At 69.1% G+C, this 115343-nt stretch carries 96 protein-coding genes, 1 tRNA gene and 1 pseudogene (2 of these 98 cut by a window edge); 45 read left to right on the top strand and 53 right to left on the bottom strand.

Annotation, left to right across the window (positions count from 1 at the left end):
* The 6 genes from ACFVVM_RS20145 to ctaD all read right to left on the bottom strand — a co-directional run.
* Positions 1–426: the 5' portion of an ABC transporter ATP-binding protein gene (locus ACFVVM_RS20145; RefSeq protein WP_387620255.1), read on the bottom strand. It extends 408 nt beyond the left edge of the window; only the first 426 of its 834 coding nucleotides appear in the window; it begins with the start codon at positions 424–426; its stop codon lies beyond the left edge, outside the window.
* Positions 427–444: 18 nt separating this feature from the next.
* A complete protein-coding gene (locus tag ACFVVM_RS20140; protein ID WP_387620253.1) occupies positions 445–603 on the bottom strand; it encodes a hypothetical protein in 159 nt (52 codons plus the stop codon).
* 140 nt (positions 604–743) lie between these two features.
* Positions 744–1532 carry an aminoacyl-tRNA hydrolase gene (locus ACFVVM_RS20135; RefSeq protein WP_387620251.1) on the bottom strand — a complete coding sequence of 263 codons (789 nt, stop codon included), beginning with the start codon at positions 1530–1532 and terminating at the stop codon, positions 744–746.
* 76 nt (positions 1533–1608) lie between these two features.
* On the bottom strand, positions 1609–2046 hold the full coding sequence (locus ACFVVM_RS20130) for a protease inhibitor I42 family protein (RefSeq protein ID WP_387620249.1): 438 nt from the start codon (positions 2044–2046) through the stop codon (positions 1609–1611).
* Positions 2047–2124: 78 nt separating this feature from the next.
* Positions 2125–3354: a phosphoserine phosphatase SerB gene (serB, locus tag ACFVVM_RS20125; protein WP_387620903.1), complete on the bottom strand. Its 1230-nt coding sequence runs from the start codon at positions 3352–3354 to the stop codon at positions 2125–2127.
* 81 nt (positions 3355–3435) lie between these two features.
* A complete protein-coding gene (ctaD, locus tag ACFVVM_RS20120) occupies positions 3436–5175 on the bottom strand; it encodes a cytochrome c oxidase subunit I (protein WP_387620246.1) in 1740 nt (579 codons plus the stop codon).
* Positions 5176–5507: 332 nt separating this feature from the next.
* Here ctaD and ACFVVM_RS20115 point away from each other — a divergent pair, with 332 nt between their 5' ends.
* The 8 genes from ACFVVM_RS20115 (at position 5508) to ACFVVM_RS20080 (ending at position 25547) form a co-directional block, all read left to right on the top strand.
* Positions 5508–5768, top strand: coding sequence for a hypothetical protein (locus ACFVVM_RS20115; RefSeq protein ID WP_387620244.1), 261 nt, complete (start codon positions 5508–5510; stop codon positions 5766–5768).
* A 154-nt stretch (positions 5769–5922) separates the two neighbouring features.
* Positions 5923–6327 carry a hypothetical protein gene (locus ACFVVM_RS20110; RefSeq protein ID WP_387620241.1) on the top strand — a complete coding sequence of 135 codons (405 nt, stop codon included), beginning with the start codon at positions 5923–5925 and terminating at the stop codon, positions 6325–6327.
* A gap of 141 nt (positions 6328–6468) precedes the next feature.
* A complete protein-coding gene (locus ACFVVM_RS20105) occupies positions 6469–20820 on the top strand; it encodes an amino acid adenylation domain-containing protein (RefSeq protein ID WP_387620238.1) in 14352 nt (4783 codons plus the stop codon).
* Positions 20817–21827 (top strand): ATP-binding cassette domain-containing protein, encoded by a 1011-nt coding sequence (locus ACFVVM_RS20100; protein ID WP_387620235.1) that lies wholly within the window; start codon positions 20817–20819, stop codon positions 21825–21827. The genes ACFVVM_RS20105 and ACFVVM_RS20100 overlap by 4 nt, the downstream gene beginning before the upstream one ends.
* Entirely contained in the window at positions 21824–22642 is an 819-nt protein-coding gene (locus ACFVVM_RS20095) for an ABC transporter permease (RefSeq protein WP_387620232.1), read from the top strand. The genes ACFVVM_RS20100 and ACFVVM_RS20095 overlap by 4 nt, the downstream gene beginning before the upstream one ends.
* A complete protein-coding gene (locus tag ACFVVM_RS20090; protein ID WP_387620229.1) occupies positions 22642–23454 on the top strand; it encodes an ABC transporter permease in 813 nt (270 codons plus the stop codon). The genes ACFVVM_RS20095 and ACFVVM_RS20090 overlap by 1 nt, the downstream gene beginning before the upstream one ends.
* A gap of 49 nt (positions 23455–23503) precedes the next feature.
* Positions 23504–24595: an ABC transporter substrate-binding protein gene (locus ACFVVM_RS20085; RefSeq protein WP_387620227.1), complete on the top strand. Its 1092-nt coding sequence runs from the start codon at positions 23504–23506 to the stop codon at positions 24593–24595.
* Positions 24596–24692: 97 nt separating this feature from the next.
* Positions 24693–25547, top strand: coding sequence for a dioxygenase (locus ACFVVM_RS20080; RefSeq protein ID WP_387620225.1), 855 nt, complete (start codon positions 24693–24695; stop codon positions 25545–25547).
* A 149-nt stretch (positions 25548–25696) separates the two neighbouring features.
* Here the strand turns inward: ACFVVM_RS20080 and ACFVVM_RS20075 are convergent, their stop codons facing one another.
* Entirely contained in the window at positions 25697–26902 is a 1206-nt protein-coding gene (locus ACFVVM_RS20075; protein ID WP_387620222.1) for a hypothetical protein, read from the bottom strand.
* Between the two features lie 91 nt (positions 26903–26993).
* Between ACFVVM_RS20075 and ACFVVM_RS20070 the strand changes: the two are divergent.
* Positions 26994–27302: pseudogene (locus ACFVVM_RS20070) on the top strand (glycosyltransferase); the annotation flags it as partial.
* On the opposite strand, the gene ACFVVM_RS20065 reads toward ACFVVM_RS20070, so the two are convergent.
* A complete protein-coding gene (locus ACFVVM_RS20065) occupies positions 27195–27635 on the bottom strand; it encodes a hypothetical protein (protein ID WP_387620929.1) in 441 nt (146 codons plus the stop codon). The pseudogene ACFVVM_RS20070 and the gene ACFVVM_RS20065 sit on opposite strands and share 108 nt — an antisense overlap.
* 113 nt (positions 27636–27748) lie before the next feature.
* Positions 27749–28414 (bottom strand): TetR/AcrR family transcriptional regulator, encoded by a 666-nt coding sequence (locus ACFVVM_RS20060; RefSeq protein WP_387620220.1) that lies wholly within the window; start codon positions 28412–28414, stop codon positions 27749–27751.
* A 95-nt stretch (positions 28415–28509) separates the two neighbouring features.
* Between ACFVVM_RS20060 and ACFVVM_RS20055 the strand changes: the two genes are divergently transcribed.
* Positions 28510–29802, top strand: coding sequence for a lipase family protein (locus ACFVVM_RS20055; protein ID WP_387620217.1), 1293 nt, complete (start codon positions 28510–28512; stop codon positions 29800–29802).
* 46 nt (positions 29803–29848) lie between these two features.
* Positions 29849–31417 carry an AMP-binding protein gene (locus ACFVVM_RS20050; RefSeq protein WP_387620214.1) on the top strand — a complete coding sequence of 523 codons (1569 nt, stop codon included), beginning with the start codon at positions 29849–29851 and terminating at the stop codon, positions 31415–31417.
* Between the two features lie 223 nt (positions 31418–31640).
* Here the strand turns inward: ACFVVM_RS20050 and ACFVVM_RS20045 are convergent, their stop codons facing one another.
* The 6 genes from ACFVVM_RS20045 to nrdF all read right to left on the bottom strand — a co-directional run bounded on the left by ACFVVM_RS20045 (position 31641) and on the right by nrdF (position 42524).
* The gene (locus ACFVVM_RS20045) at positions 31641–38345 is read right to left on the bottom strand and encodes an amino acid adenylation domain-containing protein (protein WP_387620212.1); all 6705 of its coding nucleotides are present in this window, start codon (positions 38343–38345) and stop codon (positions 31641–31643) included.
* A gap of 68 nt (positions 38346–38413) precedes the next feature.
* On the bottom strand, positions 38414–39175 hold the full coding sequence (locus tag ACFVVM_RS20040) for an ESX secretion-associated protein EspG (protein ID WP_387620209.1): 762 nt from the start codon (positions 39173–39175) through the stop codon (positions 38414–38416).
* Positions 39176–39183: 8 nt separating this feature from the next.
* On the bottom strand, positions 39184–40539 hold the full coding sequence (locus tag ACFVVM_RS20035) for a hypothetical protein (protein WP_387620206.1): 1356 nt from the start codon (positions 40537–40539) through the stop codon (positions 39184–39186).
* Positions 40539–40916: a hypothetical protein gene (locus ACFVVM_RS20030; RefSeq protein WP_387620203.1), complete on the bottom strand. Its 378-nt coding sequence runs from the start codon at positions 40914–40916 to the stop codon at positions 40539–40541. Before ACFVVM_RS20030 ends, ACFVVM_RS20035 begins: the two co-directional genes overlap by 1 nt.
* Before the next feature lie 16 nt (positions 40917–40932).
* Positions 40933–41463 carry a DUF3558 domain-containing protein gene (locus tag ACFVVM_RS20025; protein WP_387620201.1) on the bottom strand — a complete coding sequence of 177 codons (531 nt, stop codon included), beginning with the start codon at positions 41461–41463 and terminating at the stop codon, positions 40933–40935.
* A 98-nt stretch (positions 41464–41561) separates the two neighbouring features.
* Positions 41562–42524, bottom strand: a complete 963-nt coding sequence (nrdF, locus tag ACFVVM_RS20020) for a class 1b ribonucleoside-diphosphate reductase subunit beta (protein ID WP_387620199.1) — start codon at positions 42522–42524, stop codon at positions 41562–41564.
* 378 nt (positions 42525–42902) lie between these two features.
* Here nrdF and ACFVVM_RS20015 point away from each other — a divergent pair, with 378 nt between their 5' ends.
* From ACFVVM_RS20015 to ACFVVM_RS20005, 3 genes are all read left to right on the top strand, one after another.
* Positions 42903–43889: a hypothetical protein gene (locus tag ACFVVM_RS20015; RefSeq protein WP_387620197.1), complete on the top strand. Its 987-nt coding sequence runs from the start codon at positions 42903–42905 to the stop codon at positions 43887–43889.
* A 41-nt stretch (positions 43890–43930) separates the two neighbouring features.
* Positions 43931–44866 (top strand): hypothetical protein, encoded by a 936-nt coding sequence (locus ACFVVM_RS20010; RefSeq protein ID WP_387620194.1) that lies wholly within the window; start codon positions 43931–43933, stop codon positions 44864–44866.
* Between the two features lie 230 nt (positions 44867–45096).
* Positions 45097–46080: a peptidase gene (locus ACFVVM_RS20005; RefSeq protein WP_387620192.1), complete on the top strand. Its 984-nt coding sequence runs from the start codon at positions 45097–45099 to the stop codon at positions 46078–46080.
* Here the strand turns inward: ACFVVM_RS20005 and mgtE are convergent.
* Together mgtE and ACFVVM_RS19995 are read right to left on the bottom strand one after the other, a co-directional pair.
* A complete protein-coding gene (gene mgtE, locus ACFVVM_RS20000; RefSeq protein ID WP_387620189.1) occupies positions 46077–47531 on the bottom strand; it encodes a magnesium transporter in 1455 nt (484 codons plus the stop codon). The genes ACFVVM_RS20005 and mgtE overlap by 4 nt on opposite strands.
* A gap of 344 nt (positions 47532–47875) precedes the next feature.
* Positions 47876–48457, bottom strand: a complete 582-nt coding sequence (locus tag ACFVVM_RS19995) for a TetR/AcrR family transcriptional regulator (RefSeq protein ID WP_387620186.1) — start codon at positions 48455–48457, stop codon at positions 47876–47878.
* Between the two features lie 79 nt (positions 48458–48536).
* Here ACFVVM_RS19995 and ACFVVM_RS19990 point away from each other — a divergent pair, with 79 nt between their 5' ends.
* From ACFVVM_RS19990 to ACFVVM_RS19970, 5 genes are all read left to right on the top strand, one after another.
* A complete protein-coding gene (locus ACFVVM_RS19990; protein WP_387620183.1) occupies positions 48537–49223 on the top strand; it encodes a DUF899 domain-containing protein in 687 nt (228 codons plus the stop codon).
* Positions 49224–49391: 168 nt separating this feature from the next.
* Complete coding sequence (locus tag ACFVVM_RS19985; RefSeq protein WP_387620181.1) at positions 49392–50387, top strand: LLM class F420-dependent oxidoreductase; 996 nt, start codon at positions 49392–49394, stop codon at positions 50385–50387.
* Positions 50388–50420: 33 nt separating this feature from the next.
* On the top strand, positions 50421–50897 hold the full coding sequence (locus ACFVVM_RS19980) for an RDD family protein (RefSeq protein WP_387620179.1): 477 nt from the start codon (positions 50421–50423) through the stop codon (positions 50895–50897).
* A gap of 216 nt (positions 50898–51113) precedes the next feature.
* The gene (locus ACFVVM_RS19975) at positions 51114–52658 is read left to right on the top strand and encodes a cellulase family glycosylhydrolase (RefSeq protein ID WP_387620177.1); all 1545 of its coding nucleotides are present in this window, start codon (positions 51114–51116) and stop codon (positions 52656–52658) included.
* A gap of 124 nt (positions 52659–52782) precedes the next feature.
* Positions 52783–53499 carry a hypothetical protein gene (locus tag ACFVVM_RS19970; protein ID WP_387620175.1) on the top strand — a complete coding sequence of 239 codons (717 nt, stop codon included), beginning with the start codon at positions 52783–52785 and terminating at the stop codon, positions 53497–53499.
* A 176-nt stretch (positions 53500–53675) separates the two neighbouring features.
* Here ACFVVM_RS19970 and ACFVVM_RS19965 read toward each other — a convergent pair whose 3' ends face one another.
* Positions 53676–55073: a DUF2252 domain-containing protein gene (locus ACFVVM_RS19965; protein ID WP_387620173.1), complete on the bottom strand. Its 1398-nt coding sequence runs from the start codon at positions 55071–55073 to the stop codon at positions 53676–53678.
* Positions 55074–55200: 127 nt separating this feature from the next.
* Between ACFVVM_RS19965 and ACFVVM_RS19960 the strand changes: the two genes are divergently transcribed.
* Both ACFVVM_RS19960 and ACFVVM_RS19955 read left to right on the top strand, forming a co-directional pair.
* The gene (locus tag ACFVVM_RS19960; RefSeq protein ID WP_387620170.1) at positions 55201–55572 is read left to right on the top strand and encodes an RDD family protein; all 372 of its coding nucleotides are present in this window, start codon (positions 55201–55203) and stop codon (positions 55570–55572) included.
* Between the two features lie 162 nt (positions 55573–55734).
* On the top strand, positions 55735–56793 hold the full coding sequence (locus ACFVVM_RS19955) for a fatty acid desaturase family protein (RefSeq protein ID WP_387620168.1): 1059 nt from the start codon (positions 55735–55737) through the stop codon (positions 56791–56793).
* Between the two features lie 36 nt (positions 56794–56829).
* Here ACFVVM_RS19955 and ACFVVM_RS19950 read toward each other — a convergent pair whose 3' ends face one another.
* The 5 genes from ACFVVM_RS19950 to ACFVVM_RS19930 all read right to left on the bottom strand — a co-directional run bounded on the left by ACFVVM_RS19950 (position 56830) and on the right by ACFVVM_RS19930 (position 61482).
* A complete protein-coding gene (locus ACFVVM_RS19950; RefSeq protein ID WP_387620166.1) occupies positions 56830–57606 on the bottom strand; it encodes an NUMOD3 domain-containing DNA-binding protein in 777 nt (258 codons plus the stop codon).
* A gap of 48 nt (positions 57607–57654) precedes the next feature.
* Positions 57655–59760, bottom strand: a complete 2106-nt coding sequence (nrdE, locus tag ACFVVM_RS19945) for a class 1b ribonucleoside-diphosphate reductase subunit alpha (protein ID WP_387620164.1) — start codon at positions 59758–59760, stop codon at positions 57655–57657.
* A 35-nt stretch (positions 59761–59795) separates the two neighbouring features.
* Positions 59796–60266, bottom strand: coding sequence for a class Ib ribonucleoside-diphosphate reductase assembly flavoprotein NrdI (gene nrdI, locus ACFVVM_RS19940; protein ID WP_387620161.1), 471 nt, complete (start codon positions 60264–60266; stop codon positions 59796–59798).
* 22 nt (positions 60267–60288) lie between these two features.
* A complete protein-coding gene (locus ACFVVM_RS19935; protein WP_071929527.1) occupies positions 60289–60522 on the bottom strand; it encodes a redoxin NrdH in 234 nt (77 codons plus the stop codon).
* Between the two features lie 393 nt (positions 60523–60915).
* The gene (locus ACFVVM_RS19930; RefSeq protein ID WP_387620158.1) at positions 60916–61482 is read right to left on the bottom strand and encodes an NAD(P)H-dependent oxidoreductase; all 567 of its coding nucleotides are present in this window, start codon (positions 61480–61482) and stop codon (positions 60916–60918) included.
* Positions 61483–61570: 88 nt separating this feature from the next.
* Here ACFVVM_RS19930 and ACFVVM_RS19925 point away from each other — a divergent pair, with 88 nt between their 5' ends.
* Genes ACFVVM_RS19925 through ACFVVM_RS19910 form a run of 4 tightly spaced genes read left to right on the top strand, consistent with a single transcriptional unit; the run spans position 61571 to position 64159 of the window.
* Positions 61571–62230 carry a TetR/AcrR family transcriptional regulator gene (locus tag ACFVVM_RS19925; protein ID WP_387620155.1) on the top strand — a complete coding sequence of 220 codons (660 nt, stop codon included), beginning with the start codon at positions 61571–61573 and terminating at the stop codon, positions 62228–62230.
* 6 nt (positions 62231–62236) lie between these two features.
* A complete protein-coding gene (nadE, locus tag ACFVVM_RS19920; protein WP_387620153.1) occupies positions 62237–63061 on the top strand; it encodes an ammonia-dependent NAD(+) synthetase in 825 nt (274 codons plus the stop codon).
* 40 nt (positions 63062–63101) lie between these two features.
* On the top strand, positions 63102–63659 hold the full coding sequence (locus ACFVVM_RS19915) for a TetR/AcrR family transcriptional regulator (protein WP_387620151.1): 558 nt from the start codon (positions 63102–63104) through the stop codon (positions 63657–63659).
* Entirely contained in the window at positions 63656–64159 is a 504-nt protein-coding gene (locus ACFVVM_RS19910) for a hypothetical protein (RefSeq protein WP_387620148.1), read from the top strand. The genes ACFVVM_RS19915 and ACFVVM_RS19910 overlap by 4 nt, the downstream gene beginning before the upstream one ends.
* Here ACFVVM_RS19910 and ACFVVM_RS19905 read toward each other — a convergent pair.
* The 3 genes from ACFVVM_RS19905 to moaA are packed head-to-tail and all read right to left on the bottom strand — an operon-like array spanning position 64156 to position 65814.
* On the bottom strand, positions 64156–64518 hold the full coding sequence (locus tag ACFVVM_RS19905) for an iron chaperone (RefSeq protein WP_387620146.1): 363 nt from the start codon (positions 64516–64518) through the stop codon (positions 64156–64158). The two genes, ACFVVM_RS19910 and ACFVVM_RS19905, sit on opposite strands and share 4 nt — an antisense overlap.
* Positions 64519–64520: 2 nt before the next feature.
* Entirely contained in the window at positions 64521–64763 is a 243-nt protein-coding gene (locus tag ACFVVM_RS19900) for a MoaD/ThiS family protein (protein WP_387620143.1), read from the bottom strand.
* Positions 64756–65814 carry a GTP 3',8-cyclase MoaA gene (gene moaA, locus ACFVVM_RS19895; protein WP_387620140.1) on the bottom strand — a complete coding sequence of 353 codons (1059 nt, stop codon included), beginning with the start codon at positions 65812–65814 and terminating at the stop codon, positions 64756–64758. Before moaA ends, ACFVVM_RS19900 begins: the two co-directional genes overlap by 8 nt.
* Positions 65815–65957: 143 nt before the next feature.
* On the opposite strand from moaA, the gene glp reads away from it, so the two are divergent.
* The 3 genes from glp to ACFVVM_RS19880 are packed head-to-tail and all read left to right on the top strand — an operon-like array spanning position 65958 to position 68798.
* Entirely contained in the window at positions 65958–67163 is a 1206-nt protein-coding gene (gene glp, locus ACFVVM_RS19890) for a gephyrin-like molybdotransferase Glp (protein WP_387620137.1), read from the top strand.
* A complete protein-coding gene (moaCB, locus tag ACFVVM_RS19885) occupies positions 67160–68374 on the top strand; it encodes a bifunctional molybdenum cofactor biosynthesis protein MoaC/MoaB (RefSeq protein WP_387620134.1) in 1215 nt (404 codons plus the stop codon). The genes glp and moaCB overlap by 4 nt, the downstream gene beginning before the upstream one ends.
* On the top strand, positions 68367–68798 hold the full coding sequence (locus tag ACFVVM_RS19880; RefSeq protein ID WP_387620131.1) for a molybdenum cofactor biosynthesis protein MoaE: 432 nt from the start codon (positions 68367–68369) through the stop codon (positions 68796–68798). The genes moaCB and ACFVVM_RS19880 overlap by 8 nt, the downstream gene beginning before the upstream one ends.
* 94 nt (positions 68799–68892) lie before the next feature.
* Here the strand turns inward: ACFVVM_RS19880 and ACFVVM_RS19875 are convergent, their stop codons facing one another.
* From ACFVVM_RS19875 to ACFVVM_RS19865, 3 genes are all read right to left on the bottom strand, one after another.
* Entirely contained in the window at positions 68893–69936 is a 1044-nt protein-coding gene (locus ACFVVM_RS19875; protein ID WP_387620128.1) for a CobW family GTP-binding protein, read from the bottom strand.
* Positions 69937–70069: 133 nt separating this feature from the next.
* Positions 70070–74926, bottom strand: a complete 4857-nt coding sequence (locus ACFVVM_RS19870) for an N-acetylmuramoyl-L-alanine amidase (RefSeq protein ID WP_387620125.1) — start codon at positions 74924–74926, stop codon at positions 70070–70072.
* 176 nt (positions 74927–75102) lie between these two features.
* A complete protein-coding gene (locus ACFVVM_RS19865; protein ID WP_387620123.1) occupies positions 75103–75639 on the bottom strand; it encodes a sigma-70 family RNA polymerase sigma factor in 537 nt (178 codons plus the stop codon).
* Between the two features lie 220 nt (positions 75640–75859).
* Between ACFVVM_RS19865 and ACFVVM_RS19860 the strand changes: the two genes are divergently transcribed.
* Together ACFVVM_RS19860 and ACFVVM_RS19855 are read left to right on the top strand one after the other, a co-directional pair.
* Positions 75860–76195: a hypothetical protein gene (locus ACFVVM_RS19860; protein ID WP_387620120.1), complete on the top strand. Its 336-nt coding sequence runs from the start codon at positions 75860–75862 to the stop codon at positions 76193–76195.
* A gap of 127 nt (positions 76196–76322) precedes the next feature.
* Positions 76323–77300, top strand: coding sequence for a cation diffusion facilitator family transporter (locus ACFVVM_RS19855; RefSeq protein ID WP_387620117.1), 978 nt, complete (start codon positions 76323–76325; stop codon positions 77298–77300).
* A 52-nt stretch (positions 77301–77352) separates the two neighbouring features.
* Here the strand turns inward: ACFVVM_RS19855 and ACFVVM_RS19850 are convergent, their stop codons facing one another.
* On the bottom strand, positions 77353–80712 hold the full coding sequence (locus tag ACFVVM_RS19850; protein ID WP_387620114.1) for a WD40 repeat domain-containing protein: 3360 nt from the start codon (positions 80710–80712) through the stop codon (positions 77353–77355).
* A gap of 362 nt (positions 80713–81074) precedes the next feature.
* On the opposite strand from ACFVVM_RS19850, the gene ACFVVM_RS19845 reads away from it, so the two are divergent.
* The 4 genes from ACFVVM_RS19845 (at position 81075) to ACFVVM_RS19830 (ending at position 83912) form a co-directional block, all read left to right on the top strand.
* Complete coding sequence (locus ACFVVM_RS19845; protein ID WP_387620111.1) at positions 81075–81569, top strand: hypothetical protein; 495 nt, start codon at positions 81075–81077, stop codon at positions 81567–81569.
* 228 nt (positions 81570–81797) lie between these two features.
* Positions 81798–82454: a hypothetical protein gene (locus tag ACFVVM_RS19840; protein WP_387620108.1), complete on the top strand. Its 657-nt coding sequence runs from the start codon at positions 81798–81800 to the stop codon at positions 82452–82454.
* A complete protein-coding gene (locus ACFVVM_RS19835; RefSeq protein ID WP_387620105.1) occupies positions 82454–83128 on the top strand; it encodes a hypothetical protein in 675 nt (224 codons plus the stop codon). The genes ACFVVM_RS19840 and ACFVVM_RS19835 overlap by 1 nt, the downstream gene beginning before the upstream one ends.
* 268 nt (positions 83129–83396) lie before the next feature.
* Entirely contained in the window at positions 83397–83912 is a 516-nt protein-coding gene (locus ACFVVM_RS19830; RefSeq protein ID WP_387620103.1) for a hypothetical protein, read from the top strand.
* 496 nt (positions 83913–84408) lie between these two features.
* On the opposite strand, the gene ACFVVM_RS19825 is transcribed toward ACFVVM_RS19830, so the two are convergent.
* Together ACFVVM_RS19825 and ACFVVM_RS19820 are read right to left on the bottom strand one after the other, a co-directional pair.
* A complete protein-coding gene (locus ACFVVM_RS19825; protein ID WP_387620101.1) occupies positions 84409–85725 on the bottom strand; it encodes a lipase family protein in 1317 nt (438 codons plus the stop codon).
* Positions 85722–86879, bottom strand: coding sequence for an esterase/lipase family protein (locus ACFVVM_RS19820; protein WP_387620099.1), 1158 nt, complete (start codon positions 86877–86879; stop codon positions 85722–85724). The genes ACFVVM_RS19825 and ACFVVM_RS19820 overlap by 4 nt, the downstream gene beginning before the upstream one ends.
* 194 nt (positions 86880–87073) lie before the next feature.
* On the opposite strand from ACFVVM_RS19820, the gene ACFVVM_RS19815 reads away from it, so the two are divergent.
* Complete coding sequence (locus ACFVVM_RS19815) at positions 87074–88306, top strand: PucR family transcriptional regulator (RefSeq protein ID WP_387620096.1); 1233 nt, start codon at positions 87074–87076, stop codon at positions 88304–88306.
* Between the two features lie 79 nt (positions 88307–88385).
* On the opposite strand, the gene ACFVVM_RS19810 is transcribed toward ACFVVM_RS19815, so the two are convergent.
* Complete coding sequence (locus ACFVVM_RS19810; RefSeq protein WP_387620093.1) at positions 88386–88862, bottom strand: MarR family winged helix-turn-helix transcriptional regulator; 477 nt, start codon at positions 88860–88862, stop codon at positions 88386–88388.
* A 96-nt stretch (positions 88863–88958) separates the two neighbouring features.
* On the opposite strand from ACFVVM_RS19810, the gene ACFVVM_RS19805 reads away from it, so the two are divergent.
* Positions 88959–89711, top strand: a complete 753-nt coding sequence (locus tag ACFVVM_RS19805; RefSeq protein ID WP_387620900.1) for a dioxygenase — start codon at positions 88959–88961, stop codon at positions 89709–89711.
* A 28-nt stretch (positions 89712–89739) separates the two neighbouring features.
* Positions 89740–90234, top strand: coding sequence for a DoxX family protein (locus ACFVVM_RS19800; protein ID WP_387620092.1), 495 nt, complete (start codon positions 89740–89742; stop codon positions 90232–90234).
* Positions 90235–90334: 100 nt separating this feature from the next.
* Here the strand turns inward: ACFVVM_RS19800 and ACFVVM_RS19795 are convergent, their stop codons facing one another.
* The 3 genes from ACFVVM_RS19795 to ACFVVM_RS19785 form a co-directional block, all read right to left on the bottom strand.
* A complete protein-coding gene (locus ACFVVM_RS19795) occupies positions 90335–90661 on the bottom strand; it encodes a transglycosylase family protein (RefSeq protein WP_387620089.1) in 327 nt (108 codons plus the stop codon).
* A 362-nt stretch (positions 90662–91023) separates the two neighbouring features.
* A complete protein-coding gene (locus ACFVVM_RS19790; RefSeq protein ID WP_387620086.1) occupies positions 91024–91656 on the bottom strand; it encodes a response regulator in 633 nt (210 codons plus the stop codon).
* A gap of 20 nt (positions 91657–91676) precedes the next feature.
* Positions 91677–92846 (bottom strand): sensor histidine kinase, encoded by a 1170-nt coding sequence (locus ACFVVM_RS19785; RefSeq protein ID WP_387620083.1) that lies wholly within the window; start codon positions 92844–92846, stop codon positions 91677–91679.
* Positions 92847–93073: 227 nt separating this feature from the next.
* On the opposite strand from ACFVVM_RS19785, the gene ACFVVM_RS19780 reads away from it, so the two are divergent.
* Complete coding sequence (locus ACFVVM_RS19780; protein WP_387620081.1) at positions 93074–93634, top strand: heme-binding protein; 561 nt, start codon at positions 93074–93076, stop codon at positions 93632–93634.
* A 1-nt stretch (position 93635) separates the two neighbouring features.
* On the opposite strand, the gene ACFVVM_RS19775 is transcribed toward ACFVVM_RS19780, so the two are convergent.
* From ACFVVM_RS19775 to ACFVVM_RS19730, 10 genes are all read right to left on the bottom strand, one after another.
* Positions 93636–94409, bottom strand: coding sequence for an ABC transporter ATP-binding protein (locus ACFVVM_RS19775; RefSeq protein ID WP_387620079.1), 774 nt, complete (start codon positions 94407–94409; stop codon positions 93636–93638).
* Positions 94406–95203, bottom strand: a complete 798-nt coding sequence (locus ACFVVM_RS19770) for an ATP-binding cassette domain-containing protein (protein ID WP_387620076.1) — start codon at positions 95201–95203, stop codon at positions 94406–94408. Before ACFVVM_RS19770 ends, ACFVVM_RS19775 begins: the two co-directional genes overlap by 4 nt.
* Positions 95200–96036 (bottom strand): ABC transporter permease, encoded by an 837-nt coding sequence (locus ACFVVM_RS19765; protein WP_387620074.1) that lies wholly within the window; start codon positions 96034–96036, stop codon positions 95200–95202. The genes ACFVVM_RS19770 and ACFVVM_RS19765 overlap by 4 nt, the downstream gene beginning before the upstream one ends.
* A complete protein-coding gene (locus tag ACFVVM_RS19760) occupies positions 96033–96983 on the bottom strand; it encodes an ABC transporter permease (protein ID WP_387620072.1) in 951 nt (316 codons plus the stop codon). The genes ACFVVM_RS19765 and ACFVVM_RS19760 overlap by 4 nt, the downstream gene beginning before the upstream one ends.
* Complete coding sequence (locus ACFVVM_RS19755; RefSeq protein WP_387620069.1) at positions 96980–98530, bottom strand: ABC transporter substrate-binding protein; 1551 nt, start codon at positions 98528–98530, stop codon at positions 96980–96982. Before ACFVVM_RS19755 ends, ACFVVM_RS19760 begins: the two co-directional genes overlap by 4 nt.
* Positions 98527–99333: an alpha/beta fold hydrolase gene (locus ACFVVM_RS19750; protein ID WP_387620066.1), complete on the bottom strand. Its 807-nt coding sequence runs from the start codon at positions 99331–99333 to the stop codon at positions 98527–98529. Before ACFVVM_RS19750 ends, ACFVVM_RS19755 begins: the two co-directional genes overlap by 4 nt.
* Positions 99326–100609 carry an O-acetylhomoserine aminocarboxypropyltransferase/cysteine synthase family protein gene (locus ACFVVM_RS19745; RefSeq protein WP_387620064.1) on the bottom strand — a complete coding sequence of 428 codons (1284 nt, stop codon included), beginning with the start codon at positions 100607–100609 and terminating at the stop codon, positions 99326–99328. The genes ACFVVM_RS19750 and ACFVVM_RS19745 overlap by 8 nt, the downstream gene beginning before the upstream one ends.
* A 45-nt stretch (positions 100610–100654) precedes the next feature.
* Positions 100655–101653 carry an isopenicillin N synthase family dioxygenase gene (locus ACFVVM_RS19740; protein ID WP_387620062.1) on the bottom strand — a complete coding sequence of 333 codons (999 nt, stop codon included), beginning with the start codon at positions 101651–101653 and terminating at the stop codon, positions 100655–100657.
* Between the two features lie 66 nt (positions 101654–101719).
* Positions 101720–102673, bottom strand: a complete 954-nt coding sequence (locus ACFVVM_RS19735) for a DNA polymerase domain-containing protein (RefSeq protein WP_387620059.1) — start codon at positions 102671–102673, stop codon at positions 101720–101722.
* Between the two features lie 59 nt (positions 102674–102732).
* On the bottom strand, positions 102733–103785 hold the full coding sequence (locus tag ACFVVM_RS19730; RefSeq protein WP_387620056.1) for an alpha/beta hydrolase: 1053 nt from the start codon (positions 103783–103785) through the stop codon (positions 102733–102735).
* Between the two features lie 158 nt (positions 103786–103943).
* Between ACFVVM_RS19730 and ACFVVM_RS19725 the strand changes: the two genes are divergently transcribed.
* The 3 genes from ACFVVM_RS19725 to ACFVVM_RS19715 all read left to right on the top strand — a co-directional run bounded on the left by ACFVVM_RS19725 (position 103944) and on the right by ACFVVM_RS19715 (position 107962).
* A complete protein-coding gene (locus tag ACFVVM_RS19725) occupies positions 103944–105356 on the top strand; it encodes a serine hydrolase domain-containing protein (protein ID WP_387620053.1) in 1413 nt (470 codons plus the stop codon).
* 81 nt (positions 105357–105437) lie between these two features.
* Positions 105438–106061, top strand: coding sequence for a TetR/AcrR family transcriptional regulator (locus tag ACFVVM_RS19720; protein ID WP_387620051.1), 624 nt, complete (start codon positions 105438–105440; stop codon positions 106059–106061).
* 113 nt (positions 106062–106174) lie between these two features.
* Entirely contained in the window at positions 106175–107962 is a 1788-nt protein-coding gene (locus ACFVVM_RS19715) for an AMP-dependent synthetase/ligase (protein WP_387620048.1), read from the top strand.
* Here ACFVVM_RS19715 and ACFVVM_RS19710 read toward each other — a convergent pair.
* Complete coding sequence (locus ACFVVM_RS19710; RefSeq protein ID WP_387620045.1) at positions 107953–108354, bottom strand: VOC family protein; 402 nt, start codon at positions 108352–108354, stop codon at positions 107953–107955. The genes ACFVVM_RS19715 and ACFVVM_RS19710 overlap by 10 nt on opposite strands.
* Before the next feature lie 245 nt (positions 108355–108599).
* Here ACFVVM_RS19710 and ACFVVM_RS19705 point away from each other — a divergent pair, with 245 nt between their 5' ends.
* The 4 genes from ACFVVM_RS19705 to ACFVVM_RS19690 all read left to right on the top strand — a co-directional run bounded on the left by ACFVVM_RS19705 (position 108600) and on the right by ACFVVM_RS19690 (position 111152).
* Positions 108600–109091 carry a DinB family protein gene (locus ACFVVM_RS19705; protein WP_387620043.1) on the top strand — a complete coding sequence of 164 codons (492 nt, stop codon included), beginning with the start codon at positions 108600–108602 and terminating at the stop codon, positions 109089–109091.
* 95 nt (positions 109092–109186) lie between these two features.
* Positions 109187–109259: transfer RNA gene (locus ACFVVM_RS19700), tRNA-Glu, on the top strand.
* Between the two features lie 126 nt (positions 109260–109385).
* Positions 109386–109994 carry a QsdR family transcriptional regulator gene (locus ACFVVM_RS19695; protein WP_387620040.1) on the top strand — a complete coding sequence of 203 codons (609 nt, stop codon included), beginning with the start codon at positions 109386–109388 and terminating at the stop codon, positions 109992–109994.
* 12 nt (positions 109995–110006) lie between these two features.
* Positions 110007–111152 carry an acyl-CoA dehydrogenase family protein gene (locus ACFVVM_RS19690; protein WP_387620037.1) on the top strand — a complete coding sequence of 382 codons (1146 nt, stop codon included), beginning with the start codon at positions 110007–110009 and terminating at the stop codon, positions 111150–111152.
* Between the two features lie 55 nt (positions 111153–111207).
* On the opposite strand, the gene ACFVVM_RS19685 is transcribed toward ACFVVM_RS19690, so the two are convergent.
* The 6 genes in view from ACFVVM_RS19685 to ACFVVM_RS19660 are tightly spaced (at most 43 nt apart) and all read right to left on the bottom strand, a layout consistent with a single transcriptional unit that may run on beyond the window.
* Positions 111208–112431 carry a cytochrome P450 gene (locus ACFVVM_RS19685; RefSeq protein ID WP_387620034.1) on the bottom strand — a complete coding sequence of 408 codons (1224 nt, stop codon included), beginning with the start codon at positions 112429–112431 and terminating at the stop codon, positions 111208–111210.
* Positions 112428–113687: a cytochrome P450 gene (locus ACFVVM_RS19680; RefSeq protein ID WP_387620031.1), complete on the bottom strand. Its 1260-nt coding sequence runs from the start codon at positions 113685–113687 to the stop codon at positions 112428–112430. The genes ACFVVM_RS19685 and ACFVVM_RS19680 overlap by 4 nt, the downstream gene beginning before the upstream one ends.
* The gene (locus tag ACFVVM_RS19675) at positions 113684–114235 is read right to left on the bottom strand and encodes an ATP/GTP-binding protein (protein ID WP_387620897.1); all 552 of its coding nucleotides are present in this window, start codon (positions 114233–114235) and stop codon (positions 113684–113686) included. The genes ACFVVM_RS19680 and ACFVVM_RS19675 overlap by 4 nt, the downstream gene beginning before the upstream one ends.
* A gap of 43 nt (positions 114236–114278) precedes the next feature.
* The gene (locus ACFVVM_RS19670) at positions 114279–114623 is read right to left on the bottom strand and encodes a DUF742 domain-containing protein (protein WP_387620028.1); all 345 of its coding nucleotides are present in this window, start codon (positions 114621–114623) and stop codon (positions 114279–114281) included.
* Complete coding sequence (locus ACFVVM_RS19665) at positions 114620–115027, bottom strand: roadblock/LC7 domain-containing protein (RefSeq protein ID WP_387620025.1); 408 nt, start codon at positions 115025–115027, stop codon at positions 114620–114622. The genes ACFVVM_RS19670 and ACFVVM_RS19665 overlap by 4 nt, the downstream gene beginning before the upstream one ends.
* Positions 115024–115343 carry the 3' end of a sensor histidine kinase gene (locus tag ACFVVM_RS19660; RefSeq protein ID WP_387620022.1) on the bottom strand. The gene runs 1141 nt beyond the window's last position, so the window shows 320 of its 1461 coding nt (coding positions 1142–1461); its start codon lies off the right edge, out of view; it ends in the stop codon at positions 115024–115026. The genes ACFVVM_RS19665 and ACFVVM_RS19660 overlap by 4 nt, the downstream gene beginning before the upstream one ends.

Raw genomic sequence — 115343 nt, 5'->3', positions numbered from 1 at the left:
TTCGGCGCCCAGGGTCTCGAGCATGTCGACGGCGCGTTCGGTGTCGATGTCCTCGTAGCGTTCGCGCCAGCGGCCGAGCACCGCGTAGCCCGCCGACACGACCAGGTCACTGACCTTCTCGTCGACCGGGATGCGGCTGGCCACCGCCGCGGAGGACAGCCCGATGCGCGGGCGCAGTTCGGTGACGTCGACGCGACCGAGCGTCTCGCCCAACAGGTTTGCCGCACCGGAGGTCGGATGCACCTCGGCGGCGGCCATTCTCAGCAGCGAGGTCTTGCCCGCCCCGTTGGGGCCGAGCACCACCCAGCGTTCGTCGAGCTCGACCTGCCAGGTCACGGGGCCGACGAGCGTTCGGCCCGAGCGGCGGATGGTGACGTCGGAGAAGTCGATGAGCAGATCGGGATCGGGTTGCGACACGCGCTCCATCTTGGCCCACGCGGGCGCTCAGTGGAACGACCGGCCCGTGTGGGATTCGTCGGTTCGCCTCGCCGGGCGAGCGTGCTCGGAGCCGATCCCGCTGCGCAACATCCGCGCCGCCACGAACGACACCGGGATCGACAGCACCACCCAGACGAGCAAGATCACCACAATCGTCGTCGTCATCGCGGAACCTCCCTGTGCCTCGATGTGCTCGGCCGTCGGTTACGTATACCCCCGAGGAGACACCACCACACCGCCTTGTGGCGGCGGGTCGCGAAAACCGCAACCGAACCGTCGAATTCACCCCGCGCGTGTCGCCGGGGTCAGCGTGTCGGCGGCACGGCGATCACCGTCATCGAGCCGGGGGCGACCTCGGTGAATCCGGCGTCGCGCACGGCCACCGCGCGCCCCGCCGCCACCTCGGCGGACAGCTGCGCCCAGTGCCGCTCGTCGGCATCGCGCACCGCACAGCGGAATCCGCGCTCGGCCCACCCGGCAGCGGCCTCGACGGGCAACGCCCCGGCCAGCAGCATGCTCGCGTGCCCGACCTGGGCGGCGGCCTTGCCGACCGACATCTCCAGTGCCGCGTTCACCCACAGCACGGGTAGCTCCGGGTCCGGCGGGCCCGGCTCGTCGTGGGCGAGGTCGGTGCCGCCGATCTGGAGTTTGCGGATCCGCGGGTCGACCGTGCCGACCGGTCCGGGAACGTAGGCGCGCGCCTGGGCACCGTCGACCTCGACGGTCACCCCGTCGACCTGGCCCGCCGCCACCCACTGCGCCCCGCGGGCCCGGCGCGCGACCTTCCTGATCCGCGACCGCTTCCACCCCAGATACCGCGACTCCCATTCCCCGCCCGGTCCGGATCGGGGATCGAGGCACACGGCGAGCGCGGCGGCCGCGGCGGCTTCCAGCAGCGCGCTGCGCGCGGGCGGATCGATCTTGGGAATGTGCAGCACCATCTGCATCGCCTGCACCAGCGCCGGATCATCGGGGTCACCGATGCCGCCGTACCCCCGCGCCAATTCCGCGTGCCGCACCGCGAATTCGGCCGCTTCGTCGCGGACCACCTCGGCCGGATCGGTTTCCACACTGCTCAATTCGGCACCACCCATGCACCACACCCGATTCGATCGAGGCCACCAACTCCATCGACCAGCCTAGCGAGCGGCACCGACGAACCGGGCCGGACTAGGAGACCCGGATGTCCACGACGAAGGTCGGGTCCGGCTCGACCGGCGGTTCACCGGCCGGAGCGTAGACGAACTCGAGCGTGGCCACGCCCTGTTCGATGGCCCGGAACGGCCACACCGTGGTGCCGCCGTCGCTCTCCGGCCCGCCGTCGGGGACCAGGACGCCCTGCGCGTCGTCGACGATCCCCCACTGCTCGGTCGACGCCGGGTCCTGCGGCAGCCGCACCACCAGCCGCTGGCCGAGGATCAACTCCACGGTGCTGCCATTGGCGGACTGGTCGACCGTGATCGGCCCGACCGCGGACTCCGGGGTGGTGTCCGGGACCGGGATGCTGGACAGGGTGACATCGGTGGATGCCGTGTCGTCGTCACCGCATCCGGCGAGCAGACCGCCCGCCGCCGTGACGGTGACCAGGACGAGCAGGGACCTACGCACATCAGCCTCCCAGTGACGAACAACGACGACTCGGACACTCGGCCGTCACTCTACGTCCCGAAGGTCGCGATTCGACCCCTACCGGCCGAGCAGCGGCACCCGGCGCACGCCACCGTCGCGGGCGTCGGCGGCCTCCACCTCGTCGCGGGTGACGCCGAGGATGAACAGCACCGCGTCCAGATAGGGATGCGACAGCGCCGTATCGGCCACCTCGCGCAGCGCGGGCTTGGCGTTGAACGCCACGCCGAGTCCGGCCGCGTTGAGCATGTCGATGTCGTTGGCGCCGTCACCGACCGCCACGGTCTGTTCCATCGGCACGCCCGCCTCGGCGGCGAACTTGCGCAGCGCGGTCGCCTTGAAGGCCCGGTCGACGATCTCGCCGATGACCCGTCCGGTGAGCTTGCCGTCGACGATTTCGAGGGTGTTGGCCTGCACGAAATCCAGTTCCAGCTCGTGCGCGAGCGGCTCGATGACCTGCCGGAACCCACCGGAGACCACACCGCAGCGGAACCCGAGCCGCCGCAGCGTGCGAATCGTGGTGCGGGCGCCCGGGGTGAGTTCGATCCGGTCGGCGACCTCCTCGATCACCGACTCGTCGAGCCCCTCGAGGGTGGCCACCCGCTGACGCAGCGATTCGGCGAAGTCGAGCTCGCCGCGCATGGCCGCCTCGGTGACCTCACGCACCTGCTCCTCGACGCCGGCGTGCGCGGCCAGCATCTCGATGACCTCGCCCTGGATCAGCGTGGAGTCCACATCGAAGACGATGAGCCGCTTGGCCCGGCGCGCCAGCCCGGCCCGCTCCACGGCGATGTCGACCTGTTCGGCGACGGCGACATCCGCCAGGGCGGTGCGCAGCCGCGCGTCGGTGTCGGCGCCGGAGTCCGCGGCGGAGACCATCAGCTCCATGCCGGTCACCGGGTAGTCGGCGATGCCGCGGATGGTGTCGATGTTGGCGCCGAGGCCGGCCAGCAGCCGCGAGATCGCGCTGAACGCGTGCGCGGTGACGGGTGCGCCGAGCACCACGACGGCGTGCGTGGACATGGGCGGCTTGCCGATCTGCGCGTCGACCGACACGTCGACCTGCATGCCGACGGTGTTCATCGCCTCTTCGAGCTCGTCCTGCAGCGCCTCGGGGTCGTTGGGGCACGACACCAGCACCCCGAGGGTGAGCCTGCCCCTGATGACCACCTGTTCCACGTCGAGCAAGCTCACCTGATGCCGTGACAGCGCCGCCAGCAACACGGACGTGACGCCCGGTCGGTCGGGGCCGGTGACGGTCACGAGAACTGTGGTGTCGGCCAAGTCGATCTGCTCCGTTCGAATACCCACAAAAAGAGTGTGCACCTGCTGGTCACCCAGCAGGTGCACACCCTGTGTCCTACGGTGTTTCTACTTCTTCGCGAGCGCGTCTTCGGCGTGCGCGTTGTGCTTGGCCGAGCCCCAGCCCACGTGCGCTTCGGCCTTCATCCGCTCGATCATGTGCGGGTAGTGCAGCTCGAAGGCCGGGCGCTCCGAGCGGATGCGCGGCAGCTCGTAGAAGTTGTGCCGTGGCGGCGGGCAGGTGGTCGCCCATTCCAGGGAGTTGCCGTAACCCCACGGATCGTCCACGGTGACGACCTCGCCGTAGCGGTAGCTCTTGAAGGTGTTCCACACGAACGGCAGCATCGACGAGCCGAGGATGAAGGCACCGATGGTGGAGATCGTGTTCAGCGTGGTGAAGCCGTCGCTGGGCAGGTAGTCGGCGTAGCGACGCGGCATGCCCTCGGCACCCAGCCAGTGCTGCACCAGGAAGGTGGTGTGGAAGCCGACGAAGGTGGTCCAGAAGTGCCACTTCGCCAGACGCTCGTCCATCATGCGGCCGGTGATCTTCGGGAACCAGAAGTAGATACCCGCGAAGGTGGCGAACACGATGGTGCCGAAGAGCACGTAGTGGAAGTGCGCGACGACGAAGTACGAGTCGGTGACGTGGAAGTCCAGCGGCGGCGAGGCCAGGATGACGCCCGACAGACCACCGAAGAGGAAGGTCACCAGGAAGCCGATCGACCACAGCATCGGTGATTCGAACGTCAACTGACCGCGCCACATGGTGCCGATCCAGTTGAAGAACTTCACACCGGTCGGGACCGCGATCAAGAAGGTCATGAAGGAGAAGTAGGGCAGCAGCACCGCGCCGGTGGCGTACATGTGGTGGGCCCACACCGCGATCGACAGCGCCGCGATACCCAGGGTCGCGTAGACCAGCGTGGTGTAACCGAAGATCGGCTTACGGCTGAAGACCGGGAAGATCTCGGAGACGATGCCGAAGAACGGCAGCGCGATGATGTACACCTCGGGATGGCCGAAGAACCAGAACAGGTGCTGGTAGAGCAGGATGCCGCCGGTGGCCGGGTCGTAGATGTGGCCGCCCAGGTGGCGGTCGTAGGCCAAACCGAACAGCGCCGCGGTCAGCAGCGGGAAGGCCAGCAGCACCAGGACCGAGGTCACCGCGATGTTCCAGGTGAAGATCGGCATGCGGAACATGGTCATACCGGGCGCACGCAGGCAGACCACGGTGGTGAGCATGTTGACGCCACCGAGGATGGTGCCCAGACCGGAGACGGCCAGACCCAGGATCCACAGGTCGGTGCCGACGCCGGGCGAGTGCAGGATGTCGGTGAGCGGCACGTACGCCGTCCAGCCGAAGTCCGCCGCGCCACCGGGGGTCACGAAGCCCGCGGTCGCCATGGTGCCGCCGAACAGGTACAGCCAGTAGCTGAACGCGTTCAGTCGCGGGAAGGCGACGTCGGGGGCGCCGATCTGCAGCGGCAGGATGATGTTGGCGAAGCCGAACACGATCGCCGTCGCGTAGAACAGCAGCATGATCGTGCCGTGCATGGTGAACAGCTGGTTGAACTGTTCCGGCGAAAGGAACTGCAGACCCGGGCGGGCCAGCTCGGCGCGCATCAGCAGCGCCATGAGTCCACCGATCAGGAAGAAGCTGATCGCGGTCACCAGGTACATGGTGCCGAGGACCTTGGGGTCGGTGGTGGTGACCGCCTTGTAGAGGAACGAGCCCTTGGGCCCGGTCCGAGCCGGATACGGTCGAGTCGCTTCCAACTGAGGGACTGGCCTGGGCTCTACCGCAGTCACTGATCCTCCTGAAGATGCCTGTACGTCACTCGCAGAGTCGACCGCGCCTCGATGAAGTGCAGCAGCAGACATGCGTTGGAGAGAATCGTAAACCGTGCTGCCGCAGCATTCCGCGCGGGTCCTACTCTGTGTCGTATTCGGCGCGCCGTAGACGATCGGTGGCATGCCGGGCGGGCGCCGCTCTGTATCTTCCTCCGCAGGTAGCGAGGGTGCAATGGTTGTCGGCGATGACTTTTCGAGCTCGGGCGCGTCATGATCGATGACGGTCGGCGAACCCGCCACCGTCTCGATTCGCTACCTCGAGCAAGGACGGCAAGGCCGTCGCGGGCGCGATGGGCCGCGTCCCCGATGACGGTGATCCGTTCCCCGACCGCTGGACCGTCTACCTGGCCTCCGACGATGCCGCCGCGACCACCGCGAAGGCGAGCGGGGCGGGCGGGAAGGTGTTTGTCGAGCCGATGGCGGTCGGCGATCTCGGCACGATGGCGGTGCTCGCCGATGTCGGCGGCGTGATGGACAGCCCCTACGGCAGGCTGGCCGGGCTCACCGACCCGACCGGCGCCCACTTCAGCATCGGCGGAAACGTGCGCTGAGGCGGCGGCTCACCGGGTTCATCCACCTTGGGTGGAAATCGCTCCCCCTTGGAGTCGGGGTCTCCAACGCTGGGGTTGCTGTCGGATGTCCCCTCGGACGGCGAGATTAGAGGTGTACCGAAAACACCTCCCACCAGCCTCCGAGGGGAACCCGATGAGCACTCCGGTCACCGCCACCAATGTCATCCAGCTGCCGTGCCGCTCGGACGCGCCGATCGCCGCCGGACAGCTCGCCGACGCCGACCTCGACCGCTGGGCGAACCGGCTGGCCCGGCTGCTGCTGGTCCGCGGCGCCGGTAACCGGATCGCGCTGGCGGTCGACCCCGCGATCGAGGCGACCGTCGCCGAGGCGGCCGTGCGCAAGGTCGGCGCGATCCCGGTGCCGGTCGCCGAGGGCACCGCCCCCGCGGCCGGTTTCGGGATCACCACCAAGGAGCGCCGCGCCGAGCTCACCGACACCGTCGACTGGCTGGTCCTCGACGACCGGGCCACCCTGCGCCACTACCTGGTGAGTTCGGACGCGCCGCTGTCGAGTATCGATCTGCGCGCGGTCTCCTGAACCCATTCCGATCCGGTCCCCGCGGGTCCAGAATGGATCTGGAGCGCAGTACGCAGCGGCGAGTACTACCCACCGGGTAACTCGACGGTCGGGGACACACGGTGAACACCGAGATCCAGACATGAGAACGCAGGTCCGCTCATGATCCAGCATTCTTCGCCTGCGCCGGGCACGGTCGAAGTTCCCTTCCCCCTGTCCGCGGCCCAGCGCGGGATCTGGTTCGCCCAGCACATCGCGGGTGACACCCCCATCTCCATCGCCCAGTACGTCGAGCTGACCGGCCCGGTCGACCACGATCTGCTGACCGAGGCCGTGCGCCGGACCGGTCGCGAGTTCGGCACCGGCTACCTGCGCCTGGTCGAGGTCGACGGCCAACCGCACCAGCTCGTCGACCTGACCCTCGACGCCGACATCACCGAACTCGACCTGCGCGCCGAACCCGACCCCGAGCGCGCCGCGCACGCCTGGATGCGCGCCGAGTACTCCGCGACCCTGGACGTGGTGCGCGACCGCCTGGTCCGCCTCGCCATGCTGCGCGTCGGCGAGGACCGCTGGTTCTGGTATTCGCGGATGCACCACATCGTGCTGGACGGCATGGGCGCACTGGCGCTGGTGCAGCGCACGGGCGAGCTCTACAACGCCGCGCTCGAGGGCCGGGAGCCGCCGCGGTCCAAGGCCGAGCCGTTGCAGAAGATCGTCGAGGCCGATCTGGCCTATCGGACGTCCGACCGATTCGCCGCCGATCGTGAGTACTGGCGTGAGCACCTGACCGGCATGGCCGACCCGGTGAATCTCGCCGGCCGCGAGGCCGAGGTCGACAGTCATCCGAACCGTGTCTCGGGCGCGCTGCCCGCGGAAACCTCCGCCCTGCTCGACTCGGTGGCCGCGGCGGTGAACTCGGGGGTCGCGCCCACCGTGGTCGCCGCCTTCGGCGCCTATCTGGCCGCGATGACCGGCGCGCCGGAGGTGATCCTGAGTCTGCCGGTGTCGGCGCGGACCTCGGCGACGCTGCGCCGTTCGGGCGGCATGCTCGCCAATGTCGTCCCGCTGCGCGTCACCCTCGCGCCCACGACGACCGTGGGTGCGGCGATCCTGGCCGTGCAGAGCGAGCTGACCGGTGCGCTGCGACGGCAGCGGTATCGCCAGGAGGACATCGTCCGCGATCTCGGGTGGGCGATGGACGAGGCGGCCTCGTTCGGTCCCGCCGTGAATCTGATGATGGTGGACACCAGGATCGCGCTCGGCCCGGTGGTCGGGCGGCTGCACGTGCTCACCTCGGGCCTGATCGACGATCTGTTCGTCAATCTCTATCCCGGTGTCGGCGGTGAGAGCACCCACATCGACCTGCAGGGCAACGGCAATCTGTACGGCGAGGCCGAGCTGGCGGCGCATCACGAACGGTTCCTGCTGTTCCTGCATCGGTTTCTTGTCGCCGGTCCCGACGCCCCGCTGTCGACGGTGCCTGTCCTCTCGTCTGCCGAGCAGTCCCTCTCGGTCCCCGCCCGTGGTCCCGCGAGCCCCGAACCACGTACCCTGCCCGCGATCCTCGCCGGGGGTGCCGCGATCGACCCGGACGCGACGGCCCTGCGCTGGGGCACCGGCGACACGATGAGCTATCGCGAAGTCGACGACTACACCAACCGGCTGGCCCGTCTCCTGATCGCCGCCGGAGCCGGACCCGAAAAGGCTGTCGCCCTGTCCATTCCACGCTCGGCGGAGTCGGTGCTGGCCACGATCGCGGTGGCCAAGACCGGCGCCGCCTTCGCGCCGATCGACCCGACCTACCCGGCGGACCGTATCGAGCACATGATCGACGACAGCGGTGTGGTCGCGGGCTTGACCCTCGCGCATGCCCGAAAATCGTTGCCCGACAAGGTCGACTGGCTCACCCTCGACGACGAAACCACCCTCGGCCGCGTCGCCGCCCAGAATGCCGACGCGATCACCGACGCCGACCGCACGGCCGCGATCCACCTGGATCAGGTCGCCTATGTCATCTACACCTCCGGATCGACCGGCCTGCCCAAAGGCGTGCTGGTCTCCCACCGCGGCCTGGCCGGCCTGGTCGCCGGTTCGGGTGCCGGTTTCGGCATCGACGCCGATTCCGTTGTCGCCCATGCGGTGTCACCGAGTTTCGACATCTCCGTCGAGGAGATCCTGGTGACGCTCGCCGCGGGCGCCACACTGGCCGTGGTCCCGCCGTCGGCATACGCGGGCGAGGACATGGCGCAGGTGCTGCGCACGCATGGCGTCACCCATCTCAATGTCACTCCGGCCGTGGTCGGTTCGCTCGATCCGGCGACGCTGCCCGACCTGCGCACGATCGTGGTCGGCGGCGACGCGTGCCCGCCGGAGCTGGTGTCGAAGTGGGCCGGGCGCGCGCTGATCAACGGCTACGGACCCACGGAAACCACCATCACCACGACCCTGACCGAGCCGATGGTTCCCGGCACCCCGGTGACCATCGGCGGTCTCACCGATGGCGTGTCCGCCCTGGTGCTCGATCCCTGGCTGCGTCCGGTCCCCGCGGGGACGGTGGGTGAGCTGTATCTGGCCGGACCGGGTGTCGCGCGGGGCTATCACCGGCGCACCGGGTTGACTGCGAGCCGTTTCGTCGCGAATCCACACGCGCCCGGCCACCGGATGTACCGCACCGGCGACCTGGTCCGATGGTCTGCCCCCGGCGACCGATTCACCCTGGAATACCAGGGCCGCAGTGACTTCCAGGTGAAGGTCCGCGGCTACCGGATCGAACTCGGCGAGATCGATGCCGCCCTCCAGCGGCTGCCCGAGATCGATTTCGCCATCACCCTCGGCGTCGAGAGCCCCACCGGCGCGACCGCGCTCGTCGCCTACCTCACCACCGAGTCAGACGCCGAGGTCCACCCCGAAGCGGTGAAAGCCGCCGTCGGCGAACATCTTCCGTCCTACATGGTGCCCGCGGTGATCATGGTTCTCGACCAGCTGCCGCTCACCCCACTGGGCAAGGTGGACCGCAAAGCCCTCCCCGCACCGGATTTCACCGCTCGCGCCGTCGTCGGCCGCGCGCCGTCGACACCACGCGAGGAAACCCTCGCCGCACTGTTCGCCGAGGTCCTCGGACTGGACTCGGTCGGTGTCGACGACAGCTTCTTCGCACTCGGCGGCGACAGCATCGTCTCCATTCAACTCGTCTCCCGCGCGAAAGCCGCGGGCATCTCGTTCACCGCCCGCGACGTCTTCGAACGCAAGACCGTCGCCGCCCTGGCCGCCGTCGCCACCGAGACCGAAACCGACGTGGTCGAAGAACTCCCCGGCGGCGGCATCGGCCCGGTGGAACTCACCCCGATCGTGCACGCGATGCTCGACGACGGCGCCCCCTGGGACCGCTACAGCCAAGCGGTCCTGATCGGCCTGCCCGAAGGAACCCGACGAGCCACCCTCGCCGCGGCCCTGCAAACCCTGATCGACCAACACGACGTCCTGCGCTCCACCCTGCGCAGGTCGGCCGACTCCTGGGAATGGGTTGTCGCCGAGCAAGGCTCGGTCGACGCCGACACCCTGATCGAGGTTGTGCGGACGGATGACCCCGGCACGCCGAACGAGATCGGCCATGCCGGTCACCGCACCGCCGACCCACTGGCCAGGCGCTCCCGATCCGGCTCCCGCACCGCCGAGTCACCGACCACCTCCGCCCGAGCCGACGCGGACACCGCCAAGTCACCGACAACTGCTGGGCGAGCCGACGCGGACACCGCCGACGAGGTGGGCGGAATCGCGCACGCCGCCGCACCGGCCGACACAGTTCGATCCGATTCCGATACCGTCGAACGTGCGCTACAGCGCGCCGCAGACCAGCTCGATCCCGCATCCGGAGTCGTCGCCCGCTTCGTGCTGATCGAGCGCTCGGACGACGGGCCACTCTGCTGGCTGGTTCTGCACCATCTGGTCACCGATGGGATCTCCTGGCGAATCCTGCTGCCCGACTTGGCCACTGCGGCCTTCGGTGGTGCGCTCGATCCAGTCGGCACCTCGTTCCGTCGCTGGGCACACGCGCAGCCCGAGCAGGCCACCGCACGCACCGCCGAACTTCCGGTGTGGCAACGCATTCTGTCGACTCCTGACCCCGCCTTCGGTACCACCGCTTTCGATCCGGCACTCGACACGGTCGCCACCATGGCGCAGTGCCAGTCCACGGTCCCCGCCGAGATCGCGCACACCGTCCTCACCACCCTGCCCGAGCAATTCCATTGCGGCGCTGACGATGTCCTGCTCACCGCGCTCACCCTCGCCGTGTCCCGCTGGCGCGAGCGCACCGGCGCCCTGCTCACCCTGGAAGGCCACGGCCGCGCCGAATCCCTGCTGCCCGGCGCCGATATCGCGCGCACGGTCGGCTGGTTCACCAGTGTCTATCCGGTGGCCGTCGACCTGGCCGGGATCGACCTCGATGACGCCTTCGCCGGTGGCGAGGCGGCGGGATCGGCGATCAAGGCAACCAAGGAGCAGCTGCGCGCGGTCCCCGATCGCGGCGTCGGCTACGGCCTGCTGCGCTACCTGAACGGTGAAACCGCCGCCGCCCTCGCCGACGCACCGACACCCCAGCTGAGCTTCAACTACCTCGGCCGCGCGGTCACCGGCGAGGGCCCCTGGCTGCCCCGACGTTTCGCCGCCACCAACAACGACGACGCGCCCTTGGCCGCCACCGTCGACATCAACGCCGTCCTCACCGATACGGGCCTCGATGTCACCTGGGCCTATGCGGGCAGGTTGCTCGGCGCATCCGACGTCCGCGAGCTGGCCGACCTGTGGTCGCGGGCCCTCGACGCACTCGTCACCCACAGCCGCACCACCCACGCGGGTGGCCGCACCCCATCGGACTTCCCCCTCGTCACCGTCGACCAGTCCCGGATCGACAGCTGGGAACGCACCCACCCGACACTCACCGACGTCTGGCCACTCTCACCCCTGCAATACGGCCTGCTCTTCCACGCCCTCTACGACTCCGACACCGCCGACGGCTACACCGTCCAATCCCTGCTCACCCTCGCAGGCACCGTCGACGCCACCCGCCTGCGCGCCGCCGCCCAGGCGCTGATCGACCGGCACGAGAACCTGCGCGTGGCCTTCGTCGAGACCGACGACGGCCCCCGTCAACTGGTCCTCGCCGCCGCCGAGATCCGCTGGCACGAAATCGATCTCACTACCATCGCCGACGAGGAACAACGTGCCCGCGAACTCGACCGGGTGATCGAGCTCGACGCACTGACCCGCTTCGACCTGACCCGTCCCCCACTGCTCCGCTTCACTCTGATCCGGACCGGCCAGGACACCTTCCGCCTCGTGATGACCAATCACCACCTGGTCCTCGACGGCTGGTCGACACCCCTGCTGGTCCGCGAACTCCTCACGCTGTATGTCACCGCGGGCGACGCGTCGATGCTGCCGCCCGCCCGGTCCTACCGCGAATTCCTCGCCTGGCTGACCCAGCAGGACGCGGACGCCTCCCTCATCGCGTGGAAGGAGTCCCTGGCCGGCATCGACACCCCGACCCGCGCCGTCCCCACGCTCGCCGGGATCGAGTCGACCGAGACGGCGATGCTCTCCCACGAACTGTCCCCGGCCGCGGTCGCGGAACTCGAATCCGCCGCCCGCGAGGCGGGTGCGACCGTGAACACCCTGGTCCAGGCGGCCTGGTCGATGCTGCTGGCCATGCTCACCGGCCGCACCGAGGTGGTGTTCGGCAGCACCGTGTCCGGCCGCCCACCGGAACTGCCCGGTGTCGAGGAGATGGTCGGCCTGTTCATCAACACCGTCCCCGTGCGGGTGAGCCTCGACCCCGCCGAGAAGGTCACCGACCTGCTCGCCCGGGTACAGGCCGAGCAGGCCCGGCTCATGGACCACCAGCATGTCGGCCTCGCCGCGATCCACCGTGCCGTCGGCCTGGCCGAATTGTTCGACACCCTCACCGTTTTCGAGTCCTACCCCATCGACCGCGAGGCGCTCTCCCAGGCCCTCGACATCGCGGGCATGCGGGTCCTCGACGTGGAAGGCACCGACGCGACGCCGTATCCGTTGAACCTCATGGTGATCCCACTGCGCGGCGACACCGGTGACGCCCTGCGCATCACGGTGAAGTTCATGGCCGATCAACTCGATCCCGCTGCCGCACAGTCCCTCCTGGACCGGTTCGTCCGCCTGCTCGGTCAACTCGCCGAGCACCCGCACGCCTTGGTCTCCCAGCTGCGGTATTGCGACGACACCGAATTGGCCACGCTGGCACCGGTGCACGGCCCGCCACCACTGCCCATGCGCACCCTGCCCGACGTCCTGACCGCGGGCGCGCGCATCGATCCCGCCGTGATCGCGGTCAGCTCGGGTGAGCTGCGCATGAGCTACGGCGAACTCGACGCCTGGTCCAACCGGTTCGCCCGGGTCCTGCTCGGTCGCGGGGTCGGTCCCGAAGTGTTCGTCGTCCTGGCACTGACCCGGTCGCTCGAATCGGTCGTCGCCGTATGGGCGCTGGCCAAGACCGGCGCCGCTTTCGTTCCACTGGACCCGAGCTACCCGGTCGAGCGCATCGAACACATGCTCACCGACTCCAAGGCACCGATCGGCGTCACCGTCACCGAGACCGGCGAAACCCTGCCCGGCACCATCGACTGGCTGCTGCTCGACGACCTCAACACCATCCGCCGCGCCATGCTGGTCTCCGACGCGCCGATCACCGATGCCGAACGCGGCGGCCCCCTCGACCTCGACCACACCGCCTACCTCATCTACACCTCCGGCTCCACCGGCAAACCCAAGGCCGTGCTGCTCAGCCACCGTGGCATCGCGAATCTCGTTGCCGCCCAGCAGGCGACGCTGACCCTCGACCCGACCGCCAGCGCCTTGCAGGTCGCCTCCCCCAGCTTCGACGCCTCCGTGTTCGAGATGCTCACCGCGCACGCGGCGGGCGGGCGCCTCGTGGTGTCGCCGCCGGAGGTCTACGGCGGCAGCGAACTCGAGTCACTGCTGCGCACCGAGCGGGTCACCCACGCGGTGATCACCCCGTCGGCGCTGGCCACGATGGAACCCACCGATCTCACCGACCTGCGGGTGCTCTCGGTCGCCGGTGAGGCAGCCACGCCCGAACTCATCGAGAAGTGGTCGGCGGGCCGGCGGATGGTGAACCTGTACGGCCCCACCGAGTTCAGCATCTGGGCCACCGGTCCCGCCGAACTCCGCGCGGGCGAGCCGGTCACCATCGGCGGACCGATTCGCGGCGCCGCGGTGGTCGTGCTGGACAGCTGGTTGCGGCCGGTCCCCGTCGGGATCCAGGGCGAGCTGTATCTGGCCGGACCCGCCTTGGCGCGCGGCTACTTCAACCGGTTCGAGATGACCGCGAGCCGCTTCGTCGCCAACCCGTTCGGCGCGGCCGGGGAACGCATGTACCGGACCGGTGACATGGTCCGCTGGGTCACCGGCGACGACGGGCTGACCCTGGAATACCTGGGCCGCAGTGATTTCCAGGTGAAGATCCGTGGCCTGCGTATCGAACTCGGTGAGATCGACGCAGTGCTCTCCCGCGACGACGAGGTCGAGTACGCGGTGACCATCGGCCGCGAGGGCCCGGCGGGTGCGACCGTCCTGGTGTCGTATGTCCTGCCCGCGCCGGGCATCGACCTCGACCCAGAGCGGCTGCGGGCGGGGGTGGCCGCCGAGCTGCCCGGCTACATGGTGCCCGCCGCTGTCGTCGTCCTGGACGAGATCCCGCTGACCCCCGTCGGCAAGCTGGACCGCAAAGCCCTTCCGGTACCGGACTTCTCGGCCGCCCAGCGCGCCTACCTCGCCCCGCGCACACCGATCGAGCAGTCCGTCGCCGAGGTGTTCGCCGATGTCCTCGGCAGTGACCGGGTCAGCGTCGACCAGTCCTTCTTCGAACTCGGTGGCAACTCGCTGAGCGCGACAAAGGTTGTCGCCCGGGTGAATTCGTCCCTCGGCGCCACCATCGCCCTGCGCGATCTGTTCGACGCCCCGACCGTGGCCCAACTCTCCGCACGGATCGTCCCCGCCGCCGAGGGCGCACCCGGCCGCCCCGCTCTCGCACCGCGCGTCCGCCCCGACCGCATCCCTCTCTCCCCCGCCCAACAGCGCATGTGGGTCCTCAACCAACTCGACCCCGACTCCTCCGCCTACAACATCGCCATCGCCCTCCGCCTCACCGGCGACCTCGACGTCGACGCCCTGCGCCGAGCCCTCACCGACGTCATCACCCGCCAGGAATCCCTCCGCACCCGCTACCCCGCCGACGCCGATGGCCCCCGCCAGGTGATCGTCGGCATCGACCCCCCTGCCATGCCCCTGATCGACACCGAAGACGGCGCCCCCCTGCGTGATCGAATCAACGCCCTCGCCGCCACCGGCTTCGACCTCACCCGTGAACCCCCATTGAGAGTCGGTCTGTTCCGACTCGACGCCGACGCGCCCGAGGCAGCTCCCGTCACCCCCATTCCCGGCTCCCCTGCCGAGCAAACGCACCCACGTCACTCGGACGCGCCGACACATGCTGGCCTCGCCACCGAGGCCCAGCGGGGCGCCGGGGACTCGGGGCCCGATGGCCCGCGCGACACCTGTTCCGCCTCGCATGCCGACGGCCCGACACCGGTGCACGTTGTCGTTCTCGTGGTGCACCACATCAGCGCCGATGGTGCGTCGATGGCACCGTTGGCGGCCGATCTGGTGGCTGCCTACTCGGCGCGGGTGTCGGGCGAAGCACCCACCCGGCCACCGCTCACCGTCCAGTACGCCGACTTCGCCCAGTGGCATCGTGAGCTGCTCGGGAGCGCGGCCGATGCGGAATCCCTGGCAGCACAGCAGATCCGGTACTGGCGCGAGACGCTCGCCGACGCGCCGGACGCCCTGGAACTGCCCACCGACCGCCCCCGCCCGGCCGTCCAGTCCATGCGCAGCGACGACATCGATTTCTCCCTCGACGAGCAGACACACCGCGCCCTGGTCGACTTCGCCGCGGCGAACAACGTCAGCGTGTTCATGGTGGTCCACGCCGCCCTCGCGGTCCTGTTGGCCCGGCTCGGTGGCACCTCCGACATCGTCATCGGCACGCCGGTCGCCGGTCGCGGCGAAGAAGCACTCGACGACCTGGTCGGCATGTTCGTGAACACCCTCTCCCTGCGGACACCCGTCGACCCAGGGACCGGATTCCGCCAGCTCCTCGCCACGGTCCGCACCACCGATCTCGACGCCTTCGCCCACACCGACGTCCCCTTCGAACAGCTCGTCCAAGCCGTCGACCCCACCCGCTCGACCGCCCACCACCCCCTGTTCCAGGTCTCCCTGTCCCTGCAGAACTTCATCGAACCGGTCCTCGAACTCCCCGGCCTCCGTTTCGAAGTCGAGGATTTCGACCGCCGCTCCTCCGCCTTCGACCTCACCCTCGACCTCCGCGAACGCTTCGACCACACCGGCCCCACCGGCATCGAAGCCGTCCTCACCTACGCCACCGACCTCTTCGACGCCCCCACCATCACCTCCTTCGCCACCCGCTGGCAGCAGGTACTCACCACCGTCCTCACCGACATCGACATCCCCCTCGCCGACATCGACATCCTCGCCGAATCCGAACGCACCGAACTCATCCCGGTCCGCGGCCCCGCCACCACAGGCACAACCACCCTGCCCCACCTCCTCACCACCACCGCCAAATCCTTCCCCGACCACCCCGCCCTCATCTCCGACACCACCCGGACCCAGTCCGCACCGCCCCCTGACACCGCAACCAACCCGAAGCAGTCAGCACCGGCACCCACCTACGCCACGGCCGGCCCTGACCAACCCATACCGGCCTCCAACACCTCCACTCCGACCCCGACCCATCCTGTTTCGGCCCCCGCCGCCTCCACAGCCGACCCTGACCAGCGCACATCCGCGATCTCCACTGACGGTCCGCACCGTCCCGAACACACCCCGAACACCGCCACCCCAGGCCACATGGCGCCGGACATTGCGCCGCCGCTTTCCTCGGGCGAGGAGCCCCTGAACTCCACCACCGCCCCAGCAGCTACGCCGAACCAGCCCGGCCTTCGCCCCTCCGCCGACGGCCTCCCCACCGACCGGCCCACCCGACCTTCCCCCACCAGCGCCGGCTCCGCGCAGCAACTCGCGCCGGACTCCGAAACGACCACCTACCGCAACCTCGACGCGCACTCCAATCAGCTCGCCCGTTTGCTGATCGAAGCCGGTGCCCACACGGAAACCGTTGTCGCCCTGGGCCTCCCGCGCTGCGCCGAACTGCACATCGGCATCTGGGCCACAGCCAAGTCGGGTGGGGCGTTCCTACCGGTGGACCCGAAGCATCCGGCAGACCGCATCGAGCACATGCTCACCGATTCCGGTGCGCGCGTGGGCATCACCCTTGCCGAGTACCGACCTCAGCTCCCCGACACGACCCGGTGGCTGGTCCTCGACGACCCGGAGATCGCCGCGCGCCTGCGCACCACCAGCGACGCCCCACTCACTCCCGCCGACCTCCCGGTGCCGATCAGGCTCGAGAACCCGGCCTGGATGATCTACACCTCCGGCTCCACCGGCACCCCGAAGGGCGTCACCGTCACCCACCGCGGCCTGGCCGACCTGGTGGCCGCCCAGCGCGCCGACCTCGGCCTGGACGAGAATTCCCGCGTCCTCCAGGTTGCCTCCCCCAGCTTCGACGCGTCGATCTTCGAAGCCCTGATGGCCTTCGGCTGCGGTGGCGCCTCGGTCATCGCCCCACCCGACGTCTTCGGCGGCGCCCCACTCGCGGAACTCATCGCCGCCGAGCAGATCACCCACATGGTGATCACCCCGTCCGCGCTGGCCACCATCGATCCGGCCGAGGTGTCGAGTGTGCGGGTACTCGCGGTGGCCGGTGAAGCCGTCGGCCCCGACCTCGTCGCCCGCTGGTGCGGTGGCGTCGACGGCCGAACGATGGTCAACCTGTACGGCCCAACCGAATACACCATCTGGGCAACAGGTTCCGAACCACTGTCCGCCACCGAACCCGTCACCATCGGCACCCCGATCCGCGGCGCGGCCACCCTCGTCCTCGACGACCGCCTGCACCCGGTCCCCGTCGGCGTAGCGGGCGAACTCTACCTGTCAGGCACCGCCCTGGCCCGCGGCTACCACGCCCGCCCCGCCCTGACCGCCGCCCGATTCATCGCCAACCCCTACGGCGAACCCGGCGAACTCCTCTACCGCACCGGCGATCTAGTCCGCTGGACCCGCCACTCGACCCCACCGCCCGACACCACCGCCACGCCAGACGCTCCCACCACAGCCGTCCCCACGTCGGCCGACCCCACCACAGCCACCACGGCCACTCCCACCGCAGTACCCACAACGGCCGTGCCCACCTCGGCTGCCCCCACTACAACAGCCGTCCCCACATCGGCCGACCCCGCCACCGCCACCACGGCCGCTCCCACCGCAGTACCCACAACGGCCGTTCCCACCTCGGCTGCCCCTACCACAGCTGCGCCGACGACGGCCGTTCCCACCTCGGCCACCACTATCTCGACCGCCCCCATCACAGTTGTCTCCAACACGACCGCCCCGACTACCTCCGTCTCCACCGCTACCGGCCCGCTGACCCTGGAATACCTGGGCCGCACCGACTTCCAGGTGAAGGTCCGCGGGCAACGCATCGAACTCGGCGAGATCGACGCGGTGCTGAGCGGCATCGATGGCATCGATCTCGCAGTGACACTGGGTGTTCCGGGCCCAACCGGCGCCACCGCACTGGCCGCCTACCTGGTGCGCCTACCTGGCGTCGACCTCGACATCGCGCGAGTACGCGCCGAAGCCGCCGACATCCTGCCCGCGTACATGGTCCCGGCAGCCTTCGTCGTCCTCGACGCCATCCCCGTCAACGCCGTCGGCAAACTCGACCGAAAAGCCCTGCCGGACCCGGTGTTCGCCACCGATGACACCCCCTACCGCGCCCCGCAGACACCCACCGAACACCTCCTCGCCGAGATCTACGCCGAACTCCTCGGCCGCGAACAGGTCGGCGTCGACGATTCGTTCTTCGCACTGGGCGGCGACAGCATCCTGGCGATCCAGCTGGTCACCCAGGCGAAACTGCGCGGCCTGCACTGCACACCACTACAGGTGTTCGAGCACCGCACCGTAGCGGCCCTCGCCGCCGCCGTCGACGCCACCGGCACGGTCGAAGCCCTCGCGGAACTGCCCGGCGGCGGCACCGGAGACCTCCCGCTCACCCCGATCGTCCGCTACATGATCGAACGCGGCGGCAACTTCGACCGCTTCGCCCAAACCGCCGTACTCGACCTGCCGGTGGGCATCGATCGCGCGCAACTGCGCACCACCCTCACCGCCGTGATCGACCGGCACGACATGCTCCGCGCCCGCCTGTGGTCCACCGACGACGGCTGGCAACTGCGCGTAGCCGACCCCGGCTCGGTCGACGTGGACGCCCTCATCCACCGCACCACCTTCGACGCCACCACCGACCCGGTCGAACTCCGCGAATACGCCCGCACCGAACTCGATTCCGCGATGAACCGCCTGCACCCGGCCGACGGCATCATCCTGCAATTCGTCTGGCTCGACCCCGTCGGCGACGCGGGCACCCACACCCGACCGGGCAAGCTGATCGTCGTCGCGCACCACCTCGCCATCGACAGCGTCTCGTGGCGAATCCTCGTGGAGGACTTGATCGCCGCCTGGGCACAGGTCGCCGCGGGTACCACTCCTGTCCTGGCCGAGACCAGCACTTCGATGCGCCGCTGGTCGCATGCGCTCACCGAACAGGCCAACGCCGAGCAGCGCCGCACCGAACTCGCCTACTGGCAAGGCATCGTGAATGGCCCCGACCCCCTGCTCGGCGCCCGGAGCCTCGACCCCGCCATCGATCAGGTGCACACGGTGCGCCGCTTCGAGATCGGAGCCGACGAGGACGTCACCGCCGCACTACTGACCACCCTGCCCCGTCTGTTCCACGGCAGCGTCACCGACGCCTTGTTCGCCACCCTCGCCCTGGCCCTTGTCCGGTGGCGCGCCCGCAGAGGTATCGACGAACACTCGGCCATGCTGCGCCTGGAAGGCCACGGCCGCCAGGAGGAAGTCGTGCCCGGCGCCGACCTGTCCCGCACCATCGGCTGGTTCACGAACCTGTACCCGGTGCGCCTCGACCTGGCCGATGTCGACATCGCCGACGCCTTCGCGGGCGGCCCCGCCATGGGCGCGGCCATCCGCGCGGTCAAGCACGACCTCCTCGAAGTGCCGGACAAGGGCATCGGCTTCGGTCTCCTGCGCTACCTGAACCCCGAGACCGCCGCCCAGCTCCCGACCGCACTCCCCGGCCAGATCTGCGTGAACTACCTCGGCAGACACACCTCCGTCGAAACCCCCACCGGCCTGGAAGGTCTCGGCTGGCTCCCCACCGACGAACTCGGCGACCTGGAGGCGACCGAACACTCCGACGTCGCGATCATGTCGCCGATCGACATCAACGCCATGGTGACCGGCAACCGCCTGCATGCCGAATTCAGTTATGCGGCAAACCTCTTGAATCGCGACGAGGTCGCCGAACTCGCGGACCTGTGGGTCGACGCGCTCGGTGCCGCCACAAGATTCGCCGAAACCCCTGCGGCCCAATCCGCTTCGGCCGACGAAGCCGCCGCCATGGCTGCCCGGACAGCCACCCCCGCAGGCCCCACCGGCCTCGGCCTCGACGTGCTCCTCCCGATCCGCCCCGACGGCGATCGCCCCGCCCTGTTCTGCGTCCACTCCTCCTCCGGAATGTCCTGGAGCTACCTGGGTTTCGCCGAACATCTCCGGCCAGGCCGACCGATCTACGGTCTGCAAGCCCCCGACCTCAGCGGCCGCGAACCCCCAGCCCGCTCCATCGAGGAATTCGCGCACCGCTATGTCCGCGAGATCCGCACGGTCCAGCCGAGCGGCCCGTATCACCTGCTCGGTTGGTCCTTCGGCGGACTCATCGCCCAGGCCATGGCGGTCGAACTGGCCGCCGAGGGCGAACGGGTCGGCGTCCTCGCCCTGCTCGACACCGACACCGCCGACATCGACGGCGACAGCATCGAGCGCCTGACGGCGGGCCAGTTCATCAACACCTTCGGCGCCATCTTCGGCATCGACGACGTCTCCGCCGAGGCCACCGCCGAGGAAGCGGCCGCGATCATCACCGAGCGGCTCGGCGGCGTGGAACTCCTCGACGCCGCCACCATCGAACGCATGGCGGGCTCCTACAACGCCTCCGCGGGCACCCGCACCGGCTATCGGCGCCCGGTCTACGACGGCGACATCCTCTATTTCCGCGCCACGGTCGATCCCTCCGAATACATGGGCCCCGACGGCTGGCGGCCCTACGTGACCGGCGAGATCGTCACCCACGACGTCGCGGTGTCCCACGACGACCTGACCAATCCCTACGCACTGTCGGCCATCTCGCCGGTGCTCGACGACCACATGGAAGCAGGAGACCGGATATGAGCGTCGAACCCACTCTCGCGCACAGCGATTCGCGAACCGGCGGCGTCGTCGTCGAGGGGATCGAGAAGTCCTTCGGCGAAGTCCGTGCCCTGCGCGGTGTCGATTTCACGGCGGCACCCGGTGAGGTGCTCGGCATCCTCGGCCCCAACGGCGCGGGCAAGACCACCATGGTCAACATCCTGTCCACACTGATCAGCCCCGATCGCGGGCGGGCGGTGGTCGCCGGACACGATGTCGTCGCCGACCCGGCGGCGGTCCGCAAACGCATCATGCTGACCGGCCAGTACGCCGCGCTCGACGACATGCTCAGCGGCTACGAGAACCTCGTCATGTTCGGTCGGCTGATGGGTCTGCGCAAACCCGCCGCCCAGGCCCGCGCCCGCGAACTCATCACCGAATTCGCGCTCGAACACGCCGCGAACCGGCGCGTCGGCACCTACTCCGGCGGCATGCGGCGCCGCATCGACATCGCCTGCGGACTGGTGGTCCGTCCGGATGTGGTGTTCCTCGACGAGCCGACCACCGGCCTCGACCCTCGCAGCCGCCAGGGCGTCTGGGATCTGGTGAAGAGCTTCAAGACCGCCGGGATCACCACCCTGCTCACCACCCAGTACCTGGAGGAGGCCGATGCCCTCAGCGACCAGATCATCGTGATCGATCACGGCGTGGTCATCGCCTCCGGCACCGCCGACGAGCTCAAACACCGCACCGGCGGCAGCTATTGCGAAATCGTGCCGCTGGACCTCGACGGCCTGCCCGCGATCGTCTCGGCGCTCGGTCCCCTGCTCCCGGCCGAGAACCTGGCCGCGCTCACCCCGGAATCGGATCGCATCACCATCCCGGCCCCCGACGGCGCCAAAACCCTCGCCGAAGCCCTGCGACGCCTCGACAGCGCCTCGGTCGAACTCGTCGACATCGCCCTGCGGCGCCCCTCACTCGACGACGTGTTCCTCCAGCTCACCGGCCACCTCGCCAGCACCGAGACGCAACCGGAGCCGGTCGCATGACCGCCACCACCTGGCACACCCACACCCGCGCCACCCCGGACACGGTGCAGCAGTGGTGGGTGCTGACCACCCGCCTGATCGTGCCCTCGGTCAAGACCGGTGAGGTGCTGGCCTCGGTACTCGCCCCCGCGGCGTTCACCGCCAGCTTCTACATTCCGCTCAAGACCGTGATGATGTTCTCCGGCAACGGTTTCAGCAGTTACGCCCAGTACATGATGCCGCTGGTGATCCTGCAGGCCGCCGCGTTCACCGCCATCTCGGCCGCCTTCCGCTCGGCCACCGACTCCGTCGCCGGACTCAACCGCCGCTTCGGCGCCATGCCGCTGCGCCCGCTGGTCCCGGTGGCGGCACGGATGTCGGCCAACCTGTTCCGCCTGCTGATCTCCCTGGCCGCGGCCATCGCCGCCGGATACGTCATCGGCTTCCGCTTCCGGCTCGACGCGCTGCACACCCTCGGATTCCTGGCGTTCTCGCTGCTCATCGGCCTCGCCCTCACCCTCGGCGCGGACGTGATCGGCACGCTGTCGAAGAGTCCGGAGGCCACCTCCCAGGCGCTGGTGCTGCCGCCGTTGATCTTCGGCATGCTCTCGACCGGTCTGGCACCGGCGAGCCAGTTCCCGGAGTGGATCCAGTGGTTCGTCCGCAACCAGCCGGTCTCCCAGTTCGCCATCGGCCTGCGCGCGCTGGCCGGTGACACCGCGGGCAATGCCGGGACGGTGAGCTGGTCGCTGATGGGCCCGTCGCTGCTGTGGCTGGCCGCCATCGTGCTGATCTGCACGCCCGTCGCCATTCGCCTGAGTTCGAGGAGGGCGTGATGTCGCTGCTCGCCACCCGCGCCGGTGACACCGCGGGCGAGACCTCACCGGCCGCGCTGGTCCGGCACACCCTGATCCAGACCCAGCGCCTGCTGCTGCGCTGGGCGCGCAATCCGATCACCTTGCTCGAGACCCTGCTCATCCCGTGCCTGCTGCTGCTCATGCTCGACATCGTGGTCGGCGGTCAGATCGAGCGCTTCACCGGTGACGACGCGCTCTACGGCTCGGTCCCGATGGTGGCGCTGGTCGGCGCGCTCTCCGGTGCCGTCGCCAGCGGGGTCCTGCTCGGCCGCGAACGCGACGCGGGCCTGCTCGCCCGATTCTGGGTGCTGCCCGTGCACCGGGCCTCCGGCCTGGCCTCGCGCATCCTCGCCGAGGGCTGCCGCATCCTGCTCGGCACCATCGCGGTGCTGATCGTCGGCTTCCTGCTCGGCTTCCGATTCCATCAGGGACCGCTGGCCGCCGTCGTGTTCTTTTTCGTGCCGGTGATCTTCGGACTCGCCTTCGCCACCATCGTCACCGCGGTCGCCGTCTACACAGCGAAGGCCTCCCTGGTCGAGGGCATCACCATTCTCACCTCGCTGATGATGTTCTTCAGCACCGGATTCGTCCCGCTGGTCGCCTTCCCCGCCTGGATTCAGCCGGTCGTGCGCAATCAACCGATGTCGGTGGCCGTCGATGCCATGCGCGGCCTCGCCGACCAGGGCCCCATCGCCCGCCCCCTGACCATGACGCTGCTCTGGTCCGCCGGTGCGGTCCTGCTGTTCGCCGTTCCCGCCGCCATCGGCTTCCGGCGGGCCAGCCGCCGGTGAGATCGGCCCGCGGGCTCCGCACCACCGGCTACGCAGTACCCTCGTGCGCATGCCGGTGAGCGCCCGAGAACGCACCCGATCCCGTCGCACCGCCGAGCCGGGCGCCCGTACCCGCTCGCGCGGCATCGTCGCCATCGCCACGCTGCTGTGCGCCGCCGTGTTCGCCGCGGGGTGCGCGGACAAGGCCGACGACGCGAGCACGATCGTCCGCACCACCACCAACATCGCGGGCGCCGGTGTGGTCGGCGCCGACCGCGACACCGCCACCGCCTGCCCGACGCCGAGCGCACCCGACCCCGGTGGTGCCACCCGCACCGTCACCCACACCGCCGGTGTCACCGAGGTGCCCGCCGACCCGCAGCGCATCGTCGTGCTGACCAGTTCGGCACTCGACGCGGCCTGCGCGCTGGGCCTGTGGGAGCGCGTCGCGGGTGCGGTCACCCTCGACGGCGAGCGCCCGCAGCCGATGTACCTCGGCTACGGCGTGCTCGAGGTGCCGAGCGTCGGCCCGATCGGCCAACCCGACCCGGCGCGCATCGCCGAGTTGAAGCCCGACCTGATCCTCGGCGACATCCCCCCTGCCGCAGGCGGTTACGACGCGCTGAAGCAGATCGCGCCCACCGTGCTCATCGGTGACGGCGGCAGCTGGCAGTCCGATTTCGCCGCCTACGCCGCGGGAATGAACCGCGCCGACGCGGGCACCGCCGCCCTGCGGAGCTACCTCACCGAGGCGCACGGCCTCGGCGACGCGCTCAACGCCACCCAGTCACAGGCCTCGGTCCTGCGCTTCACCCCCGACACCATCCAGGTCCAGGGCACCGAAACCTTTGCCGCCCAGGTGCTCTCCGATGTCGGCGTGCAGCGCCCGACCGCCCAGCGCGGGGAGTCCTTCGACATCGTCGGCGCCGACCTCGCCACCAAGGCCGAGGGCGACATCATCTACGTGATGTTCGCGGGCCCCGACGGTGAGGAACACGGCAAGCGGGTCCTGCGCTCGACGGACTTCGAGGAGCTCGGCGCCGCGACCGACCGCCGCGTCTTCGCCGTCGACGACAGGATCTGGCACACCACCGGCCTCACCGCCGCCCGCGCCGTCCTGACCGACCTGAGCAACAGCCTCAACGGCTACGTCACCGACTGATCGCCGCGCTCCCAGCGAACTCCCAGCTCGTCCCCAGGTCCGGCGCAGTTCCCGCCCCTACCGTCGTCGGCGACACGGTCAAGGCGAAGGAGCGGCGATGCACGAACACGATCTCGGACTCGGTCACGACCTGCGGGTGATGTCGCGCCGACGGATACTCGGCGCCCTCGGTCTGGCCGGGGTCGCGGCCGCGGCGGCCTGCACCACCTCGACGGATACTCCCGCGACGGAATCCACGGCGACCACCACGCCCGCGGCGGCACCGCAGGAAACCGCGGGCCCCTATCCCGGCGACGGCTCCAACGGGCCGAACGTGCTCATCGAGTCGGGTGTGGTGCGCTCCGACATCACCACCAGCTTCGGCGCGTATTCCGGTGTCGCCCAGGGCGTCCCGATGGAACTCACGCTGAACCTGTACGACCTCGCCCTCGGCGCCGCGGGCGCGGGCATGGCCGTCTACGTCTGGCACTGCGATCGCGAGGGCGGCTACTCCCTCTACAGCGAGGGCGTGACCGAACAGAACTACCTGCGCGGCGTCCAGGTCGCCGACGAGACGGGCACGGTCCACTTCACCTCGATCTTCCCCGCCTGCTACACCGGCCGCTGGCCCCACATCCACTTCGAGGTCTACGACTCCCTCACCACCGCCGTGGCAGGCGACAACGCCCGCCTCACCTCCCAGATCGCACTCCCCCAAGACGCCTGCGAAGCCGTCTTCGCCGCCGACCCCGGCTACGCCACCAGCACCCGCAACCTGTCCGGCGTAACCCTGTCCTCCGACAACGTCTTCGGCGACGGCTGGGACGCCGAACTGGCCACCGTCACCGGCACACCCACCACCACCATGACGGTCTCCCTCACCGTCGGCGTCGCCGAGAAATCCCAGAACACCCAGTCCGACAACGGATCTCCCGGCAGCGACCCGCCACCTGGCGGAGCCCCGCCGCGCTGACCGGCCCGCACCGCTCGTCAATCGAACTGCGCGGTCGCCAGCATCTGCCGTGCGAGCCGTTCCGGCTCCGTCGACCATGCCAGCTCCGACCCGTCGAGTGCGGTTCCTCGCCGCGTGCGCCGTGGTCGCCCCCAGGCTGAGGGCTGCTCTCACTCGCTGGTCAGCCGATGCGCGATCGCCCACGTTCCGCCGACCACCAACAGGGCGAACCCGGCCAGGCCGCCGCCGAGCCCGGCGACGATCCACAACCGGTCCGCGAGGGCGAGATTGCCGTTCAGCGAGACATTGAGCGAGCCGACCGCGAAGGCGATGACAGCGGCGAACACCGCGACCAGCTCCACGGCCCGCACCACCGACCCACGCACGGTGTCGGCCAGCCGCCCGATCTCACGCTCGGTGCGCTCGGCCCGTTCCCGCTCGACCTCGGCCTGACGCGCCGCGACCCGCCCCGCCTTGATCGCTTCCCGCCGGGCCAGGTATTGCCCTTGCAGCAGTTCATGACTCACCCGCCGCCCCGCCGCGGGCAACAGGCGAAGAGCCGTATCAATGCTGACCATGGCCGTCTCGTACTCCCCGCACAGCCACCGCCCGGTCGCGAGCCGGAAGTGCAGGATATGACTGTTCGGATAGGCGAGCAGGGCTTCGGCGGCACTGTCGCGCAGCAACTCGCCCTGACCGGCGAACTCAGGGCTGGCATCGAGTCCGTTGAGCAGCACATCGACCGCGGCGTAGGTGCGATCGCCGTCGCTCCACACTTCGCCGAACAGCGTCCGCGCGTACTCGTCGGTCGCCCGGCGGCTACCGAACGCCGCGAAGGCACGCAGCGCGGTGAACAGCACCGACTCCCGGTGCGGCCCCGAGGCCATGGCCAGCGGCGAGGCGTCGAGGAACTGCGCGAGTTCGTCGAAGAAGAAGTTCGCCCGCAGCTTCCCCGCGTGGTACAGCGTCGCAAAATACGCCTTGTTGCAACCACTGTCGTCGGCGGCGACGATGTCCCCGGTGGCATCGGCGATCTCACCGGCACTCTCCACCGAATCACGCGTGACGAACGCGTACCCGAGCGCCCACTTCTCCCGGATCGGCTCGTGCACCGCGGCGCCGACATGCTCGGCCAGCCAGCCCGCGCACTCCACCGCGGTGTGCAGGGTCGGCTCGGCCTGGAACCGATGGAACCAGTACCGATCGGCACAGATCAGATGCGGATCCCGATCGAAATCGGCCGAGTCCACATCGAACTGCGGCACCACCTGCTGAGCCAGGTACTGCAGCGCGATCTGCTCGCAATCACGTTCCAGCACCCGGGAATTCGCGGCGACCAGCCCGCCCAACGTCGACTCGATCAACGCGTGATCCATGAACGTCCCCTGCCTGCCGCCACACCGGAATGATCAATGTCACTACCTACCACAGGGTTCGACGCGAGTCGACATGGCAGAGTGACCGTTCGTGGAGATCGCGGTGCTCACGGCGGTACACGCCGGGTACGCCCGCTACCTACCCGCCGCGTGGCGTTCACTGTGCGCGCAGACCCACACCGACTGGACCTGGTTCGTCCAGGTCGACGGCCCGCGCGCCCCCGAGGTGGTCTCGGCCCTTGTCGGCTGCGGCGCGACCGACGACCCCCGACTCCACCTGGCATTCAACGGGTCACGAGAGGGCCCGGCGATCGCCCGCAATGTCGCCCTCGGCCGGATCACCACCGCGCTGATCCAGAACCTCGACGCCGACGACGAACTCGAACCACACACCCTGACCACGCTGTCGACCGCGCTCGACCGCGAACCCGACGCCGGATTCGCCGTCGGCCCGGCCCGCGACCTGCTCGGCTCCGGCGAACTCCGCGACTTCCCCTGGCCCTTCCCCACCGGTCTGCTCCCTCGCGGCGCCCTCCTCGCCGCATGGTCGGCCGCCGATGGCCACCGCCCGCCCGTCCACCCGGCCGGGGTGATGTGGCGACGCGATCTGCTCCTCGCCGCGGGCGGCTGGGCGGCCCTGCGCGGTATGGAAGACACCGCGCTGCTGATGTCGGCCTCGGCCCTGGCGCCGGGCGTCATCGTCGACTCCCCCACCCTGCGCTACCGCAAGCATCACCTTCAGCACTCCACCAGACCCTCAATCTTCGAGGGGGGGGGGGGGAGCAAATATCGCTCGTTCGGGCGCGGGCAGCCGCCTTGCTCGCCGGTCCAGGGTGGCTGGCGGCCTCAGCCCGCTGACGCCGCCAACCCCAGGTGCACGACCTCGATGAACGAGGTGAGGTCGCGGATCAGGGTGTCGATGTCGCCCGCGGCGCCCGCGTCGGTGTGCAACCAGTCGGCGACGGTGTCGAACAGGCCGCCGATGGTGGCGACGGCGAGGGCGTGTAGATCTCGGTCGACGCCTCCAGATGGCACGAATTCGTAGTCGCGCCAGAGGTTTTCGAGGAACTGGGCGGCCCAGCGGCGGTTGGTTCGGCGTTGCAGTTCGACCTTCGCCGAGATGCCGCTGGCCTCGCCGAAGGTCACCTTGGCGACGCGCGGGTCGTCGACGAGGGAGTGGGCGAGGGCGCCGATGACGGCGGTCACCACGGCGTCGCGGTCGCCGGAGGTCTCCGCCAGCTCGGCGACGACCCGGTTCTGGGCCTGTTCGCTGAGCTGCTGGAGCAGCGCGAGGTAGCAGTCCTCCTTGCTGTCGAACAGTTCGTAGAACGCCTTGTTGCCCACGAAGGCGGTCTGGCAGATCTGCTCGATCGCGGTGTTGACATAGCCCTCGGCGGCGATCAGCTCGAACGCGGCCGCCAGGATCTGCTCGCGTCGGCGCGCGCGGCGTTGTTCGGCGTCGAGTCCCTGGATGCGCCGGGCGCGGACTTGGCTCTTGTCGGTCGACGTCACGCAGCTCAGCCTACCGATCACCCAATAAGAACAAGAACTCTTGTTCCTAACAAGATGACGTGCTGTAATCAGGATCACTTACCGAAGGAGATGCCATGCAGCGCAGCACGGCCACCCACTCGTCACCGCGATCCCGATGGCGCGGTGTGCGCGCCCTGCCGCTGGTCGCCGTCGCCGCGCTGGTCACCGCGGGTCCCGCGGCCGCGCAGGACTTCCAGCTCCCGCCGCTGCCGAACGAGGCGCAGGTGTATCCGGCGGTCGTGCCGGTCCCGACGCCACAAAACGACCCGTGGTACGACGACCCGGCCGATTTCGGCGCCTACGCCAACGGCGACGTCATCCGCAGCCGCGTCGTGCAGACCTACTCGCTCGGCATCCCGATCCCGGTACACACCACCCAGCTGCTGCTGCGCAGCACCGACGCCCACGACGCGCCGCAGGCCACCGCGACGACCGTGCTGATGCCGGGCATCCCCTGGCTCGGCCCCGGTGCGCGCCCGCTGATCTCGTATCAGGAGGCGATCGACAGCCTGGGCCAGCAGTGCAATCCCTCCTACACGCTGCGGGCCGGGCTGCAGAAGGAGATCGCGCTGATCGGCCAGTTCCTCGCGGCGGGCGCCGCGGTGGTCGTCACCGATTTCGACGGCAAGAAGAACACGATCATGTCGCCGAGCGAGGGGCGCATGGTCCTGGACGGCATCCGCGCGGCCCAGCGCGCCGGGCTCGGTCTCGAGGCCTCGCCGATCGGGCTGTGGGGCTACTCGGGCGGCGGCAATTCCTCGGCGTCGGCGGCCGAGCAGCGCCGGCACTACGCGCCCGAACTCGATATCCGGGGCAGCGCGCAGGGCGGCATCCCCGGCGACAAGGTCGCGATCGCGCCATTCGCCATCTCGGGGCAGCAGCCGCAGGCCAACTTCACCGGGTGGCTGGCGATCCTCGGCCTCGCTCGCGAATACCCCGAGTTCGACCGGGCACTGCAGCAGTATCTGACTCCGGAAGGCAAGCAGGTCGCCGAGGACCTGAAGGACCGCTGCCTCTACACCGCCGTCGGCACCACGCTCCTGCGCCCGGTCGTCGACTACCTCACCGATCCGGAGGCCGCGCTGGCAGCCGCGCACGCGGGACTCGCGGCGGCGAGCTTCGGCAAGCCGGAGAACACACCGGACATGCCGCTGCTCATGTGGCATTCGACCACCGATCAGCTGCTGCCCGCCGAACTGGCGATCACCGACATCGCCGCCGCCTACTGCGCGCGCGGAGTGGACCTGCGCATGTTCTGGGTGCCGATGTCGGAGCACATCAGTGCCGAGATCGTGCCCGAGCTGGGCACCGTCGCCTGGCTGCTCGCGGTAACCGCGGGCGCCGATCCGGGGCCGCGAGTATGTTGACCGCGCGATCTGACCTCGAAACCCATGACCGACAGGCAGATTCGATATGAACCCCACCCACTGGATCCGCACCGCCGACACATCGCTACGACAGATCCGCGCCATGCAACGCGCCGGACTCATCGATCTGCGGCGTCCCGATCAGGTCGTCCGGACCGCCCGCGCGATGCGCCTTCTCGGGCCGATCGCCGGTGGCATCCGGACCGCGGCGCGACGGACACCGCATCGCATCGCCCTCGTCCACGATGATCGGCAGGTCAGCTACCGGGATCTCGACGAGCGCACCGACGCGATCGCCGCCCGCTGGCACGCCGCGGGGCTGCGGGCACGGGACACCATCGGCGTGCTCGGGCCCGATGGTGTCCGCCTGGTCGAAACCATGGCCGCCGCGGCGAAACTCGGCTGCAAACTGGTTCTCCTGAACACCGGCTTCGGTGCGGCGCAGCTGCGTGATGTGCTCGTTCGCGAGCAGGTCGGCGCACTCGCGCTCGACCCGGGTCTCACCGCTTTGTCGGCCGATCTGCCCGACGGGATCACCCTGCTCGACACCGATGGGCCCGACATCACCTCCCGTCTCCCCGACCCGGCCGAGCAAGGCGGGTTCGTCCTGCTCACCGGTGGCACGACCGGTACACCCAAGGGTGCGCCTCGACGAGTCGAATCACCTTTGGCCGGTGCGCAATTCGTCGATCGAGTGCCATTGCGGCGCGGACAGACCGTCCTGCTGTGCGCGCCCCTGTTCCACGGGACCGCCCTGTCGCAGTTCATCCTGGCATTGAACCTCGGTTCGACGATCGTGCTGCACGGCAGATTCGACGCGGCGCGGGCGCTGGCCCAGATCGCCGAACACCGCGCCGACATGGTGGTACTGGTCCCGACGATGCTGCGCCGCATCCTCGACCTGGACCCAGAAGTGTTGTCCACCACCGATACCGAATCGCTGCGGATCATCTTCACAGCGGGCGCCGCGCTGCCGTCCTCTTTGGGGACGAGGGCGATCGAGGTGTTCGGTCCGGTGATCTACAACTTCTACGGTTGCACCGAGACCGGCACCGCGACCATCGCCACCCCGCAGGATTGGCTCGCCGCACCGGGCACGGTCGGCAAAGCGCCCGTTGGTATCTCGGTCGCGCTCTACACCGAGGACGGCACTCACATCACCGAGCCCGGTGTGGTCGGCACGGTGTACGTCGGCAACTCCATCGCCTTCGACGGGTACTCCGGCGGCGGCTCCAAACAGGTGCGCGGCGGCCTGATGAGCACCGGCGACCTCGGCCATTTCGATTCCGGTGGACGCCTTTTCATCGACGGCCGTGACGACGACATGATCGTCTCCGGCGGTGAGAACGTCTTCCCCGGCGAGATCGAGGACCTCCTCTACCGGCACCCCGCGATCACCGAGGCCGCGGTGATCGGCGTCCCCGACGAGGAGTTCGGCCAGCGCCTCGCCGCGTTCGTCGTGCGCGGCGGCGACCTGGACGCCGACGCGGTCCGCACCTACGTGAAGACCCACCTGGCCCGGTTCAAAGCGCCACGTGACGTCATATTCGTCGACGAACTACCACGCACCCCCACCGGCAAGATCGACCGCCGCGGCCTCGCGGCGTTGAGCTGAAACGGAAGGCGGCGACGACGAGGGGTCGCCGCCGCCTCACCGCGGTCCGGTAAGCGCCGAAGTCGTCATCTTCGGACCTGGACAACCGATCACCAGGCACTGGTGGCGCGACCTTCTCGGCCGATAGTTACCTGAAAGCCTGGTGATCAACTGTCCAGTCGGACCATCGCCGACGGGGCCGACACGGCGCCGCACCCGATGGTGGTGGTGGGCGAAGGATCTGTCAGCGGGTGCGTGTATTTGCGCCGAGGGCGGCGGCGAGTACCGGGCCGATGGCGGCGAGTGCGGTCGCACCGGTGATGTCCCAGTGGGTGGCGTCGACGGGGACGTCGCGGATCGCGCCGGTGATGTGGTCGCGCCAGGCGCCTGCGGCTCGGCCCGCGCCACGGTCGTCGCGGTCGGCGGTGAAGAACAGGAGGTCGCCGTCGAAGGGGCGGGGTCGGTAGGCCGTGCCGATCACCTGTGCGTGCAGGATTCCGGCGAAGATGCGGTGCACGCGCTCTTCGGTGAGCAGTTCGAACGGGCCGGCCAGGCCGGACACCAGTTCGACGGCAGCGTCGGGCGTGAATTCGGTGACCGGGGTGTCGATTTCCTGTTCGGTGCCGAGCTGGCCGAGCAGATCGCCCACGGTCACCGGCGTCTCGCTGCGGTAGCCGACGTCACCGACGAAGGAGTCCAGCATGGCCAGGAGCTCGACCCGCTCGCCCGCGTCCTGCAACTGCACCGCCATGGCGTGGGCGATCACGCCGCCGAAGCACCAGCCGAGCAGTCGGTAGGGTCCGTGCGGCTGGATGGCACGAAGGCGCGTGATGTAGTCGGCGGCGAGCGCGTCGAGGGATTCCGGCGGTGCGGTGTCGGTCGCGATCATCGGGGACTGGAGTCCGTAGAGAGGACAGTCGAGTTCGGCGGACAGTCCGGCGAAGCTCCACGACAGGCCGACCACCGGGTGCACACAGAACAGCGGTGCGCCGGTGCCTCGTTCGCGCAGGGAAAGCACTGGGGCGAGGGCGGATTCGTCGTCGGCGCCGGTGTCCTCGGCGATCCGGCGGGCGAGTTCGGCCGGGGACGGATCGCTGAACAGCCAGGTGAGGGCGATGTCGGTGGTCAGCTCGGTGCGCAAGCGGGACACCAGGCGGGTGGCGACCATCGAGTTGCCGCCGAGATCGAAGAAGGAATCGTCGGCCCCGACACGATCGACGCCGAGCACGTCGGCGAACACCGCGGCGATCCGCTGTTCGACCACGCCATCGGGTCGGCGGTACGCGCGCCCGGAGCCGAATCCTGGACGCGGTAGCGCGGCCACATCGAGTTTGCCGTTCGCTGTCAGCGGCAGAGCGTCGATGACGACGACCACAGCCGGAATCTGATGCTCCGGCAACCGATCTCGAAGCAGTCCACGCAGCCGAGCCCCGGCCTCGGCGCGTTCGTGCTCTCCGGAGACTCCGACCCTACGCCCGCCGCTCGTGTCTTCGGCAATCGTGTCTTTGACACTCGCACCGTCCCGAATGCTGCTCGACCGGCCGGGGATCTTCGCGGCCCCGCTGACTTCGTGGATGCGGGCGCGTCGCCCGTTGTCTGCTGCGGCCAGCGCCTGCCGGGCAGCCCACAGCCGTTCCGGTGACGCGTCGACATCCTTGCTCGTTCGCGCACTCGGCGCCATGACGACATACCCGACCAGCTGCGGACCGATACGCGGATCGTCGTGCACAACGACAACCGCCGCCCGGACACCCGGACAATCCAGCAGTGCCACTTCGACTTCGGCGGGCTCGATACGGAACCCGCGGATTTTCACCTGCCGATCCGCGCGACCGAAGTGCTCGAGCTCGCCCGACCGCGTCCATCGCCCGACGTCACCCGACCGGTACAGCACCGCGCCACCGGCGAACGGATTGGCGACGAACCGGGTGGCGGTGAGGCCTGGACGGCGCAGGTATCCGCGCGTCACTTGTGTTCCCGCGATGTAGATCTCGCCCGTGACGCCGGTCGGCACCGGTCGCAATCGATCATCGAGAACATGCACGGTGAGGCCGTCGAGGGGCTGTCCGATCGGGCTGCCCGCGCGCTCGTAGGCGCGGTCGGTGAGTGTGGTGTGGGTGACGTGCACAGTGGTCTCGGTGATGCCGAACATGTTGACCAGCCGCGGTCCGTCCGTGCCGTGCCGCGCGAACCAGCCGGTGAGCCGCCGCGGATCGAGCGCTTCACCACCGAACACTATGCGTCGCAGTGCAAGTGGTGCAGCGTCGCCCGCGCGAGCATCGGCTTCGTCGAGACCCGCGAAAGCCGACGGGGTCTGGCCGAGCACGGTCACCTGCTCGCGGTGCAGGAGTTCGCGCAATTGCTCGGGCGAACGGGCAGTGTCCTGGTCGACGATCACGAGCGTGGCGCCCGTGGTGAGCGCACCCCACAGCTCCCACACCGAGAAATCGAACGCCGCCGAATGAAACAACGCCCACACATCCTCGGGTCCGGTGCCGAGCACCTCCCTCGCCCGATCGAGCAGGGCGACGACGTTGCGATGCTCGACCGCAACCCCTTTCGGCGCACCCGTGGAGCCGGACGTGTAGATCAAATAGGCGCTGTTCGCCGGATGCGCACGGCGGGCGCCCCCCACCTGCCGGCCGGACAAAGAATCCCTCTCCTGGGCCAGCCATTCCAGCGCTGGAGCTTCCGACTCCACCCGCGCGGTCGGCTCCTCCAGTTCCGCCCACCCCGCACGGACCTCCGGCATTACCTGCGGCTCAGGATCCACCAGCTCAACTCGCGATGCCGGAGCCTTTGGCCCTACCCGCAGCCCGGGATCCACCGGCTCGACTCGCGATGCGGGAACCTTCGGCTCCACCCGCTGAGCCGATCCCTCCGGATCAACACGCGACGAGGGCCCCTCTTGCTCAGTCGGCACCGCCGAATCCTGCGACTCCACCCACGCAGCAGGTCGGTGAGTAGTCGCGATGTCGCCTCGTGGAGGCCGCTCTGCGGGCATCCCACGCACGACCAGGTCCTCGGTGATCACGCACACCGGCTGGGCGTCCGTCAACACGTAGTCGATCCGGTCGCGCGGATACCCCGGGTCGATGGGGACATACGCCGCGCCGGTGCGCACCACCGCGACGATCGCCACCACCAGATCGGCCGAACGCGGTAGGACTACCGCGACTCGCTCCTCCGGTGCCGCCCCCAGCCGCACCAGTTCCCATGTCAGAGCAGAACTTCGATCGTCCAGCTCGCGATAGGTCAGCCGTGTCCGCCCGGCACGCACCGCGATGGCGTCTGGATCTCGCTGTACAGCAGCGTCGAACATGTCAGCCAGAGTGAGCGGCGCCCGAACCACCGAAGAGTCGGCTGATAGCGCGCTCGCGATCACGTCGGTGTCGGCACCGGTGTCGGCACTGGCATCGGCGTACGCGTTGGCATCAGCGTCGGCGGCGGCATCAGCGTCGGCGGCGGCGGCATCGGTACCGGCACCGGCACCGGCACCGGCACCGAAGCTGGCGTAGGAGTTGGTACTGGCATCGGCAATGGCATCGTCGGCAATGGCATTGGCATCGGCACAAGCCGACCAGCCCGTCGCGAACCCGGAGCCCGGCAGGCCCACGTCGCTCGACGGGGCCTCAGGCATCGTCGCCGGTGTATCAGCGGGCGCCGTCGCGGCTGCCCGTTCGGTCTCGTCGAGCAGGTCGATATCACCCACCGGCACCGCCGGATCAGTGGCGACGGCGTAGGCGATCCGTTCCAGTGTGCGGGCGAATCGTTCGATCGTCTCCCGGTCGAACAGATCCGTCGCATAGGTGATCGCTGTCCGGATGGTCTCGGCGGTCGGGTCCGACATCGTCAGTTGGAGATCGAATTTCGCTGGTGTCTCCGTCGGTTCGAGCGGTTCGACCGTGAGCCCACCCAGGTCGGTCCGCGCTGCCGCGACCCCGGTCGCCGCGGTGAGTACGACCTGGAACAGCGGGTGGTGGGAGCGGGTGCGGGGCGGATCGAGTTCCTCGACCACCCGGTCGAACGGGACATCGGCATTGGCGAGCGCCCCCAGATCGATGTCGCGGACCCTGGCGAGCAACGCCGTGAACGGGTGCGCGGGAACAACACTGGTGCGCAGCACGACCATGTTCACGAACATGCCGACCAGCGCATCCAGTTCGACCCCACCACGCCCGGCCACCGGTGTCCCGATCGCGATATCGCCACCACCACCGGAACGGGCCAGCGCCACCGCGAGCATCGCGTGCATCACCATGAACTGGGTCGCGCCGTGCGCCACCGCCACCCGCCGCAGCCGCGCGGTGAGCTCCGCATCGAGCTCGAACTCCACCGTCGCACCCCGCCCGGACGCGACCGGCGGATGCGGCCGGTCGACCGGCAGTTCCAGGCGCGGCGCGAGCCCGGCGAGCCGAGCCCGCCAATACCGGACCTGACTGTCCAGCCCCGCCGCACCACGCGCGTCGCCGAGCCACTCCCGATGAGCCAGCGCGTAATCCGCGTACGACACCGGCAACGCTTCGAACTCCGGCGCCACACCACGGAGCCGAGATTCATAGGCACCCAACAGATCCCGCAACAACACATCCAGCGACCACCCATCCGCACTGATGTGATGCACGACCACCGCCAGCACGTGCTCCTGCTCCCCCACGATGAAAAGCCGACTCCGCACCGGCAACTCCCTGGTCAGATCGAACCCGACCGCACCGAACTCCCCCAACACCCGCACCACCTCGCCACCCCGAACCTCAGTCGGCACAAGCACGCTCACCCCACCCCAGAAGCCCGATACGACACCGCGCTCCGCGCTCTCAGCGTTCCGGGTGGGCTCGGGACGGCGCTGCCCACCGGCAGCCACGGAGGCCGGCGGGGGTGCGATCGGCAGCACGTGTTGCACGCCGACACCGTCGTGATCCGGGTACAGCGTGCGTAATGGCTCGTGGCGGTCGATCACGTCGTGGATCGCGAACTGCAGCGCCTCGATCGAGAGGGGGCCGCGGAGTCGCAGCGCCAGCGTGATGTTGTCCGCGGGTGAGCGGTGGTCGAGGCGGTTCAGGAACCACAGCCGTTGCTGGGCGGGAGCCAGGGGTAGCGGGTCCGGACGGGGGCGGCGGGTCGCCGGCGGGCGTGGGGACGATCGGGACAGGTTCCGGATCGCCGCGGCGAGCTGGGCGACCGTCGGCGCGTCGAAGACGGTGCGCACCGGGACGTGTTTGCCGGTGGCGGCGCCGAGGCGGGCGCTGAGCTGGGCGGCGACCAGTGAGTTCCCGCCGAGGGCGAAGAAGTCGTCGGCGGGGCCGACGGATTCCACGCCGAGCAGTCCCGCGACGATGGTCCCGACCAGCCGCTCGACCGAATCACTCGGTGCCACACCACTTCCGGTGGCGAACACGGGTGCGGGCAGCGCACCGCGGTCGACCTTGCCGACGGGGGTCAGCGGCAGATCGTCGAGGACGACCACCGCCGCGGGCACCGCGTGCGCCGGCAGTTGCCGACGGGCGAACGCCACCAGCGCGCGGGTGTCGACGACACCACCACGTTCGGCCGTCACATAGCTCACCGGGACCAGCGCGCCCGCGGGGTTGGTCCACCCGGTGGTGACCGCGGTGCGCACGGCATCGTGCGCGGTGAGCACGGCGTCGATCTCCCCCGGCTCGAGCCGGACGCCGAGCACCTTGAGCTGGAAGTCGGTGCGGCCGAGGAACTCCAGCGCCGACGGTGCCGCGCTGTCGTCGGCGGGACGCACCCGCACCCGGTCACCCGTGCGGTACATCCGCGTGCCCGCGCGACCGAAGGGATCGGCGACGAAACGCGCCGAGGTGGCGCCGGGTTTGCGGCGGTACCCGCGAGCGAGGCCGGGGCCCGACAGGTAGAGCTCGCCCGGCGCACCCGGCGGCACCGGGCGCAGCCGCTCGTCCAAGACCAGCGCCGACCAGCCGTCGAAGACGGGACCGAGCACGACCTGTCCACCCGCCGACAGCGTCGCGGCGGTCACCACCACGGTCGCCTCGGTCGGCCCATAGCTGTTGACGTAGGTGCGCCCCGGCGCCCACCGCGCGACCAGCGCCGGGTCCGAGACGTCCCCGCCGACGACCAGGGCACGCAACGTCTCGTGCACGGCCGGGTCCAGCGTGGCCAGCACCGCGGGGGTGATCACCGCGTGGGTCACCGCCTGGCCCACGATCAGCTCGTCGAGCTCACCACCCCCGGTGATCTCGGGCGGCACCACCACCAGCGCCGCGCCATGGGTGGCCGCCAGCACCACCTCGTGCACGAAGATGTCGAAACCTGGTGAGGCGAGCTGCAATACGCGCGCTGCGCAGCGCCCAGCCGCCGCCGCGCTGTTCGTCGTCGCCGGTGCGAACGAGCCGAGCCGCGCCGACACCTCCGCGACCAGCGGCGCGAGTCCGCGATGGGGCACGGCCACAGATTTCGGCGCCCCGGTCGATCCGGAGGTGTAGAGCACGTAGGCGAGGTCGTCGAGGCGCGACGGGCGCACCCGGTCGGCGTCGGTGATCGGCCCCGGATCGAGTGCGTCGCAGCGCGCCACCAGCTCCGGATCGTCGAGCACCACCCAGTGGATCCATTTCGGCAGGTCGGCCCGCATCGCCCGGGTGGTGATGCCGATCTTGACGCCCGCGTCGGTCAGCAGATATCGCCTGCGCGCCTGCGGCAGCCGCACATCCACCGGCAGGATCGCGGCCCCGGTCGCCGCGACCGCCCAGACCGCCCGCACCAGCTCCGCCGAGCGCGGAAGCGCCAGCAGCACAACAGTTTCCGGCCCGACGGACCGGGCGATCAGTTCTCGGGCGAGCCGGTTCGAATCGGCGGACAGCGCGGCGTAGGTCCAGCTGCGATCACCGTCGACGAGGGCGATCGCATCCGCCGGGCCGCCGCGACCCAGGATCTCACCGAGCGTGGCCTGCTGTTGGCTGGCGGTCATCCTCCGATTAGACCGGCATCCCCACCGAACCGAAAACCCCGATTTCCATGGGCAGAGGACTTGGTGATTCAGTGCGGCAGGTAGGTGCCGTCGCGGGTGGCGGTGACGGTTTCGGTGATGATGGCGGACAGGGTTTTGGCGACCCGGTGGGGGGCCGCTGGTTTGACGGTGATGGTGCGGCTGCCGTAGACGACATAGCGGCCGTCGTCGGTCACGTCGTGGAGCTGGAAGTCGTCGCGGCCCTCGGTGTGGCGGTTGTCGATGCTGCCGTAGGGGTAGACGGCGAGGTGGTGGATCGCGTCCATCGGGCGGGTGAAGAATTGCTCGAACTGTTCGCGGGAGGTGGGTCGCCACGGGTCGCGGGTCGGTGGGCGGGGTTCGTCGAGTTCGGTCGCGGTGACCGCGATGGGGGCACCGGTACCGGCCTCGCGTCGGGGCAGTGCGCCGAGTGCGGCTTCGGCGAGGTCGTCGGCGGCCAGCAGCGACAGCGCCACCTCGCCACCGGTGCCGTCGGGCCCCGGCTGCTGCACCGCCAGCGCGGCGAACCGATCGAGGACGGCGCCGTGCGCGCCCGCGGTTCTGGTGCGGTCGGCGAAACCCGCGACCTCGACCCTGGCCTGCGGTGCGAGCAGAACGCGCACCGCGTGTTCCAGCTCGGAATCCAGCTGTGGCGCGAGGTTCTCGGCCGCTTGCCGACGCGATCTCGCAGCGTCGGAGTCCGGTTCGGTGGACTCCTGCCGGAGTGGATAGGGCAGCACATCCCGGCCGGTGACTTCCCACAGGGTGCGGAATTCGAGCGCGGTGAATCGCCAGGATCGGATCGGTGGCATACGAACTCCTAGGCGCCGATCACCGGCGGCACTGTTTTCGGCAGGTCCTCCAGGCCGGTCAGTTCATTGCCGTTGTCCTGGTTGATCAGGTAGTCAGGGATGCCTTTGGACTGCTCGTCCTCACCCTTACCGCGTGCCCCGCCCGGTGCGCCCATCCCGCCCATACCGTTGCGGCCCGCGCTCGAACCGGCACCGGCGCCCGTTCCCGCGCGGGTCGCGGCCGCGGCGGCACCGGGCGAGCCGGGCAGCGCGGCACCCGGCGACGGGCTACCGGCCGCGCCGCCACCCGCACCACCGGAACCGAGGCCACCGGAACCCAGACCGCCGGACGGTGATCCGCCGGCGCCGGTGCTCGGCGTGCCGACACCCGCGGCGGCCGTTCCCAGCGATTGCGGTGTGGTTGCCCCGTCGGGGTCTTGCGAGCTCGGGTCCTGCGCGAGACTGTTCGGCTGTTGGGATCCGCCGTCCTGGCCCTGGCCGTTGTCCGGCGTCGTCGCGGCGGGTTGTGTTCCGGCGGGAGTTTCGCCGGTGGGCTGACCCCCGGTGCTGCCGTTGGTGCCGCCGCGACTGCCGTCGGTTCCACCATCGGTGCCGCCGTCGGTGCCGCCATCGCCGCCGATCGGTTTCGGCAGCGGGATCACCGGCACGTCGGCATCGGATTCGTGCACCACCTGGGCATACACCGTCCGCAACACCCGGCGGGCCTCGGTGACCGCGTTCTCTTCGGCGACATCGTCATCGCGCCAGCCCCGCCCGACCACCCAGGAGCGGGCGTTGTCGAACCCACTGCGGTGTTCGGGCGCGTGCGGGACGAGTTCCTTGGTCGGCTCGAGTCCGGTGAGCAACTCGTCGACCTTGTTGCCGGTCAACGCCGAAGCGGTGCTCACCCGCCCACCCATCGCCTGATAGTCGGCGACCGTCTGCGCCGCCGCCTGCGCGGTCGCTCCGCGCCACACCTCGGGCGCGGTGCCGCGGGCGATCTGGCCCTGGAATTCGGTGAGCGAGGTGGAATTGCGTTCGGTGATCTTCTTCCAGCCGTCGCTGAGATTGCGCACCGCCGTGAGGTCGATCTTGTCGACCTTGGCCCGCAGTGCCGCCGCATCGCCCTGGAAATCCTCGGGGCTGAGCACTTCCAGTGGCCGGTAGTCGCCGTCGTGGCCGAGGTCGCCGACTCGGCCGCGGACCGAGTCACGCAGGTTGTTGTAGCGGTTCTGCACGGCCGCGGCGTCGACGGTGTCCTCGGGGGCACCGCCGCCGATCAGGTTGACCAGGCCCGTCATCATCTTCGCGCCGAGACCGTCCATCTCGGTGGAGCCCTGCATGAACGGGTTCGGATTCGAGGGCGGGGAGTAGAGACCACCCATCAGCTGAGCTGCTCGGAGGTGTAGTCGAGGGCGTTGGCGTTGGCGATGTCCTGGCCGGTGATGCGCTGGAAGGAGAGTGCGAACACTTCACGCAGCTCTTTGACGACCTCGATGTCCTTCTGGATCACCGCGTCGATGGAGTTCGGCTCACCCGTTGCCTGGGCGAGGAACTTCCTCTCCAGGTCGCGGCCCATGTTGAAGTCACCGAACCCGCCGACGTTCTGGACGTCGCGCGCGAGGTCGAGCATGTCTTCGAGATCGACGATGCGCTTGTCACATGCCTTGTAGCAGTTGTAAGCGGCGGCTTCGTCGTCCAGGTACACCTCGCCTGCCTTGACCTGACCCAGCAGTTGGCTGGATGCGGTTTGCCCGCTCATCTTGTCTTCCCCCAGATCAACTCGGAAACAGCGGTACGAAAACCTCACCGACCCGCTGCGCGTACACACACGGGTCTTCGAGTTCTTCAGGTTCGAGGCTGGCCCTGTTCATGATGCTGATCTGCACAACTCCTTGTTGTGCGGGAAACAGAACATCGCACCGGAGATCCATCGAGGCACCCTCGACCTTGAACTGCCGACCTGTTCGGTCGGCGATCGTGACGTCACGGAAATCGACCTGACCCGGCTTCTGTTCGAACTCTGACACCGTGCGGGCGGTGGAGAACACCGCGACGCTGTACTTGTCGCCGCCGCGCCATCTGCAGATCTCCCACCCCGACTGATGCACTCCACCGATCCCGAGCTCCTCGGTCGCAGGGTCGACCCCGACCGCCCGAATCGCATCGTCAGGAATCTCCGAACACGGATCCCACAACGGAGCCGGAGCACTACTCGTCGCCACCGGTGTCCCCGACTCGGCGTCGCACCCCACGACCGCCCCGACGACAACCCCACCGATCACCAGCGAGCTGAGAACGCGCCTCATCCCCACCCCTCCGTATGCGACGACAATTCCTGGGCGAGTCTACGAGAACCTGATCATTGTCACGGGAGGCGGCCCGACCGCCTCCCGCCCGAACGACCTCAGAACTCCCAGTCCTCGTCCTCCGTATTGACGGCCTTGCCGATGACGTAGCTGGAACCCGAGCCGGAGAAGAAGTCGTGGTTCTCGTCGGCATTCGGCGACAGCGCCGACAGGATCGCCGGGTTCACCTCGCACTCGTCCTTGGGGAAAAGTCCCTCGTAGCCGAGATTCATCAGCGCCTTGTTGGCGTTGTAGCGCAGGAACTTCTTGACGTCCTCGGTGAGGCCGACCTCGTCGTAGAGGTCCTGGGTGTAGTCCACCTCGTTGTCGTAGAGCTCGAAGAGCAACTCGAAGGTGTAGTTCTTGAGCTCGTCGCGCTCGGCCTGGGAGACCAGCTCGAGGCCCTTCTGGTACTTGTAGCCGATGTAGTAGCCGTGCACCGCCTCGTCGCGGATGATCAGGCGGATCATGTCGGCGGTGTTGGTGAGCTTGGCCCGCGAGGACCAGTGCATCGGCAGGTAGAAGCCGGAGTAGAACAGGAAGCTCTCCAGCAGCGTGGAGGCCACCTTGCGCTTGAGCGGGTCGTCACCGTTGTAGTACGACAGGACGATCTCGGCCTTGCGCTGCAGGTTGCGGTTCTCCTCCGACCAGCGGAACGCCTCGTCGATCTCCTTGGTGGAGCACAGGGTGGAGAAGATGGAGCTGTAGCTCTTGGCGTGCACCGACTCCATGAACGCGATGTTGGTGTACACGGCCTGCTCGTGCGGGGTGAGCGCGTCGGGGATGAGCGAGACCGCGCCGACGGTGCCCTGGATGGTGTCGAGCAGCGTCAGGCCGGTGAAGACCCGCATGGTGAGCTGCTTCTCATCGGGGGTCAGGGTGTTCCAGGAGGGGATGTCGTTGGACACCGGCACCTTCTCCGGCAGCCAGAAGTTGCCGGTCAGCCGGTCCCAGACCTCGGCGTCCTTCTCATCGGGCACCCGATTCCAGTTGATGGCCGACGCCCGATCGATGAGCTTCATTCCGCCTCCACACCTTTCTGCCAGACCATTACCCACACCTCGCCGCCATGCGCGCGCCGATTCACCCTGAACACTACTCGTAGTGGGTGACATCTCCAGCCAACACAACAGCTTGTGTTGCGGCGCGCCGAAACCGACTCCAACTGCCGGATCCGCGCACCACACACGCGGCCCCCATTGTGCGCCACGCGAGCCCCCGGTCCCGCATCGCATCGCCAGTGATTCGCCGCATGCTCTCGGGTGGCGGTCGAGCGCGGTGAGCGGGGCCACCCGCCGGTGGGCACGGCCTCGATGCGGCTGCGCGCCCGAGGATCGGGCACACTGTGCACCCGGAACGGGTAGGAAAAGGCGGGATGTCCCGCGCGAGGGGGATTTTCGATGCTGGTGCGCCGTTCGGCGATGATCGTCGCCGTCATGCTCGGCCTGGTGGCCTGCCAGGACGAACTACCCGGACAGCGCGATGACAACCCGATCTCGGTCGCCGCCTCGATGCCGGAATTCTGGAAGACCGCCCCCGGCTCCGACGACGAGCGCTGGGAGGTCCTGCGCAGGGTCCGCGCGATCGACCCGTGCGCGCTCATCCCGCGCGCGGAGCTCGGCCACTTCGGTGAGCCACTGCAGGTCGAGGCCGACAATCTCAACCGCTGCTCGACGACTTTCGGCTCCACCGAGTCCGGCAAGGGAACGAAGATCGGCTGGTCACTCGGCGTGGCTCCCGAGGGCTATATCTGGGGCGAGACCAAGCGTGACGAGGTCGACGGCATCACCGTCGGCATGCTCCGCGATCTCGATGCTTCGCCGGAGTTGGAGGGCAAGCTCACCGAGCGAAGCTGCACGGCCATCGCCAGTTTCGCCAATACCGTCACCCTGCCGCTGCGGGTGAGCACGCCACTGGGCACCGAACCGTGCCCCGCCGCCCAGGCGGCACTGACCCGCGCGATGCGCGCACTCGCCGACGAGCCCGCGCAGGGTACGTCCCCGGACACGCCGAACACGGTGCTGCTCGGCACGGACCCGTGCGCGGTGGCCGCTGTCCTCGGCGCGGCGACGCCGGTGCTCGAGCAGCGCGCCTGGTCCTGCTCCTTCACCCATCGCGATGACGAGATCCACGTCGAATACGCCTACGACAACGAGGGCTACGTCATCGACGACGAGCCGATCTTCGTCGTCAACGGCCACCAGGGATACGGTGCCGCCGACGATGTGGGCGGGACGGTGTTCTACCGCGCGGCCCTCGGCACAGCCCTGCCCGGCGCCCCCTCGTCCATGGGTCCACGAATCCCGGCGATCAGCGTCTCCGGGAAGGACCGCGACACCGTCGAAGCCGTCCTGCGCGCCACCACTGAACTCTTCCCCGCTCGCTGAAAGGCGACCACCGCCACGAGAGGAAATCGACTGTGCGACAGATGATTCTGCTCATCGCTGCGGCACTGACACTGACAGCATGTCAGAGCGGACAAGCCGCGGACCCCATGCCGACCGGCGGATTCTGGTCCACCGCAGCGGTTTCCGATGACGAGAAGCTCGCCGTCATCCGCAAGGTTCGCGCGATCGATGCGTGCGCGCTGCTGCCGCGGGAATCGCTCGCCGCGCTCGGCCGGGTGAGTGAGGTCGAGAATGTGCAGCCGGATCAGTGCCGGGCGAACATCGCCGTCGACGCACATCCGGCTGGTATCGATGCCAACTGGAGCGTCGGTGCGTCCTACGGCGTGGAACCGACGATCGGCGAACCGGTGGTCGAGCGGGCCATGGGCGACGTGCGGGTGCTCTATCACGACGAACCGTCCACCTCCGCGGACCCGCAGGTCCGCGCCAGTTGCGCGGCGCTGGCCAAGTTCGTCACCGGTGCCGATCTGATGCTGAGTGTGCGTGCACCACAGGATGCCTGCGCCACAGCCGAGGAGCTGCTGCGCATCGCCTTGGTCCAGTGGCGGGACGAACCGGCTCACGGCAGCTCGCCGGATTCCGACCGCACGGTGGTCACCGGTGCCGATCCGTGCGCGGTCGCCGCCTTCCTCGGCACGCAGGTCCCGGTGGCCGATCAGGGCATCGTCAAGTGCAGGCTGACCGTCGACGGCCATGAGGCCATCCTCACCTTCGGCTACAGTCCGGAACGCGTGGTCATCAGCGCGGTCCCCGCCTTCACCGCTGGGCCCCGACAGGTGTATCGCTCCGACGCCGCGCCATCCGGTATCACCTCGCTGACCGCGATCGTCGGCCCCACCCTCACCGCGAGCGCGGCCGAGTCGCTGCTGGGCCCGCAGGTGCCGACGGTCCGGGTCACCACCGACGCCGCGGTCGCGGAGAAGATCATGCGCGAGGCGCTGGCACTGCTGCCCTGACCTCCAACGTCTACCGGGATGTTCGCGTCCCGGTTGTCATCGTCACGGCCGATCCCATCGTCTCCGAACAGGTCATGCGCGAGACCCTCGCGACCCTGACCTGAGCCGATCGATGCTGACAACGTTCCGGGAACGACCGCCCGGATCGTTTGCGCGCGGGTTGCCAACCCGGGCAGACTCGGTGGTCGGGCGTGAGTCCGGGCCGGAGTCTGTCGAGGACAGGGGTGCCGATGTATCGCAAGATGATGTTGGCCGCTACCGCGTTACTCGTGTGCGCCGCGTGTGGTGGCGACTCCGACGATCCGCCCGACTACGCCACCTTGGACCCACCACCGGCCCCCGTCATCCCCGCTCAGCCCCCGGAGTTCTGGTCGCAGGTGCCGCAGAACGAGGCCCAACGGCACGAGGTCGCCCAGGCCACCCGCCAGGTCGACGTGTGCGCCCTGCTCCCCCGCGACGTCCTCGACGACCTCGACCACGTGCACAGCGTCACCGTGGGCCTCGACTCGTGCCGGGCCATCCTCGACACCGACCAGCCGGGCCAGGGCACCACCCTCACCTGGCACTCCACGCTGCTGGATTCGCTGGGTTCGACAGGCCGCGGCACCACCAGACAGTTCGGCGACGTGGCTGTGCGGCTGGTTCCCGATCGCGACGCGGGCGAGCCGCGCTCGTGCGGCGCGACGGCCCGCTTCCCCTCCGGCGCCGCGTTCTACCTCGGCCTGTCGACCCCACCGGGGCAGAATCCGTGCGAGGTGGCCGACGGGCTGATGCCCGGCATGCTGGACCGCTGGCGCGAATCACCGCCGCAGGGCACCTCCCCCGACACCGCGCCCACGGTGCTGCTCGGCGCCGACCCGTGCGCGGTCCGCGCGAAGCTGGCCGACACCACCGAGACCGGCGAACAGCAGCGACTCACCACGTGTCTGTTCCGCTACCGGGGCGAACGGGTCACCGTCAGCTACGAGTACCGGGTCCCTGATTACCTGGCCGAACGCGGCACCGAGGAACGAATCGACGATCACCCGGTGTATCGCTCGGTGTCGATCTACGACAATCGCATCCCGATCTTCACTTCCGCGGTCGGCCCGGAGCTGCCCGACAGCGCCACCCAGTTCGGCACCCGCGTCCCGGTCGTCGAGGTGGTCTCGGTGACCGACGACGTCGGCCGCGACGTGATGGGCCAGGTACTGACGCTGTTCCCGCAGAACTAGATCCCCAGCACCAGCTTCGCCGTGGTGAAGTAGATGATCAGCCCGGTCGCGTCCACCAGCGTGGTCACCATGGGCGCCGACACCACCGCGGGGTCGATGCGGAACCGCTTGGCCACCAGCGGCATCGTGCCGCCGATGGTGGCGGCCCAGCCACAGATGATGACCAGCGTGACCGCCACGACGATCGCGACCTTCGGCCCGACGAACACCGTGCCGATGAGCAGCCCGGCGACGGCCAGCATGCTGCCGAGCACAAGCCCCACCCGGCATTCCCGCCAGATCACCTTGAACAGGTCCGAAACGCGCACCTCGCCGACAGCCAGCGCGCGCACGCACGCCGTCGCGGCCTGGGCGCCGGCGTTCCCGCCCGCGCCGATCAGCAGCGGGATGAACAGGGCCAGGCTCGCGGCCTGCTCCAGCGTCGCGGAGAACATGTCGGTGACGCTGACGGTCAACGTGGCGGCGAACAGCAGCAGCATCAGCCACAGCGCCCGGTAGCGCGCCAGCTGGAACACCTTGGCGGCCATGTAGTGGCCCTCCCACGGCGCCGAACCGGCCTGCTTGGCCACGTCCTCGCTGTCGGCGGCCTCGACCACCTCCATCGCGTCGTCGATGGTGAGCAGCCCGACGACCCGGTCCTCGCTGTCGACCACGACCAGGTTGATGTCGTTGGTCGAACTCATCAACCGGGCGGCCTTCTCCGCGGAGTCGGTGGCCCGCGCGAACGGCGGTTCGGTGACCACGAGCTCGGACACCATCGCCTCGGGCGCGTGCAGCACCAGCTCCCGCAGCTCGACGATGCCGGTGAGCCGACGACCGCGGTCGACGACGGGCAGCGTGTACACGGTCTCGGCGTTGCCGCCCTTGGCGCGCACCCACGCCAGCGCCTGGGCCACGGTCAGGTTGCCCGGCAGCGCAACGACCTCCGGGGTCATGTACTGCCCGACCGAGCCCTCGGGGTAGCCGAGCAGCGTGGCGGTCATCCGGCGTTCGCGCGGGCTCAGCCCGGCGAGCACCTTCTTGGCGACCTTGGCGGGTGCCTCGTGCAGCATGCGGGCGCGGTCGTCGGGGTCCATCGCCTCGACCAGATCGCGAAAGCTCTTCTCGCGCAGGCCCTGCAGAATCTGCTGCTGGTCGACCGGCTCGAGTTCCTCGAACACCGCGATCGCGCGGTCCTTGTCGAGCAGCCGGAACACCACGCCGGCCTGCACGGCGTCCATGCGGGCGAGCGCGTCGGCGATGACGTGCGGCGGGCGGTTGTCGAGCCAGTCCATCGCACCGTCGACCCGGTGGGTCTCGACGATGTCGCGCACCGAGTCCGACAGGATCGCCAGCGCCTCGGTCACCGCGTGGTCCTCGACGGATTTCTGGGCATGGTTCGGCGAATCTGCTTCCGGCACAACGGAATCAGCGGGAACGTGACGGGCTTCGACGAGATCGATCTGCGACATGGGACAGTCCTCTGGCGCGCGTGTGCGCATGCCCGCGGCACAGCCACGGGAACGCTACGGGTGAATCGGGAGACGGTGCGGCACACCGCGGGCGTCGACCACCACGACCATCACGCACCGCCGGAACTGTCCGGGGAGGAACTCAGTGCGAAGACGAAGGGGCGACGCCGCGCGGCCTTCGACTGGGGGGTTCGCTGCGCATGCAACACCACCTCCTCGTCGTCGCTGCAGGCTGTCGCCGAATGCAGATCACTGGGGTACCCATTCGGGCACACACTTGCACTTGCAGAGTACATGCGAGGTTCAAATGTTTCATCTCGACCCGCACGTACCACTGGTCACACTCACCCCGTGGGCGGCAGTCCGGCGATGACGGTGTCGACGGCCTGTTCGGCCAGCACCCACAGCTCGGCGCGGTCGACGTGCCGCAGCGGTCCGCGCAGTGCCAGCTCGGCGAAGCCGTGCACGGTGGACCAGCAACTCCAGGTCGCGCCCTCGCGGGCCGAGGGCGCCAGGTCGCCGATGTGGACCATCAGGTCGAGCGCGTCGGCCAGCGCGAGGTAGGCGGGCGAGTCGTGCACCGACTCCGGTGAGGTGTCGCCCGCGCCGAAGAAGGCAGTGGCGAACCAGCCCGGTTCGGTCAGCGCGAACGCGAGATAGCCGAGACCGACGGCACGCAGGCGCTGGCGCGGAGCGGTCAGGCCGCGGTCGGCCGCCATGCCCGTCGCCATGCGTGCCTCGATCGCGGCCGAGACCGCGCGCAGCAGCGCCTGCCGGTCGGGAAAGTGCCGGTAGGCGGCGTTCGGCGTGACGCCGACGCGGCGGGTGACCTCGCGGATCGTCAGCGCGTCGGGGCCGCCGGACCTGGTGAGTTCGAGGCCGGATTCGACGAGCGCCGCAGCGAGGTCACCGTGGTGATAAGCCAACTCTTGAACCCCCTTTCCGCGAAGTGTACGCTGTGAACATATCAAATGTGCACGCCGTACACATCGAAGGGTGAGCGCCATGACCGCACTGCCGACCATCGTCGATCAGGACACCTGGCAGGCCGAGCTCGACCGGCTCCGGATCAGGGAGAAGGCCGCGACGCGCGAACTCGACGCCGTCGCCGCGCAGCGACGCGCCCTACCCGCCGTCCGGCTGCCCGACTACACGCTCAAAGCCGAAGACGGGAGCGAGGTTTCACTCGCCGAGGTCTTCGACGGACACTCGCAGCTGATCACCTACCACCACATGTGGACACCGGGGAACACCTGGCAGTGTCCCGGCTGCACCGGGCTCACCGCCCAGTACGCGCGCCTGGATTTCCTCGATGCCTACGACGCGCGATTCGTCATCGTCACCCAGGGCCCGATCGACGAGGCCCTGGCCTACAAGCGCCGCGTCGGCAACACGATGACCTGGTATTCGACCGCCGACAGCCCCTTCGGCGCCGATATGGGCGCGGCACCGGGCGGACACTTCGCGGTGAACACCTTCCTGCGCGACGGCGACACCATCTACCGCAACTGGCACACCGACGGTCGCGGCACCGAGCAGCTCTCCTACACCTTCGGCCTCGTCGACGCCCTCCCCTACGGCCGCCAGGAGGACTGGCAGGACAGCCCCGACGGCTGGCCGCAGTCACCGACCTACAGCCGCTGGCCGAGTTCGCAGGACATCGCCGCCTCCTACGGCGACCCGACCGCCTGACCCGAGGCCCGGCGCGGGCGGATATCGGCGCATAACGGCCGGTCCAGGATTCAGCGCGCCGCGCGCACAACAGTTGCCTGGGTGGCCGACAGTGGGAAAAGTGGACCCGACACCCGCGGTGAGTCGCGCCGCGACATCGGTTCAGGTCAACACACTGAGGAGAATCCTGTGCGTTTCGGCATCTTCGTCCCCCAGGGCTGGCGACTCGATCTGGTCGGTATCGAACCGGCCGACCAATGGGCGGTGATGCGCGAACTTGCCCAGCGCTTCGACAGCACCCCCGAGTGGGAGTCGATCTGGGTCTACGACCACTTCCACACGGTGCCCATCCCGACCGACGAGGCCACCCACGAGGCGTGGACGCTGATGTCGGCGTTCGCGGCGACCACCTCGCGGGTGCGGCTCGGGCAGATGTGTACGGCCATGAGCTACCGCAACCCCGCCTACCTGGCCAAGGTGGCCGCCACCGTCGACCTGATCTCGGGCGGTCGCGTGGAGATGGGCATCGGCGGTGGCTGGTACGAACACGAGTGGCGCGCTTACGGTTACGGCTTCCCGTCCGCGGGCGAGCGCCTGGGCCGCCTCGACGAGGGTGTGCAGATCTTCCGCCAGGCCTGGCAGACCGGCCGCGCCACCCTCGACGGCAAGTACTACCAGGTCGACGACGCCATCGTGCACCCACGTCCGTTGCAGGAGAACGGGATTCCGATCTGGGTCGCCGGTGGTGGCGAGAAGAAGACGCTGCGCATCGCCGCGAAGTACGCCGACTACACCAACTTCAGCGGTGACCCCGAGGAGTTCGCCCGCAAGTCGGAGATCCTGCGTCAGCACACCGTCGACGTCGGCACCGATTTCGCCGCCATCACCCGCAGCTCCAACTTCAACGCCATCGTCGGCACCACCGAATCCGAAGTGCAGGAACGCCTCTCGGCCATCGTAGACCGCCTCACCCCGTTCCTCGGCGCCGACGAGGCCAAGATCCGCGTGCACGACCAGTTCGCCAACAGCGCCGCCGTCGGCACCCCCGAACAGATCATCGAACGCCTCACCACCGTCAAGGACCTCGGCCTCGCCTACGCCATCCTCAACTTCCCCGAAGCCGCCTACGACACCTCCGGCATCGAACTCTTCGAACGCGAGGTGATCCCCGCCTTCACCGCCTGATCTCACAGCCCGGAGTGCAATAGCCTTGTCGCCATGAATGATTCGCAGGCGGGGCGGCGCGAGGCGGAAGCGCTGGCGAACCGGTACGAGCGACGGCCCGACGGCACTTTGCGCCTCGGGCCCGCCCTCGACAAGGACGGTGTCCCACTGCCGCCCGCGTCCAGCCTGACCATCACCCGATCCGACGGCACCGAAGGCGCAGCCGTACCGGTGGTCCTCGCCATCCTGATCGATGTGGCCCTGCACCTGGGCATCGGCCTCGCCACCTGGTGGCTCCTACGCCCGGACGCCCCCGGCATGGCGATCATCTACGGCCTCCTCGCCTGGATCGCCGCCTCCTTCCTCCACCGCACCGTCCTCCAACACCTCACCCGCACCACCCTCGGCAAATCCCTCTTCGACCTCCGCCTCCGCCACCCCGACGGCACCTACCCATCCCTCCCCCGCCTGATCCGACGCTGGACCTACTCCCTGCTCGAAACCATCGTCGCTTTGGTGACGTCTCCCTGAGCACGGACACCGTCGACCGATCCGACCTGGCGGCGGCGGTCTGCGATGGGAAGCACCGGCGGTTTCGCGAAGCCGGACATCTACTCCTGCGGTAGCACTTTCAGTTCTGTGTGGCCTTGACCACAGTGCGTATCCCCGGCTATGTTCTCTCGCCAACAGACTTGGACACACGTTCAGTTGAACTGACGTCCAGCTGGGGATCGAGGGATACGAATGATGTTGACCGACGCTCGGCGGCTGCGCGGGCTCAGTGGGCACCGGATCACGGTGCGGTGGGTGGCGGTGATCGCCCTGGTCGCGGGGGTGGTAGCCGCCGGGGGTGGGTCGGGGGTGGCGGAGCCGGGGGGTGGGTTGACGCCGTTGCGGACGCAGGGGGCCGAGATCATCGACGGGTTCGGGCGGACCGTGTTGTTGCACGGGGTGAACAATGTCGACAAGTCGGCGCCGTACGTGCAGCCCGGGGACGGCCTGACGCTCACCGATTCCTCGGCGGCGTTGCTGGCGCGGCACGGGTTCAACACCGTGCGGCTCGGGGTCTCGTTCGACGGGCTGATGCCGACCGAGGGTGTGGTCGACACCGCGTATCTGGATCGGCTCGCGAACGTGGTCGACACCTTGGCGGCGCACGGGATCTACACACTGCTCGACAATCATCAGGACGGGTTGTCGAAGATCTGGGACGGCAACGGCTTTCCCGAATGGTCGATCCGGGCGCGGCCCGGGGCCGACGAGCCGAATCCCGGGTTCCCGCTGTACTACCTGATGCCCAGCATGAACAAGGGCTGGGACGAGGTCTGGAACAACACCTACGGTGTGCTCGATCATCTCGGGGTCGCGCTGGGGGCGCTGGCCGAGCGGATGAACGGGCGCGCGAGCGTGCTCGGCATCGAACTGCTCAACGAACCATGGCCCGGCACACCGTTTCTCACCTGCTTCCCCAACGGCTGCCCGGACTTCGACGCGAAATATCAACGCGCACTGCAGAAACTGACCGACGCCGTGCACTCCCGCAATCCCACGGTCCCGGTGTTCTGGGAACCCAATGTCACCTGGAACGAGACCATGCCGAGCCACCTCGGCAAGAACCCGCCGATCACCAGCCCGAACATCGTGTTCTCCCCGCACGACTACTGCATCCCCAGCCAGCTCGCCATCTACCTCGGCCTGCCCGAGGAACTGCGCGCCCTGTGCCCGGTACAGCAGGACAAGACCTGGGCGAACATCGACTCGTTCACCGACCGCACCGACATCCCCACCATCGTCACCGAATTCGGCGACGGTGATCCGACGGTGTTGCGCAACACCGTGACCCGCGCCGACGAACGCTTCATCGGCTGGCACTACTGGCATTACAGCGCTTCCGACGGCGATCCGTTCCGCGGCGAGCTCGGCCGTGAGCTGGTCCGCACGTATCCCCAGGCCACGGCGGGCACCCCCGACCGGATGATCTTCGATTCCGGCAACGGCGATTTCGCCTACCGCTACCGCCCGCGACCGTCCTCGGCACCCACCGAGATCTACGTCTCCGACCTGGCCTACCCCGACGGCTACGAGGTGCGGGTCACCGGCGGCACCGTCACCTCCGCGGCGAACGCCCGCGTGGTCACCGTCGAAGCCGACGGCTCCGACCCGGTCACCGTCCGTATCCACCGCCCAGGCTCACCCGGCGCCGAACTACCGTCCGGCGGTGGCGGCTCCTCCTCGGGCGGCACCGGATCGGCTTCGGGACTCCCCGGTCTGCTCACCGGCTCGGCCGGCTGACCGAACCACGTTCCGGGACAACCGGATACGGATGGTCGGCGGGCTCACGCACACCGTCGACCGGTAACCTCGACCCGAATCTGCCGGGACAAACGTTCCAGCAGATCCGGAAGGGGGGATTCTGGTGATCGAAGCGTTCGCCGACAGCGCGGCGGTTCTCATCGCGGCGGGCTCGACCACGCTCGGCGCCGTCTACGCGGCGGTGCTCCAGCTCTTCGACGCTCGCGGCGCCGCGCAACGGGTGGAACGGCTGAACGAGGTCATCGCGGTGGCCGGCGAGCACAGCGACATCGCGGCGACCGGCGTCGACGACAAGGCACCGACCGGTGCGGCCAGGATCGACTGGCTCGAGTCCATCGCGCGGGAACGGTCCAGCCTCGATGTCCGCAACCACGCGGCGGCACTGCAACAGCAGCGCTGGACCACCGTGGCCAGCCTGCTGTGTGGCGTCATCGCGATCGGCGTGGTGATGTTCGGCCTCCTCATCGACAACGGGAGCGACCCGCACGGCGTGGCCGCGGCAGCCGCGGGCATCCTCCCCGGCGCGGCCAGCGGCCTGCTGTTCTGGCAGTCGCGCAGCGCCAGCATCCGCGCCGACAAGTTCGCCGACCGGATCTCGGCCACGGCCGCGCGCGCCGAGGCACTGCGGATGTCGGCGGCGATCCTCGACCACGGCACCCGCGACCGGTTCACCACCGCCGTCCTGCTCAGCTCCGCGTTCCCCGCGCTGGACGGACCGGAGATCTGGCGCATGGCCGAACAGATCGAGAGCGAATGCGAGGCGGACCGGGCCAAGGTCGACGAGGTGGAGCCGGAATCTGCTCCGCCACCGGCGAATTGAGCAGCACCACCGCACGGTCGGTGGTCGATCGGACTCCGGTCCTCGGCCGATGACCGATGCCGTGCATCGGCGCGGTGCCGGCCAGGGACTCCTTCCACGCCGCGAGGGAGGCGTCCGCGTCCTGCTGTGGTTCCTGGCTCGACCCTGAGCGCCCGGCAACGTCGTGAGCTGCGAATTCAGGCCCAGCCGACCTCGTGCGCGGTGACCGTACCGTCGGCAATGGCAGCGACCAGCTGAGCATGATCGCGCGCGTTCTGGTCGGCGTAGGCGCGGGCGAAGCCGACCAGTGCGGTATCGGTGCGGTCGGTACGGCCCAGGTAATCCGCGATCATCGAGGCGTCACCGGAGCGAGCGTGCGCGCGGGCGAGCACCCGCGCGCAGGCGGCGGCGAACTGTTCGAGCTGGGGCGCGATCCGGGCGCCGTCGGCGGTGATCTTCATGTCGCGGAACTGCCGGACATAGAAGTCCATCCCGTCCACGCGCGTCCAGCCGAGAAACTTGTCGGTGGTCGACTGCAACATCCGCTGACCGTGGGCGACGCGCGAACCGTGGTTGTCATAGCGGCTCGGCGGCAGAAAGTCCTCGTACACCGAGCGACCCGCCTGCTTGACCTGGACGAAGAACGGATCACCGGTGCGCCGTTCCTCGAGCAACGCCAGGTAGACCCGCATCCCGACACTGCCCACCCCGACCACCTGCCGGGCCACATCGATCACGCGGAACCGGGTGAGCAACGACCAGATGTGGTCGGGCACCGAGTCGGCGTAACCGTGCACGACCGCACCGACCAGCCGACGCTGATCGGCACCGACCGACACCCGGAACGGCGGCAACTCGGTGATCCGCCGCCGTCCGTCGCGGATCTCGGTGAACTTGCCGAACGCGCCGCGACTGGTGCGCTTGACCGTGCCGCGCCGAATCTCCCTGCGTGCCAACTGTTGTGCGCGGGGGCCGAAGTAGCCGAGGAAGTCCTCGGCGTCCACGCGCTCGTACCAGATGTCGATCTCCGGTGTGCGCGCGTACTCCGCCATCGCCGCCCGATACGCGGCCGAGGTGGCCGCCACCGCCGCGTCCGAGCGTTCGTCGGGCACGCCGTTGTCCCGGCCGAGCACCACCAGCGAGGCCACCAGCCGCAGCAGGTCCCATTCGAACGGGCCGGGCAGCGTCTCGTCGAAATCGCGGAGGTCGAACACCAGATTGCGTTCCGGGCTCGCCCACATGCCGAAGTTCAGCACGTGCGCGTCGCCGCACAGCTGCACGCCGATCCCGGTGTTCGGCCGCGATGCCAGATCCGCGGCCATGATGGCGGCCGCCCCGCGGTAGAACGTCCACGGCGACGCCGCCATTCGCGCCATCCGGATCGGCACCAGATCCGGTGCCCGCAGTGCGTTCTGCGCGAGCACCGTGGCCAGCGCGTCGTGCCCGCGCGCCTCCGGATTCCAGTCCCCGAGCGCCGAGCGTGGTACGACAGCGCGCGCGTCACGTCCGCGCCCGCCGCGTTCGGGCCGCTCGATCCGGTCGCGGGGCGCCAGCGGATAATCGAGGCCGTCTTCCCTGTGCTCCGCGACGGACATGTCCGGTCCTCCTCGATGGCGACGCCCTGCGGCGATCCAACACGAGCTGCCCTCAGAATAGGCCCGGATCGCGGTGGCAAGGTCGTTACCGGGTGTTCGTTAAGCGGTGTCGAGCACGCTGCGCCGTATGACCACTGCAGTACGGACCGAGCATGCGGCGGACGAATTCCCGCTCACCGGAAGCACTTCCGACGGTGACGAGACCGGCGTGATCACCGCGTTCCTCATCGACATGACGCTGCACGCCACGATCGGCGCCACCGCCTGGGCCATCGCGTCCGGTCCGACCGCCGTCCTCTACGGCATCGCGGCCTGGCTGGGCACGTCCTTCCTGCACCGGACGGTCATCCAGCGATTCACTCGCACCACGATCGGCAAGTGCTCGTTCGGGCTCGAGTTACGCCAGGTGGACGGCACGTATCCCTCGACCGGACAGTTGATCGTCCAGTGGTTCCGGGGTGGCCTGTGCTGCTTCGACATCTTCGGCAGGGTCGACTGAGGCGCGAATACCACATCGCAGCCCGATTTCCTGTCATACCGGAGGGTTACAGGCATCGAGAATTCCGCCGATAGCGTCGGGGTATCGACATCGGCGCCCTCCGTCGGCAGGCATCATCGACGGGTGGATGGGGCGTCTCCGGCGCAGTTCTGAGGAAGATCTATGACGACATCTGGTCTGGTCCCCGAGTCATCTCCACGGTCAGCGCGGCGCGGCACCGACGGGGATTACGCCCGCCTGCTGCGCCGGATCTCCGATGCCGGGCTGATGGATCGGCGTCCCGGCTACTACGTCACCCGGCTCGGTCTGGTCGGGCTCGCGTTCGTCGCGGGCTGGGCGGCGTTCGTCCTCGTCGGTGATTCGTGGTGGACGCTGCTCGTCGCGGCGTGCATGGCCGTGGTGTTCGCGCAGATCGCCCTGGTCATGCACGATGTCGCGCACCGCCAGGTCTTCCGGCTGCGGAAGCCGACGGAGCTGGTGGGACGAATCGTCGGCAATGCCGGCATCGGACTCGGCTACGGCTGGTGGCAGGACAAGCACACCCGCCATCACGCCAACCCGAACCACGAGGAACTCGATCCCGATGTCGCGCCGGACATTCTGGTCTGGTCACAGCGGCAGGCACGGCCGAGCCGAGGTCTGCCACGTCTGATCGGACGGGCGCAGGCGTTCCTGTTCTTCCCCCTGCTGCTACTCGAGGGCCTCAACCTCCACGTGGCAGGCATTCGCGCGCTCCGGAATCGATCGGTCAAACACCGCGGCTGGGAAGGCGCCCTGCTGTTCGGCCACTTCGCCCTCTACCTGACCGCACTGTTCGCGGTACTGCCCGCCGACAAAGCCCTCGCGTTCTTCGCCGTCCACCAGGGCCTGTTCGGCCTGTACATGGGCTGCATCTTCGCCCCCAACCACAAGGGCATGCCGACCCTGACCGGCAACGACCGCCCCGACTACCTACGCCGCCAGGTCCTGACCTCCCGCAACGTCCGCGGCGGCCCCGTCACCGACCTCGCCTTCGGCGGCCTCAACTACCAAATCGAACACCACCTGTTCCCGAGCATGCCCACCCCGAACCTGCGCCACGCCCAGCCGATCGTCCGCGACTACTGCACCGAAATCGGCGTCCCCTACCACGAAACCGGCCTGATCACCTCGTACCGCGAGGCACTGAAACACCTACACCACGTCGGCGCCCCACTCCGAACCGGCGATCGAGCCGAATGATCGTGCGGGACAGCACCGACGGGCTGACGATCGGATTCAGCCCTCGGATTCCGGATCGCACTGTTTCGCCAAGTCCTCGACGCAGTATGCGCAGGACGGCTTCACCACACCTTTGTTCGTGTGATAACGCGTGTGCGCGCTTCGCCTACTCGACGGCTTTGGTACGCCTTTCCGAACAGCAGACATTTTCGCCCGAGTCTCGGCACTGGCTGCCCGTCCATAATTCGGGTTTCCCGCACCCGTTCTCATCTCCGACAGCAGCCGACGCGATTCCTCTGGCATCGCATGACCGAATCGCGGGTGTGCGGCGCCGAACTTCCCGAAATTGGGATTGGCTTCACCCTGGTATGTGCCTTTGCGTTCGACAGACCACTTCGCTCGCTGCGATGCCGAGTGCGTCCGCCCGTAAAACGGATTCTCTTCGCCGAAACGACTCACACCCGGACGGCCAGTCGAACGTATCCGCGCAGCCTCCCGCATCTCCGCAGTCCAGATCACACCGATTGGCCCGAGTCCGCCATCAGCCAGATTGAGCAGCGGCTGACCTTCTTTCCGAAGGTAGGCGATCCAAGCGATCTCGGCCCGACCCAGATCCTCGAGGCCGTATACCCAATCCAAGTTGTCCGCGATCACAGCATCGCGATCCTGTTTGCGAAGCCAGTCGTAGAACGGGGTCTTTCGACCCGCTTTGGCTTCTTTGAAGTGCTGGCGAAGCCGTATATGCTCCGTCTTCGTTGTCAGACCGATATAGCGGTACTCATACTCGGTGCGGAGACGAATTCCGTAGATCACACCGTCAGTTGGCTTGCTCATCAGACCCCCCCGCACCGAGTATTCATGAAGAGAACATGTTACGAGAAGTTACAGCATGCAGCTGACGCAATTCTCTATTTCAGTCCCCTGCAATGCCATTTGCCGCAGGCGAATGTAGTAGAGGGTCTTGATTCCCTTGCGCCAGGCGTAGATCTGGGCCTTGTTGATGTCGCGGGTGGTGGCGGTGTCCTTGAAGAACAGGGTCAGGGACAGGCCCTGGTCGACGTGCTGGGTGGCGGCCGCGTAGGTGTCGATGATCTTTTCGTAGCCGATTTCGTAGGCGTCGTCGTAGTACTCGAGGTTGTCGTTGTCGAGGTACGGGGCCGGGTAGTAGACGCGGCCGATCTTGCCTTCCTTGCGGATCTCGATCTTGGACGCCACCGGGTGGATCGAGCTGGTGGAGTGGTTGATGTAGGAGATCGAACCGGTGGGCGGGACGGCCTGGAGGTTCTGGTTGTAGATGCCGTACTCCTGGACCGAGGCCTTGAGTTCGCGCCAGTCGTCCTGGGTGGGGATGTGCACGCCCGCGTCGGCGAAGATCTGGGCGACGCGGTCGGTCTTGGGTTCCCAGGCCTGGTCGGTGTACTTGTCGAAGTACTCGCCGGAGGCGTACTTGGAGTCGGCGAAGCCACCGAAGGCGCTGCCGCGCTCCTTGGCGATCAGGTTCGAGGCCCGGATCGCGTGGTAGACCACGGTGTAGAAGTAGATGTTGGTGAAGTCCACACCCTCTTCGGAACCGTAGTGGACCCGCTCGCGCGCCAGGTAGCCGTGCAGGTTCATCTGGCCCAGGCCGATGGCGTGGGACTCGTTGTTGCCCTGCTCGATCGAGGGCACCGAGAAGATGTGGGTCTGGTCCGAGACCGCGGTGAGCGCGCGGATCGAGGTCTCGATGGTCTGGCCGAAGTCGGGCGAGTCCATCGCCTTGGCGATGTTGAGCGAACCCAGGTTGCAGGAGATGTCCTTGCCGACCTTGGAGTACGAGAGGTCGTCGTTGAACTCCGAGGGGGTGGAGACCTGCAGGATCTCCGAGCACAGGTTCGAGTGGGTGATCTTGCCCTTGATCGGGTTGGCCCGGTTCACGGTGTCCTCGTACATGATGTACGGGTAACCCGACTCGAACTGCAGCTCGGCGATGGTCTGGAAGAACTCGCGCGCCTTGATCTTCGACTTGCGGATGCGCTTGTCGTCGACCATCTCGTAGTACTTCTCGGTCACGTTCACATCGGCGAACGGCACACCGTAGATGCGCTCGACGTCATACGGCGAGAACAGGTACATGTCCTCGTTCTTCTTCGCCAGCTCGAAGGTGATGTCGGGGATCACCACGCCCAGCGAAAGCGTCTTGATGCGGATCTTCTCGTCCGCGTTCTCACGCTTGGTGTCGAGGAAGCGGTAGATGTCGGGGTGGTGCGCGTGCAGGTACACCGCGCCCGCGCCCTGGCGCGCGCCGAGCTGATTCGCGTAGGAGAACGAGTCCTCGAGCAGCTTCATGATCGGGATGACACCCGAACTCTGGTTCTCGATCTTCTTGATCGGCGCGCCGTGCTCACGAATGTTGCTGAGCAGCAACGCGACACCGCCGCCGCGCTTGGACAGCTGCAGCGCGGAGTTGATCGAACGCCCGATCGACTCCATGTTGTCCTCGATGCGCAGCAGGAAGCAGGACACGGGCTCGCCGCGCTGCTTCTTGCCGGAGTTGAGGAAGGTGGGGGTGGCGGGCTGGAAGCGGCCGTCGATGATCTCGTCGACCAGCTTGCCCGCGAGCACCTCGTCGCCGGCGGCGAGGGTGAGCGCGACCATGCAGACGCGGTCCTCGAAGCGCTCCAGGTAGCGCTTGCCGTCGAAGGTCTTGAGCGTGTAGGAGGTGTAGTACTTGAACGCGCCGAGGAAGGTGGGGAACCGGAACTTCTTGGCGTAGGCCTGCTGGAAGAGCTGCTTGACGAAGGGGCGATCGTACTGATCGAGCACCTCGGTCTCGTAGTAGTTCTCCTTGACCAGGTAGTCCAGCTTCTCGTCCAGGTTGTGGAAGAAGACGGTGTTCTGGTTGACGTGCTGCAGGAAGTACTGGTGGGCGGCCTCGCGGTCCTTGTCGAACTGGATCTTGCCGTCGGGGCCGTACAGGTTCAGCATCGCGTTGAGGGCGTGGTAGTCCATGACCTCGCCCGCATCGGCACGCGTGGCGGCCTGCTCTAGACGGGCTGACTTGCCTGCCGGTGCTGTGGTTGCTGTTGCCAAAACAATCCCAATCCCTCTCGGACGCGCGCGACGTCCTCAGCGGTTCCCATGAGTTCGAAGCGATACAGATACGGCACCCCGCTCTTGCGCGAGATGATGTCGCCTGCGGCGCAATAGGTATCGCCGAAGTTCGTGTTTCCGGCCGCGATCACCCCGCGCAGCAGGGCGCGGTTGTGCGGGTCGTTGAGGAACTTGGCGACCTGCCGCGGTACGAGGTCCCGGTCGGGACGTTGTCCGCCCATGACGTGCCGACCACCCCCGTAGGTGGGGGTGATCAGCACGTAGGGTTCGTCGACGCGCAGCGATTCAGCGGTGTGCAGTGGTAGCCGAGTGGCCGGGAGACCCAGCTTCTCGACGAAACGATGAGTGTTCTCCGAAGCGCTGGAGAAGTAGACCAGCCCGCCCGGAGTGTTCCGCTCGGGCATGGCGCCTCCTTCCGGCGAAGTCCTAAGCGGCCGCGACGGCGAGCGACTTGATGCGATCGGGACGGAAGCCCGACCAGTGATCCTCACCCGCGACGACGACCGGAGCCTGCAGGTAGCCGAGCGCCATGACGTAATCGCGCGCCTCGGCGTTCTCGGAGATGTCGATGATCTCGTAGTCCACCCCGACCTTGTCGAGCGCCTTGTAGGTGGCATTGCACTGGACGCAAGCGGGCTTGGTGTACACGGTGATGGTCATCTAGGTTCTCCCTCTCCTATGCCTGATCCACAGCCTGTGATCCGTATGCAAGTGCACGAACGGTGATGCTGCGCAAACTCCTGGATCTGGCGAAGAAAGCCCTGCTCGTAACCCCTTCCCTTGGGCCCGATCAGTGGTGGCTTCACACCGTGTTCCAGTACCGAAGACACTACACCTAGTGTCCGACAGATGTGAACAACACAAGGTGTTGCGAGTCGCACAGATGTAATTCCGACGTCGTAAGTCCCAGGACACCCGATCGGCGAGCAGGCGAAACAGTGTCCCAGATCACGATTTCGCATCCCGGCGAGTCTTCAGCAAACCCGCCGGACACGCGAAAAGGGGCGTCGCATCCGGTGTGGATGCGACGCCCCTCAGGAGCTGATGGACAGCTTACGCGTTCACCTGCGCGGTGGCGGCGGTGACCAGCTGGTGCACGACCGCGCCGAGCTGGGTCAGCGCCTCGGCGTCCTGGCTGGGGTGGGTCTGCCCGAAGCGCTCGCCGATGGTGGCGAACTGCGCGGTGGCCGACTCGACGACGACACCACCGGCGACGCCGACCGCCTTGACGGTGTCACCGTGCGCCCACGCGGCCGCGTTGGGGCTGATCGACGCGCTCACCACGGCGACCGGCTTGCCCTTGATGGCACCGGCGCCGTAGGGACGCGAGGCCCAGTCGATGGCGTTCTTGAGGACGGCGGGCAGGGTGCCGTTGTACTCGGGGGTGAGCAGCAGGACCGCGTCGACGCCGTCGACGGCCGTGCGCAGCGCCTCGACCTGCGCGGGCACCGAACCGGGCACGTCGAGGTCCTCGTTGTAGAACGGGATTTCCGCCAGACCCTCGTAGATGCTGATGTCGACGCCTTCGGGCGCGGTCTGTACCGCTGCCTCGGCCAGCTGCCGATTGATCGAGCCCGCGCGCAGGCTTCCGACGAGAGTGAGGATGCGGGTCTCGCTCATGACAACTCCTGGTGTACTCAGTGGACTGTTGCAAAGTTTCATCCGACAATAACCGGACCCCGGTCCGATTACTTCCCGCGGAGGACGTGTGAGCAGCGTGAGCTCCACCACACCCAGGTCCGACGAACCGCCCCTGCTGCGGATCGGACCACCGACGCCCGGCAGCGCCGAACCCGTCGAGCGCGCCGATGCCGCGCGCAATCGCGCGCTGCTGCTCGACGCGGCCCAGCAGCTGGTGCGCGAACACGGCGTCGCCGGGCTGACGATGGACGCGCTCGCCAAGCGCGCGGGCGTGGGCAAGGGCACCGTCTTCCGCCGGTTCGGCAACCGCACCGGGCTGATGCTGGCCCTGCTCGACCACTCCGAGCAGAAGTTCCAGGCGGCCTTCATGTTCGGGCCCGGCCCGATGGGGCCCGACGCGAGCCCGGTGGAGCGGCTCATCGCCTTCGGCCGGACCCGGCTGCTCGACATCGAGGTCGAGGGGGACTTACACCAGGCCGCCGAGGAGAACGGCGGCCGATTCGGTGGGGCACCCTATCTGCTGCACAAGGCGCACATCGTGCTGCTGTTGCGGGCGGCCGGGGTGGCCGGCGAGCTGCCGCTGATCGCCGACACCATGCTCTCGACGCTCTCGGCGGCCCTGATCACCTACCAGCTCGAGGTCGACGGCTACACCCGCGCGCAGATCGGCGACAACTGGGAATGGCTCGTTCGGCGGGCCGTTTCGACTGCCGCGCAAGTAGAGTGAGACGGCATGGGGACACTGCGTGAACAGATCATTACCGAATTGGGCGTGCTGCCCGAGATAGCGCCGAAGCAGGAGGTCCGCCGCCGCGTCGACTTCCTCAAGGACTACCTCGCCACCACACCGGCCAAGGGCTTCGCGCTCGGGATCAGCGGTGGCCAGGACAGCGCGCTGGCCGGTCGGCTGTGCCAGCTCGCCGTCGAGGAATTGCGCGCCGAGGGTGTCGAGGCGACCTTCCTCGCGGTGCGCCTGCCCTACGGCATGCAGGCCGACGAGCACGACGCGCAGATCGCGCTGAACTTCGTCGACCCCGATCGCGCGGTCGTGGTGAACATCCGGCCCGGCGCCGACGCGGTGGCCGCCGAGGTCGCCGGCGCGCTCGATCACGAGCGGTTGCGCGATTTCGTGCGTGGCAACATCAAGGCGCGCGAGCGGATGGTCGCCCAGTACGCGCTGGCCGGGCAGGAGAGCCTGCTGGTGGTCGGCACCGATCACGCCGCCGAGGCGGTGACCGGCTTCTTCACCAAGTTCGGCGACGGCGGGGTCGACCTCACTCCCCTCACCGGTCTCACCAAGCGGCAGGGTGCCGCACTGCTGCAGGAGCTGGGCGCGCCGTCGAGCATCTGGTCCAAGGTCCCCACCGCCGACCTCGAAGACGATCGCCCCGCCCTGGCCGACGAAGACGCACTGGGCCTGCGCTACTCCGAGATCGACGATTATCTCGAGGGCAAGGACGTCACCGAGGAGGTCGCGTCGCGGATCGAGACGATCTTCACCAACACCCGCCACAAGCGCACCGTGCCCGTCACTCCCCTCGACACCTGGTGGCGCTGAACTCTTGCATTATGACTGACTGGTCAGTCATGCTTGTGGGGTGAGCCCCAAGAGAGTGGACAAGGCGGCGCGCCGCCAGGAGATCCTCACCGCGGCCGTCCGCGTGTTCGCACGCAAAGGTTTCGCGGCCGCGCGCATCGATGACGTCGCCGCCGAGGCCGGTATCGCCAAGGGCAGCGTCTACCTGTACTTCGACAGCCGCGACGCCCTGCTCGAGGCGGCCTTCGACGCGCACGCCGCCCGGGTGGCCGACACCCTCGCCGCGGCCGACGACACCGCCGAACCGCTGAACCGGGTCGCCACACTGATCCGCGCCACCGTGACCATGCTCGCCGAGGACGCCGACTTGGCCCGGATCCAGCTGGATCTGTGGTCGACCCCCCTCGACATCGCGGGCGTCTACCGCGACTACCGCGCGCGCATCGCCGCCCTGCTCCGCGAGGCGGAGTTGCGGCCCGGCCTCGACCCGGAACGCACGGCCACCGTGATCATCGGCGCGATCGAGGGATGCCTGGTGCAGTGGCTGCTGGATCCGGAGATCTCGCTGCTCGAGCTCGCGGACCCGATCGTCGAGGTCTGTGTGGCGGGTCTGCGATGAGCACGATCGACGACGTCCTGATCGCGCCGGGCGCGACCGTGTCGGACCGGGTGCTCTGCTACGGCACCGCGATCGCGGGCGCGGTTCTGGCCATCGCACTCGCGGTCGACGAAGGGTGGCCGTGGTGGACGCTGGCCATCGTCACGGTGATCGCCTTCGACCTGTTCGGCGGTGCCGTCGTCAACGCGACCGCGGCGGCGACCCGCAAGTTCCACGGCCCGAACCGGACCGACCGGCACCATCTCGCCTTCGTGGCGTTCCACGTCCAGCCGTTCGTCCTGGCCCTGGTCGTCCCCGGTTTCAGCTGGGCCACAGCGCTCGGGATCTATGGCCTCGCGCTGGCCGGTGCCGTGCTCGTGCTGCGGATGGGGCGCCCGGCGGCGTTCGCGATCACCGTGCTCGGTCTCACGCTGCTGCCCGCCCCGGATGCGGTGCTGTGGTTCACGCCGGTGCTGCTGATCAAGCTGCTGCTGTCCTACCTCGAGCCGACGACCCGCTAGCAGATCACGGCGCCTTCACCGGAAGCGGTGGCGCGCAACAGGTCTCGGACGAGGTCGAAGTCCACGTCCTTGCGGAAGCGCAGGCAGCCCTTGCCCATGTCGTGGCTCGCCAGGCGGTCGGCGAAGGCGTCGCGGACATCGGAGCGGAGTAGATAGAAGGAGATGTACTGCTTCTGACTGGCGAAGCCGATCTCGCCGACGCCGTCGCGTTCGTAGACGGGCATGCCGTAGGCCATGGCCTCCGTGAAGCCGGTGAGCTCGCGCAGGCACAGTTCACGCAACCGAGTCAGTGCCTCGCGACGATCCGCGGGGAGTTCGGCGAGGTAGGTCGCGACATCGGCGGCTTTGCTCTGTACCACTGTCAGCCGCCCGCGAACGGGGGCAGCACGTCGACACGCTCGCGGAGCATGGCCGACGGGTCGCGGGTGAGTTCGTCACCGATGAGGAAGGCGCACACGCCGACCAGGCCGTCGACCTCCGAGCCGTAGGTGGCGGCCAGGGTGGCGCGCAGGTCGGCGACGGTGGCGCCGTCGGGTAGTTCGAGTGATTCGGTGTTCTTGCCGACCGCGTCGGCGATGGCGGCGAAATAGCGGACCTCAACCACCGATGGCTCCCATCGTGCGTTCCGGGGGGACGAAACCGGCGGCATCGATACCGTGCCCGGCCCATTTCTGCCACATCGCGCCGCGCCACAGCTCGGCTACCTCGGCGTCGTCGGCGCCTGCCCGCAGCACGGTGCGCACGTCGAATTCCTGGTCGCTGAACAGGCACGAGCGCAGCATGCCGTCGGCGGTGAGCCGGGTGCGGTCGCAGCTGTCGCAGAACTTGCGGGTGACCGTCGCGATGATGCCGACGGTGGCGGGGCCGCCGTCGACCAGCCATTTCTCGGCGGGTGCCGAGGGGTCGACGCGACCGGTGGGGGTGAGGGTGAAGCGTGCGCCGAGCACGTCCAGGAGGTCGGCGGCGGTCACCATGTGGTCGCGCGCCCACTCGTGGTCGGCGTCGAGCGGCATCTCCTCGATGAAGCGCAGTTCACAGCCCTCGGCCAGGCACCAGGCGAGCAGATCCGGGGCACCGGCCAGGTTCTGCCGCATGAGCACCGCGTTCACCTTCACCGGGGTGAGCCCGGCATCGCGGGCGGCGCGGATGCCGTTGAGCACCGATTCGAGGCGGTCGCGGCGGGTGAGGCGGGTGAAATCGACCCGGTCGACGGTGTCGAGGGAGACATTCACCCTGGACAGGCCCGCCTTGGCCAGCGCGGCGGCGCGGTGTTCGAGGCCGACGCCGTTGGTCGTCATCGCCAGCGGTGTGCCCGGCACCGCCGCGTGACAGCCTGCGACGATCTGTTCCAGTTCCCGGCGCATCAGCGGCTCACCGCCGGTGAATCGCACCTCACGCACCCCGAGTTCGGTGACGGCCAGCGAGACCAGCCGCACGATCTCGTCGGTGGTGAGCAGTTCCTCGCGCGGGATCGGCGGCAGACCCTCCTCGGGCATGCAGTAGGTGCAGCGCAGCGAGCACTTCTCGGTGATGGAAACGCGCAGGTCGCGCGCGATCCGGCCGAACCGGTCGACGAGGAGCGGCGTCTCGGGCCTGCCGTCGAGGGACGGCGGCTCCGATCGCACAGCGGGAATCCCCATATCGACCAGCGTCATTTCTCCAGTATGACCTGTCGGACCCCGTCGGATCCGTGCGGCGGGCCGAATGGTCACGAACTCGTCGGGCTCACCGCGAGCAACCGCCCGCGGTGAGCGACGCGGTCCGAACCCGCCGGTCCGACGGCGATTAGGCTGACAGCATGACTCCCCGGCCCGCCACCGCGTCGGCGCGCAGCGTCGACGAGTACCGCGACACCGTCGCCGCGCTGCTGGCCCACCTGTCCGAGCGCCCCGACGAGCAGGCGCCGGTTCCGGCCGCGCTCGGCCGGGTCCTCGCCGCCGACGTGGTCTCGCCCATCGATCTGCCGGTGTTCCGGAACTCGGCGATGGACGGGTATGCCGTGCGGGCCGCCGATGTGGCGGTGACCCCGGCCGCGCTGCCGGTGGTCGGTGTGATCGCGGCAGGCAAGGCGGGGACGGCGGCGCTGCCCGCCGGGTCGGCGATGAAGGTGATGACCGGCGCGCCGATTCCGCCCGGCGCCGACTGCGTGATCCCGGTCGAGGACGTGCAGGTCGGCGCGGATCGGATCGTCGTCGAGCGGGGTCGCGGGCGGGGCGAGTTCGTGCGCGAGGCGGGCACCGACGTGCGCACCGGTGAGCTGGTCGCCCGGGCGGGCACCCTGCTCGCGCCCCGGCACATCGCGGCGCTGGCCGCCGTCGGACTGTCGACGGTGCCGGTGCTGACCCGGCTGCGGGCGGTGTGCATCACCACCGGCGACGAACTGCGACCCGCGGGCAGCGAGCTGGCGCCGGGGCAGATCTACAACTCGAACGGGATCGCGCTGGCCGCGGCGTTGCGGGCCGATGGTGTCGAGGTGGTCGAGGTGGCGCACAGCACCGACGATCCGGCGCGGTTCACCACCGTGCTGCGGGCCGCGGTGGCCGGCGCCGATGTGGTCTTCACCTCGGGTGGGGTGTCCAAGGGTGACTTCGAGGTCGTCAAGGATGTGCTCGCACCACTCGGCGGGACTTTCGGGTCGGTCGCGGTGCAGCCGGGTGGACCGCAGGGATACACGGTGGTCGACGGCGTTCCGGTGCTGAGTTTCCCCGGGAATCCGGTGAGCACGATGGTGTCCTATGCCGTGTTCGCCCGGGCCGCGGTGCGCGCGCTGGGCGGACTGTCCGCGCCGGAGACCCGCGAGGTGACGCTGCTGACCCCGGTGCGCTCCCCCGCCGGACGACGTCAATATCTGCGCGGTCTGCTGACCGAGGAGGGAGTGGAAGTGATCTCGGGACCCGGTTCGCATCTCATCGCGGGGATGGCCTGGGCCGATGCGCTCGTGGACGTACCCGCCGAGGTCACCGCGCTGCCCGCCGGTTCCCCTGTGCGAATCTTGTTCTTATGAGCGAGTTGTCGCACGTCGACCGCGAGGGTCGTGCACGAATGGTCGATGTGAGTGCCAAGGCAGATACGACTCGGATCGCTGTGGCCGCAGGGGAATTGGTTACCACGCCTGAGGTGATCGCGCTGGTGCGCGCCGACGGGATGCCCAAGGCGGATGTGCTGTCGACAGCGCGGCTGGCCGGAATCGCCGGGGCCAAGCGGACTTCGGAGCTGATTCCGCTGTGTCATCAGCTGGCGTTGTCGTCGGTGAAGGTCGAGTTCGGGTTCACCGATACCTCGATCACCATCCAGGCCTCGGCCAAGACCACCGGGCCGACCGGGGTCGAGATGGAGGCGCTCACCGCGGTCGCCGTGGCGGGGCTCACGCTGCACGACATGGTGAAGGCGGTCGATCCGGCGGCGGTGCTGAACGGGGTGCGGTTGCTCACCAAAGAGGGTGGGAAGCATGGGCATTGGGTGCGGCCGGAAAGCCGGGACGTCGTCGGCGCCACCGTGGCGCGCGACGAGGCGGGGACGAGCCCGAGCGGCGCGGAGGCACTGAGTCGACTGGCGCAGGTGGACGCGGGCGTCGTGCGACACGCGACCACATCGACGGCCGCAGCTGCCGGAACCAGCCACCCGAACAGCGCATCGACGGCCGAGCGGCCGGACGGTCCGTCGACAACCGGGTCGGCGGTCGAATCGGCGCCATCCGCAGCGACGTCCACGCCGGTGCCGGACGCCGCACAGGTGGACGGGTCACGGACCGCCGTGGTGGTCGTCGCCTCGACCGGCGCCGCCGCCGGGACGCGCACCGACACCACCGGGCCGGTGCTCGCCGAATGGCTTACCGCGCAGGGTTTCTCGGTGCGCGGCCCGCTCGTCTACGCCGATGCCGACATCGCGGCCGGGTTGAGCGATGCGCTCGACGGCGAGCCCTCCTTCATCGTCACCACCGGTGGCACCGGCGCCTCTCCCACCGACGCCACCCCCGAGGCGACCCGCGCGGTGCTCGATCGGGAACTGCCCGGCGTCGCCGACGCGATCCGCCAGCGCGGCACCGCGAAATTCCCGTTGGCCGCGCTCAGCCGTGGTGTCGCGGGGCTGGTCGGCGGTACCGTGGTGGTCAACCTGCCCGGTTCGCCGGGCGGGGTGAAGGACGGGATCGCGGTCCTGGAACCACTGTTGGATCATCTGCTCGCGCAAGTAGCCGGAGGTGGCGCCCATGAATGAGGACGGGGCGGTCCGGCTGACGGCGATCCTCGAGCACGATCTCGACCCCATCGCGGTCGAAAAGGCGGTCGACGGGCCGGAATTCGGCGCGGTCGTGGTGTTCACCGGCAAGGTGCGCAACCACGATGGCGGGCAAGCGGTTTCGGCACTGGAGTACTCGGCCCACCCGCAGGCCGAGCGTTTCCTGCGCCAGGTGTGCGCCGAAGTGTCCGCCGCCAGCGGACTTCCCGTCGCCGCGACGCACCGGATCGGCTCGCTGACCATCGGCGACCTCGCGGTAGTCGTCGCGGTGGCCGCCCCCCACCGGGGCGAGGCGTTCACCGTGTGCGCCGAACTCGTGGAGCGCATCAAACACGAGGTCCCCATCTGGAAGCGCCAGCTCTTCGCCGACGGGCTCTCCGAATGGGTCAACGCCTGCGGCTAGCTGCCACTGGACAAGTGATCACCAGGCACTGGTGCAGGCATCGACCGAGTGGGTCACGCCACCACAGCCTGGTGATCGCCTGTCCAGATCTGGGTCATTCGACGGTTGGGGTGTAGCGCCAGATTCCGAGCATGGACTGTTCGTCCAGGGGTGAGTCGCCGTCGAACACGGTGTCGTCCAGTCGTTTCCGTGCGGCGTCCGCGTCCAGGCCCGATCCGATCAGGACCAGGTTCGTGATCCGCTGTTCGCCGCGCGCCCAGGTGCCAGGGGTGAACACCACGTGCCTGCCGACCAGGTGCACCTCGAACTTGCGACGTTCTCCCGGGACCGCGAACGCCACGCAGCCCTTGGCGCGGAACAGGCCGGGCGGCGGGTCTTCCAGGAACGTGACCAGGGCGCGCGGGTCGAGGGGGCGCTCACTGGTGAACGAGACCGAGACGTACTCGTCGTGCAGGTGGCGATGGTCGGGGTCGTCGTGATCGTGGTCGTGCTCGTCGAGCAGGGAGTCGAAACTCAGCTGCTGGGCGACCTTCGGTTCCTCGGGCACGTGATCGTCGAACAGCAGGCCGGGATCGACGCGGCCGTGCGTCGTCGCGTACACCGGCACCTGGCCGACCCAGCCTGCCACCTGCTCGCGCAGCGCCGCGAGCGCCTCGGGCGCGACCCGGTCCGCCTTGTTCACCAGCACCAGATCGGCCAGCCGCAGATGCGTCACCAACTCCGGGTGCCGCGCGCTCGTCGCACCGAACTGCTCGGCATCGACCACCTCGACCAACCCGCCGTACCCGATCCGCGGATTCGGATTGGCCACCACCATCCGGATCAGATTCCGCGGCTCGGCCAGCCCACTGGCCTCCACCACGATCACATCCACCGCACTGCGCGGCTGCGCCAACCGCCCGAACAGATCATCGAGCTCGGACACGTCCACCGCACAGCACACGCACCCGTTCCCCAACGACACCATCGCGTCGACCTGCCCCGCCACCAGCATCGCGTCGATGTTCACCGCCCCGAAATCGTTGACCACCACCCCGATCCGGGTCCCCCGATTGTTGCGCAACAGGTAATTGAGCAAGGTCGTCTTCCCGGACCCGAGAAACCCAGCAACGATCACGACAGGAATCACCGCACCCATGGTGCCAGCCGCCGCAGCGATGCCCCTGCCCACCCACCTGCGCGGTCCGTCTGGTGACCACATGCGAGCGGCGCCTCCGGTGGTACGCGGAGATCCGATGGATCCGGGTACCTCCGGAGACGCCGTCGCGTTGCTACTTCGTCGGGCCGAAGACCAGGCCGACGAGGGTGTAGGCGAGGTTGATCAGTTGGCTGGTGATCGCGGTGTTGTCCATGCCGAGTGCCCTGGCGAGCGGCATCAGCAGGTCGAGGACGGTGGTGATCGGGCCGCCGAGTGAGCTCAGGTCAGGGGCCAGTTCCTCCGGGGCGGGGTCGGTCTTCGGTGGGGTGCTGCGTTTTCTCGGGGTGGTGTTGGATGGCGCGGAGGGTGCGTCGGGTGCTGCGGTGCGGGCCGGGGCGACGGGCACCGGTGCTGGGGCGGGTGCGCCGAGGGGAGCGCGGACCGGGAGCACGTGGGGAGCGAATGTGAGTGCGGCGGCGGGCTGACCGTTGAGCGGACTCGACTGCTGAGGGTCGTCCGTGGGTTGGCCGTTGGGGGTACCGGACTGCTGGGGCTCGTCGGCGGGCTGGCCGTTGGGAGCATCGGACTGCTGAGGCTCGTCCGCGGGCTGACCGTTCGGAGCATCGGACTGCTGAGGCTCGTCTGCGAGCTGACCGTTCGGAGCATCGGACTGCTGAGGCTCGTCTGCGAGCTGACCGTTCGGAGCACCGGACTGCTGAGGCTCGTCCGCGAGCTGACCGTTCGGAGCACCGGACTGCTGAGGCTCATCGGCGGTCTGACCGTTGGGAGTGCGGGACTGCTGAGACTGGTCGGTGAGCTGCCCGTTCGGGACGTCGGCCTGCTGGGGGTCCTCGGAGGCCTGCCCATTCGGGGTACCAGGCTCTTCGGGGTCTCCGGACGGTGTGGATCCGTCACTCGAACCGCTTGGCAGCGCGGGTGATTGAGGTGTTGCCGCGGGGTCGGAGTTCGGTGCGGCTTCCGTCTTGCCGGGCGGGACTACGAGGGGAGCCCGGGTGTTCGTACCGCTCGGCGGGGGTGGCGGAGGGGGCGCGGCGGGGCCGAATGCCGGGCCCGCTTCGGCCGGATTCGGAGTGGGATCCACCGTGTCCGATTCCTCGGCGGACGAGGAATCGCCCCGCGGACCGCGCTTCGGTGCCGCCGCGGGCGACGGCTGCGATCCGCTCGAGGTGGTTTCCGAGCCCGGCCGGTCCGACTCATCGGCAGACGGGGACTCGGCGTTCGGGCCACGCGGTGGACGCGTCGGTCCCGCTGCGGGTGCCGGTTGCCCAGCGCCCGAGGTGGTTTTCGGGCCTGACTGGTCCGATTCCGCGGGGAGCGAGGACTCGCCGTTCGAGTTGTGCGGCGGGCGCGGACGCGTGGGCGCCGCGGCGGGGGCCGGTTCTGTAGCACCCGTGGTGGTTTCCGGCGTGGTCGCTGTCGGCGCGGTGCCGTGGGTGGGTGAAGGCTGCTCGTTCTTCGGGGCACTCGGCGCTGCTGCGGGGGCGGAAGACTCGGAAGTTGCGCCCGTCTGATCCGCACCTTCGGCGGGCGCCTGGTCGTTCCCAATGGTCGGCGGGCGTGGACGAGTGGGCACCGCGGCGGGGACGCGGCCCAACACCAAGGCCGTCGGAGTGGTCGAGGAGTCGGCTTCCGGATCAGGTTCGGACGGCTGGTTCGGGTCCGCGGGCGCAGGTTCGGTGGACGGAGCCTCGTCGCTCGAGCCGGTCGGCGGGGTCGATTCATCACCAGGCGCGGCCTGGTCACTCGACCCGCTCGAAGGCACGGCGATCGGACCGAATGCCGGCGTCGTGGCGGGCGTTTCGGGCTCGCCTTCCGGCTGATCGGGCACCGGGTTCGACTCGATGCTCGAACCGGTCGACGGGCTCCGATCCGCACCCGGCGGGATCCCGACGCTCGAGCCGGTCGAGGGTGCCGCGGCGGGCACGAGCGCCCGTGCGGCCGCAGCCGCCTCCGGAGCGGATTCCGGCGCATCGGATTCCGGAGTGGTCTGATCGCTCGGTCCGGTCGACGGTTGAGTCCCCTCACCCTCCGGAACCTCGCCACCGGAACCGGTCGACGGAGTCTCCCCCTCCGCCTGCGGTTCGTCCCCACTCGATCCAGTCGGCAATCCGGTCAGACCCGCACCGGAGAACCTCGCCACCAGCGAAGCCTGGGTCGCACCATTGGACTCAACCGCACTATCGGCTTCGACGGCACCATTGGACTCGGTCCCGGGACCGGACTCGACGGCACCATCGGGCTCGACCGCGGCACCGGACTCGGCCGGAGCCTGATCCGAATCGGCCGGAGCAGGGTCAGACGGCGTCGACTCATCGCTCGAACCGGTGACCGGGCTCGACTCGTCAGACTGCGGGGCCGCATCACTCGAGCCGGTCGGCAACCCGACCGGGCCGGCAGCGAGACGACCCACCACCAGCGAAGCCTCGGTCGCGGCGTCGGGCTCGACGGAGTCATTGGGCTCGACCGCGCCATTGGACTCCGGGGCGGACTCGGCCGGGGCCTGGTCCGGATCGGCGGGAGCGGGGTCGGAGGGTGTCGACTCGTCACTCGAACCGGTCGACGGGCTCGACTCGTCAGGCTGCGGGGTTGTATCGCTCGAACCGGTTGGCAGTTCTGCCAGATCTATGGCGGAGACCTCGGTTCGTGCCGCCGGGACCGTCGCCGCGTCAGTGTCGGGCTCAGTCGGCTCGGTCGGAGTGGGGTCGGTGGGTGCGGACTCGTTGCTCGAGCCCGTCGACGGGCTCGGGTCTTCGGACTCTGTGGCCTCTCCGCTCGAACCGGTCGGTAAGCCGGCCAGGCCAGCAGCGGGGAGAACCGCCAGCAGCGAAGCCTCGGTCGCGGCGTCGGGCTCGACGGAGCCGTTGGGGTCGACCGCGGCACCGGGGTCCGGCGCGGACTCGGCCGGCGCCTGATCCGGATCGGCCGGAGCGGGGTCGGACGGTGTCGACTCGTCACTCGAACCGGTCGACGGGCTCGACTCGTCAGCTTGCGGGGACGCATCGCTCGAACCGGTCGGCAGCCCGGCCAGGTCTATGGCGGAAGCCTCGGTCCGTGCCGCCGGGGCCGTCGCCGCATCGGCGTCGGACTCGGTCGGGGGCTCAGTCGGCTCGGCGGGAGCAGGATCGGCGGGTGCGGACTCGTCGCTCGAACCCGTCGACGGGCTCGGGTCGGACTCCGTGGCCTCTTCACTCGAACCACTCGGCAAGGCAGTCAGGACGGCAACAGGGAGGCCCGCTATCTGTGAAGCCTCGGTCGCGCCATCGGGATCGACTGCACCATCGGGCTCCGGCGCGGACTCGGCCGGAGCCTGATCCGGATCGGCCGGAGCAGGATCGGACGGCGTCGGCTCACCACTCGAACCAGTCGACGGCTCCGCACCCTCGACGTGCGGAGAATCATCGCTGGAACTGGTCGGCAAACCGGTCAGGATCGCGAGCCGGGAAATGGGCAGCTCACGCGAAGCCGCCATCGCGGACTCGAGCTCCGACTCGGGCTCGTCGGCGGGCTGGTTCGGGTCTGCCGGGGCAGGCTCGGTCGGCGCTGGAGCAAGGTCGGTCGGCGCCGACTCCTCGCTCGAACCGGTCGACGGTTCCGTTCCTTCGGCCTGCGGAGAATCATCGCTGGAACCGGTGGGGGCAGGGGCGGCGGCCGGGGCCGCGTCGGTCGGTTCCGGCTGGGCCGGTGCCTCGCTGGGGGCGGATGGGTCACTCGAGCCGGATGGGGCTGCGGTCAGGATGCGGCTCGACGCCAGTGCTGCCGGTGCCGTGGAGGTATCGGGTTCCGGTTCGGCCGGGGGCGGGCCGTCGGCGGGAGGTTCGTCCTGGTGGGTCGAGTTCTCCTCGGCCGGGGCCTGTTCGACCGGTGCCGCGTCGGCCGGGGACTGGTCGATCGGGCCCGGCTCGGCGGGAGCCTGGTCGATCGGGGCTTCGTCGCCCGGGGCCTGGTCAGTCGGTGCCGATTCGGTGGGAGCCTGGTCGGCCGGGGCCTCGTCGGCGGGGGCCGGATCAGCCGGAGCGGGAGCTTCCTCGGCCGGGGCCGCGGGAACGGAGTCGGCGGGCGCCTCGCCCGCTGGCGCCGAATTCTCTTCGCCCGGTGTGGATTCCGGCTCCGGGTGCGCGTCGTTCGGTGGCGCTTCGTCGGAGGACGGGTGGGGGGCGGAGGCGGGGATCGCGGCGGCGACGGGGGTGTTCAGCAGGTATCCGGCGACGCCGGTGACGATGGCGATGGCGTGTTCGAGCTGCCCTTCCCTGGATTCGAGCAGGGCCGCGTCCTCGGGGTTGGCGGCATTGCCCATCTCGACGAAGACCAGGGGCACCTGCGTCAGCGCGGGGCCTGCGATGTCGGCGCGGGTCTGCAGGCCGTCGCTGACGCCCGCGTAGGTGGCGGCGGGGAAACCGGCGGCCAGGTAGGCGTCGCGGACGGCGGTGGAGACGGTGCGGCCGGGGCCGGACTGCGCGCGGTCGGCCGCGGTGTCGGGGATGGGCAGCTGCGGGACGATCAGGTGGAATCCCCGCTGGTCGACGGGGGCGCTGTCGGCGTGGATGCTCACCGCGACCGCGGCGCCCGACTCGTTGGCCGCGCGGGCGCGATCGTCGACGCACCCGCCCCAGCCGGCGTCGTCGGCACGGCTCAGCACCACCTGGGCGCCGAGCGCCTGCAGCGACGCCTTGACCAGCTGGGCGACTTCCCAGTTGATGGTGTGCTCGGGGATGCCGTTGATCGAGGTGGTGCCGGTGGTCTGGCAGTCCTTGGTGCCGCCACGACCGTTGTCGACCTGGCGGGCGAGGTTCTCCGAATGCGCGGACCCCTGATGGCCGGGGTCGAGAAAGATTGTTCTGCCTGCGAGTTTGTCGCCGGTAGCCGGTTCCGGCGTCGCGTGGGCGGTCACGGGCGCGAGCCCGGACAGCGACACGACGACCGCGGCGGAGACAGTGGAGCAGAGACCGGCCTTGATGATGTTTGGCTGCATGTTCGGTCGGTGCCCCGGGACCGGAGCACCCCTCCCTTCCCATTGGTAACATCAAACCCAGTGGTTCACTCTTGCAACGTGAGCATCACGAGAGCAAGCACAGTTACCGAAATGTGACCGCAACTAACGATCTGTTTTCGCTGGTCACACGCCCAAAAGGGCGATATGGGCGCCGATCAGGCAACCTCGGGCAACTCGCGCAGCGAACGCAGCGCGTAGTGCACCCGGGTCTTCACGGTGCCGACCGGAACACCGAAGTCCGCGGCCACTTCCCGATAGCCGCGATCGCGCAGGAACACCTCAACCACCGCCGCGCGCTGCGGCTCCGGCAGCCGGGACAGCAGCTGGTCGACCAGCAGTCCGTCGACCAGTCCGTCGGCGAAATCCGGTCCGCCACAACCACTCACCTCGGTGATGTCGGCCCAGCCCACATCGCCGGGCCGGATCGCGCGCGCCCGCGCGATGTCGATGACGACATTGCGTTCGATCGCCAGCAGCCACGTCCGCACGCTGCCTTTGCGCGCGTCGAAGTCACCGCACGCCCGCCAGCCGCGCAGCAGCGTCTCCTGCACGGCGTGCTCGGCCAGACCGGAATCACCGAGATCCCGCAGCGCCCGCCAGTGCAGCAGGCCACGATCGGCGGCCAGCACCTCGGCCAGCCCGTCCCTGGTACACAGTCGCGCACAGCGCGGACCGCAGGATTTCTCCGTCATGTTCGGTTATCGCCGCAGGTGGCCCCGATGACAACGGTCGCGTTAAGCGGCTCTTCAGAATCCTGCTGGCCCCGCGCGCGACACTTTTCCCACGAGCCCGGCCGGGCCTGCTCCAGGAGGGGGGAGCAGGGCCGCCGGGCTCGTTCCTTTTTCCGGCTTCGCCCGAATCGCCGACATGATCGCGCGGCGGCGGCGAGAATCGCGGCGAGGAGCTGAGTACGTGGACATCCATGCATACCCGACCGGCGCGCACACGCCGGTCGACCGAGAAGAGGCCGCCCGCGTCGCGGCCGAGCATCTGCCCGCCGAGACACCGGGTACCGACCGGCACATCGTCGAATTCGCCGATGGTTTCACGGTTTTCGATGTGCGCCCGCTGCACGCGCCACCGGATCGGCCGATCCCCGTCGGCGGTTCGGTGCACGTCATCGACAAGGCGACCGGCGCGGTGTCGTACTGGCCGACCTACCCGTCCGAGGCGATCGCCGCGCAGTACGCGCTGATGCGCGAGTCGGGCCGGTTGATCGTCGAGGAGTCCTGGCCCGATCCGGACTGATCGCGCCGAACGTGGCTTCCCCACGATCGCGCGCGCGGGCCTAGGCTGTACCCCGGCGACGGAATTGCATACATAGACATGTGTGCATACGATGGCGACGATCGAAACGCAGGGAGAGGGGAACGCGATGGGCGCAGGACACGGACACGACCACGGGGTATCGGCCAACAGCGACAAGCGCTGGCTGGCCGGAGCACTGGCGGTGATCGTCACCTTCCTGATCGGTGAGGTGATCGTCGGCATCATCGCCCAGTCGCTGGCCCTGCTGTCCGATGCGGCGCACATGACCACCGATGCCGCCTCGATCGTGCTGGCCCTGGTGGCGATCCGGCTCGCGGCGCGACCGGCGACCGGGCGGATGACCTTCGGCTGGAAGCGGGTGGAGATCCTCTCGGCGCAGGCCAACGGTCTCACCCTGTTGCTGCTGGCGCTGTGGCTCGGCTACGAGGCGATCCGCAGGCTGTTCGAGCCGCCGGACGTGCACGGCCCGCTGGTGCTGATCACCGCGCTGGTCGGTGTCGCGGTGAACGTGCTGGCCACCTGGATGATCAGCCGGGCCGATCGCACCAGTCTCAACATCGAGGGCGCGTTCCAGCACATCCTCAACGACCTGTACGCGTTCATCGCGACCGCGGTTGCTGGCCTGGTCATCATCCTGACCGGCTGGGTGCAGGCCGATGTGGTCGCGACCCTGATCGTGGTGGCGCTGATGACCAAGGCGGGCGTGGGCCTGATCCGCAAGTCGAGCCGGATCTTCCTCGAGGCCGCCCCCGAGCATCTCGATCCCGAGCGGATCGGCCGCGACATGGCCGATCGCGACGGCGTCACCGAGGTACACGACCTGCACATCTGGGAGATCACCTCCGGCTCCCCCGCGCTCTCGGCGCACGTGCTGGTGCGGCCGGGCCACGATTGCCACGCGGTCCGCGAGGACATCGCGCACATGCTCGACCACGAACACCACATCGAGCACGTCACGCTGCAGGTCGACCACGCCGGCCCGCAGCTCCTCGACATCGGCGCCCCCGACAGCGACACCGGGCACTGCGGCGAACCGCACGGACCGACGCACGTCTCGCGCGTGACGGTCGCGCACCAGCACTGATCGACCCGGACCGGAGGAGTTCACCTCCTCCGGTCCGGATCTCGCCAGAAGGTCAGTTCCCCGGGCAGGCGATGACGTGTTCGCGGCCCGGCAGCGCGCGGGTCCACTCCGCCGGGGTGATCGGCGCGGTCCCGCTCGCACAGATCCGCCGGGCCTCGACCTCGGCATCGGTACTCCACCGGCGCACCGTGCCGTCCGCTGCCGATTCGGTGAGGATCGAGCCACCGGCGGCGAAGGCGAGCATCGTTCGCTGCCAATGTCTTTCCGCTCGGTCGAGTGCGGCATAGACGGTGGGTTCGTCCGGATCGGTGTAGTCCCACAGCAGGATTCGGCCGCTGGCGGTGTCGTCGAGGGCGAGCCGGGTCCCGGCGGGGTCGAAGGTGAGCGCACCGACCGGACCGCTGGTGCCTGCCGGGGTCGGGAGACGCCTGGGTGGCGTTGCCTGCCCGCGCAATTCGTAGAGGAAGGCGCCGTCGCGGGTGCCGACGGCGAGGGTGCCGCGGTTGCTCAACGCCAGGGTGATGTCCTGACCATGCGGCGGGAGGCCCGACAACTCCGCGAGGGGCGCACCGTGCACGGTGTAGACGCTGACGTTGCCGGTGCGATGGCTGCCCACGGCCAGGGTGCTTCCATCGGGGCTGAAGGTCAGCGCGGTGGGATATCCACGGCCGAATCGCAGGCTGGATCGCAGCGTCGGCCCGCCCGGCCCGGTCACCTCCCAGAATTCCACCGACTCGGTCAGGCCACGGCCGATCGCCAAGGTGCCGTCGGGCGCGAATGCCATGCCGCGCGCGTCGACCAGGCCGTTGCTGATCGGCGGACCGAGCGGCACCGAGGTGGCGGGATCGCTGGTGTCCCACACCTGGATCGCGTATTTGGTCAGCATGGCGGCGCGTGTGCCGTCGGGACTCACCGCGACGGTGTCGAGGAATCCGGCGGGATCGCCGTCCACCGGGTTCCGCGTAGCGCCCGGCGACAGTGCCGACAGCGCGCGAAGGCGGGGAAAGAGCGCCGCGGGCAGCACGCCGGGCGCCGGTTCCGGTTGGTCCGCGGGCAGTCTGAACACTGTCAGCGGTTCCGTGGACGCCGTCGGGCCCGGCAGCTCGAACACGTGGACCGCCTGGTCGGCACCGATGGTCACCAGCGACCGGTCGCCCCGGAGGAATCGCGCGCGGGCCACCGAGCCGCTCGGGAAGACGGCGAGTTCGGCGCCCGTGCCGAGGTCGACGACGCGCGCGCGAGAGTCGCCGCCGACGACCGCGGCCGTCTGCCCGTTCCGGTCCAGTGACACGTCGAAGTACTCGTTCGCGCCCCGTGGCGCCGATGCCATCGGCTCGGGCCGGGTGAGGTCCGCGCCGAGGCGCCACCGGGCGACCTCGCCGGGATTGAGTCCCACCGCCAGCACGCTGCCGTCCGCGCTGAATTCCGCCGATCGCGCCTGCGCGCCGTGCGGCCCGTCGAGCCGGCGATCGAAGGCCGGGGTCGGGTCGTGTTCGAAAGTCGCGGTGTCCCAACCTCGGACGGTGGTCGCCCACGCCGATCCCGTCGCCAGGGGAACCGCGGCGACGAGCGCGCGGTCACTCAGCGCGACCTCCGCGTACTGTCCGGCGACGACCACGGTGGGCAGCGCCGACGGACGCGCGGGATCGTCACCGAGGCGCCAGGTGAGGACGGTCCCGCCGTGCGTGCCGATCGCCAGGAAGCCGAGATCGGGACTGAACGCCGTCGACCAGGGCAGTTGGCCGTCGAGCGGAAGCCGCGTCGCCAGCCGGGGCGTGCCGGGGTCGGCGAGCGTCCACAGCGCGGCCTCGCGGTCACCGGCGACCACCAGCCACTGCTGATTCGCACTGAGCGCCAGGCTGCGCACCGGACCGCCGCCGGTGTCGAACCGCGGCCACCGGTCGACCCCGGTGCCGGTGACGCGCACCAGTTCCACGGTGCCGTCGCCGCGACCGGTCGCGATCATGTCGCCGTCGACGGTGGTGGCCACGCGCGGCACATCGACCCCGGCCGCGTCCTGCCCGAGGACCGCTCCCGGCGATATCCGCGTCGGAGTACTGACACCGGAGGTCTCCAGCAACGCCGAGCGGGCGTCCACTGTCGGGCTGGTGCGGTAGGCCGACAGGGCGAGCAGTTGCGACAGCGCGGGGTCGAAGTCGGCATTGCCGCGGGCGACGCCGGCGAACAACCGGGAGTTGGCCTCCGCCATGGCCGCCGCGTTCTCGATGCGGGTCTGGACGATGTTGGTCACCGCCACCACCGTCAACAGCACGGCCAGCACGCCCGCGATCGAGACGAGCCACGGTGCGAGATTGGCGCGGGTACGGGTGCGCGCGATCGCCTCGCTCACGGTGCGCGCGGTCGAGATCCGGTCGGTGTAGTTCTGTGGTGCCTGCTCGGTCGCCTCGTCGTGACCCGCGGTGGCGACCACCACCCGCAACGAAGCCCGTTGCGCCGCAGCAAGTTTGCCCTCGTACCCACCGACCACGGTCAACGACGTCCCCGACAGACCGGCGGTCACCGCGCAGGCCGGGTCGAGCCGGCGGGGTCGCAGCCAGCGCAGCACGTGCGGACGCGGGGCGAGATCGTCGAGGGCGACCGCGATCGCCGCACCCATCGACGGACCGTTGATGTCGTTCGCGGGGGCATGGGCCTTGCCCGACACCGACCACAGGACGCACGCGTCGGTGTCGGCCAGCCTGCTCACCCGCCAGGCGCGGTCGAGGCTGTCGACGAACTCGCGATCGGCCTGGAGGAAGCCCATGCGCGCCGGATCGGGATGCAGACCGCTCGGACCACCGCGGACCTGTTCCAGCCGCAGCACACCGACCTGGCCCCGACCGCAGATGTCGATGAACAAGACGCTGACCCGCGTCACCCGCACGGTGGCTGGGCGTTGCGCCGTCAGCTCGAGCGCCGTCAGGACGCCGTAGCCACGGGCCGGTCGGCCGCCCTGACCGAGCAGATGCAGCACGACCGCGGCGAGTGGGGTGTCGTCGCTGGTGACGGGCCCGGCGGGGAGCAGCTGCGTGCCGACCGAGTGCAGGCCCGCCCGCTCGGCGTGGTCGAGGAAGATCGCGCAGGCCCGCGCGAGGTCGAGACCACCGGTCACCGCCTGGGCGAGCGAGGCCATGGCATTGGCCGCGGAGACATCGGCCGTGACCCTGCCGCTTTGCAGGTCGGGCTCTTCGGATTCCTCCTCGAGCGGATCGTCGACCGCGTCGAGGGTCTTCCACCGCGCCAACGACTGCCGGGCCAGGACCCCGGTCTCGCGGCGGCGTTCGGTCAGGCGGCGGGTCGCTTCCGGCCCGTCGGCGACCGCCTCGCGGCACAGGGCGAGCCATTGCTGTGGGGCACCGGTCAGTTCGGCGAGCAGGGCGTCATCGCGCTGGTCCACCGAGAGTGTCGTCACGTATCCCCCTCGATCACCGCGACGCCACGTCCTCGATCGGGGCGTCGGTTCCTCGTGCGCTTCCCCAAATTAGACCCGGAGTGCGGCACCGCCCCGACAACCAGTGCCAGCTTTTCGGACAACGAGTGCCACCGACCCGGCCGAGCTCGATGGTTCCGGCTTTGCCGATTCGGATTTCCGGCGCCATGGATTCATCGAATCATGTTGTTCACCAGCATCATTCGAGATCTCATCCAGTCCGATCCACTCGATCGGCGATGTCGCGGCAGGGCTCGGCGCTGGCCGGTGGCGGCTCGGGTGACCCGGGCTACGCTGATGTCGAATGCGCCATGATTCACGATCGAAGTTCCCAGGGGATCACCTTGTCCAGACCACTCCTCGCCGGTTGCGGCCTGTCGGCGGCGATCGTCGCCTCGACGCTCTCACTGACAGGATGTTCCACCGCCGACGCCCCGCCCGCGACCGCGGCGCCGGTCGCGCACGTGCAGTCCGCGACGACGCCCGCCCTGCCGTCCGCGCAGGAGGTCACCGAACTGTTCGCGCGCATGCTCGATCCCGCGATACCGAATTCGGACAAGATCGACAGCGTGCAAGGCATCGCCGACGACCCCGGCCTCCCGAATCGGCTGGCCGAGAGCCCCGGCCGCCACGGTGCGCGGATCACCGTCACCATCACCTCGACCAGACTCGGCGCGCCCGGCATGCTCGCCGAGGGCACCGCGATCATGAACGATCTCCCGCCGCATCCGGTGATCGTGAATTTCGTGGCCGAGGACGGCGAGTGGAAGATCGAGAAGGCGTGGTATTGCCAGGTCGCCTTCTCCTTCATGGTGGCCTCCCCCAGCTGCCCCGGCTGACGAACCGATACCGGCGAACCGTTCGGCACGGCGAACGCATCTGTGTAGGAGCCCGTCCCCCGATGGCTTCGGGAGCGGAATTCGACCGATGGGAGTCGCGCGATGCACCCTGCCCCGGCCCGGCCGGATGACCTTGTACGATCGGTCCCCACGGTAGAGCGCCGCATGGTGTGCGCGAATCCCCTTCGTGCCCTGCGGCATCCGGCATCGTCTGATCGGGGGTACGAGTTGGGGTCTGATCCCCTCGACGATTGGCTGGGCGCGCGGTGGGACGACGTGCCCGAGCACCTGCGCCCCGCGGTCGTGGAACACATCTTCGACGTCGACCTGCTCACCCTGTCGACCTATGCGGCCGCCAAGGCGCGGTATGTGCTCGAACGGATCGATCCGGAGATGCGCTCGGACTTCGAGGACGTCGCGCAGGACACCCTGGTCGAACTGACCGCGACCCTGCCCGCCGAGCGGATCCGGCACTGGAAGGCGCTGGTGCTCAAGAAGCTCCAGTGGCAGGTGCTCCAGGACCGGCGCCGACGGACCGCGGACAAGCGCCACCCGGGCCAGCGGGTCGACTACGAATCGACCGTTCTGGTGCTCGAGGACCACGCGAAGAGCGACGCCGACGACCGGCTGGCCGACCGCACGATCCTGCGGAACGCGCTGGACTCGATCACCCGCCCGGAGATAGCGGCCGTGCTCAGGGCGACGTTCGTGATCGCCGCGGACGGGAGCTACGCCGATGTCCAGACCACCAGGGAGGTCGCCGAGGAACTCGGGATCAGTCAGGAGAAGGTCAAGCGTCTGCGCGCCGCCGGGGTGAAGGCGCTGCGGGCGGCGCTGCGCGCACAACTCGACGCCGCGGCCGGGGACAACGAGGAGGAATCGTGATGGCGCGGGATCGCGAACCGGACCGGGTGCATCTGCCCGTCGACATCGATGTGCTGCTTGCGCTCGCCGACACGGCGGTCGATGCCGAGTCGGCCGCCGCGGGCGCGCGGATCGCCGAGCGACTGCTGCGTGGTGGGCGCTCCGGCACCGGGGATTCGGCGACCGTCACCTCGCTGGACGCGCGCCGTGCCGTGATGCGGGTGCCGGGGTGGACGGTTCAGCCGCTGGCGGCCGCCGCCGAGGAGGACACCGCGGCGAACCGGGCGGTGCAGAAACGGATCGACCGGGAACTGGGGATCGAGTTCGTTCGCTCACCCGCCGGCGCCGAACAGACCCGGATCTCGGTGCAGTCGTTCGGCGCGCGCGCGGTGGCGGGCGATGTCGTGCGGGTCGCGGTGCGTCTCGGCGACGAGCGCACCGAACTCCTCGTCGTCCTCTACACCGACGACCGCGGCGCCCTGACCGGGCAGGTGGTCACCCACGCACTGACCATGTCCGAGGACCTGGAGATCTCGCTGCTCCCCGGTGCCGCGCTCGGTTCCGCCCACACGGCGGCGGTCACCGACGCGGTGCGCTGCTCGCTGACCGCGGGCCGCAACGCCTGGCGGCGGGTCGCCAAGGGCCTGCCCACCGGGGATCCGGTCAGAGCCGCGATCGTGGCGGGCTTGACCTGAGCAGACGGGGAACCCGGCCGCCGGATGTTGCCGTCCGGCGGCCGGGTTCGCGACTGCCCACGGGTCGTCTCCGGAAAGGAACCCCCCTGCGGCTCCGCCCGGCGCGACCACGGGCAGTAGTACTCGACCGAGAGGCCGACGTCAGGTGACCTCTCACCAGTACTGATGCGTTCCAGGGGCGGAGCGGTTCACACCGAACCGGAAGGGACCTGCGGCGCATCTGCATGGTGACGGGCGCGCACAGTGGGGGTACGAGATGACGCCTTCGATGAACGAGGCGACTCAGCGGCTCGCGGTGGCCGCGGCGATGGTGTTCCAGGTGGGCGCCCAGGCACGTGCCGGATTGCGGGCGCGGGCCGCGTGTGTCGAACGGCAGGCACGCCTGCTGCTCGCCGAGGGCGAGATCGACTACCTGCGCAGCGTGCGGGATGCCCTGGATCGGGGCGAGAGCGTCGTCGTGCGCGGACACGGCGACGACGAGATCGACAGGGCGGATCGACGCTGGCAATCCCTGATCGCCGCGATCGCCCGCCATCGACTCGACGAGGACGAGCGACATCGACGGTCGATCGCGGCGGTCGACGAACAGGAACGCCTCGCCGAGCGCCTGCTGCGCGAGGTGAACCGCGGCGACCTGTGCGCGAACCGGCCCACGGTGGTCGCACCGGGCGCGGTGCGCATCGAGCGGTTGCTGGCGGCGCAGGAACTGGCCGTGCACGAACTGCGGCTTCGCCTGGGTGACTATGTCACCGCGGTCGAGGCGTCGACCGGCGGCGATCGATGAGCCGGGCCGATCACGCGGAAGGCCCCACACCTGGACAGGTGCGGGGCCTTCTCGTGGGTCACGCGTCAGGGCGGACCCGGTCGTTTCATCGACCTGCGGGGCTTGATCAGCCGCCGAAGGAGCCGGTCCACAGGGTGTTGACCAGGCCGTGGAGGGCAGCGCCGAGGGTGTCGAAGAGACCGTTCAGGGCGGCGCTACCGGTGTCGATGATAACGGGGATCATAGTAATTCCTCTGTTTCTCGCATAGGCCCAGCCGGAGCTGGCTTACAGAGGGAACATCGGGCCCCGAACGCCACGAGTTACGAAATCCCCGATTTCGTGACTCTCGTAACAAAGCCCGCAGAAACCTATCACTACCTGGCCTTATGCGCGAATACATCATCTTCCTGAGGGGAATATGAGAACTCTTTGAGATTCATGTTGCGCAATCGGATAAGGACGGATTTCCAATGCCCATGGAAATAGGGGCACCGATCTCGATTGCGCTACGACGGGTCACATGTATTCCGGTTTCTTGCTGCTGACCGGCCTGCCACCGAGCATCTGGGCAACCAGGGTGAGGAAGTCGAGGTGGGTGCGCAGGGTGGCGGGGGTGCGGGTGATCGAGGCGATGGTGGTGGTCCCGTGGCCAACCGGGCGGGCGGCGAAGCGGTCGGTGAGCCAGTCGAGGATCACCGGGACGGCGAGGAACTCGAGCGGCAGATGGGCCCCGCGGCGCACGCGCAGGTAGTGGACGGTGGCGCCCGCGGCGCGATAGCGCTCGACGTGGGCGTCGATGTCGGCGACGGCGATCACCTCGTCGTGGATGCCCTGGATCACCAGCAGCGGAGCGGTGGGGGCGCGGGTGCCGGGTTCGATGTCGGCCAGGATGCGGCGCAGGGCCGGTTCGGCGAGCAGGCCCGCCATGCCGTCGCGCAGATGGCGGGCGACATCGCGGCGGGCGAAGCGCAGCAGCAGGGCGAAGGTGCTGCGCCGTTCGGCTTCCCCGAGCAGGGCGCGATAGCGCTCGTCGAGGTGGTCGTGCAGGACCGCGTCGAGTTCGGGGTAGGCGCGGCGCAGCCCGGCGACGAAGGCCGCGGGGAAGCCGGCGAACCAGCCGCCGTTGAGCCGGACGAACGCCGCCGCCGGATCACCGACCGGGGAACCGGCGGCGGCGCCGACGATGTTCAGTTCCGGCGCGTACTCCTCGGCCAGTTCCGCGGCCCAGGTCGTCGCCAGGCCGCCACCCGAATATCCCCACAGCGCGACGGGAGTGGTGTTCTCCAGACCCAGCGGAGCGAACCCGAGCGCGGCCCGGATCCCGTCCAGCGCACGGTATCCGGGCTCGCGGGCCGCGCCGAAGCGTCCGCCGAGCCCTTCGTGATCGGGTACCGACACCGCCCACCCCTGCCGCAACGCCATCGCGACGATCGGCAGTTCCAGCGGCGCGATCGAGCCGATGGTCGCCGCGCCGCGTCGCAGGGCGTACGACGGAAAACATTGCGGGGCAACCGCATCGATGGCGCATTGGAACGACACCAACGGACGCGCCCGCCGGGGATCGGCGCCCCACGGCATCAGCACGGTGGTCACCGAGACCTCCGGCGCGCCATCGAGATCGCAGGTGCGATACAGCAATTGCCAGGCGGTGATGCGCTGGCGCACCACCCCGAACAGTCCCAGCTCCACCGGGCGGAACCGCACCACCTCGCCCGGCGCGAGCAGCCCGACGCCGGGCGGAGTGGCATAGAACGGGTCGTCGGGCGGCAGGAGCGGCGCGCCGACCCGGACGCTGACCTCCGAGTCCGGCGCGACGCGGTCGATGATCGTCACAGGCTGCCGCCACCGCCGAAGAACCAGGGGTTGAACGCGCAGGTCAGCGGCGCGTCACCGGTGGGATCGAGGGCCCGCAGCGCGATCGAGGTGGCGCGCGGCGAGTACATCATGGTCAGGTGATCGGAGAGGTCCTGTTCGCATCCCTCCTGCAGGGTGATGTTGTCGACGGTGGCGCCGGGACCGGCGTGCAGGAAGGTCAATTCGAGCGGGTTCATCACCTCGTCCCAGCGGGATCCGACCACGGTGTACTCGACGCCGGGGACCGTGTCGCCGCCCGCGTTGAGGGCGTCGTAGAACGGCGAGCCGACCGCCTGCTCCACATTGGCCACGCCGATGATCGGCCGGTAGAAGCCGAGGATGTCGATGCCGGCGTTGTTGATCATGCGCCCGAGCGAGGCGATGCCCAGCAGCGAGGTGCCGTGATGGGTGGCGCCGAAGGTGATCAGCTTGCCGACCTTGCCCTGTCCGCCGTCGAACTTGAGGTAGTGGTTGGCGATGGTGCCGCCCTGGGAATGGCCGATGATGTCGACCTGTTCGGCGCCGGTCGCGGCGAGCACCCGATCGATGAATGTCGCGACCTGCCCGGCGGATTCGGCCATCGGACCGACACCGTTGCGGCCCGGCAGGATCGCGCCGAGACCACCGCCCTCCACCAGTCCGGACTTGCCGTAGTTCAGGGTGAACACGCAGTTCCCGGCGTCGGCGATACGCGGGGACAGATAGGAGAACGTGTCGTAGGCGTTGAGCCAGGTTCCGTGCAGCAGCACGACCGGGCGCGGCCGCTCCGCGGTGGGCTTGCAGTCCCAGCGGTTGGCCTTGGGCGGTGCGGCGTCGGGATGCAGGAGGCCGTAGCCGAAGGCGGGGAGGTAGGCCGACATCGCGGGGCCCTCACCGACGGTGTCGGAGGACCGGCTGGTCGAGGCCGATCCGGTGCCGCTGCCCGAGCTGCTGCCGGTATCGGCGATGGCGGTCGGGCGGCGGCCGTCGGGGGCCGCGCTCGCGGTGCTGTCGAGGTATTCGGCCAGCGACTCGACGGTCGGTTCGAGCGTCGGTTCGGCCGCGACCGGGCCGGTGGCGAGCGCCACGATCAGGCCGGTGGCGATGCCGAGTCCGCACAGGACACGGCGAAGAGGATGCGTCGTTGCAATCAATGGGTATCACTTCCGTAGAACCGCGTCGGCGAGCGGACGGCTCGGACGCGCTCTGCGAATCTATGACCCACACCACACCGGTGTCACTGCACCGTGAACCGAGAAATCGGCCGACGGATTGGCGTGGGCGCCAAGTTCTGTACCCGTTCCACCGGACTGTCCCCCATCGCCCTGTTCTCCGACACAATCGAAGCATGCTCGTCGAAAACCCCGCTTCCACGTCACCCACGCTGACCACCCGGTTGCTGACTCGCTGGCCACAGATCGCGGAGCGCATACTCGCCGACGGCCTCGGCGCCACCGCGCCAGCCGAACTGCCCGCCGACCATTTCACGGCGGAGGTCCTTCCCACCATCTACGCCTGTGGTCGCGCGGTGCTCGAGGCGATCGCCGCCGACCGCGAGTTCACCTACGCCGAGGTGTCGGCGTTCGTCGCGCCGGTCGCCGAACGCCATGCCGAGGACCGGCTACCGCTGCCGATGCTGGTCAGCGCGATCCACGGGTCGGCACAGGCGGTGCTCGCGGAGGCATCGGCGGTGGCGGATCCGACGGAGATGGGCGAGTTCCTCCGGGTCTTCGGCCGATTGCTGGAGTTGCTGCGCCACATCAACATGACCGTCGTGGAGACCTACACCGAGGTCGAGCAGTCGATCTATCACGCCGAACGCGAGGCGCGACGCGAACTGTGCTCGGCGCTGGTGCGCGGGCTGCCCGCGGAGGAACTGGCCGCGCGCGCCGACACCGTCCTCGCCGACCAGTACACGGTGCTGGCGATCCACCTGAGCGAACCGCCCCGCACCGGCAGCGCCGCCAATCTGGTGACCCGGCGCCGAATCCGCGTGCTCCAGCGCGCGCTCGACGAACTCACCGGCACCACCACCCCCGCCACTTTCGACGGTGCGAGCGGAATCGCGTTGCTGAGCAACAACTCCGAGACCGACGTCCTCGACGCCCAGCGCTTCGACGACCTCGCCACCCTGCTGAGCGAACAGTTCGGGGTGACGGTCTATCTGGCCGAGTTCTCCGGCGTGAGCCGCGAGGCCATCCCGGCCACGGCCAAGGACGCGAGCGAACTGACCGAGCTGGCCCGGCTCCGCGGCCGCCCCGGCGGCTGTTACCGCCTCGACGACCTCCTTCTCGAATACCAGCTCACCCGCCCCGGCCCGGCCCGGGAACGCTTGGCCCAGCGCGTGATTCCCCTCCTGTCCAGCCCGCACCTGATCGAAGCGCTCGAAGCCCACCTCCGCCACGGCGCCGACCGCAAGACCGCGTCCCGCCGAATTCACGTCCACCCCAACACCTTCACCTACCGCCTGCGCCGAATCGCCGAACTCACCGGCCTCGACCCGGCCGACCCCACCGACTCCCGCATGCTCGCCGCCGCCCTCACCGTCCACCGCCTCGACCCGCAACGCCCCGAGGAATAGGGACCAGAAGCTGGACCGTTGATCACCACGCTCTCAGGTGAGTATCGGCCGAGAAGCGAACGCCACCAGAGCGTGGTGATCAACGGTCCAGATCGGTATCCGGGCGGGCGGTCAGGTGGTCGGCGACGGCACCGAGGCCGGTGGTGATGGCGGCACGCTGGGCGGGGTCGAGGATGTCGATGAACACGCGGCGGACCAGGGCCACGTGGTGGGGAGCGACCTCGGCGAGGCGGGTCCGGCCAGCTTCGGTGAGGACGGCGTTGACGCCGCGGACGTCGGTGTTGTCGTCGACCCGCCGGACGAGCCCGGCGTCTTCCAGCTTGCCCACCTGGTAGGTGAGGCCGCTCTTGGAGGTGTAGAGGGCGGCGGCGAGGTCGGTCATGCGCATCGAGCCCTCGGGTGCCGCGGACAGGCGGACCAGGACCTCGTATTGGGTGTGGGAGAGCCCTTCGGCCTTCAGGTGCTGGTCGACCGCGCGGTCGACGAGGGCGCCCGCGGCGAGGAACCGGTCCCACAGCCGCATCTCCTCGGCGTCGAGCCACCTGGGTTCGTCCATGCGCACGACCCTAACCACCGGCCCGGAATAGCACCGCACCCGAGGTTGTTCAAATTTGAACAAGTACTGCCGACCTCGAAGGAGCCCACCGTGACCATGCCGGTGCTCTACCTGTCCCACGGCGCCCCGCCGCTGATCGACCACGACACCTGGCCCGCCGAACTGGCCGCATGGGCGGCTGACCTGCCGCGTCCGCGGGCGATTCTCATCGTCTCCGCGCACTGGGAATCCGCGCCGGTCACCCTCGGCGCCACCACGACGGTGCCGCTGGTCTACGACTTCAGCGGGTTCGCGCCGCGCTACTACGACGTGCGCTACCCGGCCCCCGGTGCACCCGAGCTCGCGCGGCAGGTGCGCGCCCTGCTCGGCGGCACGGTGGCCGACGCCCCCGAACGCGGTCTCGACCACGGCGCCTACGTGCCGCTGACCCAGATGTATCCCGACGCCGACGTGCCCGTTCTGCAACTGTCGATCCCTACACTGGATCCGCAGGACCTGATGAAGCTCGGCCGCGCGCTCGCGCCGCTGCGTGCCGACGGCGTGCTCATCATCGGCAGTGGCTTCTTCACCCACAACCTGCGGGCGCTCACCCCCGACGACCAGCACGTGCACTCGTTCACCGCCGAGTTCGACGACTGGGGCCGCCGGGCGCTCGACGACCGCGATCTCGACGCGCTGCTCGACTTCGAGCACACCGCGCCCGCGCCGCGACTGGCCCATCCGCGCACCGAGCACTTCGCTCCCCTGTTCCTCACCCTCGGCGCGGGCGCCGATGACATCGATTCCCTGCGCACCGTCATCGACGGCTACTGGTTCGGGATGGCACGACGCTCGGTTCAGATCGGCTGAGCCGGGCAGACACGGAAGGACACTCGTCATGACGACATCGACCACCGCCACCAGTTCCGGTCTGCTCGTGCTACGCCTCGGCGTCGGCACGATCATGGCCGCGCACGGCACGCAGAAACTGTTCGGCTGGTTCGACGGCGGCGGGCTCGACGGCACCGACCGCTTCTTCACCGCCAGCGGCTATCCCTCGGGCCGGGCCTTCCCGCTCCTCGCCGCGCTGAGCGAGACCCTCGGCGGTATCGGATTGATTCTCGGGCTGATCACCCCGCTGGCCGCCGCGGCGGTGCTCGGCACGATGATCAACGCGATCGCGGTGAAATGGGGCGCCTTCCTCGGGTCGGACGGCGTCGAATACGAGGTGCTCCTGGCGATCGCGGCCGCGAGCCTGGCCCTCACCGGCGCAGGCGGTTTCGCTCTCGACCGGTTCATCCCGAGCCTGCGGAATTACAAGCTCAGCTACGGTGTCGGCGCAATTGTGCTGGCATTCGTGGCCGCGGGAATCACGCTGCTCATTCGGAATTGACACGAAATTGGACAACGAAAAAACCCACTATTTCGATGTGTGCATCGAAATAGTGGGTAATTCGTTTCCCGACAAGGAAAGTCTTACACGTCAGCGCTCTTTACAGGTAGGCGCCGCAGGTCGGCCAGGCGCCGGGGCCCTGTCCGGCGAGCACGTTCTCGGCCACGCGGATCTGCTCTTCGCGGCTGGCGTTGTTCGCGGTACCGGTGCCACCGTAGGCCTCCCAGGTGCTCTGCGAGAACTGCAGGCCGCCGTAGTAGCCGTTACCGGTGTTGATGTTCCAGTTGCCCGTGCTCTCGCACTGCGCCACGGCGTCCCAGTTGTTCGCCGAGGCGGTGGCGGTGGTCAGACCGGCCGGAACGGCGATCATGGCACCGGCGACAGCGGCGAAACCGAGGACACGGGTGAACTTGCGATTCAAAGACATATTATTTCCTGCCTGCGCCCACCGGCTCGGTGATGGAAACTACCGCGTCCCTGCCCCTCAGGTATGTCGGGGATCCTCGAATCGCGGGGCAGGCTTTCCGGTGTTCTGCGATTCGATTCGGCTCGGATTGTTGTTCAAGCCGTGACCGAATGTAGCCGGGATGCGCGCTGAGATCACGTCCTGATCACGCGGGCTTCTGTAGCGGACATTGTCCAAAGGAACAGCGTTCACCGCTGGTCGACCGTAATAAATCCGTAATCACAGCGCTGTTGTTATCGGTGCGTTATGTGGCCGGGATCACCCGGTTATAGAGAGCCCGGTCACGTTTCCTACCCGGCAAATCGGGCACAACGCGCTCGCGCTCAGGCGAGCAGACGGCGTTCGGTGGCCACCGCGACGGCCGCGGCCCGGGTGTCGACGCCCAATTTGTCGTAGATCCGGCCGAGATGGGTCTTCACCGTGGCCTCGCTGATGTGCAGCGCGCGGGCGATCTCGCGGTTGCCGAGGCCCTGGGCCAGCTGGCCCAGGATGTCGAGCTCGCGGGTGGTGAGGGTGGGGCCGGGGTTGCGCATCCTGGCCATCACCCTGGCCGCGACCGGCGCGGACAGGGTGGTCTGGCCACTCGCGGCGGCGTGGATGGCGGCGAAGAGTTCCTCGGGGCGCTCGGCCTTGAGCAGGTAGCCAGTGGCACCCGCCTCGATCGCGCGGGTGATGTCGGCGTCGGTGTCGTAGGTGGTCAGCACCAGCACGTGCGGGGTCGGTGCGGGCTGGGCGGTGATCCGGCGGGTCGCCTCGATGCCGTCCATGTCGCCGCCGAGTTGCAGGTCCATCAGTACGACGTCGGGGTGCAGACTCGCGGCCAGCGCGACCGCGGCCGGGCCGTCCGCCGCCTCCCCGATGACCTCGATATCGGGTGCGCTCGACAGCAGCGCGTGCAGGCCGGCGCGCACCACCGCGTGGTCGTCGCAGATCAGCAAACGCACGGCAGAGGTCACGGGTGCCGATGGTAGTGCGGTCACGGCTCGGCCAGCGGGATCGCGGCGGAGAGGACAGTGCCATCGCCGGGCGCCGACTCGATGGTGCAGTCCCCGCCCAGCTGACGGACCCGCGCGCGGATCGCGGGCAACCCGTGTCCCCGGTGGCCGGTGTGGTCGGCCGCGCGCTCGGGGTCGAAGCCGCGGCCGTCGTCGGCGATGTCGAGGACGATCTGGTCGTCGAGGCTGGTCAGGGTGATCGTGGCGGTGGTGGCGGCCGCGTGTTCGCGCACATTGGCCAGCGCGCCCTGGGCGATGCGCAGCAGGGTGGCTTCCACGCGCTGCGGCAGCGGTCCCGGTGTTCCTTCTATATGACAGCGCACGGTGAGCGTGTCGGTGCTCTCGCGCGCGGCCAGCGCCGCCAGCGCGGCGGACAGCGACCCGCCCGCGGCGAGATCGGCGGGGGCGAGGTCGTGGACGAATCGGCGCGCCTCGGTCAGATCGCGTTCGGCGATCTCGGCGGCCGAGCGCAGGTGGGTGTGCGCGAGGTCGGGGTCGGTGTCCCACACCAGGTCGGCGGCTTGCAGCAGCATGCGCTGGCTGGACAGGCCCTGGGCGAGGGTGTCGTGGATTTCCATGGCGAGGCGTTCGCGTTCGGCCAGGGTGCCCTCGCGGCGTTCGGTGGCGGCCAGCTCTTCGCGGGTGCGGACCAGGTCGTCGATGAGCGCGGCCTGGCGTTCGGACTGGCGGCGCATGCCGACGAACAGTGCCGTGGTCACCGCCGCGACCGCGGGCGGGGCCAGGATCAGGTTCGGATCGGCCCACCCGGCCAGGCGCAGCTGTGTGAGCACCACCAGCGCCGTGAGCACGACGACCAGTGTCACCGCGACCCGCACCGACAGGATCCGCAGCCCCGTGTACACCAGCGGCACGGCGCACCAGGCGAAACTCGGCGCGAGCACGACCAGCACCGCCCAGGCCGCCACCAGCAGCGCGAACCACAGCACCCGCCCGGAGCGCCCCAGCTCGCTCACCGCGTACAACACCGCCAGCGCCAGGGCGAGGCCGACGACCCACAGGATCCGCTCGCTGTCGCCGTGGCGGAGCAGGAACCGCAGCAGTGATGCCGACAGCAGCACATAGAACGCGCTGTGCACGATGACGGCGAGCAGGCGGGTGTCGTCGCGCCGATCGCCGACCGAGTTCGCCATGTTCGCCTCCCTGTTCACTCGGCACCGCTCGACGCGGCGGCAAACTCCCCCATTCTCTCCCGTCGATCGCGCGCCGCGGGTCAACCGATCGGTTGACCCGGGTGTCGTCCGGATCGGTCGCGGAGTGCAGCCGCTTCGCCGATCCGCCGGGCCCGCGCGGCGAACAGGATGGATGTCAACAGGCCACGGCAACCGCCGGACGGCCGAGTACCCGAGCAGGAGCAGCCATGACCAGCAAGTTCAGCACCCGCAACCGCCTCGTCGTCGCCGGTGCGACCGCCGCCGTGATCGGCGCGGGCGTCGTCGGTGTGGTGACCGTGCAGGCGCAGAATCCCGACCCGGCGACCCGCACCCCCGTGGTCGCCAGTGTCGCCGACGACAACCTGACCCAGAGCACGCACCTGTCGATCGCCGCCGCCACCGAGGCCGCCCAGGCCGCCCTCGACGCCGCCGCGAAGGAGAACCAGCGGGTCAGCGTCGCGGTCGTCGACCGCAACGGCAATGTCATCGTGACGCTGCGCGGCGACGGCGCGGGCCCGCAGTCCTACGACGCCGCTCAGCAGAAGGCGTTCACCGCCGTGTCCTGGAACGCGCCGACCACCGAGCTGGGCAAGCGGCTCGAGTCCGCCCCGCGCCTGGCCGACATCGACGGCACCTTGTTCCTCGGCGGCGGCGCGCCGGTGCAGGCCGATGGCGCCCCGATCGCGGGCATCGGCGTGGCCGGTGCGCCCAGTGGCGATCTGGACGAGAAGTTCGCGCAGGCGGGTGTGGCGGCGCTGGGCGACTGAGTCAGTCCGGCAGGACGGGTACCGCGGCCAGCAGCCGACGGGTGTAGGGGTGGCGCGGTGCGTGCAGGACGGTGTCGGTCGGGCCGTGCTCGACGATCACGCCGTCCCGCAACACCACCAGCTCCTGGCACAGTTGCTGGACCACGCCGATGTCGTGCGAGACCAGGATCAGCGTGAGCCCGAAACGCCGCGCCAGCTCGCGGACCAGCTCGATGATCTGCGTGCGGACCGACGCGTCGAGCGCGGAGAACGGCTCGTCGCCGACCAGTACCGCCGGATTCGGTGCCAGCGCACGGGCGATGGCGATGCGCTGACGCTGCCCACCGGAGAACTCGTGCGGATAGCGTTGCGCCACGTCGGGTTCCAAGCCGACGGCGACCAGCAGCTCGGCGACCCGCGCGGCATGGTCGCCGGGCACCCGCAGGCACCGCAGCGGTTCGGCGATCGAATCACCCACGCGCAGCCGGGGATTGAGCGAGGCGACCGGATCCTGCAGCACCACCTGGACCTCGCGCCGGAACCAGCGCAGATCCCGGCCACGTACCTCGCGACCACGGAAGCGGACGGTGCCCGCGTCGGCGTGGTCGAGGGCGAGCAGCAGCCGCAGCAGCGTCGACTTGCCCGAGCCGGATTCGCCGACGATGCCGAGGTTGCGGCCCTCGGTGAGGGCGAGGTCCACCCCGGCCAGCGCGTGTCGGCGCGGTGGACGTTCGGTGAGCGCGCGGCGGGGCAGGCGGTAGGACCGGCTCAGCCCCTCGGCCTCGAGCAGCGTCATCGGGTCTCCTGCGGCTGGGAACGGAACGATCCGGCGCGGGCCAGTTCGAGCAGGGTGCGGGTGTAGGGGTGGCGCGGGTCGCGCAACAGTTCGCCGAGGTCGCCGCGTTCGAGGACCCGGCCCTGCCCGAGGACCAGCACCCGCTGCACCACCTGGGCCAGGACTGCCAGGTCGTGGGTGACGAACAGCAGGGCCGCGCCGTCCTCGGCGACGAGGGCGTTGAGCAGCGTCAGGATCTCGGCCTGCACGGTGACGTCGAGCGCGGTGGTCGGCTCGTCGGCGATCAGCAGCGCGGGCCGGGTGGCCAGTGCGGCGGCGATGCCGACTCGTTGGCGCTGACCGCCCGAGAGCTGATGGGGGTAGGCGCGCACGAGGCGTTCCGGGTCGGGCAGTCCCACCCGGTCGGCCAACTCGACGGCGGCGGCCGCGGCCTGCCGTCGACCGTATCCGCGGTGCAGCCGCAGCGGTTCGGCGATCTGCTTACCCACGCGCATCAGCGGATTCAGCGCGGTCCGCGGTTCCTGGAACACCATGGCGATCCGGTCACCGCGCAGCCGGGACAGGCTCCGGTCACTCGCCCCGAGCAGTTCTGTCCCCTCCCAGCGGATGCTGCCCTCGATCGCGGCCTGTTCCGGCAGCAGGCCGAGCACGGCCAGCGCGGTGAGCGATTTGCCGGAGCCCGATTCGCCGATCAAGCCCAGCTTCTCGCCCGCGTCGAGGGTGAACGCGATGTCGTCGAGCACGGTGCGGTCACCGAGGCGCACGGTCAGGCCGGATACTTCGAGCAGGCTCATCGCGCCCCTGTCCGCAGGCGCGGGTCGGTGGCCTCGCGCAGTGCGTCGCCGAGCAGGTTGATGCCGAGCACGGTCAGCGCGACGGCCAGTCCCGGCCACACCACCAGCAGCGGACGGGCGGCGATGTAGTTCTGCTGTTGCTGCAGGATGCCGCCCCACGACGGTGTGGAGGGCGAACTTCCGAAACCGAGGTAGGTGAGCGCGGCCTCGGCGAGCACCGCCAGCGCCATCACCAGCGAGAGTTGCACGATCAGCGTCGGGGCGATGGTGGGCAGCAGGTGTTTGCGCACGATCCGTCCGGTCGAGGCGCCCGCCGCCCTGGCCGCGAGCACGAAATCGGCGCCCACGGCACGGGCCAGCTCCGCGCGCGAGACCCGGGCGACGACCACACCGAGCCCGATCCCGACCGCGGCGATCACCGTGAGCAGCGAACTGCCGTAGATCGCGGCCAGCACCATGGCCAGCAGCAGCACCGGGAACGCGATCACCAGGTCGATCAGCTGGATCACCGTCGCGCCGACCCAGCGCGGGGCGAGCACGGCGGTCAGGGCGAGAGCGAGCCCGATGACCGCGGCCAGCACCGCCGAACCCGCGGCGGCCAGTACCGTCTCCTGGGCACCCACGAGCAGCTGGCTGAACTGGTCGCGGCCCACGCGGTCGGTGCCGAGCAGGTGCCCCTGCTGAAAGGGCAGCAGCCAGGCCCGGCGCGGATCGGTGGCCTGCGGATCGAACGGTGTCCACCACACCGAGACGAGCGCGCACAGGACGAGCACGACCACGACCGCGGCGCCGAAAACACCAGCGGGGCGGCGCAATACAGCCGACAGTGTCATCGTGGGTGCACCAGCCTCGGGTCGATGAGCCGGTGCGCCACATCGATCAGGAATCCGATCACCAGCACCGCGGCGACCACCAGCAGCAGTTCACCCTGCACCTTCACCAGATCGCGATTGCCGACATCGGTGATCAGCATGCTGCCGACCCCGGGCAGGGTGAACACCTGCTCGATGACGACCGCGCCACCGATCAGCGCCGCCAGTTGCAGGCCGAGCAGCGAGACCACCGGCAGCGCGGCATTGCGAAATCCGTGCCGCCGCAACGCCTGTGCCCGGGTGTTGCCCTTGGCGCGGGCGGTGCGCAGGAAATCCGACTGCAGTACCTCGAGCACCGCCGAGCGCACGAAGCGCAGCAGCACCGCGCCTTCGGTGATCCCGAGCGCCAGCCAGGGCAGCACCAGACTGCGCACCGCCGCACCGGGTTGCTCCCAGCCGTCGACCGGGAACCCTTGCGCGGGCAGCCATCTCAACTGCACCGCGAACACGGCGACCAGCAGCAGCGCCAGCCACAGGGCGGGCACCGCGATACCGAGCTGGGCCAGCGCGCTCACCGCGACGCCGGAAGCCTGGCGATGCCGCACCGCCGACCAGGTGCCCAGCGGTACCGCGACGAATCCGGCGACCACCAGCGCACCGAGCGCGAGCGGCACCGTGACCTGCAATTTCCTGCCGAGTTCGGCGCTCACCGAGGTGCCGTTGAGCTGGGAGTGCCCGAAATCGCCGTGCAGCACGCCGTTCATCCACGACGCGTACTGGGTGAGCAGCGGCCGGTCGGCACCGAGGTCGTGGCGGATGCGCGCGATCTGTTCCGGGGTGGCCTCGATGCCGCCGATCGCGCTCGCGAGGTCGCCCGGCAGCAGCCGCAGCAGCGCGAACACGGCCACGCTGGCCAGTGCCAGCGAGAGCACCAGCAGCGCGGCCCGCCGCAGCAGGAACCAGGTCACTTCCGCGCGGCGATCGCCAGACCGCTGACGTCGAACCGGGTGGAGGTCTCGTGCTGGGGCACGCCGTAGACCCCGGCCCGCACGACGGTGGTGGTCTGGGCGACGAACAGCCAGTCCGCCGCGGCCGCTTCGGCGATGCGGCGGGTCGCCTGACGCAGCAGCTCGTCGCGCTCGGTGTCGGAGGCGGCGGTGCGCGCGCGGGCGAACAGGTCGCGCACTCCGGCGTCGTCGTAGCCGAAGTAGTAGGTGGGCTTGGTGTAGTTGTCCAGGTCGCGGGCCTCGGCGTGGTCTACCAGGCTGAGCTGGAAGTCCTTGTTGGTGTAGACCTTGGTGAGCCAGTTCTGGAACTCCACCGGCCGCACCGTCAGCGTGACGCCGACCTCCTTCAGGTTCGACACCAGTACATCCGAGATGGCCGACGGGTAGATGCTCGGGACGTCGAGGGTCAGCGCCAGCCCGTCACCGAAACCCGCCTCCGCCAACAGCGTTCGGGCACTGCCGGGGTCGTGGGCGTCGATTGCGGTGAGGTCCTCGTACCAGGGGTCCTGCGGCGGCACCGGGGAGCCGATGCGCGTGCCCGCGCCGACGGCGGACACGATGGCGTTCTTGTCGATCGCCTGCCGGATCGCGTGGCGTACACGGGGATCGGTGAAAGGCGCCTGGGCTCCGTTGAAGGCCAGGGTGAACTCGTCGGTGGTGTTGCCCTTCAGCACCGTGAAGCCGGAATCGCCGGTGAACGGTTGCAGCAGTGTGGGATCGGCGCCGGTCTGGACGTCGGTCTGGCCGGTCTCCTGCGCGTTGTTGGCGGTGTTGGCTTCCTTGATGTAGTGGAAGACCACCTCGGCGACCTTGGCCTTGTCGCCCCAGTAGTTCTCGTTGCGGGCCAGCGAGAGCGATGCGCCGCGGTTCCAGCCCGCGAGGGTGAACGGGCCGGAGCCGTTCGCGACCCCGTCGAGTGTGGCGAAGTCGGTGCCCTGCTTGTAGACGATGCCGCCGCGCTGGGTGAGGTTCCACAGCAGGTCGGTGTCGCGCTCGGTCAACGTGACGAGCACGGTGGCCGGATCGGGGGCGCTCACCTCGCGCACCGACGAGAAGCCCGACGCCTTCACCGATTTCGTGCCCGGCGCGATCTGCTGTTGCAGCGACCAGGCCGCATCCGCCGCGGTGAGTGGTGATCCGTCGTGGAATCTCGCGTTCGACACCAGGTGGAAGGTGTAGCTCAGCCCGTCCGGTGCGATGTCCCAGGAGGTGGCCAGCCGCGGCACGATCTTGCCGTTCTGGTTGGTGTCGATGCCGACCAGGCCCTGGTAGACGTTGTCCAGGAGGACCTGGTCGAGTGCGACGCCCGCGGTGGTGAAGGTGTTGAGGCTGGTCGGTTCCAGCACCAGGCGCACGTTCGCGGTGGCGTCGAGGTCGAGTTCGGCGGCGGGCGGTGTCGCGGGCAGGGTCGCCTCGGCACCCTGGTCGACGGGCTCACCGCCGGTGCCGCAGGCCGCGGCGAACAGCAGTGTCAGTGCGGCCAGCGCGACGGGGACCCGATGTCTCATGCGATGTCTTTCTCGGTGCGTGCGGTGATGAAAGTGGTGACGGCGCCGAAGACTTCGTCGCGGTCGAGTTCGTTGAGGATGTTGTGCCGGTCGGCGGGAAAGACCACCGCGCGGGCGTCGGGCAGCAGTTCGGCGGCGCGGCGGACCCCGGCGGCCGGGGCCATGTCGTCGTCCTCGCCGTGCACGAACAGCACCGGCAGGGCGAGCCCGGCCAGGATGCCGGGCAGGCGGGGCGCGATCGCGATCAGCGCGGTGAGAGTCTCCGGGCGCAGGCCGCCCTGCCAGGTCAGCGGGTCCTCGCGGATCTGCTGGGCGAAGGCTTCGTCGCGCGTCATCTCGGCCGGGTCGCGGCGCAGCTCCCACGGGTCGGCACCGTCGGCGAGCAGTTCGCCGAGCCAGCTGCTGCCTTCGGCGACCAGAGAGGACCCGGCGAGCACCAGTCCGGCGGCGGTGGTTCCGCGTTCAGCCACGAGCAGGCTCGCCACCAGCGCGCCCAGCGAGTGCCCGATCAGGAACACGGGCACGTCGGGCACGGTGGTCGTCGCGAGACCGGTGAGGGTGGCGGCGTCGGCGACGAGGTCGTCGACCGAGGTGATCAGCACGCGCACGCCCTCGCTGCGGCCGTGGCCCGCGTGGTCGTGCGCCCACACCGCGATGCCTGCGGCTTCGAGTGCGTCGAAGAAGGGCGCGTAGCTGCCGACGTGCTCGCCGAGCCCGTGAAAGAACGCGACGACGGCACGCGGCTGTTCGGGGATGCGCTCGGTGTAGTGGATTCGGCCGGTCACACCGTGGAATTCAGGCACGTAGCGCCCTCTCGAGATCGGCGATGAGGTCGGTGACGCCCTCGAGCCCCACCGATAGGCGCACGAGTCCCGGCGTCACCCCGGCGTCGAGCTGCTGGGCGGGTTCGAGTTGGGCGTGGGTGGTCGAGGCCGGGTGGATCACCAGGCTGCGCACGTCGCCGATATTGGCGAGGTGGCTGAACAGGCGCAGGTTGCCGACGAGGGCCTGTCCGGCGTCGATACCGCCGCGCAGCTCGAAGGCGAGCACACCTCCCGCGCCTGCCGGGAGGTAGCGTTTCGCCGCGTCGTGCCAAGGGTTTTCGGTGAGACCGGCGTAGTGCACGGTGGTCACCTCGGGCTGTTCGGCCAGCCACTGGGCCACCGTCAGCGCGTTCGCGGAGTGCCGGGCGACCCGCAGCGACAGGGTCTCCAGCCCGTGCAGCAGCAGGAAGCTGTTGAAAGGTGTTGCGGCAGGTCCGATATCGCGCAGGAGCCGAGTGCGCAGCCGCAAAGCGTAGGCCAGTTCGCCGAATTCACCGGTGAACGAGAGCCCGTGATAGCTGGGATCGGGGCCGGTGAGGCGGGGCCAGCGGGCCGGATCGGCGGCAAAATCGAAACGGCCGGAGTCGATCACGACGCCGCCGATGCCGGTGCCGTGCCCGGACAGGAACTTGGTGGTCGAGTGCACGACCACGTCGGCACCGAATTCGATGGGGCGCAGCAGGTACGGAGTGGCGACGGTGTTGTCGACGACCAGCGGGACGCCCGCCTCGTGCGCGATCTCGGCGACCGCGGCCACATCGAGGACATTGCCGAGCGGGTTGCCGATCGTCTCGGCGAACAGGGCCTTGGTGTTCGGCCGCAGCGCCGACCGCCACTGCACGAGATCGTCCGGGTCGGTGACGAAGTCGACGGTGATGCCGTGTTCGGCGAAGGTGTGCCGCAGCAGGTTGTAGGTGCCGCCGTAGAGGGTGGCCGCCGCGACGATGTGGTCACCGGCGGCCGCCAGATTCCACAGCGCCAGCGAGATCGCGGCCTGACCGCTGGCCAGCAGGACCGCCGCGGCGCCACCTTCGAGGCTGGCCAGGCGTTCCTCCGCGACCGCGGTCGTCGGGTTCGACACGCGGGTGTAGAGGTGGGATTCCAAGTCGCGCAGAGCGAAAGCGTCGGCGGCGTGTGCCGCGTCGCCGAGGGTGTAGGAGGTGGTCTGGTAGATCGGGGTCACCCGTGCGCCGGTCGCCGGGTCGGGCTCGGCACCCGCGTGCACCTGTCTGGTGTCGAAGGACCAGTCGCTCATATCGTCTCCGTTCGGGGCGGAAGGACGGTTCTCATCGCCACCCGCTCACGCCCGCTCCGCGAGCACGTCGGCCCACCACCGCTGCGCGACTTTCGGATGCGAACGCAGCCAGCCGACGACCGCGTTCTCGCCGAAGGCGGCCAGCAGCGGGTTGTCGGCGTCCTGACTCACCCCGCGGGCCCGGGCGGCCAGCTCGGCGGGCAGTTCCAGCGGTTCCACCACGGCGTCCAGGCGCGGCCCGAGGAAGAACGGCACCGAATACCGGTCGACACCGGGCGGCGGGCTGACCACGCGATGCCGGGTCGCGGTGAGATACCCCTGGGTAGCGATCTCGAGCATCTCGCCGATGTTGAACACGAAGCTGCCCGGCACCGGGGTCACCTCGATCCAGCCGTCCGGTCCCTGCACCTGGAGACCACCGACCTCGTCCTGCTGCAACAGGGCGAGGTAGCCGTAGTCCTTGTGCGCACCGACGCCCTGATCGTCGGCGGTGGTTTCCCGCCCGGGGTAATGGATGATCTTGACGTGCGTCGAGGCCTGGTCGTCGAACCACCGATCGAAGTACCCCTCGTCCTGCCCGAGTGCAACGGCCAAGGCACGCAGCACTTCCCGGCTCACCCGCAACGCCTCGGCCTGCCAGGCCAGCGTCACCTCCCGCAGCCGCGGCACCGCCGCGGGCCACTGATTCGGCCCGATCAGCCGCTCCCACACCGGCCCACCAGGCGGCAAGGTCTCCCGCTCGGGCCCGATATCGATCTGTTCCCGCCGATCCGGCGCCCCCGCGGTGTACTCGTGCCCGGTACTGGTGTACCCCCGGAACTGCGGCGAATTGATATTGGCGATCTCGCGCCGCCGCTCCGGCTCCAGTGCGAAGAACTCCCGGGCCACCGCGAAGATCCCGTCGGTCAACTCCGGGTCGACACCGTGCCCGACCACGTAGAAGAACCCGATCTCGTGCGCGGCCCGACGCAGTTCATCGAGGAACGCGGCGCGGTCGGGACCACGAAACCGCGCGATGTCCACAAGCGGAAGACTGGCAGTCACACCGTCCGAGATTACCGGTGAAACCGGCCTCTACCTGCAGTTTCGTTCACCGTGAACGCAATGGTTTCATTCCTCGCGGCGGGCGCGGGCGCGGCGTTTGCCCTCGTGCATGGCCTGGACCCGGGCGATCGGGATGGTGTGGCCTTCGGCGATCAGGTCGGGTGGGAGTTGCTGGGGTGCGGGCATTTCCGATGTCCACGGGTCGGTGTCGCCGAGGAGGTTCGGGGCGGAGCGGAGGGTGAAGTCGGTGGGGGTCACGTCGTCGATGTCGGTCCAGCGCAGGGGGAACGAGACGGGGACGCCGGGGCGGATTCGGGGGCTGTAGGCGGCGATGACGGTGGCGCCGCCCGCCCGGGTGGAATCGAGGAACACTTTGCCCTCGCGGTCTTCCCGGATGAACGCCGTGGTTCCCAGCGCCGGGTCGATCCGTTCGGCGCGGGCGGCGATCGCCCGGGTCGCCGCCGCCGCGTCCTCGATGGCGACGCCCGGTGCGATGGGCACGAACACGTGTAAACCCTTGGCGCCGCTGGTTTTCACCGCGCCGTCGAGACCGTCGGCGGTGAGCGCGGCGCGGATCAGGTGGGCGCCCGCCGCCGCGTCCCGGAACGTCTGCCCCGGCGAGGGGTCGAGGTCGAGCACCAGGTGGGTCGGACCGGCGCTGTGGTCGACCGGCAGCAGGGTGGGGTGGTATTCGACGGCACGTTGGTTGCCGAACCACAGCAGGGTCCGCACATCGTCACCCAGCGCGTAGGTGACCTCCCGATGCGAACTCTCCGCCCACACCGTCACCCGCGGCACCCACTCCGGCGTGTACTTCGGCAGGTTCTTCTGCATGAACGGCTCCTGCCCCGGCCGCACCCGCACCACCGACAGCGCGCGCCCGCGCAACACCCGCACCAGCCGCTCCCCCACGAACTCGAGATAGTCGACCAGATCCCGCTTGGTCGCCTCGGCCCCGTCGAACAACGGCTGATCGAGATTGCTCATCTCGACCCCACCACGCGATTCCTTGCCGGTCATGAACCCACCCTCCACCGCCACCAGGACCAGGTCAACCACCCGTTTCCGGGATCCGCCTTCTATCGCAGCTGGTCGGCGAGAGTGTTGCGTTCGACCGCCATGAAGGCGCCGTCGTGGGGCAGGGACCAGTTCGGGCCGACGAAGACCTGGTTCGCGGCGGGGCTGGGGGTGGCGAGGTGTTCGAGCCAGGCCATCGACAGTCCGGCGACCGGGTTGTTGGGGAGGTCGCCGTTCACGGCGAAGTGGGTGCCGTTGACGGCGGTGGCGATATAGGCCGGGGCCTGGGAGATCGTCTTGTAGTCGAGCCATCGGGGCCAGAGCATGTCCGGGGTGATGATGTCGAGGTTGCCGGTGATGGTCAGGGTCGGGACTTTCACGCCGAAACCGGTGGGCGCCTGGATGCCGGTGGCCACGCTGAGCGCGCCGATGATCCGCAGGCGCGGGTCGAGCAGGTGCTCGTTGCCCGGCAGGTAGCTCGCCGCCCAGAACGTGGCGCCCGCGCCGCCGGAGTGCCCGCCGAGCACTGTTCGGGCGAAGTCGACCTTGCCGTGCAGCGGCGATTCCGGGCGCGCCTCCTCTTTCAGCAGCGCCTGGATTCCCCAGATGTCGTCCGTGGGAAAGGAATTCACAAAGTTGTAGGGGATGGCTATGACGAAGCCCCGACTCGCCCACAGGCGGGCGACGGCGTCGTACTGTCCCGCGTCACCGTCGAGTCCGGGCAGCCACACCATGACCGGCGCGGCATCCATGGCCTGGAGGTCGCTCGGGTAGTAGTAGAGCATTCCGATCGGCGAGTCCAGGCCGTGCGGGAAGGCGTAGGTGCACTTCATCTTGTCCACGTCGTTGCCACCGGCCAGCCAGAATCCGAATCGCTGCACGGTCCCGTAGATGTCGTCACACGGGTGCAGCTCCTGCGACACGGTGACCTCGTGTTCGCCCAGCCGAGCGAACTCCCGATGGATCTCGCCCTGCACCGTCTTCGGCCAAATCCCGAACGGACCGGTGGACGTCGGCGGCTCGTCGGGCGACGCGGGCTGCGCCGCGGCCACCCCCGCACCCATCACGACCGCGATCACCACCGCAACGACTCGCAAGGCTGTCGATCGGAGCATCTTCCCCTCGTTTCGCGAAATATTGGACACCATCGTCCATCTTTGCGAGACTGTACTCCGACTGTGATGTGACACACAACGCACCTGGTAGATGCCTGCGTCGAACCTCGACGCACGCGGGTAACCGTGCACCACGACACGGAGATTAGTGAGCAACGATGAGGTTCGCCGCACTGAGACGAACGATCCTGACCACGGCGGCCGCGATCGTGGTCGGCACGGTTCCCGCGACGCTCGCGGTCGCCGAGCCGGCGGCGACACCGGCCCCAAACGGCTGCGCCGAGCCCGCACCCGACCAGGTCGCCGCACGACGCGACGCCGCAGCGGCGGGCTTCGACCCGGCGGCCCTGGACGCCGCACTGGATTTCGGCGCGGCCAAGGGCGCGATGGCCTTGCAGGTGTACCGGCACGGCTGCCTGATCGGTGACCGCACCAACACCTGGAATGTGCCGATGCCGCTGGCCAGCGGGTCGAAGGGCGTTCTCGCAACCGCCGTCGGGCGGGCGATCACGCTCGGCTACTTCGGGCTGGACGACCCGATCGGCACGTTCTTCCCCCAGGCCGACCCCGCCCATGCCGCGATCACCGTGCGCCAGATCCTGACCCAGACCTCGGGCCTGCACTTCCGCTGGGCCAACGACGTCACCGGCTACTACACCGATCCGGTGCTCCAGAGCCTCAACCTGCCGGTCGAACACGCCCCCGGCACGACGTTCCAGTACGCACAGGGCATCCTGACCGTGCTGGCGGAGATCATCGAGGTCACCAGCGGGCTGGACTTCCAGGACTTCGTCCAAGGCCAGCTGATGGACCCGCTGGGCATCAAACGCCAGAACTGGGTCTGGGCGCGAGACCGTTCCGGCAACACCCTCGTCTCGGGCGGGCTGGCCATGCGCCCCGACGACTTCGCCCGGTACGGCAGGCTCATGCTGCAGAACGGCACCTGGCAGGGCCGAAACCTGATCGATCCCGGCTATGTGCGCCAGGCCGCCGAACCCACCTCCGCCAACGGCGGCTACGGCTTCCTGCTGTGGACCAATGCCGGCGACACCCACTGGGGCTCGTTCTCGGGGCCGCGGGCGCGCATCCACGAGCGCCCCATCCTGCCGGGATCACCCAGGGACGCCTACGCGTTCTCCGGCGCGCTCGGCCAGTTGGCCGTCGTCATCCCCAGCCTCGACATGGTGATCGTTCGCAACGGGATTCCCACGCGCATCGATCCGAACAATCTGTCGGCCAATCTCACCGGCACCGGCAACCCCGACAACCAGGAACTCGTCCGCCTGATCACGGCCGCCGTCGATGACGCGCCCGCCGTCGCCCCCGACGACCCGTATCGCTACGACGACAGCTCCGGCCCGCTGGTCACCAGCGTCGAGGACCTGAACTTCTGGGCCGACCCGCAGAACGTCATCGGCACGCTGTTCGGCATCGGGCCCTACGCCGATGGCGATTGCAACATTCTCTGGTGCAACGGCACGATCGTGCCGGTCGACGTCTTCGACTTGTTCATCGACACGGCGACCCAACTCGCCGGAGCGGTGGGAGGTCTCGGCACCGGCCCGCGCTGACGCCGGTCATGCCCGGGCGGCGCTCCGGCGCCGATCGGACCCCGCCGAATCCGCCGCGACCCGGCCACTAGGGTTGACGGAGTGACGGCGAGCGGTTCCCCACGGGTCTATGACGGTCGCCCGGTCGAGGAGCGCCGGGCAGAGCGGCGAGAGCAGTTCCTCGCCGCCGGTCTGGCCGTGTTCGGCGAGCACGGCTATCAGGGCACCTCCATCACGATGGTCTGCAAGGCCGCCGGATTGGCGCGCGGGCAGTTCTACGAACACTTCGGCAGCCGCGAGGTGCTGTTGCTCGCGGTGTACGACCTGATCCAGGCGGACGCGCGCCGGGCGGTCGTCGAGGCACTGGCCGAGGCCGAAGAGGCCGACGCGGCGGCCCGCGCGCGAATCGCGGTGCGCGCCTACGCCGGGTCGATCGGGAGCAATCCGCACCGCGCACGGGTGTCGTTCGTCGACATCGTCGGGGTGAGCGCCGAGGTCGAGAAGCACCGGGTGGAGCAGCGGGAGATCTGGGTGCAGTTCGTCACGGCGGAACTGAAGCACACACGAGGCGCCGACTTCGTTCCCGCGGGCGGATACCGTGCCGCGGCAACAGGTTTCATCGGCGCGCTCATGGCACTGGTCCATCAGTGGAGCAGCGGTGGAACCAGCGCCGAACTCGACGACCTGATCGAGGTCCTCACCCGCTTCCTCATCAGCGTGATGTGACACCGGCCCCGATGTGATCTCCACAAGTTAGACACCAATGTCCATCTTCATGTGGCAGTCTTGTCCTCCAATGTTTAGACGCATGCGTCCAAGATTATGAGGAGGGTCGCACTGTGCAGTTCGCAGCGCCCGCTACCGATCCCGATTCCCGCGATGCCGGTCTGGCGTCGGTGGTGTACGAATACGCCTGCACCGAACCGGAATACGTGCCGTTCCAGGTCCACGACGGTCGCGGCAACTGGTCTGACATCGATATCGGCGAGTTCGCGGGCCAGGTGACCGCGGTGGCCAAGGGACTGATCGCCTCGGGAGTCGAACCAGGCGACCGGGTGGCGATCATGTCGGCCACCCGCTACGAGTGGGTGCTGCTGGACTATGCGATCTGGGCGGCCGGAGCCTGCACCGTCGCCATCTACGAGACCTCCGCGGCCGAACAGGCGCAATGGATTCTCGAGGATTCCGGAACCACGGTACTGATCGTCGAGACCGCCGCGCACGAGCGGACCGTGCGGGACATCGTCGCTGCGGCACCGGAGGTGAAGCACACGCTGCTGATCGACGACGGTGCGATCGCCACGCTGACCGAACGTGGTGCGCACGTCCCCGACGATGTCATCGCCGATCGGGTCGCGCGCACCACCGCCGCCACACCGGCGACCCTGATCTACACCTCGGGCACGACAGGCAAGCCGAAGGGCGTGCTGCTCACCCACGGCAACCTGCGCGCGGAATCGTCGGCCGCGCGCTCGGCGCTGGCGGACACGATGTCCGATGGCGACCGGACACTGATGTTCCTGCCGCTCGCGCACGTGTTCGCGCGGGTGATCTCGATCGGCGCGATCGAGGCCAAGGCGACGGTCGGGCACACCTCGAACTGGTCCACGCTGGTCGACCAGTTCGCGACCTTCCAGCCGAGCTTCCTGCTGTCGGTGCCGCGGGTGTTCGAGAAGGTGTTCAACACCGCCGAGCAGAAGGCGCACGACGCCGGACGCGGCAGGGTGTTCGACTACGCCGCCGCCACCGCGATCGCGTGGAGCAAGGCACTCGACACCGGTGGACCCGGCGTGCTGCTGCGCGCACGCCACATCGTCTTCGACCGCCTGGTGTACGCCAAGTTGCGGGCCGCGCTGGGCGGGAAATGCCGCAGTGCCGTCTCCGGCGGCGGCCCGCTCGGCGCACGGCTCGGCCACTTCTATCGCGGGATCGGCCTGCCCGTCTACGAGGGCTACGGGCTGACCGAGACCACCGCGGCGATCACGGTGAACACCGCCACGCACTGCCGGGTGGGCACGGTGGGCAGGCCGCTGCCCGGTCACTCGGTGCGCGTCGCCGACGACGGTGAACTGCTCGTGCGCGGTCCTGCCGTGTTCGGCGAGTACTGGAACAACCCCGAGGCGACCGCCGAAGCGTTCGACGACGGCTGGTTCCGCACCGGCGACCTCGGCACGGTCGACGCCGCGGGCTACGTCACCATCACCGGCCGCAAGAAGGAGATCCTGGTGACCGCCGCGGGCAAGAACGTCTCACCCGCACCACTCGAGGACTCGCTGCGCGCGCATCCGCTGATCAGCCAGGCCATGGTGGTCGGCGACGGCCAACCCTTCGTCGGCGCACTGATCACCCTGGACCGGGAAGCACTCCCCGGCTGGCTCGCTCGCCACAAGATCCCCACGGACACACCGATCGAAGTCCTGGTACACGCACCGGAACTCGTCGACGAGATCGACACCGCGGTCGCCGCCGCCAACGCCAAGGTGTCCAAGGCCGAAGGAATCAAGAAGGCCCGAATCCTGCCCGACGAATGGACCCAGGAAGCCGGCCACCTCACCCCGAAACTGTCGCTGAAGCGGAATGTGGTGACAGCAAGGCACGCCAGGGACATCGCCGCGCTCTACACCTGAGATCCCCCGCCACGCCGATCCGGCACCCGCCAGGGTGGATTGTGGCGGTTCTCGCCCGCGTGAAAGAGGCACAGGCGGTGTCCTGCGGGGTCACGGAGTCTGGCTTCACGCCAGAGCCAGGGCATGTCGGTGGGCGGCTGGTCGAACGCGACGCCCGCACGGTCGAGGCGGGTGAACTCGGCGTCGAGGTGGCCGGTCTCGAAGTAGATGGTGATGTGGGCGGCGGGAATGACCTCGTCGACCCGTTCCACCGAGAAGGTGCTGTCGCCGTCGGGGCACTCGAAGCGCAGGTAGTCCTCGGTGCGGACGATGGTTCGGAGGCCGAGCAGGGTGTAGAACCGCTCGGTTCGGGCGAGGTCGATCGCGCCGATGGTGACTTGGTTCAATCGCACGAACCGACTCCACCACGGGTGGCGCGGCCGGGCAAGGTCGGCGGACTCGCCTGGATCGATCGGCGTGCTGTGGCACACTGGGGTCAGCGTCGATCGGCGCCTGATCGACCTCGGCTGCGGTGACTCTGCCCGCGTCGCCACGCTCGGTGCGCATTCCGCGACGAGCACATCGCATTCCCTCCCCTGGTTCGCCGCGGCTAGCGCATGTGGCGTGCCCATTCGGTCCTGAATTGGAGTGAAAGTCCATGGCCACCAACAGAATTACCATCGGTGACGAGCGGGCGGTCATCGAGAGCACGCTCGATCACAACCGGGCGGCGCTCATCGCGACCGTGCGTGGCCTCTCCGACGCCGATGCCCGGCGCAGACTGGTCGCCTCGTTGACAACACCCGTCTCGCTGATCAAGCACGCCGCCGCGGCGGAGCGGATCTGGTTCCAGCGGTTCTGGGCGGGCCTCGACGCGGCCGACTGCGACGGGTACTCGGAGCGGGACGAGGGCACCTTCGCGGTCGCGGATCACGAGTCGCTGGCCGACGTGATCGCCGAGTTCGAGCGCGCGAGCCAACGGTCCCGGGAGATCGCCGCCCGCTTCGACCTCGACGACACCAAGGACAATCCCAGGGAAGGCACGGTCAGCATGCGGTGGACCCTGCTCGCCATGATCGAGGAATTCGCCCGGCACGCGGGTCACGGCGACATCCTCCGCGAACAGATCGACCGGCCCACACCCCGATGACCAGCACCGACGAGGCTCGAACCTGGCGTTTTGGTCGAACGACCGCTCGTCGGCTATCGTATGACCCGCACGTTCACCCCAGGGTGAACAGTTCTGGCCCCGTCGTCTAGCGGCCTAGGACGCCGCCCTCTCAAGGCGGTAGCGCGGGTTCGAATCCCGTCGGGGCTACAGCGAAACTCCCCGGTCATCGCGACCGGGGAGTTTTTTTGTGCCCCCAGTCATGCGACACATTGACAGATGTTGCATGCGCCATACACTGAGGGAAATGTTGCGGCGGGCACAGGAGGTGGCGGCATGGAGCAGACGGCGCTGGGGCAACGGCTCGCGGAGGTCGCCGCCCGGCCCGATGCGGTGACCGCGTTCCGGGCGGCGCGCGCGGGATTTCTCGCGGGGCGCAGGCTGGAGATGAAGGAACTCGCGGTCGAACTCGGCGTCAACCGGGCGACCCTGTTCCGGTGGGTCGGCGGTCGCGACGAACTGCTGGCCGAGGTGATCTGGTCGGTGGCCGAACCCACCCTGCGCCGCGCGGCCGAGGCGGCCCACGGCCGCGGTGCGCGCCGAATCGCCACGGCCCTGGGCGATTTCGCCCACGCCACCAACACCTCCGATGCCTTCCGCCAGTTTCTGCAACGCGAACCTGAACGCGCACTGCGCCTGCTGACCACCACCGCGGGGTCGGTGCAGCGCCGCATCGTCGCGGTGATCGCCGAACTGCTCACCGAGGAGATCGCCGCAGGCGAACTCGATCCGCCGCTGCCGGTGCCGGAACTGGCCCTGCTGCTGTCGCGGATCACCGAGACCTTCATCTACACCGACGTGATCATCGGCGAGGAACCCGACGCGGACAAGGTCGTCCGCGCGTCGCTGGTTCTGCTGGGCGAACGGCCCGAACGCAAAGATTGAGAGAGGACACCCATGCAGCGCACCGTCTACACCGAGGATCACGAGGCCTTCCGCGCTTCGGTCGCCGAGTTCGTCAAGCGCACGATCGAACCGAACGCCGAACGGTTCGCCGAGGAACGCGCGATCGATCGCGAGACCTGGCTGGCGGCAGGCGAACTCGGCTACCTCGGCCTCGGCATCCCCGAGGAGTTCGGTGGCAGCGACGCGGGCGACTACCGGTTCAACGCGGTGCTCGGCGAGGAGCTGGCCAAGGCGAGCGCGGCCCTGTCGTCCTCGTTCGGCATCCACTACGACGTGTGCGCGCCCTACCTGGTGGAGCTGACCACCGACGAGCAGAAGCAGCGCTGGCTACCCAAGTTCTGCACCGGCGAGATCGTCACCGCCATCGGCATGACCGAACCGTCGGGCGGTTCGGACCTGGCCGCGCTCAAGACCACCGCCGTGCGCGATGGTGACGACTGGATCGTCAACGGCTCGAAGACGTTCATCACCAACGGTTTCAACGCCGACCTGGTCATCGTCGCGGCCCGCACCAGCCCGGAGAAGAAGGCCAAGGGCATCACCCTGTTCGCCGTGGAGAACGGCATGGACGGGTTCACCCGCGGCCGCAAGCTCGACAAGGTGGGCCAGCCCGAATCCGACACGGCCGAACTGTTCTTCGACAATGTGCGCGTGCCCGACGCCAACCGGATCGGCGAGGTCGACCGCGGGTTCATCGCGATGATGGAGCGCCTGCCGCAGGAACGCATCGGCGCCGCGGTCTCCAACCTCGCCCACGCCGCCGCCATCCTGGACGAGACCCTCGCCTATGCCAAGGAGCGCAAGGCTTTCGGCCAGCAGATCGGCAGCTTCCAGTACAACAAGTTCCTTTTCGCCGAGCTGGTCACGAAAATCGAAGTGACGCAGGCGTTCGTCGATCAGGGTGTGGTCGCGCACGCGGCGGGCCGGCTGTCGGCCGTCGACGCCGCGAAGGCGAAGTGGTGGTCGGCGCAGGTGCAGAACGAGGTGCTCGACGCCTGCGTGCAGCTGCACGGCGGCTACGGGTACATGCGCGAGTACCGGGTCGCGCGGGCCTGGATGGACGCCAGGGTCACCAAGATCTGGGCGGGTTCCAACGAGATCATGAAGGAACTGATCGGCCGCGATCTCGGTCTGTAGGACGTAGGTGCGTCGCGCCCGGGGTGGAATGCCACCGGGCGCGACGCGACGCCGGTCAGCTCAGGTGGATCGGCAGGGCGGCCAGATCGTTCTGCGTGAGCACCGGCAGGTTGCCGAGCTCGGTGTCGGGCACGGCCAGCCGCAGTTCCGGGAACCGCTCGAACAGCGCGGGCAGCGCGATCGCCGCCTCGAGCCGCGAGAGCGCGGCGCCGGGGCAGATGTGCGGGCCGTAGCCGAAGGCCAGGTGGCGGTTGGCGGTCGGCCGGGTCACGTCGAAGTCGTCGGCGGTCTCGCCATGCACGGTGGTGTCGCGGCCGATGGCGCGGTAGGACATCACCACGCCCTCGCCCTTGGCGATCACGGTGTCACCGACGGTGATGTCCTCGGTGGCGAAGCGCATCAGCAGATGCGTGACCGGGCCGTCCCAGCGCAGCGACTCCTCGATCACCTGCTTCCACTCCACGTCGCCGGCAAGGACTTTCGCCAGCTGCTCGGGTTCGCTGAGCAGCGCGCGCACGGTGTTGACGATCAGGCTGACGGTGGTCTCGTGCCCGGCGGCGACGAGGGCCTTGATGTTGCCGATCGCCTCCTCCTCGGTGAGCGGCTCACCGCCTTCCTCGTCGGCGACGATGAACGCGGAGGTGAGATCGTCACCCGGGTTCGCGATCTTCTGCCGGACCTGATCGGTGAAGTACACGTCGAGCTCGTCGATCACGCGCAGGCGCTCGTCCTGCGGGGTCATCACCGAGAAGAACGCCTTGTACCACTCGAGCAGCTGCGGATGGTCCGCGCGGTCGACACCCATCAGCTCGCCGACGACCCGCATCGGCAGCGCGTAGGCGAAGACCGACTTGAGGTCGACCGGCGCACCGTCGGTTCCGGCGGCCTCGAGGTCGTCGAGCAGTTCCACGGTGAGCCGCTCGATCACCGGGCGCAGGTTCTCCAGCCGGCGCGGGGCCAGCGCCTGCGCGGTCTTGAGCCGCAGGCGTCGGTGCTCGGGACCGTCGACGGTGAACATGGAGCGACCGGCGTCGATCATGCCGATCAGCGGCCACTGGCGGGTCACCACACCGTCGGTCCACAGCGACCACGCGTCGATGTCCTTGACCAGGCGGGAATCGGTGGTGAGCTGCCGGGCGACGGCGTGATCGGTGACGGTCCAGGCCGGGACGCCGAGCAGCTCGATCTTGGTGATCGGGCCTTGCTCACGTAGTCGAGCGGTCTCTCCGTCGAGGTCACCGACCATCGGGTCGATGGCGAAAGGGCATTGCGAACTCACGTGGAACCTCCGACGGGTCGAACTGGTGTGAAACGAACGGGCAGTGCGGTCATGCCCCGTAGGAATGCCGAAGGTCGCCGGGTCAGTTGCTCGGCGGGGACCGCCAGGTCGACATCGGGGAGCCGGTCGAGCAGCACCTCGATCCCGGTCCTGGCGATGATCTCGGCGATCTGCTGCGCCGGGAACGGGCAGCGGTATTCGCCATAACTGAACGCGAAGTGCGCGTTGTTGCCGGTGGGCACCACATCGCCGTCGGTGAACGACTGGCGCACATGCGGATCGAGATTGGCCGCGGCCAGGCCCAGCAGCAGCATGTCGCCGGCGCGGATCGTCTGGTCGGCCAGGCGGGTGTCGCGCGCGGCCCAGCGACCGGCCAGGATCGAGGTGGGCCCTTCTTCCCAGAGCACCTCGTTCATGGCCTGGCCGACACTGCGGCGGCCACCGCCCAGCGCCGCGGAGAACCGGTCGTCGACCAGCATCAACCGCATCGCGCTGCCGATCCAGTCCGCCGTCGGCAGCTGACCGGCGGCGGTGATGGCCATCAGGTCCATCATGTATTCCTCGTCGGTGAACGGCTCCGGGTCGGCCAGCATGAGCGACACCAGATCGCCCGCGGGCTGCACCTTCTTGGTCGCCACCAGCCGCGCCATGTGCTCGGCGAAGCGCGCGTGCCCGGCCTGGGCGTCGGCGCCGCCGTCGGCGAGGGCCTTCATGACCAGCACCAGGTCGGCGGCGTCGGAGTCGGGCAGGCCGAGGATGCGCGCCAGCGCGAGCACCGGCAGCGGCTCGGCGAACTCGGCCACCAGGTCGGCGGTGCCGCGGCCACAGAAGCCGTCGATCAGCCGGTCCGAGAGTTCCTCACAGGCACGGCGCAATTCGAAGTGATCCACCGCGTCGAGGGCGGGTTCCACCATCGCCAGGTGCCTGCGATGCTCCGCGCCCGCGGTGAAGTAGATCGAGGGCATCGGCCTGCCGACCATCGGCAGCAGCGGCCAGTCGTCGGGCACCCGGCCCCACTGGTTCCACAGCGAGACATCGCGCGGGAACAGCAGCGGATCGCTGGTCACCTGGTGCAGTTCGCGATAGCCGATGACCAGCCAAGCCGGGAAGCCGCCGGGCAGTTCGACCGAGACGACCGGACCGTGCTCGCGCCGCATCCGCCGGTAGACCTCGTGCGGTTCGATGTGGAACTCGGGTCCGCTCAGCGGAACCGCGCCGGTGATCGGGCACGCGCCGGTGCCGGTCGGTGTGCTCATGAAACGGTTTCCCCCTGCGGGACAGCGGAATACAGATGCTCGACCAGGGCGATCAGCACCTGTTTGCTCGATTCGCGCGAGCGCGCGTCACACATCAGCAGCGGCACCGCGGGGTCGAGGTCGAGCGCCTCGCGCACCGCCTGCGGTTCGTGCGAGTCACCGAAGTCGTTGCAGGCCACCACGAACGGTGTGCCCTGGTGTTCGAGCCGGTCGATCGCGTACCAGGAGTCGGCGATCCGGCGCTGATCGACGAGCACGATCGCACCGAGCGCGCCCGCGAACAGCCGGTCCCACAGGAACCAGAACCGTTGCTGCCCAGGGGCGCCGAACAGATACAGCACGTGCTCGTCGTCGAGGGTGATGCGGCCGAAGTCGAAGGCCACGGTGGTGGTCGACTTGCCCGGCACCGCGGTGGCGTCGTCGATGCCCTCGCCGACATCGGTCATGGTCGCCTCGGTGTCGAGCGGGCGGATCTCGCTCACCGAGCGGACCAGGGTCGTCTTGCCGACCCCGAATCCGCCGATGACGACGATCTTCAACCCGTGCATCGCCGTGGAATTCAGCGGAGCACGGGCCCGCTCGGGCTTGTCTTCAGAGCTTGCGGAGTCCAACGAGCACCTTTTCCAGAGTGGATGCGTCCAGCGACATCGCCGCCGACAGCGGCGGACGGACGGTGATCTTGCCCGCGTGCAGCAGATCCGACAGCACCACGGTGGCGACGCCGACCGGCAGCCGCAGTTCGGCCGCGATCTCCACCACCGCGGTCGGCGCCCGGCACATCTCCAGGATCGCCACCTGCTCGGAACTCATGCCCGCGGTGGGCGCCGACTCGCTGACCACCAGGGTGACCAGGTCGAAATCCTCGGTGACCGGGGTGCGTCCGCCGGTCAGCGTGTAGAACCGGTCGGGATCGTCGTCGCGGCCCGCCCTGGTCAATTCGGCGCTCCGCGTCTGGGTTGGGCGGCCATATGCTCGCCCAGCTGCTCGACCAGCTCGTGCATGGTGTGCCCGACCAGGCCCGCGTCGGCGTCCTCGGCGGCGACCACCGCTAAATGGGCGCCGCGCCCCGCCTCGACCACGAACAGGATGCCGCCGTAGAACTCGGTCATCGACTGGCGGACACCGCCACGCCCGTCACCGAACTCGACGGAGGCCCCGTGCGACAGGCTCTGGAATCCGGCGGCGATGGCGGCCAGCTGGTCGGCGCGATCGACGTCGAGTTCCGGGGTATGGCAGATCTTGAGCCCGTCACCGGACAGCAGCAGGGCGTGCCGGGTGCGCGGGGTACGGGCGAGCAGCTTCTCGAGCAGCCAGCTCAGGTTCGCGGTTGCGGTGGTCATCGGTCCTCCAGGGGGTCGGAAGCGGCGGCGGCGCTGCCTGATTCGTGCCCGCGGCCGGGCGCGGAACGTTGGAAGGCGCCCAGCGCGCCCGGCTTGGCGGGCGCGGCCGGTGCGGACGGCGTGCTGGTGAGGCCTTCGGGGTGGACCTGGGCCAGGGTGTCGCCGCGGCGGCGGCGCGGCAGGGCGGGGGTGCCGGAGGTCGGCGGCGCGGCCGTCGGCTGCTCCGGCGCGGGTCGCGCGTGCTGCCCGACGGTTTCGGCCCAGCCGAAGTCCGGGGTGTCGGCCCTGGCGTGCTGGGCGCGCGGGGTCGGCGTGC

The sequence above is a fragment of the Nocardia sp. NPDC058176 genome (assembly GCF_042883805.1).
GTDB lineage: Bacteria > Actinomycetota > Actinomycetes > Mycobacteriales > Mycobacteriaceae > Nocardia.
This window is presented reverse-complemented; position numbering and strand designations above follow the sequence as displayed.

Bases quoted from the DNA above. Each gene is read 5' to 3' on its own strand.
- moaA (WP_387620140.1), bottom strand. From the start codon at position 65,814: ATGACGCTGGTCGATATGGGGATTCCCGCTGTGCGATCGGAGCCGCCG.
- ACFVVM_RS20100 (WP_387620235.1), top strand. From the start codon at position 20,817: ATGAGCGTCGAACCCACTCTCGCGCACAGCGATTCGCGAACCGGCGGC.
- ACFVVM_RS19950 (WP_387620166.1), bottom strand. From the start codon at position 57,606: ATGAGCAAGCCAACTGACGGTGTGATCTACGGAATTCGTCTCCGCACC.
- ACFVVM_RS19795 (WP_387620089.1), bottom strand. From the start codon at position 90,661: ATGTCTTTGAATCGCAAGTTCACCCGTGTCCTCGGTTTCGCCGCTGTC.
- ACFVVM_RS20030 (WP_387620203.1), bottom strand. From the start codon at position 40,916: ATGAGCGGGCAAACCGCATCCAGCCAACTGCTGGGTCAGGTCAAGGCA.
- ACFVVM_RS20110 (WP_387620241.1), top strand. From the start codon at position 5,923: ATGAGCACTCCGGTCACCGCCACCAATGTCATCCAGCTGCCGTGCCGC.
- glp (WP_387620137.1), top strand. From the start codon at position 65,958: ATGACTCCCCGGCCCGCCACCGCGTCGGCGCGCAGCGTCGACGAGTAC.
- ACFVVM_RS19975 (WP_387620177.1), top strand. From the start codon at position 51,114: ATGTTGACCGACGCTCGGCGGCTGCGCGGGCTCAGTGGGCACCGGATC.
- nrdI (WP_387620161.1), bottom strand. From the start codon at position 60,266: ATGCCCGAGCGGAACACTCCGGGCGGGCTGGTCTACTTCTCCAGCGCT.
- ACFVVM_RS19800 (WP_387620092.1), top strand. From the start codon at position 89,740: ATGACGACATCGACCACCGCCACCAGTTCCGGTCTGCTCGTGCTACGC.
- ACFVVM_RS20010 (WP_387620194.1), top strand. From the start codon at position 43,931: ATGATTCTGCTCATCGCTGCGGCACTGACACTGACAGCATGTCAGAGC.
- ACFVVM_RS19990 (WP_387620183.1), top strand. From the start codon at position 48,537: ATGACCGCACTGCCGACCATCGTCGATCAGGACACCTGGCAGGCCGAG.
- ACFVVM_RS20105 (WP_387620238.1), top strand. From the start codon at position 6,469: ATGATCCAGCATTCTTCGCCTGCGCCGGGCACGGTCGAAGTTCCCTTC.
- ACFVVM_RS19785 (WP_387620083.1), bottom strand. From the start codon at position 92,846: ATGGCGAACTCGGTCGGCGATCGGCGCGACGACACCCGCCTGCTCGCC.
- ACFVVM_RS19835 (WP_387620105.1), top strand. From the start codon at position 82,454: ATGGCGCGGGATCGCGAACCGGACCGGGTGCATCTGCCCGTCGACATC.
- ACFVVM_RS19755 (WP_387620069.1), bottom strand. From the start codon at position 98,530: ATGAGACATCGGGTCCCCGTCGCGCTGGCCGCACTGACACTGCTGTTC.
- ACFVVM_RS19830 (WP_387620103.1), top strand. From the start codon at position 83,397: ATGAACGAGGCGACTCAGCGGCTCGCGGTGGCCGCGGCGATGGTGTTC.
- ACFVVM_RS19725 (WP_387620053.1), top strand. From the start codon at position 103,944: ATGAGGTTCGCCGCACTGAGACGAACGATCCTGACCACGGCGGCCGCG.
- ACFVVM_RS20065 (WP_387620929.1), bottom strand. From the start codon at position 27,635: ATGCTTGCGGTAGCGCAGGGTGGGGGAGTCGACGATGACGCCCGGCGC.
- ACFVVM_RS19665 (WP_387620025.1), bottom strand. From the start codon at position 115,027: ATGACCACCGCAACCGCGAACCTGAGCTGGCTGCTCGAGAAGCTGCTC.
- ACFVVM_RS20055 (WP_387620217.1), top strand. From the start codon at position 28,510: ATGCAGCGCAGCACGGCCACCCACTCGTCACCGCGATCCCGATGGCGC.
- ACFVVM_RS20095 (WP_387620232.1), top strand. From the start codon at position 21,824: ATGACCGCCACCACCTGGCACACCCACACCCGCGCCACCCCGGACACG.
- ACFVVM_RS19680 (WP_387620031.1), bottom strand. From the start codon at position 113,687: ATGAGCACACCGACCGGCACCGGCGCGTGCCCGATCACCGGCGCGGTT.
- ACFVVM_RS19880 (WP_387620131.1), top strand. From the start codon at position 68,367: ATGAATGAGGACGGGGCGGTCCGGCTGACGGCGATCCTCGAGCACGAT.
- ACFVVM_RS20140 (WP_387620253.1), bottom strand. From the start codon at position 603: ATGACGACGACGATTGTGGTGATCTTGCTCGTCTGGGTGGTGCTGTCG.
- ACFVVM_RS19855 (WP_387620117.1), top strand. From the start codon at position 76,323: ATGGGCGCAGGACACGGACACGACCACGGGGTATCGGCCAACAGCGAC.
- ACFVVM_RS19770 (WP_387620076.1), bottom strand. From the start codon at position 95,203: ATGAGCCTGCTCGAAGTATCCGGCCTGACCGTGCGCCTCGGTGACCGC.
- ACFVVM_RS19690 (WP_387620037.1), top strand. From the start codon at position 110,007: ATGCAGCGCACCGTCTACACCGAGGATCACGAGGCCTTCCGCGCTTCG.
- ACFVVM_RS19695 (WP_387620040.1), top strand. From the start codon at position 109,386: ATGGAGCAGACGGCGCTGGGGCAACGGCTCGCGGAGGTCGCCGCCCGG.
- ACFVVM_RS19980 (WP_387620179.1), top strand. From the start codon at position 50,421: ATGAATGATTCGCAGGCGGGGCGGCGCGAGGCGGAAGCGCTGGCGAAC.
- ACFVVM_RS19960 (WP_387620170.1), top strand. From the start codon at position 55,201: ATGACCACTGCAGTACGGACCGAGCATGCGGCGGACGAATTCCCGCTC.
- ACFVVM_RS19735 (WP_387620059.1), bottom strand. From the start codon at position 102,673: ATGACCGGCAAGGAATCGCGTGGTGGGGTCGAGATGAGCAATCTCGAT.
- ACFVVM_RS20035 (WP_387620206.1), bottom strand. From the start codon at position 40,539: ATGGGTGGTCTCTACTCCCCGCCCTCGAATCCGAACCCGTTCATGCAG.
- ACFVVM_RS19730 (WP_387620056.1), bottom strand. From the start codon at position 103,785: ATGCTCCGATCGACAGCCTTGCGAGTCGTTGCGGTGGTGATCGCGGTC.
- ACFVVM_RS19705 (WP_387620043.1), top strand. From the start codon at position 108,600: ATGGCCACCAACAGAATTACCATCGGTGACGAGCGGGCGGTCATCGAG.
- ACFVVM_RS19865 (WP_387620123.1), bottom strand. From the start codon at position 75,639: ATGACGGAGAAATCCTGCGGTCCGCGCTGTGCGCGACTGTGTACCAGG.
- ACFVVM_RS19910 (WP_387620148.1), top strand. From the start codon at position 63,656: ATGAGCACGATCGACGACGTCCTGATCGCGCCGGGCGCGACCGTGTCG.
- ACFVVM_RS19675 (WP_387620897.1), bottom strand. From the start codon at position 114,235: ATGCACGGGTTGAAGATCGTCGTCATCGGCGGATTCGGGGTCGGCAAG.
- ACFVVM_RS19810 (WP_387620093.1), bottom strand. From the start codon at position 88,862: ATGGACGAACCCAGGTGGCTCGACGCCGAGGAGATGCGGCTGTGGGAC.
- nrdF (WP_387620199.1), bottom strand. From the start codon at position 42,524: ATGAAGCTCATCGATCGGGCGTCGGCCATCAACTGGAATCGGGTGCCC.
- ACFVVM_RS19745 (WP_387620064.1), bottom strand. From the start codon at position 100,609: ATGAGCGACTGGTCCTTCGACACCAGACAGGTGCACGCGGGTGCCGAG.
- ACFVVM_RS19965 (WP_387620173.1), bottom strand. From the start codon at position 55,073: ATGTCCGTCGCGGAGCACAGGGAAGACGGCCTCGATTATCCGCTGGCG.
- ACFVVM_RS20135 (WP_387620251.1), bottom strand. From the start codon at position 1,532: ATGGGTGGTGCCGAATTGAGCAGTGTGGAAACCGATCCGGCCGAGGTG.
- mgtE (WP_387620189.1), bottom strand. From the start codon at position 47,531: ATGTCGCAGATCGATCTCGTCGAAGCCCGTCACGTTCCCGCTGATTCC.
- ACFVVM_RS20015 (WP_387620197.1), top strand. From the start codon at position 42,903: ATGCTGGTGCGCCGTTCGGCGATGATCGTCGCCGTCATGCTCGGCCTG.
- ACFVVM_RS19815 (WP_387620096.1), top strand. From the start codon at position 87,074: ATGCTCGTCGAAAACCCCGCTTCCACGTCACCCACGCTGACCACCCGG.
- ACFVVM_RS20005 (WP_387620192.1), top strand. From the start codon at position 45,097: ATGTATCGCAAGATGATGTTGGCCGCTACCGCGTTACTCGTGTGCGCC.
- ACFVVM_RS19935 (WP_071929527.1), bottom strand. From the start codon at position 60,522: ATGACCATCACCGTGTACACCAAGCCCGCTTGCGTCCAGTGCAATGCC.
- nadE (WP_387620153.1), top strand. From the start codon at position 62,237: ATGGGGACACTGCGTGAACAGATCATTACCGAATTGGGCGTGCTGCCC.
- ACFVVM_RS19930 (WP_387620158.1), bottom strand. From the start codon at position 61,482: ATGAGCGAGACCCGCATCCTCACTCTCGTCGGAAGCCTGCGCGCGGGC.
- ACFVVM_RS20080 (WP_387620225.1), top strand. From the start codon at position 24,693: ATGCACGAACACGATCTCGGACTCGGTCACGACCTGCGGGTGATGTCG.
- ACFVVM_RS19875 (WP_387620128.1), bottom strand. From the start codon at position 69,936: ATGGGTGCGGTGATTCCTGTCGTGATCGTTGCTGGGTTTCTCGGGTCC.
- ACFVVM_RS20050 (WP_387620214.1), top strand. From the start codon at position 29,849: ATGAACCCCACCCACTGGATCCGCACCGCCGACACATCGCTACGACAG.
- ACFVVM_RS19955 (WP_387620168.1), top strand. From the start codon at position 55,735: ATGACGACATCTGGTCTGGTCCCCGAGTCATCTCCACGGTCAGCGCGG.
- ACFVVM_RS20090 (WP_387620229.1), top strand. From the start codon at position 22,642: ATGTCGCTGCTCGCCACCCGCGCCGGTGACACCGCGGGCGAGACCTCA.
- nrdE (WP_387620164.1), bottom strand. From the start codon at position 59,760: ATGGACTACCACGCCCTCAACGCGATGCTGAACCTGTACGGCCCCGAC.
- ACFVVM_RS20040 (WP_387620209.1), bottom strand. From the start codon at position 39,175: ATGCCACCGATCCGATCCTGGCGATTCACCGCGCTCGAATTCCGCACC.
- ACFVVM_RS20115 (WP_387620244.1), top strand. From the start codon at position 5,508: ATGGGCCGCGTCCCCGATGACGGTGATCCGTTCCCCGACCGCTGGACC.
- ACFVVM_RS20085 (WP_387620227.1), top strand. From the start codon at position 23,504: ATGCCGGTGAGCGCCCGAGAACGCACCCGATCCCGTCGCACCGCCGAG.
- ACFVVM_RS19780 (WP_387620081.1), top strand. From the start codon at position 93,074: ATGACCAGCAAGTTCAGCACCCGCAACCGCCTCGTCGTCGCCGGTGCG.
- ACFVVM_RS19805 (WP_387620900.1), top strand. From the start codon at position 88,959: ATGCCGGTGCTCTACCTGTCCCACGGCGCCCCGCCGCTGATCGACCAC.
- moaCB (WP_387620134.1), top strand. From the start codon at position 67,160: ATGAGCGAGTTGTCGCACGTCGACCGCGAGGGTCGTGCACGAATGGTC.
- ACFVVM_RS19775 (WP_387620079.1), bottom strand. From the start codon at position 94,409: ATGACGCTGCTCGAGGCCGAGGGGCTGAGCCGGTCCTACCGCCTGCCC.
- ACFVVM_RS19765 (WP_387620074.1), bottom strand. From the start codon at position 96,036: ATGACACTGTCGGCTGTATTGCGCCGCCCCGCTGGTGTTTTCGGCGCC.
- ACFVVM_RS20075 (WP_387620222.1), bottom strand. From the start codon at position 26,902: ATGGATCACGCGTTGATCGAGTCGACGTTGGGCGGGCTGGTCGCCGCG.
- ACFVVM_RS20045 (WP_387620212.1), bottom strand. From the start codon at position 38,345: ATGACCGCCAGCCAACAGCAGGCCACGCTCGGTGAGATCCTGGGTCGC.
- ACFVVM_RS19870 (WP_387620125.1), bottom strand. From the start codon at position 74,926: ATGCAGCCAAACATCATCAAGGCCGGTCTCTGCTCCACTGTCTCCGCC.
- ACFVVM_RS20025 (WP_387620201.1), bottom strand. From the start codon at position 41,463: ATGAGGCGCGTTCTCAGCTCGCTGGTGATCGGTGGGGTTGTCGTCGGG.